General features: G+C 34.6%; 105 protein-coding genes, 1 pseudogene and 2 riboswitches. Of the genes and pseudogenes, 72 read left to right on the top strand and 34 right to left on the bottom strand.

Features of this window, described 5'->3' with window-relative positions; all coding sequences use genetic code 11:
- Nucleotides 1-122: 122 nt before the first annotated feature.
- The 3 genes from gatC to gatB are packed head-to-tail and all read left to right on the top strand — an operon-like array spanning nt 123 to nt 3,324.
- Nucleotides 123-416, top strand: a complete 294-nt coding sequence (gatC, locus tag Q0977_RS08280; protein ID WP_102693857.1) for an Asp-tRNA(Asn)/Glu-tRNA(Gln) amidotransferase subunit GatC — start codon at nt 123-125, stop codon at nt 414-416.
- Between the two features lie 18 nt (nt 417-434).
- Entirely contained in the window at nt 435-1,895 is a 1,461-nt protein-coding gene (gatA, locus tag Q0977_RS08275; protein ID WP_119414400.1) for an Asp-tRNA(Asn)/Glu-tRNA(Gln) amidotransferase subunit GatA, read from the top strand.
- Between the two features lies 1 nt (nt 1,896).
- Entirely contained in the window at nt 1,897-3,324 is a 1,428-nt protein-coding gene (gatB, locus tag Q0977_RS08270; protein WP_119414401.1) for an Asp-tRNA(Asn)/Glu-tRNA(Gln) amidotransferase subunit GatB, read from the top strand.
- Between the two features lie 79 nt (nt 3,325-3,403).
- On the opposite strand, the gene Q0977_RS08265 is transcribed toward gatB, so the two are convergent.
- On the bottom strand, nt 3,404-4,555 hold the full coding sequence (locus Q0977_RS08265; RefSeq protein WP_299512444.1) for an MFS transporter: 1,152 nt from the start codon (nt 4,553-4,555) through the stop codon (nt 3,404-3,406).
- A 142-nt stretch (nt 4,556-4,697) separates the two neighbouring features.
- On the opposite strand from Q0977_RS08265, the gene Q0977_RS08260 reads away from it, so the two are divergent.
- The 6 genes and pseudogenes from Q0977_RS08260 to Q0977_RS08235 form a co-directional block, all read left to right on the top strand.
- Nucleotides 4,698-5,258, top strand: coding sequence for a thioredoxin family protein (locus Q0977_RS08260; protein ID WP_119414403.1), 561 nt, complete (start codon nt 4,698-4,700; stop codon nt 5,256-5,258).
- Nucleotides 5,259-5,504: 246 nt separating this feature from the next.
- Nucleotides 5,505-6,422: a diacylglycerol kinase gene (locus Q0977_RS08255; protein ID WP_119414404.1), complete on the top strand. Its 918-nt coding sequence runs from the start codon at nt 5,505-5,507 to the stop codon at nt 6,420-6,422.
- A 484-nt stretch (nt 6,423-6,906) separates the two neighbouring features.
- Nucleotides 6,907-8,253 carry a cytochrome ubiquinol oxidase subunit I gene (locus tag Q0977_RS08250; protein ID WP_119414405.1) on the top strand — a complete coding sequence of 449 codons (1,347 nt, stop codon included), beginning with the start codon at nt 6,907-6,909 and terminating at the stop codon, nt 8,251-8,253.
- Nucleotides 8,250-9,275, top strand: a complete 1,026-nt coding sequence (locus Q0977_RS08245; protein WP_119414406.1) for a cytochrome d ubiquinol oxidase subunit II — start codon at nt 8,250-8,252, stop codon at nt 9,273-9,275. Before Q0977_RS08250 ends, Q0977_RS08245 begins: the two co-directional genes overlap by 4 nt.
- 285 nt (nt 9,276-9,560) lie before the next feature.
- A complete protein-coding gene (gene rlmD / locus Q0977_RS08240) occupies nt 9,561-10,922 on the top strand; it encodes a 23S rRNA (uracil(1939)-C(5))-methyltransferase RlmD (protein WP_299512432.1) in 1,362 nt (453 codons plus the stop codon).
- Nucleotides 10,923-10,957: 35 nt separating this feature from the next.
- Nucleotides 10,958-11,230, top strand: a pseudogene (locus Q0977_RS08235) (butanediol dehydrogenase); the annotation flags it as partial.
- A 160-nt stretch (nt 11,231-11,390) separates the two neighbouring features.
- Here the strand turns inward: Q0977_RS08235 and Q0977_RS08230 are convergent.
- Complete coding sequence (locus Q0977_RS08230; RefSeq protein ID WP_299512519.1) at nt 11,391-11,633, bottom strand: DUF421 domain-containing protein; 243 nt, start codon at nt 11,631-11,633, stop codon at nt 11,391-11,393.
- A 378-nt stretch (nt 11,634-12,011) separates the two neighbouring features.
- On the opposite strand from Q0977_RS08230, the gene Q0977_RS08225 reads away from it, so the two are divergent.
- A complete protein-coding gene (locus Q0977_RS08225) occupies nt 12,012-12,671 on the top strand; it encodes a 2OG-Fe(II) oxygenase (RefSeq protein ID WP_119414408.1) in 660 nt (219 codons plus the stop codon).
- 284 nt (nt 12,672-12,955) lie between these two features.
- Here Q0977_RS08225 and Q0977_RS08220 read toward each other — a convergent pair whose 3' ends face one another.
- The 3 genes from Q0977_RS08220 to Q0977_RS08210 are packed head-to-tail and all read right to left on the bottom strand — an operon-like array spanning nt 12,956 to nt 16,828.
- Nucleotides 12,956-14,227 carry a Ger(x)C family spore germination protein gene (locus tag Q0977_RS08220; protein WP_299512429.1) on the bottom strand — a complete coding sequence of 424 codons (1,272 nt, stop codon included), beginning with the start codon at nt 14,225-14,227 and terminating at the stop codon, nt 12,956-12,958.
- A complete protein-coding gene (locus Q0977_RS08215) occupies nt 14,220-15,326 on the bottom strand; it encodes an endospore germination permease (protein WP_299512426.1) in 1,107 nt (368 codons plus the stop codon). The genes Q0977_RS08220 and Q0977_RS08215 overlap by 8 nt, the downstream gene beginning before the upstream one ends.
- Entirely contained in the window at nt 15,323-16,828 is a 1,506-nt protein-coding gene (locus Q0977_RS08210; RefSeq protein WP_299512424.1) for a spore germination protein, read from the bottom strand. The genes Q0977_RS08215 and Q0977_RS08210 overlap by 4 nt, the downstream gene beginning before the upstream one ends.
- A gap of 509 nt (nt 16,829-17,337) precedes the next feature.
- On the opposite strand from Q0977_RS08210, the gene Q0977_RS08205 reads away from it, so the two are divergent.
- The gene (locus tag Q0977_RS08205) at nt 17,338-18,759 is read left to right on the top strand and encodes a sodium:alanine symporter family protein (RefSeq protein ID WP_119414414.1); all 1,422 of its coding nucleotides are present in this window, start codon (nt 17,338-17,340) and stop codon (nt 18,757-18,759) included.
- Between the two features lie 95 nt (nt 18,760-18,854).
- Here Q0977_RS08205 and Q0977_RS08200 read toward each other — a convergent pair whose 3' ends face one another.
- Nucleotides 18,855-18,977 (bottom strand): hypothetical protein, encoded by a 123-nt coding sequence (locus Q0977_RS08200; protein ID WP_255416286.1) that lies wholly within the window; start codon nt 18,975-18,977, stop codon nt 18,855-18,857.
- Between the two features lie 177 nt (nt 18,978-19,154).
- On the opposite strand from Q0977_RS08200, the gene Q0977_RS08195 reads away from it, so the two are divergent.
- The 3 genes from Q0977_RS08195 (at nt 19,155) to thpR (ending at nt 21,352) form a co-directional block, all read left to right on the top strand.
- Nucleotides 19,155-19,532 (top strand): SET domain-containing protein, encoded by a 378-nt coding sequence (locus Q0977_RS08195; protein WP_119414417.1) that lies wholly within the window; start codon nt 19,155-19,157, stop codon nt 19,530-19,532.
- Between the two features lie 233 nt (nt 19,533-19,765).
- A complete protein-coding gene (locus tag Q0977_RS08190) occupies nt 19,766-20,653 on the top strand; it encodes a DMT family transporter (RefSeq protein ID WP_119414418.1) in 888 nt (295 codons plus the stop codon).
- A gap of 129 nt (nt 20,654-20,782) precedes the next feature.
- On the top strand, nt 20,783-21,352 hold the full coding sequence (gene thpR / locus Q0977_RS08185) for an RNA 2',3'-cyclic phosphodiesterase (RefSeq protein ID WP_119414419.1): 570 nt from the start codon (nt 20,783-20,785) through the stop codon (nt 21,350-21,352).
- A 438-nt stretch (nt 21,353-21,790) separates the two neighbouring features.
- Here the strand turns inward: thpR and Q0977_RS08180 are convergent, their stop codons facing one another.
- Both Q0977_RS08180 and Q0977_RS08175 read right to left on the bottom strand, forming a co-directional pair.
- Nucleotides 21,791-22,954 (bottom strand): IS256 family transposase, encoded by a 1,164-nt coding sequence (locus tag Q0977_RS08180; protein ID WP_299512418.1) that lies wholly within the window; start codon nt 22,952-22,954, stop codon nt 21,791-21,793.
- Nucleotides 22,955-23,433: 479 nt separating this feature from the next.
- The gene (locus Q0977_RS08175) at nt 23,434-24,324 is read right to left on the bottom strand and encodes a PhzF family phenazine biosynthesis isomerase (RefSeq protein WP_119414420.1); all 891 of its coding nucleotides are present in this window, start codon (nt 24,322-24,324) and stop codon (nt 23,434-23,436) included.
- A 122-nt stretch (nt 24,325-24,446) separates the two neighbouring features.
- On the opposite strand from Q0977_RS08175, the gene Q0977_RS08170 reads away from it, so the two are divergent.
- On the top strand, nt 24,447-24,953 hold the full coding sequence (locus tag Q0977_RS08170; RefSeq protein WP_299512413.1) for a DUF1456 family protein: 507 nt from the start codon (nt 24,447-24,449) through the stop codon (nt 24,951-24,953).
- Nucleotides 24,954-24,987: 34 nt separating this feature from the next.
- Here the strand turns inward: Q0977_RS08170 and Q0977_RS08165 are convergent, their stop codons facing one another.
- From Q0977_RS08165 to dapA, 3 genes are all read right to left on the bottom strand, one after another.
- Nucleotides 24,988-25,776, bottom strand: a complete 789-nt coding sequence (locus tag Q0977_RS08165) for a TatD family hydrolase (RefSeq protein WP_299512410.1) — start codon at nt 25,774-25,776, stop codon at nt 24,988-24,990.
- A gap of 144 nt (nt 25,777-25,920) precedes the next feature.
- The gene (locus Q0977_RS08160; protein ID WP_299512407.1) at nt 25,921-26,499 is read right to left on the bottom strand and encodes a cupin domain-containing protein; all 579 of its coding nucleotides are present in this window, start codon (nt 26,497-26,499) and stop codon (nt 25,921-25,923) included.
- 235 nt (nt 26,500-26,734) lie between these two features.
- Nucleotides 26,735-27,628 (bottom strand): 4-hydroxy-tetrahydrodipicolinate synthase, encoded by an 894-nt coding sequence (dapA, locus tag Q0977_RS08155; protein ID WP_299512404.1) that lies wholly within the window; start codon nt 27,626-27,628, stop codon nt 26,735-26,737.
- A 122-nt stretch (nt 27,629-27,750) separates the two neighbouring features.
- Nucleotides 27,751-27,930, bottom strand: a riboswitch (Lysine riboswitch).
- A gap of 156 nt (nt 27,931-28,086) precedes the next feature.
- Here dapA and Q0977_RS08150 point away from each other — a divergent pair.
- From Q0977_RS08150 to Q0977_RS08135, 4 genes are all read left to right on the top strand, one after another.
- On the top strand, nt 28,087-28,233 hold the full coding sequence (locus Q0977_RS08150) for a hypothetical protein (RefSeq protein WP_158582305.1): 147 nt from the start codon (nt 28,087-28,089) through the stop codon (nt 28,231-28,233).
- A 29-nt stretch (nt 28,234-28,262) separates the two neighbouring features.
- On the top strand, nt 28,263-28,823 hold the full coding sequence (locus Q0977_RS08145) for an NUDIX domain-containing protein (RefSeq protein ID WP_119414425.1): 561 nt from the start codon (nt 28,263-28,265) through the stop codon (nt 28,821-28,823).
- A 302-nt stretch (nt 28,824-29,125) separates the two neighbouring features.
- Nucleotides 29,126-30,463, top strand: coding sequence for a radical SAM/SPASM domain-containing protein (locus tag Q0977_RS08140; RefSeq protein WP_299512402.1), 1,338 nt, complete (start codon nt 29,126-29,128; stop codon nt 30,461-30,463).
- 27 nt (nt 30,464-30,490) lie between these two features.
- On the top strand, nt 30,491-30,625 hold the full coding sequence (locus tag Q0977_RS08135) for a hypothetical protein (RefSeq protein ID WP_255416287.1): 135 nt from the start codon (nt 30,491-30,493) through the stop codon (nt 30,623-30,625).
- 58 nt (nt 30,626-30,683) lie between these two features.
- Here Q0977_RS08135 and Q0977_RS08130 read toward each other — a convergent pair whose 3' ends face one another.
- On the bottom strand, nt 30,684-32,123 hold the full coding sequence (locus tag Q0977_RS08130) for an aminotransferase class I/II-fold pyridoxal phosphate-dependent enzyme (protein ID WP_299512397.1): 1,440 nt from the start codon (nt 32,121-32,123) through the stop codon (nt 30,684-30,686).
- A 184-nt stretch (nt 32,124-32,307) separates the two neighbouring features.
- Between Q0977_RS08130 and Q0977_RS08125 the strand changes: the two genes are divergently transcribed.
- The 7 genes from Q0977_RS08125 to Q0977_RS08095 all read left to right on the top strand — a co-directional run bounded on the left by Q0977_RS08125 (nt 32,308) and on the right by Q0977_RS08095 (nt 40,110).
- Nucleotides 32,308-32,844, top strand: a complete 537-nt coding sequence (locus Q0977_RS08125; protein WP_124217734.1) for an HAD-IIIA family hydrolase — start codon at nt 32,308-32,310, stop codon at nt 32,842-32,844.
- 138 nt (nt 32,845-32,982) lie between these two features.
- Entirely contained in the window at nt 32,983-34,083 is a 1,101-nt protein-coding gene (locus tag Q0977_RS08120) for an NADH-dependent flavin oxidoreductase (RefSeq protein WP_299512388.1), read from the top strand.
- Nucleotides 34,084-34,292: 209 nt separating this feature from the next.
- Nucleotides 34,293-34,448, top strand: coding sequence for a DUF1540 domain-containing protein (locus Q0977_RS08115; RefSeq protein WP_119414429.1), 156 nt, complete (start codon nt 34,293-34,295; stop codon nt 34,446-34,448).
- Between the two features lie 606 nt (nt 34,449-35,054).
- Complete coding sequence (locus tag Q0977_RS08110) at nt 35,055-36,587, top strand: NADH dehydrogenase subunit 5 (protein ID WP_124217736.1); 1,533 nt, start codon at nt 35,055-35,057, stop codon at nt 36,585-36,587.
- Nucleotides 36,584-39,190, top strand: a complete 2,607-nt coding sequence (locus tag Q0977_RS08105) for a DUF2309 domain-containing protein (protein WP_299512383.1) — start codon at nt 36,584-36,586, stop codon at nt 39,188-39,190. The genes Q0977_RS08110 and Q0977_RS08105 overlap by 4 nt, the downstream gene beginning before the upstream one ends.
- Nucleotides 39,191-39,258: 68 nt before the next feature.
- Complete coding sequence (locus tag Q0977_RS08100; RefSeq protein ID WP_119414432.1) at nt 39,259-39,624, top strand: DUF2294 domain-containing protein; 366 nt, start codon at nt 39,259-39,261, stop codon at nt 39,622-39,624.
- 21 nt (nt 39,625-39,645) lie between these two features.
- Nucleotides 39,646-40,110, top strand: coding sequence for a carbonic anhydrase (locus Q0977_RS08095; protein WP_164489566.1), 465 nt, complete (start codon nt 39,646-39,648; stop codon nt 40,108-40,110).
- Between the two features lie 422 nt (nt 40,111-40,532).
- Here the strand turns inward: Q0977_RS08095 and Q0977_RS08090 are convergent, their stop codons facing one another.
- Nucleotides 40,533-41,507: a M23 family metallopeptidase gene (locus tag Q0977_RS08090; RefSeq protein WP_124217756.1), complete on the bottom strand. Its 975-nt coding sequence runs from the start codon at nt 41,505-41,507 to the stop codon at nt 40,533-40,535.
- A gap of 335 nt (nt 41,508-41,842) precedes the next feature.
- Between Q0977_RS08090 and Q0977_RS08085 the strand changes: the two genes are divergently transcribed.
- From Q0977_RS08085 to Q0977_RS08070, 4 genes are all read left to right on the top strand, one after another.
- Nucleotides 41,843-43,738: a PrkA family serine protein kinase gene (locus Q0977_RS08085; RefSeq protein WP_119414502.1), complete on the top strand. Its 1,896-nt coding sequence runs from the start codon at nt 41,843-41,845 to the stop codon at nt 43,736-43,738.
- 189 nt (nt 43,739-43,927) lie between these two features.
- Nucleotides 43,928-45,103: a sporulation protein YhbH gene (yhbH, locus tag Q0977_RS08080; protein WP_119414434.1), complete on the top strand. Its 1,176-nt coding sequence runs from the start codon at nt 43,928-43,930 to the stop codon at nt 45,101-45,103.
- Between the two features lie 109 nt (nt 45,104-45,212).
- Nucleotides 45,213-46,613, top strand: a complete 1,401-nt coding sequence (locus Q0977_RS08075; RefSeq protein ID WP_119414435.1) for a SpoVR family protein — start codon at nt 45,213-45,215, stop codon at nt 46,611-46,613.
- A gap of 424 nt (nt 46,614-47,037) precedes the next feature.
- Nucleotides 47,038-50,025: a S8 family serine peptidase gene (locus Q0977_RS08070; RefSeq protein ID WP_299512512.1), complete on the top strand. Its 2,988-nt coding sequence runs from the start codon at nt 47,038-47,040 to the stop codon at nt 50,023-50,025.
- Nucleotides 50,026-50,155: 130 nt separating this feature from the next.
- On the opposite strand, the gene Q0977_RS08065 is transcribed toward Q0977_RS08070, so the two are convergent.
- Both Q0977_RS08065 and Q0977_RS08060 read right to left on the bottom strand, forming a co-directional pair.
- Nucleotides 50,156-51,829 carry a ribonuclease J gene (locus Q0977_RS08065; protein ID WP_119414437.1) on the bottom strand — a complete coding sequence of 558 codons (1,674 nt, stop codon included), beginning with the start codon at nt 51,827-51,829 and terminating at the stop codon, nt 50,156-50,158.
- A 260-nt stretch (nt 51,830-52,089) separates the two neighbouring features.
- The gene (locus Q0977_RS08060; RefSeq protein ID WP_119414438.1) at nt 52,090-55,545 is read right to left on the bottom strand and encodes a S8 family peptidase; all 3,456 of its coding nucleotides are present in this window, start codon (nt 55,543-55,545) and stop codon (nt 52,090-52,092) included.
- Nucleotides 55,546-55,775: 230 nt separating this feature from the next.
- Here Q0977_RS08060 and Q0977_RS08055 point away from each other — a divergent pair, with 230 nt between their 5' ends.
- Nucleotides 55,776-56,213, top strand: a complete 438-nt coding sequence (locus Q0977_RS08055) for a universal stress protein (protein ID WP_119414439.1) — start codon at nt 55,776-55,778, stop codon at nt 56,211-56,213.
- A gap of 104 nt (nt 56,214-56,317) precedes the next feature.
- On the opposite strand, the gene Q0977_RS08050 is transcribed toward Q0977_RS08055, so the two are convergent.
- From Q0977_RS08050 to Q0977_RS08040, 3 genes are all read right to left on the bottom strand, one after another.
- Nucleotides 56,318-57,064 (bottom strand): amino acid ABC transporter ATP-binding protein, encoded by a 747-nt coding sequence (locus Q0977_RS08050; protein ID WP_299512367.1) that lies wholly within the window; start codon nt 57,062-57,064, stop codon nt 56,318-56,320.
- 15 nt (nt 57,065-57,079) lie between these two features.
- Nucleotides 57,080-57,739 carry an amino acid ABC transporter permease gene (locus Q0977_RS08045; protein ID WP_119414441.1) on the bottom strand — a complete coding sequence of 220 codons (660 nt, stop codon included), beginning with the start codon at nt 57,737-57,739 and terminating at the stop codon, nt 57,080-57,082.
- Between the two features lie 137 nt (nt 57,740-57,876).
- Complete coding sequence (locus Q0977_RS08040; RefSeq protein ID WP_119414442.1) at nt 57,877-58,656, bottom strand: amino acid ABC transporter substrate-binding protein; 780 nt, start codon at nt 58,654-58,656, stop codon at nt 57,877-57,879.
- 377 nt (nt 58,657-59,033) lie between these two features.
- Between Q0977_RS08040 and Q0977_RS08035 the strand changes: the two genes are divergently transcribed.
- Entirely contained in the window at nt 59,034-60,203 is a 1,170-nt protein-coding gene (locus tag Q0977_RS08035; RefSeq protein WP_124217743.1) for a PLP-dependent aminotransferase family protein, read from the top strand.
- Nucleotides 60,204-60,396: 193 nt separating this feature from the next.
- Complete coding sequence (locus Q0977_RS08030; protein WP_119414444.1) at nt 60,397-61,164, top strand: DUF2935 domain-containing protein; 768 nt, start codon at nt 60,397-60,399, stop codon at nt 61,162-61,164.
- A 152-nt stretch (nt 61,165-61,316) separates the two neighbouring features.
- Here the strand turns inward: Q0977_RS08030 and cysK are convergent, their stop codons facing one another.
- Nucleotides 61,317-62,240 carry a cysteine synthase A gene (gene cysK, locus Q0977_RS08025; RefSeq protein ID WP_119414445.1) on the bottom strand — a complete coding sequence of 308 codons (924 nt, stop codon included), beginning with the start codon at nt 62,238-62,240 and terminating at the stop codon, nt 61,317-61,319.
- 291 nt (nt 62,241-62,531) lie between these two features.
- Between cysK and Q0977_RS08020 the strand changes: the two genes are divergently transcribed.
- The 14 genes from Q0977_RS08020 (at nt 62,532) to Q0977_RS07955 (ending at nt 77,201) form a co-directional block, all read left to right on the top strand.
- The gene (locus Q0977_RS08020; RefSeq protein ID WP_299512357.1) at nt 62,532-63,317 is read left to right on the top strand and encodes an ABC transporter ATP-binding protein; all 786 of its coding nucleotides are present in this window, start codon (nt 62,532-62,534) and stop codon (nt 63,315-63,317) included.
- Nucleotides 63,301-64,062 carry an ABC transporter permease gene (locus Q0977_RS08015; RefSeq protein WP_119414447.1) on the top strand — a complete coding sequence of 254 codons (762 nt, stop codon included), beginning with the start codon at nt 63,301-63,303 and terminating at the stop codon, nt 64,060-64,062. Before Q0977_RS08020 ends, Q0977_RS08015 begins: the two co-directional genes overlap by 17 nt.
- Nucleotides 64,063-64,080: 18 nt before the next feature.
- Complete coding sequence (locus Q0977_RS08010; protein ID WP_119414448.1) at nt 64,081-65,088, top strand: ABC transporter substrate-binding protein; 1,008 nt, start codon at nt 64,081-64,083, stop codon at nt 65,086-65,088.
- A gap of 157 nt (nt 65,089-65,245) precedes the next feature.
- Nucleotides 65,246-66,028: an alpha/beta fold hydrolase gene (locus Q0977_RS08005; RefSeq protein ID WP_119414449.1), complete on the top strand. Its 783-nt coding sequence runs from the start codon at nt 65,246-65,248 to the stop codon at nt 66,026-66,028.
- Nucleotides 66,029-66,181: 153 nt separating this feature from the next.
- Nucleotides 66,182-66,370: a hypothetical protein gene (locus Q0977_RS08000; RefSeq protein WP_119414450.1), complete on the top strand. Its 189-nt coding sequence runs from the start codon at nt 66,182-66,184 to the stop codon at nt 66,368-66,370.
- Nucleotides 66,371-66,638: 268 nt separating this feature from the next.
- Nucleotides 66,639-68,384 (top strand): methyl-accepting chemotaxis protein, encoded by a 1,746-nt coding sequence (locus Q0977_RS07995; protein ID WP_119414459.1) that lies wholly within the window; start codon nt 66,639-66,641, stop codon nt 68,382-68,384.
- Nucleotides 68,385-68,731: 347 nt separating this feature from the next.
- Nucleotides 68,732-69,328, top strand: coding sequence for a VanZ family protein (locus tag Q0977_RS07990; protein ID WP_119414503.1), 597 nt, complete (start codon nt 68,732-68,734; stop codon nt 69,326-69,328).
- 48 nt (nt 69,329-69,376) lie between these two features.
- Nucleotides 69,377-69,529, top strand: a complete 153-nt coding sequence (locus Q0977_RS07985; protein WP_119414460.1) for a Fur-regulated basic protein FbpA — start codon at nt 69,377-69,379, stop codon at nt 69,527-69,529.
- A gap of 147 nt (nt 69,530-69,676) precedes the next feature.
- Nucleotides 69,677-71,503, top strand: a complete 1,827-nt coding sequence (gene asnB, locus Q0977_RS07980; protein WP_119414461.1) for an asparagine synthase (glutamine-hydrolyzing) — start codon at nt 69,677-69,679, stop codon at nt 71,501-71,503.
- 33 nt (nt 71,504-71,536) lie between these two features.
- Nucleotides 71,537-72,541 (top strand): C39 family peptidase, encoded by a 1,005-nt coding sequence (locus Q0977_RS07975; RefSeq protein ID WP_299512347.1) that lies wholly within the window; start codon nt 71,537-71,539, stop codon nt 72,539-72,541.
- 93 nt (nt 72,542-72,634) lie between these two features.
- Nucleotides 72,635-73,849, top strand: coding sequence for an ATP-grasp domain-containing protein (locus Q0977_RS07970; RefSeq protein WP_299512344.1), 1,215 nt, complete (start codon nt 72,635-72,637; stop codon nt 73,847-73,849).
- Nucleotides 73,850-73,852: 3 nt separating this feature from the next.
- On the top strand, nt 73,853-74,557 hold the full coding sequence (locus Q0977_RS07965) for an aspartate/glutamate racemase family protein (RefSeq protein ID WP_119414464.1): 705 nt from the start codon (nt 73,853-73,855) through the stop codon (nt 74,555-74,557).
- A gap of 121 nt (nt 74,558-74,678) precedes the next feature.
- Nucleotides 74,679-75,959, top strand: a complete 1,281-nt coding sequence (locus Q0977_RS07960) for a DEAD/DEAH box helicase (RefSeq protein WP_119414465.1) — start codon at nt 74,679-74,681, stop codon at nt 75,957-75,959.
- Between the two features lie 12 nt (nt 75,960-75,971).
- On the top strand, nt 75,972-77,201 hold the full coding sequence (locus Q0977_RS07955; RefSeq protein WP_299512340.1) for an aminopeptidase: 1,230 nt from the start codon (nt 75,972-75,974) through the stop codon (nt 77,199-77,201).
- 282 nt (nt 77,202-77,483) lie between these two features.
- Here the strand turns inward: Q0977_RS07955 and Q0977_RS07950 are convergent, their stop codons facing one another.
- Entirely contained in the window at nt 77,484-77,870 is a 387-nt protein-coding gene (locus Q0977_RS07950; RefSeq protein WP_367269457.1) for a DUF4870 domain-containing protein, read from the bottom strand.
- 146 nt (nt 77,871-78,016) lie between these two features.
- Nucleotides 78,017-78,122: riboswitch (TPP riboswitch) on the top strand.
- A 119-nt stretch (nt 78,123-78,241) separates the two neighbouring features.
- Between Q0977_RS07950 and thiT the strand changes: the two genes are divergently transcribed.
- On the top strand, nt 78,242-78,802 hold the full coding sequence (gene thiT, locus Q0977_RS07945) for an energy-coupled thiamine transporter ThiT (protein ID WP_119414468.1): 561 nt from the start codon (nt 78,242-78,244) through the stop codon (nt 78,800-78,802).
- A gap of 244 nt (nt 78,803-79,046) precedes the next feature.
- Complete coding sequence (gene map, locus Q0977_RS07940; protein ID WP_119414469.1) at nt 79,047-79,799, top strand: type I methionyl aminopeptidase; 753 nt, start codon at nt 79,047-79,049, stop codon at nt 79,797-79,799.
- A 68-nt stretch (nt 79,800-79,867) separates the two neighbouring features.
- Here map and Q0977_RS07935 read toward each other — a convergent pair whose 3' ends face one another.
- Nucleotides 79,868-80,596, bottom strand: a complete 729-nt coding sequence (locus tag Q0977_RS07935; protein ID WP_233548005.1) for a tryptophan-rich sensory protein — start codon at nt 80,594-80,596, stop codon at nt 79,868-79,870.
- A gap of 178 nt (nt 80,597-80,774) precedes the next feature.
- Between Q0977_RS07935 and Q0977_RS07930 the strand changes: the two genes are divergently transcribed.
- Together Q0977_RS07930 and Q0977_RS07925 are read left to right on the top strand one after the other, a co-directional pair.
- Nucleotides 80,775-81,545: a polyphosphate kinase 2 family protein gene (locus Q0977_RS07930; protein ID WP_119414470.1), complete on the top strand. Its 771-nt coding sequence runs from the start codon at nt 80,775-80,777 to the stop codon at nt 81,543-81,545.
- Between the two features lie 215 nt (nt 81,546-81,760).
- Entirely contained in the window at nt 81,761-82,306 is a 546-nt protein-coding gene (locus Q0977_RS07925; protein ID WP_299512334.1) for a GNAT family N-acetyltransferase, read from the top strand.
- 209 nt (nt 82,307-82,515) lie between these two features.
- Here Q0977_RS07925 and Q0977_RS07920 read toward each other — a convergent pair whose 3' ends face one another.
- The 3 genes from Q0977_RS07920 to Q0977_RS07910 all read right to left on the bottom strand — a co-directional run bounded on the left by Q0977_RS07920 (nt 82,516) and on the right by Q0977_RS07910 (nt 84,524).
- Entirely contained in the window at nt 82,516-83,079 is a 564-nt protein-coding gene (locus Q0977_RS07920) for a carbonic anhydrase (protein WP_119414472.1), read from the bottom strand.
- Nucleotides 83,080-83,143: 64 nt separating this feature from the next.
- Nucleotides 83,144-84,142: a rod-share determining protein MreBH gene (gene mreBH, locus Q0977_RS07915; RefSeq protein ID WP_119414473.1), complete on the bottom strand. Its 999-nt coding sequence runs from the start codon at nt 84,140-84,142 to the stop codon at nt 83,144-83,146.
- Between the two features lie 241 nt (nt 84,143-84,383).
- Nucleotides 84,384-84,524, bottom strand: coding sequence for a hypothetical protein (locus tag Q0977_RS07910; RefSeq protein ID WP_164489568.1), 141 nt, complete (start codon nt 84,522-84,524; stop codon nt 84,384-84,386).
- 293 nt (nt 84,525-84,817) lie between these two features.
- Here Q0977_RS07910 and motA point away from each other — a divergent pair, with 293 nt between their 5' ends.
- Nucleotides 84,818-85,621: a flagellar motor stator protein MotA gene (gene motA / locus Q0977_RS07905; protein ID WP_119414474.1), complete on the top strand. Its 804-nt coding sequence runs from the start codon at nt 84,818-84,820 to the stop codon at nt 85,619-85,621.
- The gene (gene motB / locus Q0977_RS07900; RefSeq protein WP_299512324.1) at nt 85,605-86,375 is read left to right on the top strand and encodes a flagellar motor protein MotB; all 771 of its coding nucleotides are present in this window, start codon (nt 85,605-85,607) and stop codon (nt 86,373-86,375) included. Before motA ends, motB begins: the two co-directional genes overlap by 17 nt.
- 78 nt (nt 86,376-86,453) lie before the next feature.
- Here motB and Q0977_RS07895 read toward each other — a convergent pair whose 3' ends face one another.
- Nucleotides 86,454-86,675: a DUF1128 domain-containing protein gene (locus tag Q0977_RS07895; RefSeq protein WP_119414476.1), complete on the bottom strand. Its 222-nt coding sequence runs from the start codon at nt 86,673-86,675 to the stop codon at nt 86,454-86,456.
- A 226-nt stretch (nt 86,676-86,901) separates the two neighbouring features.
- Here Q0977_RS07895 and Q0977_RS07890 point away from each other — a divergent pair, with 226 nt between their 5' ends.
- Both Q0977_RS07890 and Q0977_RS07885 read left to right on the top strand, forming a co-directional pair.
- On the top strand, nt 86,902-87,273 hold the full coding sequence (locus Q0977_RS07890) for a YtxH domain-containing protein (protein WP_299512321.1): 372 nt from the start codon (nt 86,902-86,904) through the stop codon (nt 87,271-87,273).
- A gap of 24 nt (nt 87,274-87,297) precedes the next feature.
- Nucleotides 87,298-88,290: a YihY/virulence factor BrkB family protein gene (locus Q0977_RS07885; protein ID WP_367269456.1), complete on the top strand. Its 993-nt coding sequence runs from the start codon at nt 87,298-87,300 to the stop codon at nt 88,288-88,290.
- Between the two features lie 67 nt (nt 88,291-88,357).
- On the opposite strand, the gene Q0977_RS07880 is transcribed toward Q0977_RS07885, so the two are convergent.
- The 3 genes from Q0977_RS07880 to Q0977_RS07870 all read right to left on the bottom strand — a co-directional run bounded on the left by Q0977_RS07880 (nt 88,358) and on the right by Q0977_RS07870 (nt 92,354).
- A complete protein-coding gene (locus Q0977_RS07880; protein ID WP_119414477.1) occupies nt 88,358-90,259 on the bottom strand; it encodes a heavy metal translocating P-type ATPase in 1,902 nt (633 codons plus the stop codon).
- Between the two features lie 233 nt (nt 90,260-90,492).
- Nucleotides 90,493-92,028: a fumarate hydratase gene (locus tag Q0977_RS07875; RefSeq protein WP_124217750.1), complete on the bottom strand. Its 1,536-nt coding sequence runs from the start codon at nt 92,026-92,028 to the stop codon at nt 90,493-90,495.
- Between the two features lie 137 nt (nt 92,029-92,165).
- Nucleotides 92,166-92,354 carry an SE1561 family protein gene (locus Q0977_RS07870; protein WP_299512309.1) on the bottom strand — a complete coding sequence of 63 codons (189 nt, stop codon included), beginning with the start codon at nt 92,352-92,354 and terminating at the stop codon, nt 92,166-92,168.
- Between the two features lie 608 nt (nt 92,355-92,962).
- Here Q0977_RS07870 and Q0977_RS07865 point away from each other — a divergent pair.
- On the top strand, nt 92,963-94,141 hold the full coding sequence (locus Q0977_RS07865) for an MFS transporter (RefSeq protein ID WP_233548006.1): 1,179 nt from the start codon (nt 92,963-92,965) through the stop codon (nt 94,139-94,141).
- 63 nt (nt 94,142-94,204) lie between these two features.
- Here Q0977_RS07865 and rlmD (Q0977_RS07860) read toward each other — a convergent pair whose 3' ends face one another.
- The 3 genes from rlmD (Q0977_RS07860) to Q0977_RS07850 form a co-directional block, all read right to left on the bottom strand.
- On the bottom strand, nt 94,205-95,578 hold the full coding sequence (rlmD, locus tag Q0977_RS07860; protein WP_299512307.1) for a 23S rRNA (uracil(1939)-C(5))-methyltransferase RlmD: 1,374 nt from the start codon (nt 95,576-95,578) through the stop codon (nt 94,205-94,207).
- Nucleotides 95,579-95,642: 64 nt separating this feature from the next.
- On the bottom strand, nt 95,643-96,452 hold the full coding sequence (locus Q0977_RS07855) for a polysaccharide deacetylase family protein (RefSeq protein WP_299512305.1): 810 nt from the start codon (nt 96,450-96,452) through the stop codon (nt 95,643-95,645).
- Nucleotides 96,453-96,508: 56 nt separating this feature from the next.
- Complete coding sequence (locus tag Q0977_RS07850; RefSeq protein WP_119414481.1) at nt 96,509-97,405, bottom strand: TIGR01777 family oxidoreductase; 897 nt, start codon at nt 97,403-97,405, stop codon at nt 96,509-96,511.
- A gap of 88 nt (nt 97,406-97,493) precedes the next feature.
- Between Q0977_RS07850 and recX the strand changes: the two genes are divergently transcribed.
- From recX to Q0977_RS07835, 3 genes are read left to right on the top strand one after another with little or no spacing between them, the layout of a single operon-like run.
- Nucleotides 97,494-98,312: a recombination regulator RecX gene (gene recX, locus Q0977_RS07845; RefSeq protein ID WP_119414482.1), complete on the top strand. Its 819-nt coding sequence runs from the start codon at nt 97,494-97,496 to the stop codon at nt 98,310-98,312.
- Complete coding sequence (locus Q0977_RS07840) at nt 98,296-98,622, top strand: YfhH family protein (protein ID WP_233548007.1); 327 nt, start codon at nt 98,296-98,298, stop codon at nt 98,620-98,622. Before recX ends, Q0977_RS07840 begins: the two co-directional genes overlap by 17 nt.
- Nucleotides 98,622-98,879, top strand: coding sequence for a YfhJ family protein (locus Q0977_RS07835; RefSeq protein WP_119414483.1), 258 nt, complete (start codon nt 98,622-98,624; stop codon nt 98,877-98,879). The genes Q0977_RS07840 and Q0977_RS07835 overlap by 1 nt, the downstream gene beginning before the upstream one ends.
- A 316-nt stretch (nt 98,880-99,195) precedes the next feature.
- On the opposite strand, the gene Q0977_RS07830 is transcribed toward Q0977_RS07835, so the two are convergent.
- On the bottom strand, nt 99,196-100,170 hold the full coding sequence (locus Q0977_RS07830) for a metal-dependent hydrolase (protein ID WP_119414485.1): 975 nt from the start codon (nt 100,168-100,170) through the stop codon (nt 99,196-99,198).
- Nucleotides 100,171-100,292: 122 nt separating this feature from the next.
- Here Q0977_RS07830 and mutY point away from each other — a divergent pair, with 122 nt between their 5' ends.
- The 9 genes from mutY to nikC all read left to right on the top strand — a co-directional run bounded on the left by mutY (nt 100,293) and on the right by nikC (nt 110,028).
- Nucleotides 100,293-101,357 carry an A/G-specific adenine glycosylase gene (mutY, locus tag Q0977_RS07825; RefSeq protein WP_124217752.1) on the top strand — a complete coding sequence of 355 codons (1,065 nt, stop codon included), beginning with the start codon at nt 100,293-100,295 and terminating at the stop codon, nt 101,355-101,357.
- 61 nt (nt 101,358-101,418) lie between these two features.
- A complete protein-coding gene (locus Q0977_RS07820; RefSeq protein WP_233548008.1) occupies nt 101,419-101,643 on the top strand; it encodes a gamma-type small acid-soluble spore protein in 225 nt (74 codons plus the stop codon).
- A 125-nt stretch (nt 101,644-101,768) separates the two neighbouring features.
- Nucleotides 101,769-102,323, top strand: coding sequence for a DUF402 domain-containing protein (locus Q0977_RS07815; RefSeq protein WP_119414487.1), 555 nt, complete (start codon nt 101,769-101,771; stop codon nt 102,321-102,323).
- A gap of 160 nt (nt 102,324-102,483) precedes the next feature.
- Nucleotides 102,484-104,229, top strand: coding sequence for an ABC transporter ATP-binding protein (locus Q0977_RS07810; RefSeq protein ID WP_119414488.1), 1,746 nt, complete (start codon nt 102,484-102,486; stop codon nt 104,227-104,229).
- 177 nt (nt 104,230-104,406) lie between these two features.
- On the top strand, nt 104,407-105,429 hold the full coding sequence (locus Q0977_RS07805) for an ABC transporter ATP-binding protein (RefSeq protein ID WP_119414489.1): 1,023 nt from the start codon (nt 104,407-104,409) through the stop codon (nt 105,427-105,429).
- Nucleotides 105,401-106,390: an ABC transporter ATP-binding protein gene (locus Q0977_RS07800; RefSeq protein ID WP_119414490.1), complete on the top strand. Its 990-nt coding sequence runs from the start codon at nt 105,401-105,403 to the stop codon at nt 106,388-106,390. Before Q0977_RS07805 ends, Q0977_RS07800 begins: the two co-directional genes overlap by 29 nt.
- A gap of 25 nt (nt 106,391-106,415) precedes the next feature.
- Nucleotides 106,416-108,029, top strand: coding sequence for an ABC transporter substrate-binding protein (locus tag Q0977_RS07795; RefSeq protein WP_299512285.1), 1,614 nt, complete (start codon nt 106,416-106,418; stop codon nt 108,027-108,029).
- A gap of 82 nt (nt 108,030-108,111) precedes the next feature.
- Complete coding sequence (locus tag Q0977_RS07790) at nt 108,112-109,116, top strand: ABC transporter permease (RefSeq protein ID WP_299512282.1); 1,005 nt, start codon at nt 108,112-108,114, stop codon at nt 109,114-109,116.
- A 15-nt stretch (nt 109,117-109,131) separates the two neighbouring features.
- Complete coding sequence (gene nikC, locus Q0977_RS07785) at nt 109,132-110,028, top strand: nickel transporter permease (RefSeq protein WP_119414493.1); 897 nt, start codon at nt 109,132-109,134, stop codon at nt 110,026-110,028.
- Between the two features lie 55 nt (nt 110,029-110,083).
- Here nikC and Q0977_RS07780 read toward each other — a convergent pair whose 3' ends face one another.
- Nucleotides 110,084-111,178, bottom strand: a complete 1,095-nt coding sequence (locus Q0977_RS07780) for an aromatic acid exporter family protein (protein ID WP_119414494.1) — start codon at nt 111,176-111,178, stop codon at nt 110,084-110,086.
- A 156-nt stretch (nt 111,179-111,334) separates the two neighbouring features.
- On the opposite strand from Q0977_RS07780, the gene bcp reads away from it, so the two are divergent.
- The 3 genes from bcp to perR all read left to right on the top strand — a co-directional run bounded on the left by bcp (nt 111,335) and on the right by perR (nt 113,449).
- Entirely contained in the window at nt 111,335-111,808 is a 474-nt protein-coding gene (gene bcp / locus Q0977_RS07775; protein WP_119414495.1) for a thioredoxin-dependent thiol peroxidase, read from the top strand.
- A 3-nt stretch (nt 111,809-111,811) separates the two neighbouring features.
- Nucleotides 111,812-112,756: a D-2-hydroxyacid dehydrogenase gene (locus Q0977_RS07770; RefSeq protein WP_299512506.1), complete on the top strand. Its 945-nt coding sequence runs from the start codon at nt 111,812-111,814 to the stop codon at nt 112,754-112,756.
- Between the two features lie 246 nt (nt 112,757-113,002).
- Nucleotides 113,003-113,449, top strand: a complete 447-nt coding sequence (gene perR / locus Q0977_RS07765) for a peroxide-responsive transcriptional repressor PerR (protein ID WP_199670647.1) — start codon at nt 113,003-113,005, stop codon at nt 113,447-113,449.
- A 120-nt stretch (nt 113,450-113,569) separates the two neighbouring features.
- Here the strand turns inward: perR and Q0977_RS07760 are convergent, their stop codons facing one another.
- On the bottom strand, nt 113,570-113,953 hold the full coding sequence (locus Q0977_RS07760) for a YgzB family protein (protein ID WP_299512268.1): 384 nt from the start codon (nt 113,951-113,953) through the stop codon (nt 113,570-113,572).
- A gap of 132 nt (nt 113,954-114,085) precedes the next feature.
- On the opposite strand from Q0977_RS07760, the gene Q0977_RS07755 reads away from it, so the two are divergent.
- A complete protein-coding gene (locus Q0977_RS07755) occupies nt 114,086-114,961 on the top strand; it encodes a nucleotidyltransferase-like protein (protein ID WP_299512266.1) in 876 nt (291 codons plus the stop codon).
- Nucleotides 114,962-115,343 lie beyond the last annotated feature (382 nt).

The following is a 115,343-nucleotide window of genomic DNA, read 5'->3' as shown; positions in this document are numbered from 1 at the left end:
GTATACCAAACCCTTTGGTTTCAAGTGTTCAAACGCGCTTTAGTTAGTAACAGTATCTTGCGCATTTCTTTAGAACAATGATATTATTATCGGTATGGTTATTGATTTCGGAGGTGTGAAAAATGGCAAAACTTTCAAAAGAAGAAGTTAAGCACGTAGCAAATCTTGCTCGTCTTGCAATTACAGAAGAAGAAGCTGAAAAATTTGCAGCTCAACTAGGTGCAATTACTGACTTCGCTGAACAATTAAACGAACTAGATACAACAAACGTAGAACCTACAACTCACGTATTACCATTAGTAAATGTCTTACGCGAAGATGTAGCAGTTAAAGGTTTAGATCGCGAAGTTATGATGAAAAACGTCAAAGAACAACAAGATGGCTTAGTCAAAGTACCACCAATCATTACAGAATAATAGTAAGGAGGGACAACCATGTCACTATTCAAAAAATCAGCGGCAGAATTACAAGAGCTACTACATAGCAAAGAAATTACAATCGCTGACTTAACTCAAGAAGCTTACAATCGCATTGATGCAGTTGATGACGAAGTAGGTGCATTTTTAGCATTAAACAAAGAAAACGCTTTAGCACAAGCAAAAGAAATGGAAGAAGTACCTTTTGAAAATCGTGGTCCACTTTATGGTTTACCAATTGGGGTCAAAGATAATATCGTAACAGAAGGCTTAGAAACAACATGTGCTTCTAAAATTCTAGAAGGCTTCAATCCAATTTACAATGCAACAGTTGTAGAAAAACTAAAAGAAGCTGGTATGGTTACAATCGGTAAATTGAACATGGATGAATTTGCAATGGGTTCAGCAAATGAAAACTCTGCGATTAAACCTGTTCACAATCCTTGGAACTTTGCCCATGTACCTGGTGGCTCTTCAGGTGGTTCAGCAGCAGCAGTATCAGCAGGAGAAGTACCATTCTCATTAGGTTCAGATACAGGTGGTTCGATCCGTCAACCAGCTGCATATTGCGGCGTAGTTGGGATGAAACCAACATATGGTCGTGTATCTCGTTATGGTTTAGTTGCATTTGCATCATCTCTAGACCAAATTGGACCAATCACTCGTAACGTACGCGATAACGCTTTAATCCTTGAAGCAATTGCAGGCGTTGATGAACACGATTCAACTTCAGCAAACGTAGAAGTACCTCACTATGTAGACCAATTAACTGGCGACATTAAAGGTTTAAAAGTTGCTGTACCAAAAGAATATTTAGCAGAAGGTGTAAATGAAGGCGTTCGTTCTGTAATCCTAGCTTCTATCGAAAAACTAAAAGAACTAGGTGCAACAGTTGATGAAGTATCTCTTCCTCACTCTAAATATGCTCTAGCTGCTTACTATATCTTATCTTCATCTGAAGCATCATCTAACCTATCTCGTTTCGATGGTATCCGTTATGGTTATCGTGCAGAAGCAGCTAACTTAGATGAACTTTATACAAAAACACGTGCGGAAGGTTTTGGCGATGAAGTAAAACGTCGTATCATGCTAGGTACTTATTCATTATCTGCAGGTACTTACGATGCTTACTACAAAAAAGCACAACAAGTTCGTACATTGATCAAACAAGACTTTGATAAAGTCTTTGAAGAATATGATGTCATCGTTGGACCAACAACTCCAACTACTGCATTTAAACTTGGTGAAAACATTGATGATCCGATGACGGTTTATGCAAATGATATCTTAACTGTTCCTATCAACCTTGCTGGTGTTCCGGCTATTTCAATTCCATGTGGTTTTGATAATGGTCTACCAGTTGGTTTACAAATCATTGGTAAATACTTCGAGGAAGGCACAGTATACCGTGTAGCAGATGCATTTGAACGTGCTACAGACTTCCACGAAAAAACACCTCAAACTTGGGAGGTAAAATAATATGAACTACGAAACAGTCATTGGTTTAGAAGTACACGTTGAGTTGAAAACAAAATCTAAAATTTTCTCTCCATCTCCAAACCAATTTGGTTCAGAACCAAATACAAACACTTCTGTTATTGACCTTGGTTACCCTGGGGTTCTTCCTGTAGTAAACAAAGAAGTAGTCAACTATGGTATGCGTGCAGCATTAGCGCTAAATATGCACATCAACCAACATACTAAATTTGACCGTAAAAACTATTTCTATCCTGATAATCCGAAAGCATATCAAATTTCACAATTTGATAAACCAATTGGAGAAAATGGTTGGATTGAAATCGAAGTTAACGGTGAAAAGAAACGTATCGGTATTACTCGTATCCATATGGAAGAAGATGCAGGTAAACTATTCCATGGTAAAAACTCTTCATTAGTCGATTACAACCGTCAAGGTACACCTTTAGTTGAAATCGTATCAGAACCAGATATGCGTACTCCTGAAGAAGCATATGCATACCTTGAAAAACTAAAAGCAATTATTCAATATACAGGCGTTTCAGACGTACGTATGGAAGAAGGATCATTACGTTGTGATGCCAACATTTCTATTCGTCCTTATGGTCAAAAAGAATTTGGTGTTAAAACAGAACTTAAAAACTTAAACTCTTTCAGTTTTGTACGTAAAGGTCTTGAATATGAAGAACAACGTCAAGCAGCTGTATTAAATGCTGGTGGCGAAATTAAACAAGAAACTCGTCGTTTCGATGAAAAAACAGGTAAAACAATCCTAATGCGTGTTAAAGAAGGAACAGATGATTATCGTTACTTCCCAGAACCGGACTTAGTTGATATTGTTATCGATGATGAATGGTTAGAACGCGAAAAAGCGCTTATTCCAGAACTTCCTGATGCTCGTAAAGAACGTTATGTAGCAGAGTTCGGTCTACCAGCTTATGATGCTCATGTATTAACACTTTCAAAAGAAACTGCTGATTTCTTCGAAGCAACTGTAGCAACAGGTGCAGATGCAAAACTATCATCTAACTGGTTAATGGGTGAAGTTTCAGCTTACTTAAATGCTGAACAAAAAGAACTTTCAGAAACAGCACTTACTCCTGAAGGTCTTGGCGGTATGATTAAATTGATCTCTGCTGGCACAATTTCTTCTAAGATTGCGAAAAAAGTATTCAAAGAACTTGTGACAAACGGTGGAGATGCTGAAAAAATCGTTAAAGAAAAAGGTCTTGTTCAAATCTCTGACGAAGGCGCACTTCTTAAAATGGTTACAGAAGTACTTGATAACAACGCTCAATCAATCGAAGACTTCAAAAATGGTAAAGACCGTGCAATTGGCTTCCTAGTTGGTCAAATTATGAAAGCAACTCGTGGACAAGCTAACCCACAAATGGTCAACAAACTTCTTTTAGAAGAAATTCAAAAAAGATAATTTAAAATAACAAAAAAATAGAGCCGACAAATTTTAGAATTTGTTGACTCTATTTTTTTATGTTAATAAGTGTATTTCATTATGATATAGAAGTCTTTTTACTATGTTGGATTAGTAATATGAATCCGAATATTCCAGAGAAAAAGGAAATAGCAGAGATGGTGTAATAGAAAACATGTCCACCAAAAACATTGTAAAGAAATCCTCCAACTGATGAAGAAATAATTCCCGAAATTCCAAAGAACAATAATGCTAAAACAGTTTGTCCGGTTGCTCGCCATTCACGAGGGACAATTTGATACAAATACTGAATTGCAGCTGTGTAATAGATTGGAAATGTCAGCATTTGTAGAGTTTGAATAATTGCTAGCAACACGGGGCTATCAACTAAACCTGATAAGAAAAAGCGAAGTGCATAGCAAAAGATTGCAATTGTGATAATGAGTAATTCTTTTCCTTGACGCAACCATAAATAGCTTAAGGCAAAGACGACAATCTCAGAAGCCGCAGAGATAAAAAATGCAATCCCAACAAGAGAAGTATCGCCACCTAATGCATCAATATGAATTCCTAGAAAAGTATCATTCATACGTGCTGGGATAGAACTAGTAAAAATCAATAGTAAAAACAATATCATTTCTTTATTGGTTAAGAGTTTCTTCAAGCCGTCAATTGTTACTGGAGTTGAGGAGGTTGGGGAATCAGGAAGCTTCCACATGATGATGAAGCAAATGATACCTAAAATCACAAATAGTATTGAAATACTATTCATACCAAACCATTTCATCACATAGCCTACAACTAACGATAAGACTGCATAACCGAGTGCTCCATATGTACGTACAGATCCGTAACTAGTTCCAGCTGCTTCTGTCATTGTATAATTTAAGCTTTCCGTCAACGGATCTAGTGGCATTAAGAAAAAGTAAACGAGCATGGCAATAATAACTAGTCCCCAAAAGCTGCTCATATTGAATAAGATAAAGCCACTTATAGCAGTAGTGAAGATTAAAAAAAGCATAACCTTTCTCAATGTTTTCGTTTTATCACTTATCATTCCCCATAAAGGTTGAGCAATGATTGTAACAAAACCACCTGCACCTATAATAAGCCCCACATCGCTCGTTGACAGACCCTGTCCTTTTAAAAATACAGGTAAAAAGGGAATGAATAGAGCTAATAAGCCAAAAAACAAAAAGTTATGACCCTTTAAAAGAATTTGTACATTCAATGAATTCCATCCTTTCTTTATCCAATGAATAATATTACAGAATTTATGAATAATAGACAAATGAACGAATTTTCTCACTCTAACATTGTTTTTTTGCGAAAAAAATTGGAACCGATTACACTATTAGCAGGAGGGATAGAATATGAAAACAGAACAACAATATTTTAGTGAAGGTATGCCAATTGAAGATTATATGGAACAAATGACAGTACACAAAGATGATTGTTTTAATGTTTATAATAGTTTTGAATTTCCTCAAGATGAAGATTTTATTTCGTTATTAAGTGAAAGAAACCCCCATATTTTAGTTGTTACGGAAGATTGGTGTGGCGATGCGATGATGAATAATGCAATTCTTCGCCGTATTGCAGAAGTAGCGAATATAGATGTCAGAGTAGTATTCCGGGATCAGAATTTAGAACTGATGGATCGGTATTTGACAAATGGCGGTCGCTCAATTCCAATTTATCTGTTTTTAAATGATCAAGAAAAGGTAATTGGTAAATGGGGACCACGTGCACCACAACTTCAAGAATATGTGTTGAAGGAAAAAAGTAAATTGCCAGCACAAGATGATCCAACATTTGCAAAGAAGCAAAAGGACTTATTCTCAAAGATTACAAAGGAAAATGCGACAAATGACCAATTCTGGGGTTGGGTTTATGAAGATATTAGTCGAGCACTCATATTAGCACTTGCGTAATGGAAAGATTTGCAGAACATGTCTATTTCGGTATAAAATATATAAAGGTTCATAAATTGAACGAATTCTTTTAAGTGGCTGCCTCTGTAATAATGAAACGAGACAGCTTGTTTTCTTCTTGTTTTAATTTAGGATGTTAGATAAAAGGAAAGTATCTAATAAAAGCAAAACACTCCGAAACTATTACCTGAGGAATTCGTTATCATATATTAGATATTAGAATAACTAAAGTAGGAAGGTAAAAAAATGAAGCGAGCACGTATCATTTATAACCCTACTTCAGGACGTGAGATTTTTAAAAAGCACTTGCCTGAAGTATTAGCTAAGCTAGAAGTTGCAGGTTACGAAACATCTTGTCATGCGACAACATGTGCGGGAGATGCAACTACTGCTGCCAAAGAAGCAGTTAAAAGAGAATTTGACATTATCATTGCTGTTGGTGGAGACGGTACTTTAAATGAGGTCGTTGCGGGAGTTAGTGAGTTTGAACGTCGACCAAAGATTGGTTTAATTCCTATGGGAACTACAAATGACTTTGCACGTGCAGTGCATATTCCTCGTGATATTGATCGTGCAGTTGATATTATCATTGCTGGAGATAGCATCCCTGTCGACGTTGGTCGAGTAAATGATCGTTATTTTATCAACATTGCAGGTGGAGGAAGAATCACCGAGCTAACATACGAAGTGCCTAGTAAGCTAAAAACAGTTTTAGGCCAGTTAGCGTATTATTTAAAAGGCATTGAAATGTTACCATCTATTAAAGCGACTAAAATGCGTATTGAGTATGATGGAGAAGTCTTTGATGATGAAGCTATGATGTTTCTGATTGCCTTGACGAATTCCGTTGGAGGGTTTGAAAAACTTGCTCCAGATGCAAGTTTAAATGATGGGTTATTCTCCATCTTTATCTTAAAAAAATGCAATATCGCTGATTTTGTAAAAATTGTATCCCTTGCAATTCGAGGCGAGCATATGAAAGATTCCCATTTAATTTATGCTAAAGCTAGTCAGATAAAAGTCACATCAGATGAAAAAGTACAATTGAACTTGGATGGTGAATATGGAGGCAATGTGCCAGCTGAGTTTAAAAACTTAAAACGCCATATTGAGTTGTTTGTGCCAATAAATGATATACGCGAAATTGATCGTATACAAGCTTAAAAGATGAATGATAAAAAGAAAAGGCTAGAAAGTGTTTACGTTAATACTTTCTAGTCTTTTTTTGTGTTTAAATACGATACTTGTGATTGCATTAATTTTTTATGAAGTATTTTTTTATACCATCATAGATGAAATGATTATGTATTTGACAATTATATGCATTATCTATCAAAGCATTGCACATATTACTACTATGTGTAATTTTGCTACGGCATTCTATATAAAAATAAGTAAGAATACTACCACGTTAAGGTTATTTTTGTTTAAACATTTGAAGTGTAATTTAGTCATGGAACAAAAAGGTAGTTTTTTATTTTTTCGAAATAGGAGATGAACTGACTATGTACTATGTGAATTAACAAAGGAGAGAATGGTGTGTATAAAAAGCAAGAAAGAGTGTTGATTTGGACTAGTTTTATAGTTGCAATCATCATGTTGATATCCATTTTAGGAAGAGTTATTGGACATTAAGGAGGTTTGAAAAATGGTTAATGATAATGCGGTATTTTTTAGCCGACTATTAACAGAATTGACGCTAACATTTCATATTATTTACGCAACCATTGGTGTTGGTGTTCCGCTTATGATAATGATTGCTCAATGGATCGGTATAAAAAAGAATGATGAGCATTATATTTTACTCGCTAGACGAATAGCTAGAGGATTTGTAATCACTGTAGCAGTTGGCGTAGTAACTGGTACAGCAATTGGTTTGCAACTTTCCCTTCTATGGCCAAACTTTATGCAGCTTGCGGGTAATGTTATTGCATTGCCACTGTTTATGGAAACATTTGCATTCTTTTTTGAAGCTATCTTTTTAGGGATTTACTTATATACATGGGATCGCTTTGAAAACCAAAAGAAACATTTTTTATTGTTAATCCCTGTTGCGGTCGGTGCTTCCATGTCTGCTGTTTTTATCACAATGGTGAATGCGTTTATGAATGCGCCACGAGGATTTGAAGTAGTTGATGGACAGATCGTCAATATTCAACCGATTGTTGCAATGTTTAACCCAGCAATGCCTACAAAGGTTGGGCATGTTTTATTAACGGCTTATATGACATCGGCATTTGTACTAGCTGCCATTGCTGCTTTTAGAATGTTAAAAGGCTCTAAACATATATATTATAAAAAGTCTTTGTACTTATTTATGAAACTTGGGTTAGTATTTTCAATCGGTACAGCAGTTGTTGGTGATTTTTCTGCAAAGTATTTAGTAGCGTATCAACCAGAGAAATTAGCGGCTGCAGAGTGGCATTTTGAAACGGAAAAGGGCGCATCCCTTTTAGTCTTCGGTATCCGAGATGGTGAAGATGTTAAATATGCGATTCGTATTCCATATGCATTGAGTCTTTTAGCGCATAATAATCCGTTTGCAGAAGTAACTGGATTAAACGAATTCCCTGAGGATGAAACCCCACCACTATATATTCATTTCTTATTTGACTTAATGGTCACAATTGGCTTCTTTATGGTTGGTGTATCGGCTATTTATGTTATTGGAAAGTTGCGAAGATGGCGATTTATACACAGCAAGTGGTTCAGGTGGGTGATTGTTGCTGGTGGGCCATTATCCATGATTGCGATAGAAGCAGGCTGGTGGTTAGCTGAAGTTGGACGTCAGCCATGGATTTTAGTTCGCTATATGAAGGTAGCAGAGGCAGCAACATCAAGTCAGCACGTAGATTTAATGTTACTTCTATTCTGTTTGATTTACTTAATACTAGGAATCGGTAGTGTTGTAGTACTTCGGCGAATGTTCAAAAGAAATCCAATTGAACGAGAAATCGCTGATCGTCATGCTGAAAAGGGTGGTGGTATTTCATGAGTTTAGAAGTGCTAGGCGTTTCTGTATTATGGTTGTTTTTATTTGGCTATTTGATAATTGCTTCCATAGATTTTGGAGCAGGGTTTTTTAACGCATATAGCTTGTTAGTTGGAAAAAAACGTATTTTAACAGTTATTATCCAGCGTTATTTATCACCTGTTTGGGAAATTACTAATGTGTTTTTAGTCTTTTTCTTTGTAGGTATTGTAGGATTCTTCCCGAGAACTGCTTATTTCTATGGTACGACTTTATTGGTTCCAGTCAGTATCGCACTTGGTTTACTTGCGATTCGGGGAAGTTACTATGCATTTGAATCGTATGGATCAAGGGGACATAAAGGATATTCATTTATGTACGGTTTGGCAGGTTTATTAATACCAGCGGCATTGTCCGTTGTATTAGCAATTTCTGAAGGTGGATTTATCACTATTATTGACGATAATCCAGTGCTCGATTATGCTGCATTATTCACTAGTTCTCTTACATGGAGTATCGTTTTGTTAGCGTTGGCAGCAGTTCTTTATATTTCAGCAACGTTTCTTACATGGTATGCAAATAAGGCAGGAGATCGAGAAGCAACCAACTTATTACGAAAGTATGCACTTATTTGGTCAATACCATTAGCCATTTCTGTTATCGGGATTATGGTAGAGCTGCGGAAACATAATGTCATTCATTTCGACAGAATGATTGACTTTTGGTACTTATTTGGAATCTCAGCTGTAATGTTCGTTATTACCATTATTATTCTTTTGATGAGACGTCATTATGGTGTTGCAGTATGGCTGTTAATCGGTCAATTTGCATTTGCATTCTTCGGTTATGGCATTTCACATTATCCATACCTTTTGTATCCGCACCTAACGATTTATGATTCATTTACAAATGAAACGATGGCTATCTCTTTGGTAATTGCATTTGTGTTGGGATTATTATTGTTAATACCATCTCTATATTTAGTATTTAAACTGTTTCTGTTTGATAAAGATTATGTTCGAGGGAAAGAAGACCATCATGCTTAAAGGAGGAAAAGCCAAATGGGAAACTTTATAATTTTCTATGCACCTTTTATCGTTGTTATTGTCGCAATTGTCATTGGCTTTTACGTTGCTTTCAAAGATGGGGCAGTTACTAGGGACGAATAAAGAGAACTTTCACTGAAGGTTAGTTGAACTAATCGTGCTATTACTACTGCTGTAGTGGGAGATAAATCATTTAACCAAAATCCAAGGGCAATTAATGTCTCTTGGATTTTTTCTTTGCGTAGGTCATGATACAATAGAAGGACTGAAACGGAGGATGCACGAATGACAGCACCAGTAAAGAAAAATGATCGATTATCGGTTTATATAGAAGATTTAACACATGACGGCGCGGGTGTCGCAAAAGTAGACGGATATCCGCTCTTTATACAAGGGGGACTTCCTGACGAGCAGGCAGAAGTTCATGTCTTAAAAACATTAAAAAATTATGGTTTCGCCAAAATTGTGAAGATTGAAGTGCCTTCACCTGATCGAGTTGAACCAGAATGCGGTGTCTATGCGCAATGTGGAGGTTGCCAATTACAACACCTTTCATACGAAGGACAATTGAAATGGAAAGAAAAGATGGTCCGTAATGTGATGACGAGAATAGGGAAAATCGATGTACCTGTTCATCCGGTGAAAGGGATGGACAATCCATTGAATTACCGTAACAAAGCTCAAATTCCATTTGGGTCAAATGGAGATGTACCAATTGCAGGATTTTATAAAACAAAATCTCATGCGATTGTTGATACGGATCGTTGCCTGATTCAAACTCCTGAAGCAGATGCTATTTTAGAAGGACTAAAACCACAACTTTGGAAACTTGGTATCAAACCATATAACGAAGAGACAAAACAAGGGATGCTTCGTCATGTAGTTGTTCGTAAGGCATTTGCGACAGATGAAGTGATGGTCGTACTTGTTACGAAAAAGCGTAAATTCCCACAAGCGAATGAAGCGATTGCACTTATACGTAAGCTAGTACCAAATGTTCAATCCATCATGCAAAATATTAACTCAGAAACTACAAACGTTATCTTTGGCAATGAAACCATTAACCTTTGGGGACAAGATACAATTGAAGATCATATCGGCGATGTACGATTTGAAATTTCTGCACGATCATTCTATCAAGTCAATCCTATTCAAACAGAAGTATTGTACAAACAGGCGCTTGATTATGCTCAGTTAACAGGGAAAGAAACGGTTATCGATGCTTATTGTGGGATTGGTACTATCTCATTATTTATGGCGAAAAAAGCAAAATACGTCATGGGTGTAGAAATCGTTCCACAAGCAATTAAAGATGCCAAACGTAATGCCAAACTTAACGGCTTAGACAACACTTACTTTGAGGCAGGTCCAGCAGAAGAAGTGATTCCACGTTGGTATAAAGAAGGTAAAACAGCAGATGTCTTAATGGTAGACCCTCCAAGAAAAGGTTGCGATGAAGCTCTACTAAGTACCATTTTAGAACAACGTCCAAAACGTATTGTATATGTATCATGTAACCCATCCACATTGGCTCGTGATTTACGCATTCTTGAAGATGGCGGTTATAAAACACAGGAAGTACAACCAGTTGATATGTTCCCGCATACTGCGCATTGCGAAGCGGTTGCTTGGTTAGAATTAGTTTAATAAATGAAAAATAGCTGTGTCGAAAATTCAAACTTACTTCATTAGAAGGCGAAACAATCATCGTGTCAGTCTTGGAGAAGGAAGCTTCAATTCAGCCAAACAACATAGTGTTATCAGAACGAAGTGTTAAAGGAATTATTGCATACCGCGATATTTTTCCAGCTGTTATGCACCTGATGACAAAGGGCTACTTCCCAGCCGACAAATTAATCACAAAACGTATCACATTAGACGAGATTGTTACGGAAGGTTTCGAAACATTAGTAAACGATAAAAGCCAAATCAAAATCTTAGTTGCTTCAATATAGATTTACATAAAACGACTTATCTGAAAAAAATGGATTAGTCGTTTTCTAATTGCCTTTCAAATTAATGTTTTATAGGTTGAATGGTTAGGTTATTTTCGTTTTTTAAAGAAACATGTAATTAATTGCTGTATTAACCATGCTTCACTTAAATTAAAACTTCTTAAAGCTTTAAGTAAATGGTTCCTTCTATGATAACTGGAAAGAAAATTGAAGATGTTGTATTTACAATGTTCATATCTTCTCGCGTCACTGAATTTTTTTGTGACTTCTTCAATACGCTTAAAGCCCCACTTCCTTCAATAATTGCAGTTTCTACTTCATTTATATCGAATACATTCTTTTCTCTAAGCATCTGAAGAATATTATCAATAGAAAAACGAATTTTTTTTAGATTTTTATCGATAAATTTTCCATTTTGAATAACAACAGTTGGTTCAAGCGCTAATAATCTACTATTTTACGATTAGATATTTTCCAGTTTGCAACAACCCTTTGAAAAATCCCGATGAAAATTATAGTTATAATAGTAGGCAAATGTTCAATATTAGGGTCAGCGATATCAGCTCCAGTAAAATTGTAATTGAAAATGTAAAACTAAAGAAAAAGAACGAATTCTAATTTAGGGGGAATTCGTTCTTTTTTACTTTTTACGTGTTTATGAGAATAGATGGCCTTTATAAGTTTGAAAGAGACAAAATAAATTTTTTGCTCAGTAAACAATCGAAAGGAAATTGAAGCTTGTTTGTCGAAATAAGTAAATATTTCAACAAAACAGGAGTTGATGAAGACGATGGTTTCTAAAGATACACATTTAAAAGAGTCAACTATTTTTAATCATAATGGAAATAAAATAATAACAGAAGACAGAGAGATTAATATTATTGCAAGATTAGAAGAACCGCTTGTCGTAGTTTTAGGTTCAGTATTAGATGATGAAGAATGCGATGTACTAATTCAGTTGGCAAAAGACAAACTTCAGCGATCTAAAATAGGAGGGAATCGAGAAGTCAGTGATATAAGAACAAGCAGTGGGGCATTTTTAACAGACATCAGCAATGACATTCTTGTAAGGGTAGAAAAAAGGGTATCTGATATTATGGGGATTCCTTCAGAACACGGGGAAGGACTCCATATCCTGAATTATCAACCCGGTCAAGAGTACAAAGAACATTTTGATTATTTTGCTTCTACAAGCAAAGCATCGAGTAACAATCGAATTGCAACACTTGTAATTTATTTAAATGATGTGGAAGAGGGTGGAAACACCTGTTTCCCAAAACTAAACTTTTCTGCTAATCCGCAAAAAGGAATGGCAGTGTACTTTGAATATTTTTATAACGATCCAATGTTAAACGAATTAACGTTGCACGGAGGAGCTCCAGTTGTAAAGGGAGAAAAGTGGATAGCTACACAATGGATGAGAAGACAGAAAATAAACTAACACCAAGAACAAGTATTTAAAAAGCTGTACCGAAAACAATTTTTGATTTTCCGGCACAGCTTTACTTATGTTTTTAACTACATTGCGGCTTTGGAGTTTAATAGTAAAAATGAATTTATTGATTCGAACTATTTCTTTTCCATGGGGGATTGGTATTATTGTGGAAGATTTTATTAATCTTATAAATAGCAAAAGGTATCGCAAAGGATAAAATTGTACAAATAATTGTTGTTATATTAGTCAATCGGTCTATAATAACATTCCACATGTGAATATCCTCTTCCTTAATGTGATTTAATAATATTTCCAGGTTTTTCGATAGTTACTTTTACATCAATTTTGACATTGCTTTTTGAAAAATAATGTTGACCGCTTTCCCAATCATTTTTGATGGATGACCATAAAGAATAATGGTATTTATAAAGATGTGTATTTAGCCCGAGTAAATCTGTTTGCATATTTCCCTGTAAAAGAGAAACCGTATCTGTAGTCATTTCTGTAATCTTTTTTTCTAATTCTGTTTTTAACTTTTTATATTGGTGTTCGTTCATGATATCAAGGGAACCGTATTGCTCTGCGATGCCTGCTTGAACATCAATCTTATTCTTGAATTTTAAATGATTCTTATCATTATTTTTTAGTGAAAGTTTGCTATTTATTTTTAATATTTCAAGCGTTACATCATGATTATTAAATTTAATGTCCAAAGTGCCTGTTTGATCTTTTAAATTGATGAAATTTAATCCCTTCGCATTATCACCTGTTAACATACCTACAATTTTTTTCTTATTTCCGTTGTAGATTGACAGCCCAGAATAATTGATCGTTGAAGTATTTACAATATTTAATATTGGAATTGCGAAACTCTTTTTCGATAGAAGTAAAGATTGTACATCTCCAACTGTGAGTGGTTGTGCAATTTCTAAATTGGACTTATTCTCTAATAGTTTCGAAATATACATACCTGGTATCTTCTCATTTTCAGGGAGAATGTATAGGTAATCCCCAGCATGATCTTTTGTAATGGCAACTTTTACGTTACGTAACATTTCTTTCTCGCGTAAGAAAATATCCATTAAATCTGCAAATACTCCCTTTTCTGATGCAACTGCCTCAGAAAATAGGACAACATTTAGATGTGTCACATTTGTAATTCGGCCTGCTTGTTTAATCATATCTCGATTCATTTCAATAATAGTATTGCCAGTTTGAGTTAAATTCCGAAAGGCCGGCATCGTATTACCTCCACTGTTTTGAGCCTGTCCAAGCCCAGAAGGTACAATTAGTTGCTGTGTTAATTTGAATTTATCATTGTTATTTTGAGTAAAATCTCCATCAACGTTTTGATTTAATATTTCTTCGTCTTGCTGTAATTGCATTTTCCCATTTTCTTGCGGTTGTGGGTGTTCATTAATATTTATCATGCTAGGACTATTAGCAAGATCGACGGCAATCCCGGATACGAATCCTCTTTCTTCTACCTCATTTTTATCCCAGCAAGCAGAAAGAAGTAGCGGACAAAATAATAAAAAAATAATGCTCCTTATTTTAATCATTCATCTTCACACCCTTGATCAGTAACATAAATCCAAGAAGAAAAGTAACAAAAACTAAAAAGCCAATTTCTATATATACCATATAATTTGCAATCTTATTGACTTCGATATAATTTTTCGGCAGCATAGCTAAAAAGAAAATAATTGGAGATAAAATAAAAATAATAGTCTGTTTGTTGGCATTTTTAAAAATCAAATTAAGTAACAATACAGCAATATCAAAGGCCATTAAGCTTGTTGTAAAAACGATAATCGTCCAAATAATAAATAAAATCGAATCGAATCGTTCAATGAAGTTTCCTGGACTTGATACTATTTTTGACAATTCAAATACCGGATAGTAAAGATTATTTGTAGTAGCATTTCCAAAAATACCAATGCACACAATAAAAATAACAATATAGAAGAAAAATGGCCATAAGATCCCTAACACAGTCATCTTAGGTGTATGTTGCGGCTTTTTGACAAGAGAAATGTAAAATAGCACGATACTAAAACCTAAAAAGGCATGTAAACTAGAAGTTGTTCCTTGAACGATTCCTTTTAAATCCGTCTCAAAAATAGGAAGTAAATTTTCAAGTTTCATCGCTCCAAGAGGAAAGAAAATCAGTAATAAGAGCCCACCTATAACAAAGGGAAAAAAAAGAATGTTCAGACGGAAAATAGCTGCGCGCGAACCGCTGGCAGCATAGATAACTACGAGAATAAAGGCTAAACACACTACTTCTAATGGTGTGCGATCAAATAAATATTCATGGGATAATGTTGCAATTTCTCTAATTTGAAAAGACGAAATGGCAATATACTGTATGATAAAAACAATGCTCAACATAGTGGCAACTGGTTTCGAAACTAAATAAGATGCAAAAGAAAGAAATGATTGATTTGGAAAGGAACTTGCGATTTTTGCAAGGAACCATGCTAAAACAATTGCAATAAGGCCACCTAATAAAATAGTAAGCCAGCCATCCGCAGAAACTGTATTTTCAGCAATATGACGTGGTAAAAACAAAATGGTAATACTAGCAATATTTGAGGCTACGGCAAACATAATGTCTTTATCATTGATGAATTCTTTTGGCTCTTTATAAAGTGTCATGATTTACCTTTTCCTCCATTAGTCTTTTGCTTGCTTTTCATAGGTTCTAAAAATGGCTGAGGTTGCCGCTTTGTAAGTGTGGTAATGGGCGCTCGGATGACAACATTTTTTAAATCCCATAAGTGATTTGGAGCAAAAGGTGCTGAATAAGGGATTCCAATGCTTTTTAAATTTGCCAAGTGAATATGAATCATTATAAAGACTAGGATGATTCCATATAATCCAAGTAAAGTAGCAGCAAAAATGGCTCCAAAACGTATTACTCTAAGCCCTATAGAAAGACTGTAATTTGGAAGCGTAAATGCCGAAATTGCCGTAAGGGATATGGCAATGACCATTAAGGGAGTTACAATACCTGCTTGAACAGCAATTTCACCAATAACAATACCACCTACAATCCCAATGGTTTGACCAATTTTTCTAGGTAATCTTGTCCCAGCCTCTTGCAATATTTCGTAAAATAATGCAATTAATAATGCTTCAACTAAAGAAGGGAAAGGAACACCTTCTCTTGAGGCAGCAATGGTAAATAACAACTGCGTCGGTATCAATTCAGGATGATAGGATACGAGTGCTACATAAAGGGCCGGTAAAAAAAGTGTCATATAGAAAGAAACAAATCGCAAAAATCGTAATAATGTACTTATCAGCCATCTTTGGTTGTAATCTTCAATAGTTTTAAGGGAATCTCCAATTGTTATTGGCATAAGAAGAGCGAAGGGGGAACCTTCTACGATAATGCTAACTTTTCCCTTTAATAAATTATAGGCAACTCTGTCAGGCCTTTCTGTATCAAGTATTTGTGGAAATGGCGATAAATTACTGTCCTCAATCCATTGTTCAATAAATCCTGAATCTGGGGCAAAATCAACATTAATTGTTTTTAATCGCTGAACGACTTCATCTACTATTTCTTGTTTAACTTGTCCCTCAATATGACAAATCGCAACCTTTTGATTAGAATGTTTTCCAACTTCCATCATATTAATACGAAGATTTGGGTCTTTGATTTCCCTTCGTAGAAGCGCGAGATTAAATTTTAAATTTTCCACAAAACCGGACCTAGAACCGCGTATAACAGCTTCAGACTGTGGTTCCTCAATGGCACGAAATTCACCACCACTCGTCCCTAACTGAATAGCTAGGTCACAATTATCTAAGAGAACAACTGTATCTCCGCTTAATAAGGTTTTAATCACTTGATCGAGTTTTTGGGATTTTTTTATTTCAGTTAGTGCGATCATTTCTTCGTAAACCGTATTAAACAAATTTCCTTGAATGTCCTTTTTATTCAGCTCAAGAATTCTTAAGATGTTATTATTTACTTGCTCCTCGTTTACAAGTCCTTTCATATAAATCATGGCAAATTTATGTTCAATAATTCCAATGCTACTTTTTCGGATAATTAAGTCAGCTGGGCTTCCAAGGATCTTTTTTATGGTTTGAATATTATCTTCCAAACTTTTTTCAAGATAGCTTTTTTCAAATGAAGAATTGCTCATTTTATAACTCCTGTTCAGATACTGTCCTCATGCTTATGTTTTCTCAATTTCATAACATTAATACACTAATTGGTAAGTAAAAATTAAAAATATTGGTTTTGTACACTGTTGAAAATTACATACTAGGCTTTTCAAAAAGAGGAAGTGTTAACTGTATATTTTTATGGCAATTCTTATTTGAAGAAGATAAATTAGCAACGGTTTCAGTAAAATTAATAAGGAGTATAAATTCTGGACGGGTAACTTTAGATTGATATTCGAACTGATGATACTGATGATAGCTTTATATAATGACTGATAGTTTAGAATATTGACTTTTGAGTAAGTAATATAACAATAATTGAAGTTTAGTTATAATGATATAATTAATAAAGAGTGAAATAAAAAGAAATAACTATTATTTTACTTTATATTTGGTTTGTTATCAGTTTTCAAGATTCATATTTTAAAAGATGTGATTTTAGTCTTAAGGGACTAGAACAAGCTGTAGGAGGAGAAATTATAAAATTATGGATTGGTTCGATAGTGTATTAAATGAAGTAAATACATTTTTATATTCGTATTTATTAATAATATTGTTAATTGGAGCTGGATTGTTTTTTACCTTTAAAACAAAATTTATTCAATTTCGATTGATTCCTGATATGTTTAAACTTCTTACTGAAAAAGCTCCAAAAGACAAATCAGGAAAAAGAGGTATATCTTCTTTCCAAGCTTTTACGGTTTCAGCTGCTTCTCGTATTGGTACTGGGAACATTGCAGGTGTTGCAACAGCAATAGCAATTGGAGGACCAGGTGCTGTATTTTGGATGTGGATTGTTGCACTTATCGGTGGCGCATCTGCACTAGTCGAAAGTACATTGGCACAGGTATACAAAGTTAAAGACCATAGTACAGGAATGTTCCGTGGTGGCCCTGCTTATTATATGGAAAAAGGTTTAAATAAAAGATGGATGGGTGTACTTTTTGCCATTGTTATTACATTAACTTATGGTTTTGTTTTTAACGCTGTACAAGCAAATACGATTACAATTGCTTTTAAAGAAAGTTTTGGTACAAATCGATTACTAGTCGGTATAATATTATCCGTTTTAACAGCAGTTATTGTATTTGGCGGATTGAAACGTATTGTCAGTGTGACTCAAATTATTGTGCCCGTTATGGCGATTGCATATATCGTTATTGCACTTTTAGTTGTATTGATCAATTTTAAAGAACTTCCCAATGTGATTATTCTTATTGTTAAGTCTGCATTTGGATTACAAGAAGCATTCGCGGGAATGTTAGGAGCAGCAATCATGAATGGAGTTAAACGTGGTTTATTCTCCAATGAAGCTGGTATGGGTTCTGCACCGAATGCAGCTGCAACAGCATCAGTTACTCACCCAGTAAAACAAGGTCTGATCCAAACATTAGGAGTGTTTATTGATACTTTATTAGTTTGTACTTCAACTGCAGCGATTGTATTACTTAGTGATGCATATCTACAAACAAATGCAGCTTCGGTAAACTTAACTCAAGCATCGTTAGTTGGAATTCTAGGTGATTGGGCAGGCGTATTCTTAGCAATTGCTATATTTATGTTTGCATTTAGTACGGTAATTGGTAATTACTATTATGGTGAAATAAATATAGGCTTTATCAAGGAATCGAAAACGGCTCTATTGATATTCCGCATTTTGGTGGTAGCCTTTGTAATGTTTGGCTCAGTATCAAAAGTACAAGTTGTATGGGATTTAGCAGATCTATTTATGGCTATTATGGCGCTTATAAACTTGCTTGCTATTTTGTTACTATGGAAAGTGGCAAAACCTGTTATCAACAATTATTTGGCTCAACGTAAACAAGGTAAAGACCCAGTATTTTATAAAAAAGATGTACCGAATATTGGCGATGTCGAATGTTGGGACGATGAAGAAGAAAAACGTTAATATTGAATGAAAAAAACGAATCCCTTTTTGGTGGGATTCGTTTTTTTATTTTAAATTTAAGAAATCAGTAATATTCCAAACTACAAAATCTTGTATCAACACTTTCCACCGTCATTCTCCCAACGATCAATATCCCATCCATAGTCGTCCAATATCTCAGATGTCTCTTCGTTATTAGGATGAGTATCTGGTCTTGCTAGTAAAATAGTCAATGACATTTTATATCATCCTTTTTGAAAATAGATTGTATAACTATTTTATGCAACCTAGATGTTTCTGTTCATAACATGGTTGTTTTTATAACATGTAAAATAATTTTTCAAAATAAAAAGAGCTTAATGGGCAAAATAATGGTACAGTTAAAAGAAAAAATATAAAAGTGAGTAGGTAAAAATATGATCGAGGTAAAAACATCTCCAATAAGTGATGGAGAATTTAATAGAGGCGTCTTTGCTACACGTGATATCAAAAAAGGTGAGATTCTACACGAAGCTCCAGTCATTGCTTATCCAAACGAACAACATCAATATATTGAGCAAACCTTATTAGCAGATTATGCTTTTGAGTATGGAATTGGTCGCTCCGCTATCCTTCTAGGATATGGAATGCTGTTTAACCATTCTTATGAACCAAATGCAACTTATGAGATTAATTTTAGAAATCAAACATTTGATTTCTATGCTCACACAGATATAAAAGCTGGAGAAGAAATTTTTATCAATTATAATGGTGATGTCGATGATAAAGATCCTCTTTGGTTTAATCAAGAATAATGAACGATTTATTTGAAAGCCGTTAGCGCACCTCTATTAGATGACGGTAAATGTCCATAGCATAGGCTAAAAATAAAGCCACGAAAATTTTACTGATTGTAAAATTTCGTGGTTTTCATTTTAGATTTTGTCCAACCTATATAGCTTTCCTGTGCTATGCTAATGGGCAAACACCTATTAAATAAAATCAGAACTGACTTAGTTTAAGTACGATTGTAGAAAGAAGGACTAACATGAAGAAATACATAGGAGAAATACTTTTGCTTTTAACAGCTATTATTTGGGGGAGTGGCTATATTGGTATGAAAGTAGGGTTAGCACATTTAACTGTCTTTCAAATAATGGCCGGTCGTTTTGCCCTTGCAACTATATTTTTAACTATAATTTTCCACAAAAATGTGAAGCTAATTACGAAGCGAGTCTTATGGAAGGGAATCATACTTGGTGTAATTCTATTTTTAGCATTTACTGTGCAAACGATAGGGCTTGACTATACAACGCCATCCAAAAACGCATTTCTAACTGCAGTAAATGTAATGATTGTTCCTTTGATCGCCTTTGTTATATATAAGCGAAAGTTTGATGGCTTTGAAATGTTAGCAGCTTTGTTAGCGATTATAGGAATTGGCTTCCTTTCCCTACAAGGCTCGATGCAGATGAATATAGGAGATTTCCTATCCCTCGCAAGTGCAATAGGATTTGCTTTTGATATTTTTTATACAAATATGTTTGTGAAGACTGAGGATGCCCTTGCATTAACAATTGTTCAACTATTCACCGCAGCGGTATTGAGTATAATTGCTGTCATTGTATTAGGAGAAGTACCAACAACAATTTCATCAGAGGAAGTTTCTGTTATTTTATACTTAGGCATAGTTTGTACTACTATTGCGTACGTATGTCAAAATATCGGCATGCAATATGCGGACCCAACAAAATCAGCTCTTATTTTATCTACGGAAGCACTTTTTGGAACAATTTTCTCAGTGATTATCTTACATGAAATCCTAACAAGCCGAATGATTATCGGTAGCTTCATCATCTTAATAGCAATAATTATTGCCGAAGTAAAGCCAGCATTTAAACACGAAAAGAAATTAGAGAGCAAGGTTCATAATTGATATTGGGGATGAATGGATGCACAAAAGTTTTGTCATTATTTGAATGAAGCCATTTTTACAAGTACATGCTAGTTGATAACAATTACTTTTTAAGTTCTCACACTATATTATAAAAAGAAGCGTGATGAAGTGGAAAATAGTAAACATTATTTTTGGGCGGTTCAATTGCCTGATGATATTAAACAGAGTATTCAAGATAAGCTGCAAAGTCTTAAACAAAATTTCGCCTTTAAAAGGTGGGTACACAAGAGTGATTATCATATTACCCTTGCTTTTCTCGGAGCGATGGACGAGCAAAAGCAACATACTATAATCAATCTAGTAGGTAACTCGATTAAGGAAGAAAAAGCTTTTAATCTTACTATTCAAGGTATTAATATTTTCGGGAATCCAAAATCACCACGGATTTTTTGGGGCGCTGTTCAGCATGAAGATGCATTATTTAAACTTCAATCAATTATCCAGCAATCATGCTGTGATGCAGGATTTATTTTAGATAGTCGACCCTATAACCCTCACATTACTTTGGCAAAAAGATGGGGAGGGGACCAAGAATTTAATTCCGCACTTCTAGAAAAAAATAATCCTTTCCATGATAACTCTTTATCATTTATAGCTGATCGAATTGTTTTATATCAAACAAATTTAGACAAAGAGCCAAAATATGAGCCAGTTAAAACCTTTATGTTAAGAAGCTAATGATTGTCTTGATGGGATGAATCTGAGTTGTGCAAAAGGAAGCCCGAGTTGTGCAAAAGGAAGTCCGAGTTGTGTAAAAGGAAGTCCGAGTTGTGTAAAAGGAAGTCTGAGTTGTGCAAAAGGGACTGAGTTGTGCAAAAGGAAGTCCGAGTTGTGCAAAAGGAAGTTTGAGTTGTGCAAAAGGGAGCCCGAGTTGTGCAAAAGAAACCCTGAGTTGTGCAAAAGGGACTGAGTTGTGCAAAAGGGAGCCTGAGTTGTGCAAAAGGGAGCCCGAGTTGTGCAAAAGGGAGTCAAGTCCGAAGAATTGTGTAAATTAAAATCCAAGGTTACAGTTTCATCGATATCCTAGATTTGTATTTTCGAAGCTTATTTTATTTTTTTCTATGAAGGGGGTACCCCCTTCATAGAAAAAAATTTCGCGCGCTGCGCTGGCATTATTCATTTAATGACAAATTTTTTCTTTGCTTGTTCTTCTGCATAATCCATAAGAATGGCCCCTATTAGCCTAAAAGCAGATTGAGTATTTGGAAAGATACGAATTACTCTTTCTCTACGGCGAATTTCTTGATTCAAACGTTCTAACGAATTCGTACTATGAATAAATGTATGAAATTTAATTGGTTCGTTTAAATATTGGATGGCATCTTCGAAGCCTTCGTCTAATGTTTTCAGAGCTTTATCAAGCTTGGGATTATTTTCATAAAGTTTCATGAATTCATCCTTAAATGATTTAGCGTCCTCAAATTTCACAACGTTAAAAATTCGTTTCAAATCAACAACTACTTGAGGCATCTCTTTTTTGGGGATTTTATCGATAATGTTTCTTTTAAAATGAACAGAGCAACGTTGCCAGGAGGTACCAATAAATTCCCTTTGAATAGCTTTTTTTAATCCTTCATGGGCGTCTGATATAACAAGTTTGGGTGACTGTAATCCACGTGATTTTAAGTCTTGAAAGAAACCTTGCCAAGCCTCAAAACTCTCAATATGATCAATTTTTAATCCAATTACGTCTCTTTGCCCTGTTTCACATAGTCCTGTAGCAATATAAACCGCTTTAGAAACTACCCGGTTATGTTCACGGACTTTAATATACATTGCATCGACAAATATATATGGATAGTATTGAACATTCAGTGGTCTCTTTGCCCATTCATTTACTATTGGTTCAAGTCTTTCTGTAAGAGAAGAGACGAACGACTTAGATACATTTTCTCCACAGAGTTCTTCAACAACCTTTGTGACTTTACGTGTTGATACTCCATTTATGACCATTTCTAGCATAGAGAGCACAAAAGCTTGATCACAACGTGCATACTTTTGGAAAACGGATGTAGAAAATTCTCCTTCACGTGTTCGAGGAACACGTAGTTGTATACGACCGATACTGGTCAATAATTCACGATCGTAATAACCGTTTCGATAATCACGACGATCATCTGAACGTTCATAAGCAGAAGCTTGTAAATATTCATCTCGTTCCATTTCCATATATGCATTTAGTACAAGAACAATAGATGCCTTCATCACTGTATCGATATTAGAATTTATTACAGAATCTTTTAAAAGGTCCACATTTAGGTTAAACTGTAGTTGGGTCATTATTAATTCCTCCTCATTGTTTATCGTCGATGAAAACATTGTAACCAAGAGGGATTAATTTGACTCTTTTTCTTTTTACACAATTATATGGACTTAATCCAAAAGGGAGTCCGAGTTGTGCAAAAGGAAGTTTGAGTTGTGCAAAAGGAAGCCCAAGTTGTGCAAAAGAAACCCTGAGTTGTGCAAAAGGGACTGAGTTGTGCAAAAGGAAGCCCGAGTTGTGCAAAAGAAAGTTTGAGTTGTGCAAAAGGAAGTCCGAGTTGTGCTAAACAAAGCACCAGCTGTTTAAAGTAATTGCATCCGCTTTCCAAAAATCAAAATTGCATACTTTTGAAGTGGCTTACGTAGATTTCCATCTGACATGTAGCATAGAACCTACAATCCAAATAAAGAAAAATGTACACAGCTAAAGTCCAAATTTAGTAGTGTACATTTTTTATATGTGAAACATATATCTGAAGCTTCATAGAATCAATAGCTTATTCAACATCAATCATAAATTTTTTTACAAAAACAGCAGTGCCTGTAATAGCTATTTTTAAATCATCCTGATGTTGAATATGAACAATGACACGGCCATCTTTTTTTAATTCTTGTCCTTGTTCTACTATTAAATCATAATTTTCTTTTCGTGCGGGTTCTACGAATGTGGCATAATATGCACCCATTACCCCAGAGCCAGTACCTGTTACAGGATCTTCAATTGTTCCAGAGAATGGAGATGAAAAGTGTCTTGCATGCATATCGGCATCTGAAGCAAAGGCAGAAAAACTAAAAGGATGAACAGATGCTTTTGGCATTTCTTTTAAAATGTTAGGAAATGCTTCTGTATTGGGTTTCATCTTTTCAAAGGATTTGATATGTGCAATTGGGATGCAAAGTGTCCATTGCCCAGTGTTTCCATAAACAACGGGGTAACGAGCATCTATCTCATTTTCCGTAATATTTAATGCATTTGCCAAATCTTTTTTGGAACCTCTAAATTCAGCGAACTGCGGAGCTATATGTTCCATATATACTTGATAATATGAAGTGTTTTTCGACACATGAATCGATAAAATACCAGCAAGAGTTTCTATCGTATAGGAATCTTTCTTTATAAGTCTCTCCTGTTCCAATAAAGCTACGATACTGGCCATTGTGGCATGTCCACATAAAGGTGTTTCGTGACCAGGTGTAAAATATCGAATCCTAACATCTGCAATATCAGATGATAAGGTAAAGGCACATTCATTAAAACCTATTGATTTTGCAATTGATTGCATTTCTTCTGTTGTTAATGTCTCGGAATTTAATATAATTCCAGCGGGATTTCCTTTACCTGGCTTTGTAGTAAAGGCATCATAATGATAAACTTCTATTTGGGACATTATTTATTCACCATCTTTTGGATTTTATTTCCAACATTTTATTTTATAATACTTGATTATTAGAACAAATACTAGTATGTTCTGCTGAAAAAATGGCGATATGTTTTATAGGAGGTTTTTAAATGGAAAATAACGATATTTTAATTAGACTAAGATATGCCCTTGATATTAAAGATGTAGATATGGTGGAAATTTTTAAACTTGGTGGTGTACAACTTACAAAGGAACAAGTGAAAAAAATTCTTACTAAATTGACAGAAGAGGAAATTGAAGAAACAGAAGATTATCTTAAATGCAATGATCGAATGTTAGAATCATTTTTGAATGGGTTTATCACTTTTAAAAGAGGACCTCAACAATCAAAACCAGGCCAATCAAACAATACAGTTCCTACGAACAATGCGAAAGATCATGTTAATAATATGCTATTAAAGAAACTAAAAGTGGCGTTACAACTAAAGACAGAAGATATGCTAGATATTCTTGATGATGGCGGTATTGCAGTATCAAAAGGTGAATTAGGTGCTATTTTAAGAAAACCTGGACATCGAAATTATAAAGAATGCGGCGATAATTTTGCACGGAAGTTTTTAAAAGGTTTAACTGTAAGATACCGAGATGTAGATTAAGATACAAAAAGCCCCCAAATGGAGGCTTTTTTATTTACAGTTGAAAGAATCGTTTAGTATTTTCAACGGAATGTTTTGCTATATCTTCAGCGGATACACCCATATATTTAGCGATTTCACCAGCAATATAGGGTAAGAAAGCAGGTTCGTTACGTCCGTGTTTTGGCTTTGGACGAAGAGTCCTTGGTGTTAGATAAGGGGCATCCGTTTCGACCATCAAACGATCGAGGGGAATATATTTCACTGCTTCTTGTAAATCTTGTCCACGTCTTTCATCACATATCCAGCCTGTTACTCCAATATGGAATCCCATCGATACATATTTTTTGACTTCAGTTGTATTTCCAGTAAAACAATGGACTACTGCTTTATTGATAAGATCTGAATGGTTTTCCATGATTTCCACGAACCGTTCGTGTGCATCGCGAACGTGTAAAAAAAGTGGCATGTCCAACTCTCTTGCTAATTCTAATTGGGCTTCAAAACATTTCTCTTGGATTTGTTGCGATGAATACATCCGATTAAAATCTAGTCCGCATTCACCGATTGCTACCACTTCAGGATGTTGGGCTAATTGCTTTAAGCTTAGAATCGAATCTTGTGTAAATTCACTAGCTTCATGTGGGTGAATTCCTGCAGTAGAAAAGAGAATGTTGGGATATTGTTTTGCTATTGTAAGACTCTTTTCACTTCCGCTAACGCTTGAACCTGTTAGGATCATCTGTCCAACCCCGCTTTGAATTGCACGGTCTACTACTTCGTTTGAATCCTTTGCGAAACTTTTTTCTGTTAAATTTAAACCAATATCTATTAATGAATGCATTACATATGCCTCCTGCAATCTCTATATGTTCATTGTAGTGAAATACTTTGTGCATGTCACTATTCGTAGGCTGAAGGATAGATTTATCGAAAAATGAATACGACAAAAAACAGTTGGAAGATGTTTAACTCTTCCAACTGCCTTTTAATGCTTCTCTTGAGCTTTCGCAATATCTTTAGTTTGTTGAACTGTGCCATACGGATGTTGAACAGGAGCATAGATTGAATATAGTTTAATAGGTTTGTTGCCTGTGTTAATGAGGTTATGCCATTTTCCTGCAGGTATGATAAAAGCATCATCACCATGAACTTCTCTACGGAAAGTTAGTTGATCTTTACTATCGCCCATTACAATAACACCTTGCCCATCTTCGATTCTTACAAATTGGTCAATATGAGGATGGATTTCCAATCCTATATCATCACCAACCTCAATACTCATAAGTGTTAGTTGTAAATGTTTACCTGTCCAAAGGGCAGTACGATACGTATTGTTTAGTTTAGTAGCGCTTGCTATATTGATAGCGAAAGGATTCTTTCCATAATCTCTCAACAACATTGACTCATTATTATTCATAGGTGTACTTACTAGTTGAGGCGTAGAAGTTTGTGGGTAGGGCATAGCAACAGGTTGATACCCATGAGGTGATGGATACCAATTATAATAACCCTGGGTTTGTGAATAGCAATGTGTACATGGATACCAATTATAGTTATTTTGCATTTTTATCAATCCTTTTCTTAGGCTTCCATCATCAGTATATTCGTCAATTTGAAAAGTGTGACAGATGTCTGAAGGTGGTAAGTGGCAAGCGATAAAAGGAATGTAAATACAAGAGAATAAGTTTCATCGATGCTTTCGAACTTTGAAACTCCAAATAAAAAACTCACGCTTATCTTATTTGATACGCGTGAGCTTTAATGTTGAATATAAATAATAATAGTAAATGAAGATTTACTTATAATGTTATTTCTTCTTTTTCATCCACTACTTTCAATACTTCTTGTAAAGCGCTTGTCTCTTCGTCATTTAAAGGAATAATAGGTAAGCGAACGCCACCAACTGGGACTCCTTTAATATTCAATGCTGCTTTCACCGGTGATGGGTTTGGAGCGGCAAATAATCCTTTGAAAATTGGTAGAAGCTTACGATGATCTTGAGCAGCTTCTGTTGTATTGCCATTTTTGAATTTTGAAATCATTGCTTGCATTTCGTTGCCAATAATGTGTGATGCAACGGAAATGACACCTGTGGCACCAATTGATAGTGCAGGTAATGTTAAACTGTCATCACCAGAATATACTGCAAAATCTTCGGGTGTTCGGCTAATGGTTTCAGCCATTGCATCTAAGTTACCACTAGCATCTTTAATCGCAACGATATTAGGAATTTGAGCTAGGCGTACAGTTGTATCGACTGCCATATTAATCACGCTGCGGCCAGGAATATTATATAAAATGATTGGCAGTGTTGTTTCTTCAGCGATGGCTTTAAAGTGTTGATATAATCCTTCTTGAGAAGGTTTGTTATAGTAAGGAACGACTAGCATAATTGCATCGACACCAGCATTTTCAGCTTGTTTTGTCAATTCAATTGAAGCACTTGTATTATTAGATCCTGTACCCGCTACAACAGGAACTCTTCCGTCCACTATTCTCACAACAAATTTAAATAATTCTACTTTTTCCTCTGTAGATAGTGTAGGAGATTCACCTGTTGTTCCAGCCACTACAATCCCATCTGTGCCATTTGCGATTAAATGATTTATCAAGTTTTCTGCAGCAGGAAAATCGATTTCACCTTTCTGATCAAATGGTGTCACCATAGCCGTTAAAATTTGTCCAAAATTCATACTTCTCCACATCCTTCATTATTTTATATAAATAAACTAGAGGGAGAAGGGCAATTAGTAAGTTAACGCAAAAAAGCAACAACGAGGCTACGTTGTTGCAGTAGAAACAGTTTCATTTCTGTGCGTATGATAGCCCTCCATATAGATAACTACATGACAGTTCTGTATTTATTCAACAACAGAACCAGCTTCGAGAAAAATGAGGTTCTCTCCACTTCGGCAAATCCCCCTTTTCACAATCATCAACGGATCTCATTATCCTCCAATTGTGTACTAATGGTTTTTGCTCCTCTATCCTTACTTCAAAGAAAATATTGAAATAAGTGAATATTTAATTTAATGGAATGATACCACTTTTTTTACAGGATTGCAATGTCATAAATATTAGTTGTGTTATAACAGGTAATTATAAAATATATAAGACCTTACGATATACTTAGCTAGGGAGGGATATGGGGATGAGAAGAATAGTTGATGAATTAGCAACAACTATTTACGAAGTAGGTAAATGTTTGCTAAAAAGTTTTTCATATTTTATGGCAGGATTTATTTTAGTTAGTATCCTAATTTATAGTATTGTTTGGTTAATAAAATTTTTTGCATAAGGAATTTAATTTCTAAAGGAGGATGCACTATGACAAGAGATGAAAATGAAGATGAATTATGGGATGTTTATGATCAAGATCGTAGACTAACCGGAAGATTACATAGAAGAGGGGATCAAATGGATGAAGGAGACTATCATCTGGTAGTCCATGTCTGTATTTTTAATAGCGAAAATCAGTTATTGATTCAGCAAAGACAGCCTTGGAAAAAAGGGTGGCCAAATATGTGGGATTTATCAGCTGCTGGTTCTGCAGTAGCGGGAGATACTAGTCAAAATGCGGCAGAAAGGGAAGTAAAGGAAGAATTAGGACTAGTTATTAACCTATCAAATGAAAGACCACGATTTACGATAAATTTCCCTAATGGATTTGATGATTATTATATGATTACCCAAGATGTAAACATTGAAGAACTACAATTACAGGAAGAAGAAGTACAGGCTGTTAAATGGGTAGAACAGCAGGAACTAATGCAAATGGTTGAAGATGGAGAGATGGTACCTTACTATTTTTTACACCAAATTTTTGAATTAAAAGAGATTTGGGGCAGTCATAAGAGAAAGGACTTTTCAAGGGGAATCATAAAATAAGATTGGCCTTATTAATAATATCTTGCTTCTGAATTTTGCAAAGTTTTAGCTTGAATCGTTTGAATCTTTCTAATAAATGAAGCATTACTAACATTTAAAACAATTTGGAATTGCTGATATCTAGTTTTATGGTAAGATATTATTAACTGCTCCTAATTTTAATGATGAAGTAGTTTTTACATTAACTGTTCATTTTTATACTTCTAATATCTTGCTATTTTTAAAGAAAAAATAATAGTACATCTTGGGAATAGAAGTGTTAGAAAAAGAATAAAAATGATTGAACAAGGGGGTTGTGAATTTTGGAGAATAACAACAGATATGTACCATCAAAGTTTAATGCATTGTCTAAAACAGATGATGGTGGTGTCATTTTATACAATAGCTATACGGGTGCTATTGTTGATTTTACAGATAAAGAAAAAGCAGAGGTTATGGAGTCCTTAAAAAGGTCTGGTACAGATTCTTTAGATAGTGATGTGAAGAATGCTTTATTCGAAAATGGATTTATCGTTCCAGAAAACGTAGATGAAAAAAGAAGAGCTGAATATTTGCACCAATCGATGCACCGTACTGATATGTTGCACCTTATTCTGATGACAACAGAACAATGTAACTTCCGTTGTACGTATTGTTATGAAACATTTGCACGTGGAAAAATGACAGATGAAACGAAAAACGGCGTAAAAGCTCTAGTAAAGGAACGAGCAAATACATTAAATAATTTACATATTAGCTGGTTCGGTGGTGAACCGCTCCTCGAATTAGGGATTATAGAAGAATTATCAAATACGTTCATGGCTGAAGCAAAAGAATATAAAATTGATTATTCGGCTGATATCGTTACAAATGGTTTCTTTTTAACAAAAGACGTGTTTGAAAAGTTACTTTCTTGGGAAGTACGCCAATACATGGTGACAATTGATGGTGTTCAAGCAGTTCATGATCGTCGTCGTCATATGGCTGGCGGTCAAGGTACATTTGAAAGGATTATTGAAAACCTAAAAACAATAAGAGAAGTAGATGGACAATTTGATATGACCATTCGTGTCAACTTCGATGAAGATAATCTACAAGAAACTGGCGATCTCATTCAATTTTTAAAAGAATATTTCGCAGATGATAAACGGTTTGGGCTATTCTTCCGTCCAGTTGGTAGATGGGGAGGGGAACATAATGATGAAATCCCTACATGCACTCATATTACTGCTAATAAGAAAATCTGGGAATTCACTGAAACAGCTATGGGTGAAGGACTTAGCATGAGTAATATGATTACGGGCTCACTTATGCCAACAGCTTCCGTTTGTTATGCAGCGAAGCCGAATGCTATGGTCATTGGTTCAAATGGTCAATTATACAAATGTACTACCGTTTTAGATGAAGAAGTCAACAAAGTTGGGCATCTTCATGCAGATGGTACGATGGATCTTGATTATGATAAGATCGCATCTTGGGTAATGTCTGGAGAAGAAACGGACTCTGTATGTCAATCGTGCTTCTATCGCCCAGCGTGTCAAGGTAATCACTGCCCGTGGTATCGTGTAGTATCTGGCGAAAGACCTTGTCCTTCAGAGAAGAAAAATATTAAAAAGGTATTAAATCTTGTTTGGAAAAATAGTCTACAAACAATTCAATAAGATTTTTAAGAAGTAGATTTTAAATTTATGATTAACCAGAAAAATTGTCCTCTTTATAGAAAGGAGGTGAAGGGGATGCGCGTTCTACGCCCTGCAACTTCTCCAGTAAGTAAAGTGAAATCTGGACGAATTATGAAATCAGTACCTGGTAACTTAAAATAGGTTAGGTCTATGATTAAATGAAAAACTCCTTGCAGTTCAAATGCTGCAAAGGAGTTTTTTAGCTTTCATGATATACAATCAGTTTGCCCTCTTTTAAAAACGTTCCACCATGAAAGTGGCCATGAAGTGCTAATAAATTCATTAAAGAATTTATTTTGTCTTCAGTGATAAGCTCACCAGCCATAATTAGTGGAATACCAGGAGGATAGGGTATGACCATTTCACTTGAAATCTTGCCAATGGCTTCATAAAAGGACACTTGTTTTGTTATAGTCTGCTTCATCTTGGCATATGACATAGATAGTGCTGTAATTTTATTTGAATTTTTATCAATCGGAAATTCTATATTACTTCCAACTTGTCCTTTTACTGCATTTTCGATTAAGTCAACAGTTTGGCGAAAAGGGTAATCTGCGTCTTTTTTTAACAAAGGCAAAACAAATAAGACATTTCGAGCATCTGCTAATTCTGTATAGATTCCTTTTTCTTCAAGTAAGGATTGTAGTTCAAATCCGGAGATGCCTTTTTTTGACTGAATCGTCACTTTCAAAGGATCTGCATTAAATTGTGCTGATGGTGCTAATAGTTCAATTTCCTGAATAGTAGCTAGGCTTTCCTTAAATAAAGCAATCTTTTTCATTAATAATTGTTGATCTATTTTCGTATAGGAAGCTAAATAGGCCCGTGCCAAATCAAGTGATCCCATGATTGGATAAGAGGGGCTACTCGATTGCAACATTTGCAAATAGAATTCAACTTTTTGTACATCTATCAATGAACTATTGGCATGCAAATAAGAACCCATTGTCATGGCAGGTAAAGTTTTATGAGCAGACTGAACAACTAAATCTGCCCCAAAAGTCAGTGCACTATTAGGAAAAGAATCTCCTAGTATGAAATGTGCACCGTGTGCTTCATCAACTAATAAAGGTATATCTCTTTCATGGGCCAATGTGACAATTTCGGATAAATCCCCAGCAAACCCGTAATAATTGGGATAAGTCAAAATTATTGCCTTGGTTTCGGGATACAATGTTAAGGCATCCCTTACTACTTTGGCATCAATTCCACTAGCAATTCCCCATTTTTCCTCATAGCTAGGGGTAATAAAGACAGGTTTCACATTTGCTAGCATAAGTCCATGGAGAATGGACTTATGGCAGTTTCGTTGGACAATAACCGTATCTCCATCAGTGCAAGTTGCTAAAATCATCGCAAGATTTCCAACGGTCGATCCGTTGACGAGAAAGTAACTTTTTTTCGCATGATATAAATCTGCAAGGAGCGCCTCAGCCTCAAATATAGGCCCCTCAGGAGCATGCAAATCGTCTAATCCTGTCAACTCTGTCGCATCTACTGAAAGCACAGAATTATATAATTCGCTTCCTCTTTTTAAAAAGACTTGTCCGTTTTTATGGCCCGGAACATGATAGGAAACTTTAGTAAGCTTATTAAATTTTTCTAAAGCATCAAATAACGGTGTTTGTAATTGATCCATCCATATCTTCCTTCAGAGACTTGATTTAAGTATATTTTAACAAATTCTACTAGTTGAGTGAATACAGCAGAACTTTATATGATTTGGGTCCTAAAAGCATTCCATAACAATAACGACACATATTTATTAAAAACAATATTACTGGTAATACTAAGCTCCAGAGAATATTAAGGGTGTGATGTAGATGAAAAAAGCAGTATTTCTCGATAGAGATGGAGTGATCAATGAAGTTTTAACGAAGAGAGTAAAATTTGTGAATAAACCAAAGGATTTATATTTTCTACCAGGTGTTCCGGAGGCTATAAAAAATTTGAATGGTTATTTTGACTACATATTTGTCGTAACGAACCAAGGTGGAGTAGGATTGGGATTTATGAAAGAAAAGCAACTGATCCAGATTCATGATTATATGATAAAGGAGTTAAAGAAGAAAGGCGCAATCATAGACGAAGTTGTATATTGTCCTCATAAGCCAAAAGAAGGTTGCGCTTGTCGAAAACCAAACAGCAAGCTGATTGAAGATCTTGCTTACAAATATGATGTGGATTTGACCAAATCCTATATGGTCGGTGACACTGATACAGATATAATGGCAGGAAAAAAAGCTGGAACTAAAGGGATATTCCTTGGGGAAAGTGACTCTCTTGCTGATGCCGTATTTCCAGACTTACTTAGTGCAGCTGATTGGATTATAAAAGATACAACCAATCCAATTCTTTGACACATAAAATCTATATGGATACGATATAAGTAAATATTATCCATGTTGAAATTATATAAGTAAACAATTGCCTTTAAGGTGAAAGGATAAAAGGGTTGAAGAATCCCTATAGATATTATATTGAGGAGCTGATAATTGATGAATTTGTTTGAAAACTATACATTTCCAAATGGTATCTCTTTAAGAAATCGTATTGTTATGGCACCAATGACCAATTATTCTAGTAATGCCGATGGTACAGTATCGGATGACGAAGTGGCATACTATGCACGACGTTCGAATGGTGTTGGCATGGTAGTGACTGCTTGTACATATGTTGCAGAAAATGGAAAAGGTTTCCCTGGCCAGTTTGCAGGATATGCTGATCAATTTATACCAAGTTTAAAACGCGTGGCTGATGCTATTCATGAAGGTGGAGCAAAGGCAGTATTACAAATTTATCATGGTGGTAGACGTGCTATTCCAGAAGAAGTACCGAATGGCGAACTTGTAAGTGCGAGTGACGTTGCCTTTCCTGGCAATGTGACACCACGTCCCTTAACAATAGAAGAGATTAAAGAAATTATTAATGCGTATGGAGAAACTACTCGGCGCGCAATTGAAGCTGGGTATGATGGAGTTGAAATTCATGGAGCAAATACGTATTTACTTCAACAATTTTTCTCAGGTTATACCAATCGTCGGACAGATGAATATGGTGGTTCTATCGAAAACCGTATGCGATTCCCATTAGAGATTGTGGATGAAGTAAAACGTGTTGTTGAAAAATACACGACAAAACCGTTTATCGTTGGTTACAGATTCTCACCAGAAGAGGAAGAAGAAACGGGAATCACGATGGACCAAACTGTGAAACTAGTTGATGCATTAGCAGATAAGGGATTAACGTATTTACATGTTTCACAAACAGAATTCTTTACAAAACCTCATCGCTTTAGTGGAGATAAAAATAAATCACGTGTTGAAATTTTGTTGGAAACGATTAATGGACGTACTCCATTTATAGGAGTTGGCTCTATTTATTCGTTGGAAGATGCTGAAAAGGCAAGTGAATCAGGAATCGATTTACTTGCACTTGGGCGAGAACTTTTGATCGAACCAGATTGGGTCAAAAAAGCCGAAGCTGGTGATCACAATATTTCAACTGAAATGGATCAAACAAAACAGAAAGAACTTGTTATACCAGATCCAATGTGGAAAATGTTAAATAGACCTGGTTGGATTCCAGGCATGGGATAATATTTGTTTAAGCTTTTTTCCTTTGAAATATTAAGAGGGTTGCAGTAGTATAACTTGAAATGAAAAAGTATTTAAAGCACAAAAAGACTCAAAAGGTCTTTTTGTGTTTTTTTTATGGAAGGAAAGAAGATTGAGAAATTTCGTCAATTGCATATAGTATCATCATAGTGATTCCTGTCAATACTAGTCTTTGAAGGAGGTGTTGTACGATGGCAAAAGATGTTCTTTGTGAAGTAAGTAACTGTACTTTTTGGCAAAAAGGAAATCAATGCACTGCACATGAAATTTATGTAGTCAGCAATAGAGGGGGACAGGCCTCTACTACTGAGGAGACAGATTGTAAAACATTTAAACCAAGAAAGTAATTTTAGTATATCTTGGGTGTCTAAGTGAAATCCACAGGACAGCCCTACTTTCAAACATTCATAGCAAAGGGCGTGTCTCAAAAGGTTTTTTCAGACATGCCCTTTTGTTATAAATAGTATTGATAATAATTATCATTTTCATACATAAATATAGTGTGGAAATATGAAAAAATGTATGAGCTCATTTCTGTAGTATAACAAAAAGTATTTCATCTAACTGTCTTATACTTTAACTTGACAGAATCTTTCATTAATAGTATCATTTTTTCAAGAAGTCATTTACAAGATGTTTTCTTCAAATATATAGAGCTTTAGCAAAGAGTTATATCTGATATGGCTATTTGAAAAAGTTAATCTATATACTAACAATACGACAATAGATTTTAAAGTTTCCAGAATAATAGGAAGCTTAATAAATATTAGGTAGGCTATTAAAAACCCTTTTGGGCTAGTTAAAAGTAAACCGATAATTTCCAAAATTCAATGGTGTAATCCGTTGAATTTAGAGATTATCGGTTTTTGTTTTATCAAATATTTTATTCTTTAAAAATAGGAATAACTGGCGAATTTTATTTGCCTTTCATCCATTCAAGGGGAGGATGTTGGATGTTGAATTTTTTTGAGATGATTCCATGGATAACAATATTTTTTATATTGTTAGCTGTTTCCGTAGTTAGTGCATTAATCTTGTTAGTACCAAGAATTCCTGTAAGTTATATACGCGTTCATATAGGTATTATTGCATTACCACCAATTATTGCTTTATTGGCATTAGTTTTTAATAATGAGAGCGTGATAATAGGGCCTTGGCATTTTGATTCTTTATCATGGCTATGGTCAACATTTGTTTTAACCATTGGGTTAATCGTTCAACGTTATTCGGTGCATTATTTATTTGGAAATCGGGCTTATCGAAAGTATTTTGCATTATTAACAGTCATGACAATTGCAGATTCTCTCGCATGGTTAAGTGATGATTTGCGATTACTTATGCTTGGATGGGGTGTTACACTTCTTGGATTAGTATTGCTAATCGGCATGAGGAAGGAATGGAAAGTTGCTCGGCATGCTTCTAAGATTTCGAGTAGATATTTTGCCATCAGTTGGTTGATCTTATTAATCGCAATTGTATGGATTGAGCAAGTTACGGGGCATTGGCATTTGTCACAAATACTAAGTCAAGAAAGCCTCGAACAATTCAAAACTTGGGAGAAAACATCGATTAATCTTTTACTGTTGTTATCAATTTTTATTCCTGCAGCACAATGGCCTTTCCAACGGTGGTTGCTAGACTCAGTAGTTGCTCCGACACCTATTTCAGCTGTTATGCATGCAGGTATTGTAAATGCAGGAAGTATCATGCTGACACGTTTTGCACCACTTTTTAATGGTGATTCAGTACAAGTTGTTTTACTTATTCTATCTAGTGTTTCCGTGTTAGTTGGAACAGGGATTATGCTCGTACAAGTTGACTATAAACGCCAACTTGTAGGTTCTACAATAGCACAAATGGGATTCATGTTAATCGAATGTGCTTTAGGAGCATATTTAGCTGCCATTACTCATGCAGTATTACATGGCCTGTTTAAGTCGACGTTATTCTTACAAGCTGGTTCAGCTGCTAAACGAAGAGAACCAATAGTTCATAAACGCCAACTTTCTTCAGTGATCTGGATGATATTCGGTGGGGTATTAGGATTAGGTTTAGGCATTGCATTTTGGCTTACTTCTCCTACTGATGGGTATCAATTCGTAAGTGCAATTATTTTAGGGTGGTCTGTAGCTCTTGCTTGGACACAACTTGTTGCTTTTGGGGCTGGACATATTGGAAGAATCGTAGGAGCGATTTTATTTGTTGGAGCGGCAATTATATTCCAATTAGTGCATACAGGATTCCATAGTTTTTTGTATGGTGTCATCCCGAGCGAAACTACACAATCTATTTTTATGGGGATTTTACTTTTAAGCATTTTAATCGTTGCAAGTGTCATTGGAATATGGTCAATTCGTAAAAATTCCAAGACATCAATTACTATTTATCTTTGGTTAATACGTTTAGGTGAACCGAAAGGTAATTTAGTAGAAAGTCACCCAAAATATCTGACACAATTACTATCTCGAGGAGGTAACGTACATTGAGTACAGCATTAAATTTAAACTTTGAAAAGGAAAATAATTACCTTAGTTTTGATATTAATGATTTAGTGAAAGCCGCTAGTGATACAATCGTACCGTTAGGAAACATCAACCAATTCGCAGCTCGTAGTCCTTGGTCAGAATTAGAACACCAAACCTTTGAACAAGTAGCGCGTCGATTAAAAGATACATGTGATGTAGAGATTTACCCAAATAAAGAAATGCTATTTTCTGCATATGAAAAAGATAAGATTGATCCAAAATATTTAGAAGCAGGAGTGTCAGCTTGGCTTGATCGACAAGGTTTAGAATTACCAAGAAGCGTTGCTGAGCAATACTGCCTTCACGCACTTAAGATTCATCAGCAAAATGATCATTTTTCACAAGATGAATTAAAAAAATTAGCATTAGAACTCAATCATTATAAACCACAAATCCCTCGAAATTATACAGTTCTTACAATTAGTCAACGTATCGAAAAGATGGGGAAAGAAAAAATAGCCGAGGAACTAAATATACACATGATTAAATGGTGTAAATTGTATTTGGATGAATCACAAGCTGTGTGGTCTATGCCTAATCGAGAACAGGGGTTTTATAAAGCTTGGAAGGAAATAGTTCCATATGATCCAGCACTAAATCACCATTTGCGTAAACAATTGAAGCATTTACCTGAAGATGCAGAACACGCTTTAAGGGATATGCTAATTGATTTAAAAGTTCCTGAATCTCAAAGACAAGATTATCTAGAAGCTCATTTACTTGCTTTACCAGGTTGGGCTGGGATGATGCTTTGGCGTTCTCAACAATCTACTCAAGAAGAAAAACTATTATTAGAATATTTAGCAGTTCGAGTATCTATGGAGTATGCAATGGTTCAATCATTTCTCCCACTACAATCTCAAAAAGATGAGGAAGTATCTATTGAGTCATTGCTACTCAATTGGACTAGATGGGGCAATATGCAAATTTCTGATTGGTCAAAATTAACAGCTACAGAAACAAGAGCGCGTTTGTTACTTGCTGACCGTTTTGATGAATTTGTTTGCAGTCGACTTTGGTTAGAGGCGTGGGAGAAAACATATGAAGCTCAAATAAAAGAAATGATCTCATCACAGCAAAGAAAAGTAAAAGTACAAACAGATTCTATTAAGGCACAATTTGCTTTTTGTATTGATGTGCGATCAGAACCTTTCCGTCGACAACTAGAAAAAGTTGGTCCTTTCGAAACATTTGGAACTGCTGGCTTTTTCGGTTTACCGATTGAAACAACAAAACTCGGAAGTAAGCATAGTCATGAATCTTTACCTATTATGTTTAAACCTCAGTATAAAGTAGTTGAAGCAGCATCTGATACCGACTTAAAACAATATAAGGAACGTGAAAATACAGCTAATTCTCTGAACTATACATTCCATATGATGAAACATAACATGTTTACAAACTTATTATTGCCAGAGATTAGTGGCCCTTGGCTAAGCTTACAAACCTTAGCGAGAAGTTTTGTGCCACAGAAAGCTGGCAAAGCAATACGTAAGATGAGAGAAAAATGGTTACACAAGCCAGCTACAAAACTTTCACTTGACCATATGCATACAATTGACGCTGAGTTACCAGTAGGATTTTCTGAAAAAGAGCAACTATTTTATGCACGACAAGCTTTGAAAATGATGGGGCTGACAGATCACTTTGCACCATTAGTTGTTATTTGTGGTCATGCTAGTCATAGTACAAATAATCCGTATTCTTCTTCTCTAGATTGTGGTGCATGTGGGGGAGCTTCTAGTGCATTTAATGCACGTGTATTAGCAACTTTATGTAATCTCCCGAAAGTAAGAGAAATGTTAAAACAAGATCATATAGTTATTCCTCAAGATACTATTTTTGTAGCAGCTGAGCATATCACATCACTCGATGAGCTTCATTTTGTTTATGTTCCAGAACTTACTGAAGAAGCACAAGAATCATTAGAGTATGTACAAACAAAATTGCCAGAAGTTCGAAAAGAAGCTAATGCAGAAAGAATCGTTCAATTACCTACTTTAGAAACAAATTGCAAAAATCCGAGTGAAGAGATTCAACGTTTTGCAGAGGACTGGAGTGAGGTACGCCCGGAATGGGGATTGTCCCGTAATGCAGCATTTATCATTGGGGAACGTAAACTTACTGAAGCATGTGATTTGGAAGGTAGGGCTTTCCTTCATAATTATAATTGGAAGTATGATGAGAATGGTGAAATACTGGCCAAAATTATTGCAGGACCAGCTAAAGTTGCACAATGGATTAACCTGCAATATTTTGCATCTACTGTAGCACCTCATTATTACGGAAGTGGCAACAAGACTACTCAAACTATAACTGCAGGTGCAGGAGTTATGCAGGGGAATGCAAGTGATCTATTATTTGGTCTTCCATGGCAGTCTGTTATGAAATCGGATGATGAGGCCTATCATGAACCTTTGCGCTTATTGGTAGTGATTCAAGCCCCCAAAAAACATATCCAAAGGCTATTAGAAAGTAATCCAGCATTTCTTCAAAAAATACACCATGGTTGGATTCGATTATCATCAATTGATTCTGATGGCACATGGATAAGCTGGTCATAATCATTTACTTTGATGTTATGGTATTATAACTGTTATCACAAAATGATTATTTATAGGGGATAGGAACAATGGATAAAACAAAAGGAACTATGGAATCAGAAATAAGTAAAGCATTAACTCATTGGGAAAAGAGTTATCTAGGACGGGGATCAGTTTCAGTTAAGTCTGATATATTACGCGATATGATTATTGTAGATTTACGTGGGATCCTGACAAAAGCTGAATACTCCGTGTGCAAAAATAAGGAAGGACTACTATCAGTAAAAGAACACCGTAATAGCTTGGTAGAATCAGGTTTGGATGAATTAAAACAAATCATTCTAGATATTACAGGTGAAGAAGTAGTAAGTTTTCACACCGACCTTAGTACTAAAACTGGAGAACGTGTAATGCTGTTTAAACTTTCAGCTGATTTGCAAAGTAAATTATCCTAGACAAAAATTGAGGTGAAGTTAATGTGTAGAAATGGAAAAAAGAAAACTCTATTCATAATAGATGGCGAATACAAATTGGAATTTTTGATGAAACAGGCTAATATTATGGACCCTGAAAATTTAGTAGTAGTAGAAAATAATGGGGCATTAATTTCACAATATTTTGATGAGATAATGAGAGAAATAATTATAGCTGTTTATAAAGAAAATATTGAAGAAATTTTTGTAGTTGCTTCAAAAAAATATGCACGGAATACAAAAGAAGTAGTAAGTAGAATATATGAGAATAAAAAAATGAAAGATAAAATACAAGAGCTAGATTATTTATTTAAAACTTGTAAGCCTGAATTTGCAGGAAATAGTGTTAGCGAATGGCTACAAAACACTAATAATATAGTAGAAACGTTGAAATCTAATGTAAATATGATTAAAACTCACCCTTTACTTCCACCTCATGTGCAAGTGACTGAATTATATATTGATTAATAATAGAAATACGGAGAAGCCAACAAATTTGTTGGCTTCTTTTATTACTATAGAGAGCCTTCCAAATCGTCTAATGTTAATAGTAGTTTATGTAAATCGATAATACAGTCTTCAACATGATAACAACAGTCAAAATGGAGGCTATAAATAATAGATGTTATTTTATTTCTAACGTCTTCATATACAAGGTTATTATTATTTGTAATGTGCTGCTCCAAATGATTCAAACAAAATCATCCTTCCATTATTAGTTTTCTATTAGTATGTCTAAAAAGTTATAGATTTATTCTATTAAATTAAAAATAACAACAGATTTTAATAAATTGTTAAACGTCTGTTTAAAAGGGCTAAATTACATATAATAATCATAAAAAAACAGTTGGAAGAGGTATCATCCTCCAACTGCTTTTTCTTGAATAAGATTAACCATTTTGCTTTTGTTTCGCTTCTTTTGTTTGTCTTTCCCATAGTAAAAGGGATGGGTAAGGATCAAACGCCCATTCAGTACGACCATTAAATTTATAAATGCCGTAATGGAGATGTGGTGGGAATTTACCTGATGTACCTTCTTTTCCATATCCAGAACTACCGACAAATCCGATAACTTTTCCAGGCTCTACAATACCGCCTACTTGAATGTCTTTGCTGTATGAAGATAAATGGGCATAGTAATGATAAGAATTATTTTGATCCCTTATACCAATTCGCCATCCGCCAAACTGATTCCATCCTTTTGTTTCAACTACACCATAGGAAGCAGAGAGTACAGGAGTTCCATACCCAGCAAATACATCTGTTCCTTCGTGAATTCTTCTTCCACCCCATCCTCGGTTGGCTCCCCAAGTTCCTCTATAGCTGTAATCGTAGCCAAGTGTAATCGGAAATGAATGCTTGTCCAAGTTGAGGGTATTAAAATGCTCAAATAATTTTGCATTAGTTAAGATTTGGTTTACTACTTTATCGTCTTTGTAATAATCCCATAATGCTAATTTGAAGTCATTTAGGGTAGGACCAAATTGACTTAGATATGTTGCCATTGTAAACATGACATCTTTATCATCATCAGAGTTTGCAATACCATCCTTATTTCCGTCAAGCCCCATTCCGCCAAAATAATTAATCGTTGCTGGTGAAGTATCTTGAACTAAAGGATTGAATGGACCAGCCCAGAATTCGTCCGAAAATTGAATAGCGATGACGCTATTACGTTTGGGGATATCTTTTCGAACTAATTGTATATTCCGCTCATATTGATCAACGGCAGCCAAAAAATACCAAGGAACAAGTAAACGTTCATATTGTACGTAATGGTTCATCCGCTGCTTCAAAATCTCTTCTCTTGAAGGAGTGGTTTCTTTTGCGTATGCATCCAAAGAGAATAATGTGCTAAAAATCATGATACAAGTTATTACAGAAAGTAAATTCCTGGGCAAATTTATACATCCTCCTTTCCATATCAATTAGAATATCCGAAAATTCATTTTCCATGAGCAAAAATTACATATTGTTTATCAGTTTGTCTATCCTATTGATGTAGGTTCAAGTCTTTTTTGATTAACACATGATGACTCCTTAAATAAAGCAAAACAATTTTCATCACAAAGAAAAAAGATTTTTACCATAAAGAGTAGTTTTTCTCTAAATAAAATTCATCAAAAAAATAGTAATGGTTATCATTAACCCTCCAATTTCATACTATGAAATAAAACAGGCCTGAATGGAGGGAAAAGCTATAGACATCTTAAACAAGTTTAAGAGTTATCGTGAAGAAGAAAACAGGCTTAGATGGGAAGGGACTTTTGCTGAGTATTTAAATATTGTAAAAGAAAGACCTGAAGTAGCTCAAACAGCACATTCGCGCGTGTACAATATGATTAAAAGTTCTGGTTTAGAGGAAAAAGACGGGAAAAAGTTATATCAATTTTTTGGAAAAGAAATTTTTGGCCTTGAATCAGCAATTGAAAGACTGGTTGAGGAATATTTTCATCCAGCAGCTAGAAGATTAGATGTGCGTAAACGGATTTTATTATTAATGGGACCAGTAAGTGGTGGTAAATCGACAATTGTGACATTACTAAAAAGAGGATTGGAGCAATATTCACGAACAGATGAGGGAGCCGTTTATGCCATTAAGGGATGTCCGATGCATGAAGATCCACTGCACCTTATTCCTCATCACCTGCGAGATGATTTCTTTGACGAATTTGGTATTCGTATAGAGGGGAATTTATCTCCATTGAACACAATGCGACTTGAGCAAGAGTATGGGGGACGCATTGAAGATGTGATGGTTGAAAGGATTTTCTTCTCTGAAGACAAACGTGTTGGTATTGGAACATTCACACCATCTGATCCTAAATCGCAAGACATAGCCGACTTAACAGGTAGTATCGATTTTTCTACAATTGCAGAGTTTGGCTCTGAATCAGATCCACGCGCTTACCGTTTCGATGGGGAGTTAAACAAAGCTAACCGAGGTATGATGGAATTCCAAGAAATGCTGAAATTAGACGAAAAATTCTTATGGAACCTTTTATCTCTCACCCAAGAAGGTAACTTTAAAGCAGGAAGATTTGCATTAATTAGTGCAGACGAACTGATTGTTGCTCATACAAACGAAACAGAATATCGCTCGTTTATCTCCAATAAAAAGAACGAAGCACTGCATTCGAGAATTATTGTCATGCCTATACCTTATAACTTAAAAGTCAGTCAAGAAGAAAAAATTTATGAAAAAATGATTAGAGAAAGTGACATGAAGCATATTCATATCGCACCTCATGCGCTAAAAGCTGCAGCAATTTTCTCAGTATTAACTCGACTTGAAATTCCGAAAAAGCAAGGTATCGATTTAGTTAAGAAAATGCGTCTATACGATGGAGAAAGTGTTGAGGGATATAACTCAGTGGATGTGGATGATTTAAAAAAGGAATATCCAAATGAAGGTATGAATGGAATCGATCCACGTTATATTATTAATCGAATTTCTTCTGCAATTATTCGTAAGAAAGTTCCATCTATCAATGCATTAGATGTATTACTGTCACTTAAGGATGGGCTTGACCAACATGCATCTATTAGCCAAGAAGATAAAGAAAAATATATGAATTACATTGCTGTTGCAAGAAGAGAATATGATGAAATTGCGAAAAATGAGGTACAAAAAGCATTTGTTTATTCCTATGAAGAATCTGCAAAAACACTGATGAATAATTATCTTGATAATGTCGAAGCCTTCTGTAACAAAAACAAATTGCGCGATCCTCTTACTGGTGAAGAGATGAATCCTGATGAAAAGTTAATGCGTTCGATAGAAGAGCAAATAGGCATTTCAGAGAACGCGAAAAAAGGATTCCGCGAAGAAATCCTTATACGTATATCCGCTTATGCAAGAAAAGGAAAACGTTTTGAGTATAATTCTCATGAAAGATTAAGAGAAGCTATACAAAAGAAATTGTTTGCCGATTTGAAAGATGTTGTGAAGATTACAACTTCTTCAAAAACACCAGATGAAACACAACTTAAGAAGATCAATGAGGTTGTTGCTACATTAATCGATGAACATGGGTATAACTCAACTTCAGCTAACGAATTGTTACAATATGTAGGTAGCTTATTGAATCGTTAAGCACCGAATAGGAGTGTCCACATAATTTTTAGGACACTCCATTTTTTTATCTTAAAAAGTTAAATAATTATAAAAGTTAGCATAGTATAAGAAAAGGATTTTTTCTACAACTAGGATTAAAATGATAGCTTTCTAGATGATGAATATGTGAGTAAAAAATTTTTTAATAATAGATAGGTGAGGATGAAAATGACTGAAAATTCGAATAAGCAATTTGTCATATCTCAGGAAAATTGGTCTCTTCATCGTAAAGGACACCAAGATCAACAACGTCATATGGAAAAAGTAAAAGAAGCCATTCAAAATAATTTACCTGACATAGTTAGTGAAGAAAACATTATTATGTCAAACGGGCGCGATGTTATCAAAATACCAATTCGTTCCTTAGATGAATATAAAATTCGCTATAACTACGGTAAGTCGAAGCACGTTGGCCAAGGAAAAGGGGATAGCAAGATTGGTGATGTTGTAGCCCGTGATGGCAGCGGAGAGAAACAACAAGGACCAGGAAGAGGAAAAAAAGCAGGCGATGCTGCCGGCGAAGATTATTATGAAGCAGAAGTGAGCATTGAAGAAGTCCAAAATGTGCTATTTAAAGAATTAGAGTTACCGAACTTACAAGAGAAAGAAAAAGCGGATATTACAACTGAAAAAATAGAATTCAATGATATTCGCAAAAAAGGGCTTATGGGAAATATCGATAAAAAGCGAACAATTTTAAACGCCATTAAACGTAATGCGATGAAAGGAAATGCGTCCATTGCTCCTATTCATAATGATGATTTACGTTTCAAAACATGGGATGAGGTAGTAAAGCCTGAATCTAGAGCAGTAGTATTGGCTATGATGGATACAAGTGGATCGATGGGAAGTTTTGAAAAATATTGTGCAAGAAGTTTCTTCTTTTGGATGACAAGATTTTTACGTTCGAAGTATGAAACGGTTGAAATTGAATTTATAGCGCATCATACAATGGCCAAAGTGGTAACGGAAGAAGAGTTTTTTACAAAAGGAGAAAGTGGAGGGACGATTTGTTCATCTGCTTATTCAAAAGCATTGGAATTGATACAGGAAAAATATAATCCAGCAAGATATAATATTTATCCCGTTCATTTTTCAGATGGTGAAAATATGTCAACAGACAATGAGATTTGTGTTCGTTTAGTTCAAGAATTGATGAAGGTTTCAAGTATGTTTGGCTATGGTGAAGTAAACCCACATAATCGTTTTTCAACCCTTATGTATAACTATAAAAAAATTGAAAATAAGAAATTTAGACATTATGTTTTGAAAAGTAAAAGCGACGTGTATGAAGCATTAAAATGCTTTTTCCAAAAAGAACAACCTGAAGCTACTGCAAAATAATCTATCTTCGTTTTTTAACGAAAAGTCTAGGATATTACTAGCCTTTCAAAACTCAACAGTATTGTTCAACGGAGCCTATTTTAAAAAATGGTGCGGAGGGATTCCATAAATGGAAAAGGAACTTCATAAAGCAATAGATGAAATTACAGAAGTTGCGTTGGGGTTTGGATTAGACTTCTACCCAATGCGCTATGAAATATGCCCGGCCGATATTATCTATACATTCGGGGCATATGGTATGCCTACTCGTTTTTCACATTGGAGCTTTGGAAAACAATTTCATAAGATGAAGCTACAATATGATTTAGGTTTAAGCCAAATCTATGAACTTGTTATTAATTCAAACCCGTGTTATGCATTTTTGCTTGATACAAACACACTCACGCAAAATAAGTTAATCATTGCCCACGTTTTAGCACATTGTGACTTTTTCAAAAATAATGTGCGTTTCTCTAATACAAGAAGAGATATGGTTGAAAGTATGACAGCAACTGCAGAGCGAATTGCTCATTATGAAATGCTTTATGGAAAAGACGAAGTAGAGCAATTTTTAGATGCAGTCTTATCTATACAAGAGCATATCGACCCCTCAATTTTACGTCCAAAATTAATGTACAACGAATATGAAGAAGAGGAAGATGATGAACTAACAACTGCAAAGACCCCATATGATGGACTATGGAGTTTAGATCAACCTAAGAAGGAAAGTAAAATCAGATATAAAAAGAAAAAGTTCCCTCCAAAACCAGAAAAGGATTTACTACTTTTTATCGAAATGTACAGCACGGAATTAGAGGATTGGCAGAGAGATATATTAACGATGATGAGAGAAGAGATGCTCTATTTCTGGCCACAATTAGAAACTAAAATCATGAATGAGGGCTGGGCTTCGTACTGGCATCAACGTATTATGAGAGAACTTAATTTAAAAACAGAAGAAACAATAGAATATGCCAAATTAAATGCAGGTGTTGTTCAGCCTTCTAAAACATCTATTAACCCATATTATTTAGGCATCAAAATATTCGAAGATATTGAACAACGATACGACAATCCAACAGAGGAAATGAAAAGAGCAGGTATCAAACCAAACTCAGGTAGAGAAAAAATCTTTGAAGTGCGAGAAGTAGAGTCAGATATGTCATTTATACGAAACTATTTAACAAAGGATTTAGTTAAACAAGAGGATCTCTACTTGTTTAGTAAACAAGGATCAGATTATCGAATTACAACTAAGGACTACGAGGAAATTAGAGATCAATTAGTGTCAATGCGAGTAAATGGTGGTTTTCCATATATCTTTGTCGAAAATGGCGATTATTTACGTAACGGTGAATTATATTTAGTGCATGGATATGAAGGTATGGAACTTGATCCACATTATTTAGATCATGTCTTACCATACATTTATCAATTATGGGGACGTCCTGTTCATATAAGAACAGTTGTAGAGGACAAATTTGTACTCTATTCTTATGATGGAAAAAAGAATACTAAGAAGTATTTATGATGAAAAGCCCATGAATAATTAGCTTCATGGGCTTTAGTGTGCTGTAAAATTAATTTTGCAAAAATTATTTTCATATCAGTTCAGATTTTTATAGATAACGAGCAAAAGTGAAATAAAGAGAAAAATAATGCATAATATCCGACTAGTCAAGCATAAATCTATTAAAGAATCAAATCTATCATAAATGGGAAATTCGTACGTAGTAATATCTCTATTGATAGGGATTTCACTTTATCGTAGGGAGTATGTTATATAAGGAAAAGAACTAATTAGTTAATTTTTAGTAAATTATAATGATATTTTCTGAGAATATAGTACAGATTATTTTATAACTATAATATTACTTTGAAGTATTAGAGAATTCTCGTTATGATAGAGTAGAAAGCAATTTCCTTAAAAAAGAAAAGGAGGTATTTAAGTGAAGATGAAAAATACAAGTAAAATAGCAATTTGGATGCTTATATTTGCATTAGTATTTGGCTTTACATTACCACAAAAATATTATGCAGATACACTTCCAACAACTTCAATTGAAGATGCAACATCCGTAACAGATAGTAACCAGATTGATGGGGTTTTTGAATCACCTGGAATCCATTGGTATAAAATCACACCAACTAAAGAACAAATTTCAAAATATTCACATATAAAATTAACGTTAAATAGCGATCAAGTGATCAATTTATCTGTTTATTCTAGTAAAGAAAAAGCACTAGCAGATGATACATTTGAACAATATACGACCGGAACAATACCTGGAGAAGCTACTACTATTCAGTTTCCATATGCCTGGGATGGTCCCTACTACATAAAAGTAGAATACAACGGTATGGTGGATGATTTGACTGATTACTCAATGCCAGATGTGAGTCTTAATACAGAATCAGTAGAAAACTCAGACTTAGGTTCTGCAAGCTATACTCTTAAGTCAGAATCAGTAAAATTACCGCCAACTACACTAGATGCAACAGGTTCTAATTGTGCAATTGAGGCTAGTGTTGAAGGTAAGAAAAGTGCAAAAGAAATGCTAAAAGATATTCGCCTTTTCCGCGATGGTATACTTTTAAAGACAAAAGAGGGACAAGCATTATCATCTTTATATTACAAAGCAACACCGTTTATCTTAGCAAAAATGGCTTTTAACAAAAACATCAAGCAAGATCTATATGAAAATTTAGTTGTAATACAACCGCTTATAACTGAACTGAACAAAAACGGTGGAAGTAGTTCAAGAGTGATTAGTAAAACAGAAGCAAATGCAATCAACGAACTATTTAATATTGTTAATAATGCAGTACCAACTAAATTACAAACTCAAATGAACACTCTATCGAAGAAAGCAGGAATGTCATCTAATCTTGCTGGTGAACGACTAGTAGATGTTACAAAAAGAGTAGTCAATACACTTCCTAACACAAATAATACTAATAAATATATTCTTAAATTAAAAGACGGCAAATCATTAAAATCAGTACAAGACAAAATTAGTGGTAACAATACATTATCAACATTATCATCTATAGATTCAAACGATGAAATAGTAGATAACATATATGTAGTTAATTTAGATAGTGACAAGAACTCTAGTATGAGTGCTAAAGCTCAAGCTAAAAACCTTAAAGCAACAGTTGAACAAGTTGAAAAACTCCCTGAAGTCGAATATGTTGAACCTGTAAAAACATATCGTGCCTTTTCAAACGATGTTCAAACGTCTTACCAATGGTCATTGAAAAACCTTGGAAAAGATGAAGGTGTAAAAGATGCAGATATTCGTAATGAAAAAATGCAACAATTATTAGGAAAAAGAACTGTAAAAGATACAACAATTGCAGTAGTTGATACAGGTGTCGATAACTCGCTTGCAGATTTGAAACATCATGTTCGTATGGATATCGGGAAAAACTATGTAAGTCAAGATTCACTTCCGTTAGATGATAATGGCCATGGTACACATGTTACTGGTATTATTGCAGCAGAATCTAACAATGGCTATTCGATGGAAGGTATCAATCAACATACTAAAATTATGCCAGTAAAAGTTTTAGATGCTGATGGTTCAGGAGATAGTGAACAAATCGCCAATGGTATTGTATATGCTGCTAACCATGGGGCAAAAGTGATCAACTTAAGTCTTGGTGGAGAATATAGCCGAACAATAGAGTACGCATTAAAATACGCAGCATCTAAAAATGTTGTGATAATTGCTGCAAGTGGAAATGATGGACAATTTGGTTTATCTTATCCTGCAAGTTCTCAATATGTTATTTCAGTAGGAGCTACTAATAACTTTGATATTGTCTCAGATTACTCTAATTATGGAGAAAAACTAGATATAGTTGCACCAGGGACGAATATTCCTAGTCTTGTACCAAATGGAAATGTTACTTATATGAGTGGTACGTCAATGGCAACTCCTCACGTAACAGCTATAGCAGGACTACTATTATCCGGAAATTCAAAATTGAAGGTATCTGAAATCAGAACACTTTTACATCAAAGTGCTGACAATGTTGCATTTAAAGAAAAAGATAATGAAGATGCAAGTGAAAGCCTTATGGATATCATCGGAAGTGCTATGAGTGAGTTTGATGATTTTGATCTACCTGTAGGTAAGGATCTTGTTTCAGGTTACGGTCGTTTAAATGCTTACAATGCATATAGCACAGTTGATTTAAAAGTAAAGATCAATCCGATAATTGAAAAGAAGACAACTCTTTCTGGTTCAGCTGTAAAAGGTGCAAAAGTTGAAGTGAAAAAGGGTAAAAGTGTAATTGGAAAAGCAACGGCTTCTTCTAAAGGAACATTTACTATTAAAATCCCAGCACAGAAAAAAGATCAAAAACTTCAAGTAACGATAAAAGACTCAACAGGTACGATCAAATCAGTACTAAACATTTATGTTGAAAAAGACAAATCTCCAAAAGCACCAAAAGTAAATACAATCAGTAACAAGACAACATATGTAACTGGAACAGCTAAGGCTAAGTTAACAGTAGTGATCAAAAATGCATCCAAAAAAGTAATTGGTCAAGACAAAGTAAATAGCAAGGGCCAATTTAAAATTAAGATTAAAAAACAAAAAGCAGGTGCTAAGCTATATATTACTGCTGTTGATTCTGCAAAACGCTCAAGTAAAATTGTAAAAGTTACTGTAAAAGATAAAATTGCGCCATCTACACCGAAGGTCAATACAGTAACAAGTAAATCAACAACTGTTAAAGGGAAAGCTGAAAAAGGTTCTACAGTAACAGTAAAAGTAAAAAGTAAAACAATCGGAAAAGCAAAAGCCAATAGTAAGGGCAGCTTTTCAGTGAAAATCAAAAAACAAAAAGCAGGTACGGTATTATATGTAACAGCGAAAGATAAAGCTGGTAATACAAGTAAAGCAAAAAAAGTAACTGTGAAGAAATAATTGTAAGTAAGTATTAACTAGTTAACTTCGATTTATTAAGCTCAAGATTCAAAATTAGATTTTGCATAGGAAAAGCAGTCGATAAAAAGCAAAAAATGCTTTTATCGGCTGCTTTTATATTGGCAAAAATTTAAATTTCAATAATAATAGGTAAAATCATTGGTTTTCTTCTTGTTTGTGTAAATAGATATTGTCCAACAGCTTTTTTTACTTTCCTTTTGACAACATTCCACTGTTTTGCTTCTTCCTCTTGAATGTCTTGTACTGTTGCTACAACTAGACGATTTACGTTTCTCAGTAAATTTTCAAAATCCTTGGCATAGACAAATCCACGAGAAATGGTATCAGGTTGAGAAATGATTGTTCCATCTGTTTTACTAATCGTTAGAACAATGACAAGCATACCATCTTCTGAGAGTTGCTTTCTGTCACGTAACACAATCTCTCCAACTTCTCCGATATCTACACTATCCACATATGTGTCTCCAGCAGGGATTTTACGAGTTTGCCTAGCTTCACCGTTTTCAATATCAACTACATCGCCATTTTTGATAATGAATGTATGATCCCTTTCTACACCTACAGATTCAGCTAATTCACGATGCAGGTATAGCATTCTAAATTCGCCATGAATGGGGATAAAGTATTTTGGTTTCATCAACGTAATCATCAATTTTAAATCTTCTTGGTATCCATGACCAGAAACATGCATACCGGTCACACTCGACGAGCCATAGATAACTTTAGCTCCGAGTTGGAATAAGTTGTCCACAACGCGAGATACATCATTTTCATTTCCAGGAATAGGGGAAGCAGATAGAATAACAGTATCATCAGGCAGAATTTGAACATCTCGATTATCAGAATTGGACATGCGGGAAAGTGCTGCAAGAGGTTCACCTTGGCTACCTGTACAAAGAACAACCACTTCCTCTGGAGGGAGTTGCATGACTTTACGTGCATCAATTAGCATATCAGGAGGAATGTTCAAATACCCTCTTTCGATTGCGACAGAAACAACATTCACCATACTTCTTCCAAGTAGCGCAAGCTTACGATTAGTTACTTTTGTTGCTTCAACAATTTGTTGAATACGATTTACATTAGAAGCAAAAGTAGAAATGATGATTTTTCGATGAGCACTTAAAAAGGCATCTTCTATATGTTTTTTAACTTCTTTTTCCGATGGTGTTGAGCCCGGTCGTTCTGCGTTTGTACTTTCAGATATTAGTGCTAACACACCATCTGACCCGATTTTAGCCATTTTATGAATATCAGAAACCTGATCATTAACAGGCGTTAGGTCAAATTTGAAATCGCCTGTATGTACAACGACTCCTTCTGGCGTATGAAAAACAATACCAAGACAATCAGGAATACTATGACTTGTTCTAAAAAATGTGATTGAAATTGGGCCAAAATGTAATTTAGATTCAGCATGGATTTTTATAAGGTTCGTCTCTCTTAGAATTTTATGCTCTTTTAATTTTATTTCAATCAACCCTAATGTGAAACGAGTCGCATAAATAGGGATATTTAATTTTTTTAGAAAATAAGGAATACCTCCAATATGGTCTTCATGTCCATGAGTAACAATTAGTGCACGAACTTTTTCTTTGTTTTCGAGCAAGTAAGTGATATCAGGTATGATTAGATCAATCCCTAATAGACTCTCATCCGGAAATTTCCCACCACAGTCAACAAGTAAAATATCATCAGCATATTGAATTGCGTACATATTTTTACCAATTTCGTTGATACCGCCTAAGGCATAAATAGATAATAAATCTTTTGTCTTATCCAATAGTAATTCCTCCTACCAATCCGATTGTATTTTCAGCAGTAATTCCATGTGAAAATCAGTAAAGTTTTGTCGTATAGTCTGTCATTTTTAGTATAGCTAGCTATTCTTTTTCCTATACGAAAACTACATTGTAATTCGATTGTCTAAATCACTAAGAAGTAAGATCGATTTAGAAGGGGGATTAAAATTGAAGCAATTTCAAATAGGAGAACAAAAAAAGCCCCAAAAGCGTATAGAGCTTTTGGGGCTTCTCTAAATGATTATTTAAGTTTTAAAGATAATTTGTAAGAATCAATAGAAGCTCTTCCTTTTGAGTCTCGAACTTTCACATAGTAAGTTCCTTTTTTCATCTTTAAGTTAAGGATTTCTTTATCTCCTTGTTCGTAGATATCAGATTTTGCCACTCTTTTACCATTACGATAAACTTCAATGACACCATCTATTTCTTTTCCTGCATCAAGCGAAAGTGTTACTTGATTAGTTTTTGTAGATTTATAAACGTACCAGTCTGAATCACCATTTTCATAACCTGCATTGAAATAACCAGTAGCTGAGTAAGACTTACTACTATTTTTCTTTAGTTTTAATGGCTTAGATGGTTTGTTTTTAGTGATTTTAGATTTAGCGTCTTCATCTACTTTGTTGACTGCATTGATTTTTAATTGATATGGCCATAGTGTTAATCCTGCCATTGAATCAATAGAAGCATAAGTCGTAACGAAATATGATTTTCCTTTTTTAGCTTCAAAGGAACCTGTAGTTGTACCATCTTCTGTCATATTCAAAATGTACGAAGTACGATCCATATCTTGTTCATCTAGTTTACGGTTATTGTTAACATCCTCTGAAATTTCAATATATCCATAGAATGGAGCTAAAAGTTCTTTTGGATACTTCGCTTTTAGTGCTGAAGTTAATGTAGTTCTAGAGAATTTTACTCCGTATACAGCGCTTTGCGGTGCAGTGAAATAATAGCTGTCTACATCATTTGTTGTTCCAAAGTTTGCTGTTACACCATTTTTCGGGAAGTCTTTCGCGTTTTCTGGACCATTATTATTTTCATATTTATCTCCAGGATTTTCAGCTAAAAGTTTTGACGTAATTTGATAGCCATCGTATGGGATTTGCCCTGTTTCTGGGTTAGGGCTAATGGACATGTAATAAGTTTTATCTTTTTCTAGGCTAGCCATAAAATTGTTTGTAATCCACTCATCCCATGAATACCAATCCTCATTAGTTGCTACTGTTGAAAGAAATTGATATTCTTTACCATTTTCGTCTTTATCCTTGACTACTTCAAATAATGTAACATATGGAATGTTACTAGTAGGCGTTGGTATATTAAACTTGTAGACACCATTTGTAGTTAGATTTACTTTGAACCAGTCTTGGTCCTCTGTATTTTGTAGATATCCTTGTGCTGAACCACCCAATTGATACGGTAATGCAACTGTTTCTAATTGGCTAATTAGATCAGAATCATCCAAACTTTCTAAAGCTGAAATTATTGATATCTTTGAACCTGTATTCGTATTGATAACGGATACTAAATCATCATCTGATGATTCGTAACCACTAAAATTATCTTCATCTTCTGGAATTGTTTTGCCAACTAAGTTTACGCCATATGGTAGTGCTGATTGTCTTGGTTCACTTCCATAAAATCCGCTGAATAATTGGAAAATATCCATATCTGCGAAAGAAGATTTGCTAGTAACTTTTAAATAATATTCTTTGTTAGGCTCTGTTTGGAATGTTACCGTCTCGCTTGCCCCATATCCACCTGTATTGCTTGAACTTAGTGGTGACACATCTTCTGGATTTACTTCTTCAGTTTCGCCAGAAGGGAGCGGATTCCCGTTATCATCAGTAACTGGAGGGAATAATTGTTCTTTTTCATAAACAGCTAGTCCAATATCAACTCCTGGGATGCCTGTTGTGCTAAACTTCATAAATTGTGCATCTTTTGATGTAAAGTGGAAGTAATCTTCATCACCTTTTTCATCAGTCAAATAGAGACCATCTTTACTAAAAGGTAAACTTTCGATAGCGATAGGTTCGCTAATTGTCGATTCATCATCAGGTAATTGATCGAGCTTTTGAACTTTTAGCGTAGCATGGGACTGTTTTGCACTTGAATCATCATAGCTACCATTGACATCTTTTATGCCAATTGCAACGGTTCCACTAAATGGAGCTTGAATTAGTTTTCCTTCCGTTTTTCCTTCAGTAACATCATTGACATCTGTTTTTTGTTGTTGACTGTCACCAAAGAACTGAATGCTCATTTTGTAGTCATATTTTGAAGACCCAGATAAAGAAGCTTGAATATATTGGCCTTTTTCAACAGGAAGTTTCACCCATTTTTGCTCCGATGGTTTAGTGAAGTTATGTGTGACTTCTGCAGGGGATCCAACTGTTTCTGCATTATTTAATATTTCTTTTTCACCCCAAGTTGAAGTTACTAAAGAAGGAATCTTTTTGACATCAAATTTTAGTGCGGCAACAGGATTTACTAAACCATTACCATACTTATTATCAAAACCCTTTTCACCTAAATCAGTTGCCGTCTTTTCAAGAATATATTCGACCTCTGCAGGTTTTAAATTTGGATGCTTTGATAATAGTAAAGCGACAGTACCAGCCACAACAGGAGATGCCATAGATGTTCCACTTAACTTTGTAAAAGTAGATCCTTTTTTCGTATCGTAATAAGAAGAATATACATCTTCACCAGGTGCAACTACATCGGTTGCAGGACCATAATTTGAATAATAACTTAGTTTTTTATCCTTATTAATAGAACCTACACTTATTACTCCCTCATATTTAGCTGGGTAGAAATCCATATCAGATGCGTCATTACCAGCTGCTGCCACGATAATAACACCTTTGCTAATAGCTTTATCGACAGCTTCTTTTAAAACCTCTGAAGGGAATGATCCACCTAAGCTCATGTTAATGACATCCGCACCTTGATTGACCGCTTCTAAGATAGCATTCGCAATTGTATAATCAAAAGTCCAAGCATCACCGCCAAATACGTCTAATGAAAGAATTTTCGCTGCCGGATCTACTCCGTAACCACCAATGCCGTTATCTTTTTTACCTGCAATAATGCCAGCAACATGAGTTCCATGAGTATCTGGGGTAGTAGGATTCATCGGATCGATAATATTTGTACTTTTAATAATAGAACTTTTAATCTCAGGATGTTTTTTATCAAGTCCAGTATCAATTACAGCTACTTTTACTTGATGTTTACCAGCAAGTTTTTGAGCATTTGAAGTTTTTAGTATGCTATGCATATATTGCTCACTTACTTTTGGATCTACTGTACCGGTTAGTTTGTATTTTGGACTTAGACCAACAGAAACAACTTTCTTATTCTTTTGATAGTTTTGGATAGTTTTTTGAAGTTTTTTCTTGTTTTTAACCTTAATAGCTACATATTTTAAACCGGAAATTTGTTTTAAAACAGTACCTCCAGCTTTTTGGTGTTCTGTTTGAGTCAAGGGGCTTGAATATTTGATAATAAGAGTGTCTTCACTATAATTGGCTGTTCTTTTGTTTGAACTTTGATCTTGCTCTCCAAGCTTTTGAAGTATTGTTGAAGCAGAACCTGTTTTAGCGGAAGCTGATATACTACTGATCGGTGTAATGGCTAGTGCACAGGTCAAACTAGCAGCTACGAATTTTTTTGATATCGATTTCACAAAATTCCTCCTATTAGAAACTACTATATTATTAGAGTTTCTTTATGTTAATAAATACCATTATAGTTTATTTCTGATTCAAAAGATAGATATAAATTGAAATATTCTTAACATTATTGAAAAAATATATTTAAATTGTAATAATTGTAAACCTAATGTTCACAAATTAGGACCAACTTCTGTAAATGTTGGAATGATATAATTTACTTATTAAAGGGAGGTATAAAGTTATGACATTAAATTATAAAAATATTATTGTTGGTATTGATGGTTCTAAAGAAGCTGAAGCAGCTTTCAAAAGAGGGGTTGAAATTGCAAAGCGAAACAATGCAACACTACATTTAGTAAATGTCATTGATTCCCGTGTATATTCAGCGCTTGAAGCATATAATTTTACAGAAGAAAAGAAACGTGCCGAAGAATTTGCTACAAACTTATTAGAAAGTTATAAGAATGCGAAAGCTGAAGGTTTAGAAAATATCAATATTGTCGTAGAATATGGTTCTCCAAAATCAGCAATAACAAAAGATATTGCGAAACAAGTAGAAGCTGATTTAATAATTTGTGGTGCTACTGGTCTTAATGCAGTGGAAAGATTTTTAATCGGTAGTGTTACTACAGGGATTGTTCGTTCAGCAAAATGTGATGTTCTAGTAGTAAGACCATAGAAATAAGATTTTTTCTTCAATTCTTTTGATAAATAGGAAAAGGGATAGCCGCATAAGTCGAAAACTTATGGGCTATCCCTTTTTGACATGTCCTTGAAAATAGATTATTTCAAGCTACGATTTAAGAAAGCTTTTGTACGTTCAAATTTAGGGTTGTCGAACAATTCTTGAGGCGTTCCAGATTCAAGAATTTCACCATTGTCCATAAATAGAACACGGTTGGCAACCTCTCTAGCAAATCCCATTTCATGTGTGACAACAATCATTGTCATATGTTCTTCTGCTAAATCCTTCATAACTTGTAGTACTTCTCCTGTTAACTCAGGGTCAAGTGCCGAAGTTGGTTCATCGAATAACATAATTTCAGGATCCATCATAAGTGCTCGTGCTATCGCAACACGTTGTTTTTGACCACCTGAAAGATTAGCAGGGTATGCTGAAGCTTTGTTAGCAAGTCCAACTTTTTCTAATAGTTCCATACTACGATTACTAATTGCTTTGGACGATTCCTTTTTTAAAAGACGAGGAGCCATTTCGAGATTATCTTTGACAGTGAGATGGGGGAATAGATTAAAATGTTGAAAAACCATTCCCATTTTAGATGTCACTTGTTTAATCTCTTGTGGTTTCCCATAAATACCGTCCTTCACAAGATAGTCGCCCGCAACCGCAATACTTCCGCCATTAATATCTTCAAGATGAACAAGACTTCTAAGCATCGTACTTTTACCAGATCCAGAGGGACCGATAACTGCTACAACATCATTTTTGTTTACATCAAAAGTAATTTGTTTTAATACATCTAGTTTACCAAATGATTTTTTTAGTTTGGATACTTCAATAATAGCCAAATCGATCACTCCTCTCTATTCAAATGTAAAACGACGTTCAATCCATTTAAAGATTAGTGTAAGAACAAGTGTCATGATTAAATAGATAGCACCTGCAACAAAGAATGGGAAAATCGTGAAGTCGCGGTTTACTGCAGTTTCTGCATAGTGTAGTAGTTCAGGAACAGCCACGGCATATAATAATGCTGTATCTTTTACTAATGTTACTGATTCGTTTGCCAAAGATGGAATAGCGATTCGGAACATTTGTGGAAGAATAACACGAGTAGTTGTTTGGAATTTGTTTAGTCCAAGCACTTGTGCTGCTTCATATTGTCCTTTATCAATCGCTAGTAGACCACCACGGAAAATTTCCGCAAAGTAAGCAGCATAGTTAAGGATGAATCCAATGCATGCTGCAGTAAAACGATCTAATACTAGATACTGACCAATTCCAGGAATCATAGGTAGTCCAAAACAGATGATCAATAATTGTAGTAAAAGTGGTGTCCCACGCATTACATAAATATAGGCTTGTGCTAACCAGGACAGTGGTTTAAAACTACTCTTTACTGCCAATGTCAATAAAAAACCAAAAGGTATAGACAATACAATGGCAATTATAAATAATAGTATAGTCATTTGAGATCCTTGGAGCATCGGCTTAAGAATCGAAATGAAATAGTCAAAGCTCATACAAGCGTTCCTCCTAATGAAATTCACCATTTACTTATCAATCACGATAATTTAAAAGAAAATGGAATTTCAATCCTACATATTAAAAACAAAACAGGTTTCCAAAAAAGGAAACCCGATTTTGTCTGTTACTTATTTTACTTTAATACTTTATTTTCGCCAAACCATTTTTTAGAAATTTCAGCTGCTTTGCCGTCTTCATTCATCTTATCAAGTGCTTTTTGCAATTTGTTTAGTAATTCTTCATTACCTTTTTTAACACCAACGCCATATTCTTCAGGTGCTAAAGATTCATCAAGAATTTTGAAAGTGCCTTTTTCTTTTGACATGTAATAATCAATGACAACTTCATCAATTACTACAGCATCTGTACGTCCATTTTTTAAATCATTTAGTGCCATAACATTATCAGAATACTCACTGATATTCTTTAATTTAGATTTAATAGCATTTGCGTTTAGTGCATCAGCTGCTGAAGATTGAGCTTGTAAACCAACTACTTTACCATTTAAATCATTTAACTTTGAAAGTTTTGAATCTGCAAGTGTTACAACTACTTGAGCATTTTTTAAGTAAGGTTTAGTAAAGTTAACTTTTTTCTTACGGTCATCTGTTATAGTATATCCGTTCCAAATTAAATCAATTCGACCACTACTTAATTCGGATTCTTTTGTTTTCCATTCAATAGGTTGAATCTTTACTTTGTAACCCATTTCTTTAGCTGCTGCTTTTGCATAGTCAATGTCAAAGCCAACGATATTATTATCCTTATCGCGGAATCCCATTGGAGCAAAAGAATCATCAACACCAATAACTAAAGTTTTGTCGTCTTTTGATGCAGAGTTGTTAGAGGAGCATCCAGCTAAAATGCCTAATATAGACACTACGAACATAGTTATGATCGCAAAACGTTTCATATATAAAACCACCTTATATTATTGTAAATTTTTTGCTTTAGTTCACTAGTGTGTTAGCAAACTACTAGGTTAATAAAACTATAACATCATTTGATAGTAAAATACAATAGCTTTTTTGATATATTGATCTTGTTAAATAATGTGAAAATGAGGCGAAAGATATTCGAATAAACCAAAATAGCAATTCTATCTATAATATAGTAGAAACTTATAAGAAATGATTTTAAATAGAGAGATCTATGCTAATTCTCAGCGTTTTCATTTACGTATAAGATTTTAATTTACCTAAATTTTCTTAATAATATTGACAATTCGTAATAATTTGTGATTTGATATAATATAAAATATATGAATGTAGCAAAGAAGGAGAATGGATTATGGTACAAATTTTTTCTGATAGAATGTTAAAAACAGATAGCTCATTTATTGCAGAAGTTATGAGATTAACAGAAGCAAAGGATATTATTTCTTTCGCAGGAGGTTTACCTAATCCTATTTCTTTTCCAATAGCAGAATTTCAGGATTCTATGAATCGCGTACTGCAAACATCTGGTGAAAAGGTATTCCAATACTCTGGTACTCAAGGGTATTTGCCTTTACGTCAATGGATTGCTAACCGTTATAAAAAACGATTCGATATGGATGTAACGGCTGATGATATTTTAATTACAACAGGTTCACAACAAGGGTTAGACTTAATGGGGAAAGTATTGATCAACCAAGGTGATAAAGTGGCTGTAGAAAGTCCATGTTATCTTGCTGCTATTCAAACATTCTCACTTTTTGAACCGAAATTCTTGCCAATTAGTCTTGAAGATGATGGCTTAAATTTAGAAGAATTAGAGGAAACGTTAAAAAATGATGATGTAAAATTATTATATATGGTTCCTAATTTTCAAAATCCGACAGGCTTAACCTATTCAAAAGAGAAACGAGAAGCAATCTATGAAATCATCAAAAAAACAAATACAATTTTAATCGAAGATGATCCATACGGTGAACTCCGTTTTGAAGGCGAATCTTTACCGTATATTGCTGGTGGTAAATCTGATAATAGTGTATTATTTGGTTCTTTCTCTAAAACATTATCGCCAGGTATGCGAGTAGGGTATCTATGTACAACCAATAAAGAACTAATGGGCCACTTAATCGCAGCAAAACAAGCATCCGATTTGCATACAAATGTCATTTCACAATATGCGATTTATGATTATTTAGCAAATAATGATTATGAAAAACATATTAGCCAAATAACTGAGCTTTATAAAAAGCAATGTAACGCAATGATCTCAGCTATGGAAAAATATCTACCTGCTCATGTTACGTTTACAAAGCCAGAAGGCGGTATGTTCCTTTGGGTAGATCTTGGAGAAGGTGTTTCATCCGTAGAAGTCTTTAATCGTGCTGTTAAAAATAAAGTTGCGTTTGTACCAGGGGATCCATTCTATACGAATGTGAAAGGTGCAAGTACACTACGACTTAATTATACAAACTCAGAGCCAGAAACAATTGAAGAGGGTATCAGAAGATTGGCTGAAGTTCTATAGTGACATTTTTATAACAAAGAGATCCAACGAAACTCATTTTTCGTTGGATTTTTTTTGATCTTAAATAATATACAGACTTGTACGCGATTTTTGTACATTGTCCTGCACATTTTTATTTTTTAAAAGTTTCTAATAGGACAATCCATAGTTGAATACATTTTAGTGATGACTCGAAAAAGGAGATGTAAGCTGTTTGCAAGAAGATTACTTAAAAAGTGCAAAATTTGAACATCTTTTTTGGCTTGAAATCTTGATGAATCATGGCCAATTTATTCGAGATTCATTGTACCCAATTTCAGAAAAGGAGGATATTGAAAAGGCGCAGTCGTTTGCAGATAGTTTTAACAAACTTCATAAAGAAGTAAGTTTATTGGACGAAACGAACGCTATATCCTTTGCTGAAAAAGTTACTGAAACGGTAGAAGAACTTAAGCAATTTAAATTATCCATTATTAGAAGGCAACTTGTAGGAAAAATAGGTATTCATCTACCTCCTACATTTATCAATCACATGGTAAATGAATTGGAAGAGTATCAGAATGTATTAAATTATTTAAGAAAAGGCGAAGTACCACCAATTTTTCATGAATTGCATCACCATTTATTGTGGTTGAATGATGCCTCAGGTCATGCGGGTACAATTAATGATAATTTGGATGGGGTGGAAAAAAGGCTAAAAGAAAAGAGTCATACGTTTACACAACATTTTGATCAATTTTACCTTAAAGCATTAGAACTTACTGGTTACTTGCGTACGAATCTTCAAACATTTCCTGCATTAAACAGATTTAATGATGATGTCGATGTAGAGATGAAGTTGTTTAAGAGTTTCTTGCTCGAATTAGAAGAATTGGAGTTAAGTGCTGAAGTGTTAGGGACGTTCACTGCGTCGATGGCAGATCATATGGCAAGGGAGGAACAATATTACTTAACCAAATTGGTAGAGTCAAGAAGTGTATAACTCTAAAAGGAGGGAAGTTTTGAGCCTCTGAAAGGCTAAATGATTGTAAAAAGAAAGGGGGAACTCTATCTCCATCAGATGTTTTATATAGCTAAATAATATTAAAAAGCCTAGTCTATGTTGGACTAGGCTTTTTAGTGTAAGTTTTGTTGTTATTCTGCAAATAAATCAGATGAAAGGTAACGCTCACCTGTATCTGGAGCTAAACATAAAACATTTGCAGTTGAAGGAAGGTTCTTTGCTACTTGGATTGCCATATGTGCAGAAGCAGCACCAGATGCTCCGACAAAGATCCCTTCCTCAGCAGCAAGTCGACGTGCCATTACTTGTGCATCATCATCTTCAATATGAAGAATCTCATCATAAATATTTCTATTTAAGATTGAAGGGATAAATCCAGGACCTGTACCTGGAATTTTATGTGGTCCTGGTTCACCGCCAGATAGTACAGGAGATCCTGCTGGCTCAACTACATAGATTTTTAAATTTGGGATATGTTTTTTTAACTCTTCACCAGTACCTGTTACAGTACCGCCAGTACCGGCAGTTAATACGAATGCATCTAATTGCCCATCAAAAGTGTCTAAAATTTCTACCGCTGTTGTTCCGCGGTGAGCATCAGCATTAGCAGGGTTTTCAAATTGCATCGGGATAAAATGGTTTGGTATATCTTTTGCAATTCGTTTTGCTTCATCGATTGAACCTTGCATACGTAATGCAGATGGTGTTAGATGAACTTCAGCTCCATATGCTTTCATAATTTTGATACGTTCTTTAGTAGCATTATCTGGCATTGTAATAATGCAACGATATCCTCTAGTTGCGCATACCATAGCTAGGCCAATCCCTGTATTTCCAGACGTTGGCTCGATAATCGTACTTTTACCTGGAATTAGTTTTCCCTCTTTTTCAGCTTGTTCAATCATGTTCAAAGCTGCACGGTCTTTTACACTTCCTCCAGGGTTAAAAGATTCTAATTTTATAAAGACATTCGCACCGTTTGAATCTGGTATTTTGTTTAATTTTACAATCGGTGTTTTACCGATTAGATCAATGATTGAATTGTAGTATTTCATTATTGTCACCTTCCATTTTTTAAATCCATTTCAATAGGTAATTATTTTTCAAAGATATATTCCTGCCTACGAGCATTATTCATATATAATCTATGATTTATATAAGAATAGTTGGTTTGTAATGATTTTATTATAGCTGACCCTAAGAATAAATCAAACAGGAAAAATTTTATAATAAAATAATTCTGAAAAATTGATTGACATTTTAAAAGCTGAATATATAATTAAATTTATAATTCCTATTATATAACTATGAATTATAAGGATGATGAGGAGAAGGTGTAGATACTCATGTTTCTTAATATACAAGATGTTCAAAAGAGCTTTGAAAACCGTGGAAACAAGGAACAAGTATTACAAGATATTAACTTGAAAGTTGAGGAAGGGGAGTTTATCTCACTTTTAGGCCCTTCTGGATGTGGAAAATCTACTTTGCTTAATATTGTTGCAGGATTACTTTCCCCAAGCTCAGGAGATGTCTTCCTAGATAGCAAAAGAATAACGAAGCCTGGGAAGGATCGCGGTATGGTGTTTCAGCAAGCAGCATTGTTTCCGTGGTTGTCAGTCGAAGAGAATGTTATGTTTCCTCTTCGCAAGGAAATGAGCAAAAAAGAAGCAAAGGTAGTTGCACAAAAGTATTTAAAGCTCGTTCAGTTAAGTCCATATGCAAAACATTCTCCACATGAACTCTCTGGTGGTATGCAGCAAAGGGTTTCTATTGCAAGGGCACTTGCTATGAACCCCAGAGTATTACTGATGGATGAACCATTTGGGGCACTTGATGAACAAACTAGAACTCGATTACATGATGTGTTAGAAAATATTTGGTTAGAAACGAAAAAAACAGTCTTATTTGTGACACATAGCATTCAAGAGGCTGTAAAGTTGTCTGATCGAATTATTGTAATGGGGACACATCCTGGAACTATTTTAAAAGATATTCATGTTGATATTGAAAGACCACGAGATAGGCATCTGGAAGAGATGGTTCAATATGAACAAATGATTATGGAATTATTGAAAGCTGAGATTGATAAAGTCGTAGAAGAGGAATTACAATATGAAGCTAGCCATTAAAAGAATTATTTTTTATCTATTGATTTTCGTAATTTGGGAATTGGCGATTAAATTATTTGAGATTCCTGCAGTTATTTTACCTTCGCCAATGGATGTATTATCGAGTTTAAAAGAAAGTATTAATGATGGATCTCTTTTAAAAGATTTAGGTGCAAGTTTTACTAGACTAGTAATTGGCCTTATTGTTGCTCTACTTATAGGCGTTTTACTAGGGATATTTCTTGCAAAAGTCAAAACAGCTGACGAAACTTTAGGATCATTAATCATTGCTTTACAAAGTATTCCGAGTATTGTGTGGCTTCCTTTAGCAATCATGTGGTTTGGATTAAATGAAAAATCAGTTATTTTCATTATTGTACTTGGAGCAGCCATTGTGATGACAGTGAATATGAGAACAGGTATTAAAAATGTCACACCGCTCTATATAAAAGCTGCTCAGACTATGGGAGTAGGAGGGGTGAGCTTATTTATTAGAGTAATTTTACCCGCATCTATTCCTTATGCTGTAACTGGCGCTCGACTTGCTTGGGCTTTTGCATGGCGAGCATTGATGGCAGGTGAATTGTTAAGTGCCGGTCCCGGACTTGGTTACACATTAAAATACGCTTCTGATTTTGGAAGAATGGATATGGTTATAGCAATTATGGTTGTCATTGGTGTGATTGGTGTAATTGTAGATGTATTGATATTCCAAAAAATAGAGCAACGGGTCATGGATAAATGGGGACTCGAGCAACAAGCATAAAAGAAAGGAATGAAAGAAATGAAAAAATGGATATTGTCTCTAACTTTACTATTGGTGATTGGAGTTCTTGCTGCTTGTGGAAGTAATTCTGATGAAAAGGCAAGTAATGATGGGAAAAGTACAAAAGAAAAAGTTGTTATCGGCTATTTTCCAAATATCGATCATGCACCAGCCATGGTAGCGCGTGAAAAAGGTTTTTACGAAAAAGCACTTGGAGATAAAGTGGATGTTGAATATCGTACATTCCCTGATGGCGGTACTTTTATGACTGCTTTAAAATCTGGAGATATTGACGCGGGTCTGGTTGGACCTGGTCCTGTTATTAATAATTATTTCAGCGGAGCTGACGTAAAAATTATCGGGGGTGCATCTGTAGGGGGAACGGTTGTTGTAGCAAGTAAGAAAAGCGGCATAGATAATTTATCAGATGTAGCTGGTAAAACATTTATCACACCAGGAATTGGTTGTACGCATGATGTACAATTCGAAACATCTTTAGAAGATCAAGCTATTAAAAAGTTAACTTCATCTCGTATCGGTGGAACATTAAAACATGTCACAGGAAATCCTGCAAATTATCAAGGAATGTTTGAAACAGGCAAAGTAGACTTAGCTGCGGTTCCAGAACCATGGGCCTCAATTCTTGTTAAAAACGGGGCAAAAGTTATTATTAGTACAGATAAAATTGCTTATGGTAAAACACTACCTAATACAGTATTAGTAACAAGTGATAAATTGATCAAAGATAATAAAGAAATTGCTCAAGGAATTGCTAAAGCTGAAAAAGAAGCAGTAGATTTTATCAACAATAATCCAGATGAAGCACAAAAAATAGCCATTAAGTCAATCAAGGATCTTACAAAACAAGATATGGATCAAGAGATTGTTAAAAAGGCTATGAGTAATATTACTTTTACTTCTGATGTTGATGAAGATGTAATTCAAAAATTTGGTCAATCTTCTTATGACTTAAAATTCCTAAAGGAAAAACCAGATTTCACAGGTTTAGTTGAAACTAATTTATAAATTTTATAAAGAGTAACCAATTAACTATAAAAAAGTTATCCAGAAACGTCTGGATAGCTTTTTTTATTGAAAAGATTGAAGCGTTAAATGCTTATTCACCATGTTCATCATTTATGAATAAAGTATGGAAGAAACAAAAGAAGGACGGTGGAATAGGTTGGGGTATTTTGTAACTGTTGAAACGGATATCAAACTATATATAGAAGATATTAATCCAACAGGTGATAAGACAATTGTATTTTTGCATGGATGGCCGTTAAATTATAAACAATTCGAGTATCAATTTAATGTTCTTCCTTCAATGGGATTTCGTTGTATAGGAATCGATTGGAGAGGTTTTGGTCAATCGGATAAGCCGTTGGAAGGATATGATTTTAATAGATTAGCAGATGATATTGCTATGGTTATATCTACACTTCAGCTAGATCATATTATTTTAGTGGGGCATTCTACTGGTGGAGCAATAGCTCTTCGTTACATGACAAGATATAAGGAATATGGAGTGTCAAAACTTGTTCTTATAGATGCGGCTGCTCCAACTGGTTTTACATCAGAAACAGCTAGAAAGTTTCTAACGGAAACTTATAATGATCGACCAAATATGATGAGAGAGATCACAGACACATTCTTCTTCCAATATATCACGAAGCCTTTTTCGGATTGGTTTTTCCAAATGGGTCTAGATGCGGCGAGTTGGTCTACAGCTGCAATTATTAAAACGTTAAGAGATGAGAAATTTGATACCGAACTCTCTATGATAACAGTTCCTACATTAATCGTTCATGGAGTCCATGATAAAGTAATTCCCTTTTCACAAGCGGAAATTTTAAATGACAAGATTAAGGGTTCAAAGCTTATCCCATTTGAGTATAGTGGTCATGGACTCTTTTGGGAGGAACGTAAGAAATTCAATAAGGAATTGATTGATTTTACATCTTAGCTATAAATAATGGCTTAACCTTTACACTATTGGGAATGATTTGAACAAATTTGTCCAAAATGTGAATAAAATGTTGACATTTTGTGTCCAAGTGCTGTATGATAATGACATAAAATTGTCACATTTAAAAGCAGATGTAAAGGGGGATGCCAAATGAATTATACTGATATACTTTTAGTAGCCATTGCATGTATGAGCATTCCAATGGTATGCGCTATTTTCTTTGATGCCTTTTATGCTGAGAAAAAAAGACGCTCCTTCTCATTAAAAAGAGTTTCATGCTGGTATGCATTATTCTTCGCTTTATCTTTTGTTCCTACAGTAATTTTTATAGTGAAATAATAATTATATATTTTAAGATGAAAAAGGGCTTCTTAATGAAGCTCTTTTTTATTTTTAAGTCAAAAACATTTATTATTTAAATGATTTTTTTGGTAATAATATGAATAAAGTACTATATACATAGTTAAAATGAATTAAATTAAAAGGTGCATAAAAGTGTTTTTGTGTGTATTATAATAAATAAATCGTATTGAATTTTACAATTGTTGGATAATATATATAGTCGGATATGTGTGAACTATAGAGAAGGTTATAGGAGGAAGTAGAGATGTTTACAAAGGCAAAAAAACACTATCAATATTATTCAGAGAAGTTAGAATCGGATATTGACGCAAATGAACGTTTTCAACTGAAATTAGACTTTCTTGGGTTATCTTCTATTAGAAGAGCAGCTGTGCAGAATTTAAAAAAATTATATGAAACACACAATAAAGAAATATTAGATACCTTCTACAATCGTTTGATGGCATTTACTAAATTTAGTAGCGTGATCAATCAATATTCTAATGTAGACCGATTGAAGATAACCTTTGATCAACATTTAAAGAGCTTATTTGATAGTAAATTAGATTTACAGTATATATTTGATCGGCGGAAAATTGCTTATACACATGCAAAGATCGGAGTATTGCCAGACTGGATGATTTCAGCCTATACAATTATAAATCAGGTGTTTATACCGTTAATCGCAGAAAAGTATAAACATGATCGTTCGAAAATGTTGGATGTCCTTCTCGCTTATGAAACTCTTGTAAGTATCGATCAACAAATTATTGTAGAAACGTATATTGAAATCCAAGCAGGTTCAATTATAAACGGACTGGGAGAAATTATTGCCTATAACACACAACTAGATCAGATAAAAAATTTAATACAGTTTGAAGAGCAGCAAAAGCTTGATGTTATATCGGCTGGTGTTTCAATGGAACAGCTTGAAACAAGTATTGAAGAGGTTTCAGCTTCAATAATAGATTTATCAAAGAATACTCAAAATTCATTGGAGGAATTAAGCGATGGAACATTATCCCTTCAAGCGATCAATGATATCTTAAAAGAAACAAATCAAGGCCACGAAAATGTAAAGTTAAATGTTAATGAATTAGTAAATAGAGTAAACAACGTTGAACAATTAGTCGAATTTATCAAAGAAATAGCAGAACAAACCAACTTATTAGCATTAAATGCTTCAATTGAAGCTGCTCGTGCTGGAGAAGCAGGAAAAGGTTTTGCTGTTGTAGCAGAGGAAGTAAGAAAATTAGCTGATAATGCAAAATCATCTGCACAATCCATTCACGAAGATATTCAACGTCTTCTGGTCATTACAAAAAATATTAGTTCGCTTACAAATGAAACTTCAGAAGACTTACATAAAAGTGTTAAGAAAACAGCGGAAGTAACGACTACCTTATCGTTAGTAAATGAGACTTTACAGCATCAAGGAGAAAGTATTGAACAAATTGCAGCCGCATCACAGCAACAGGCTGCTGCTGCAAATGATATCACGACAAGGAACCAAAATATTGCCGAAAATGCAAAAAGAAGTAGAAAAATTTCAAATGATACAGGTGAAGCAATATACACTCTAAGTAAAATGATTAATAATTACCGTATTAACACTATTTCAAAGAACTTTATTATAAGTCAGGAAGATATCGTATCTTTGACTATTACAGATCATCTTTTATGGAGATGGCGTATTTATAATCTTTTACTAGGTTTTGAAAAGATGACAGTTGCTGATATTACATCCTATAGAGATTCTCATCTTGGAAAATGGTATTATACCCAAGGAAAAAAGTTATATGGTGATGAACCTGTTTTTAAAGAAATCGAGGAACCCCATCAACTTGTTCATGAAGTAGCAAGACAAGCGGTACAAGCATATAACGACGGAAATATAGAATTAGCTGAAAAGTATTTAGTTGAAGTAGAAATGTATTCTAAAATTGTCATTGAAAAGTTAACAAGATTAAAAGAAATCATTATTTCGTCTAAAGAGCCTTATCTACAGTAGAACTTTAAAGTGAATTTATAAGACCCTTACATGTGAGTATTCGCTAACGTGTAATGGTTCTTTTTATATAGAAGATATTCAACATGATTCTGACCTATTTGAATACTGTGTAGGTATCCCGATAAAAATTATAGGAAAAGGGAAAATAGTCTTTGTACGAAGCTACAAATAATGTGGTATCGTAGAAAATAAATAGGACAGTATATTAAGTTAAACTTTACTTAATAGAAGCTTTTATATGTTTATAGAGGATAAAATGAAGTTGTAAAAGAAATTTAATGTTTTTTTGCAACTTATTGTTATATAATTTGTCCTGTTATTATAGAAAGAAGAAATGAGTGACGAAGTTGTCTTATATACTTCAATATACACTTGATATGATGATTGTCATGATTATTGCAATTCCATTTGTTGTGTATATACGCTTTAAATCAAGAGAAAAAAAGAGCAAAGTCCTAATCAATCGATGGCATGAATTTGGAATAATGACTTTATGGGTGTACTTAATCGGTTTATTTTATGAAACGATTGTTCCGAAAAATGGCGTTAGTTTTCAATATGCAGAAATGAGACTTCAAAATCTAGATTCACTAGGAATAAACTTTCATTTGTTTCGTGTTTTTACGGATGTGTACAATGCCATTCATTATTTAGACTTATGGCAACCGTTTTTCATTAACTTTCTTGGTAACATAGCAATTTTTATGCCAATTGGTTTTTTACTTCCTTTACTTTGGCGTAAAATGGAGAGATTCTTCATTGTATTAGTTACTGGACTAGGATTGTCATTGTTTATAGAAATAATGCAACTACCTCAGTATAGAAGTACAGACGTGGATGATTTATGGTTGAACACATTAGGCGCCATAATCGGTTTTGCCATCTATAAGTACTTAGTAAAACAAATACCTAATTTAAGAAATAGATTTAAAGTATTTGTTTAGAGGAGTATCAGAAAATAGTCACTAACGGTAAGGCAAGAAGGGGATTTTTTGAACAACAAGAAAATAACAGCTGAAGAGCGAAAAAAAAATCATATCATCGATCATCTAATGAATCTTGGTGTATTTAAAGTAAATGATAAGCAATTATATCAAGTATCTTTGGAAGAATTGATGAAAGAATACAAAAAGCATATAAATTAACAGATTGCTACATTGTGGCAATCTTTTTCGGTATATGTCAAGTGAAAAAAAGAGTATAATGAAATGATGTCGAATCAAGGAAAAATACAGTAAAATGTATATTATGTATCAATTAAATAGATGAAAATAAGATAGGAGATAAAAAATATGTGTGGATTTACAGGATTTGTTGGTGAGGTTTCAAACTCTGACGTAGTGTTAGAGAATATGATGAACCAAATCATTCACCGTGGACCAGACTCAGCAGGGAAATTTACAGATGGTCAAGCAGCACTTGGTTTCCGTCGTTTAAGTATTATTGACTTAGCAAATGGGAGTCAACCACTCTATAACGAAGATCAATCATTAGTATTAATCTTCAATGGTGAAATTTATAATTTCAAGGAAATTAGAAAAGATCTACTTGCAGCAGGTCATATTTTTAAAACAGATACAGACAGTGAAGTTTTACTTCATGGATATGAAGAATATGGCACTAAATTAGTACAAAAATTGCGTGGTATGTTCGCATTCGTTATTTGGGATCGTAATAAAAAACGTTTATTTGCAGCTCGTGATATGTTCGGTATTAAACCATTCTATTATGCTAAAATGAACGGAACATTACTATTTGGTTCAGAAATTAAAAGTTTCTTACCACACCCACATTTTGAAAAAGTTTTAAATGAAAAAGCATTAAAACCTTATTTAACATTCCAATTCCCAGTTTTAAAAGAAACATTCTTTAAAGGTGTATTTAAATTACCAGCAGCTCATTACTTAACATATGAAGATGGTAAATTGGAAATCACTCGATATTGGGAACCTAAATTCAACCCAGAAGAACGTCCTCTTGATGAAATCGTAGAAGAAATTGACTCAACAGTTCGTGAATCTATTAAAGCTCATGAGTTCTCAGATCCTGACGTTCTTGTAGGTTCATTCTTATCATCTGGTGTTGACTCAAGTTATGTAGCTTCAGTATTAAAACCAGACAAAACATTCTCTGTTGGTTTCGCAGCAGAAAAATTCTCAGAAATTGATAATGCAAAAGAATTATCAAAAGAATTAGGTATTGAAAATGTAAATGAAGTACTAGACCCAGAGGTATGCTTCAACAAATTAGATGAGATTCAATATATGATGGATGAACCACACTCAAATCCATCTATTGTTCCTTTATATTTCTTAGCAGAACTTGCTCGCAAACATGTTAAAGTTGTACTTTCAGGTGAAGGTGCGGATGAATTATTTGGAGGTTACGCAGAATACGATGAACTTCCTACAATGCGTAAATACAAAAAAATCCCACAATTTATCCGTCGTCCAATCGCAGAAGTAGCTAAAGCTCTTCCAGAAATGCGCGGAAAACACTTCCTAATGCGCGGTGGTCTTCCTGTAGAACAAACATTTATTGGACAAGCTCATATTTTCGAAGAACATGAAGCGACTGACATTTTAACAGATAAGTACAATCATGCGCCATCTGTTGCAGATATTGTAATGCCAATTTACAAAAAGGCAGCTGGTGAAGATGACTTAACTAAAAAACAAATTCTAGATTTAAATCTTTGGTTAGTAGATGACATTCTATTAAAAGCAGATAAAATGAGTATGGCTCATTCAATTGAGTTACGTGTTCCATTCCTTGACCGCGAAATTATGAAAGTAGCTTCTAAAGTTCCATCACATTATCGAGTGAACGAAAAAGATACAAAATATGCATTCCGTCAAGCGTCACAAAGAGCGCTACCAGATGAATGGGCACATCGTAAAAAAATTGGTTTCCCTGTACCTATCAGACTTTGGTTAAAAGAAGATAAATACTTTAACCAAATTAAAGCTACATTTGAATCACCTGAAGCTGCTCAATTCTTCGATCAACGAGCAATTGTTAAATTATTAACAGATCACTACGAAGGTAAAGCGAAAAACCAACGTAAAGTGTGGACAATTTACATGTTCTTAGTATGGTATAAAAAATACTTCGGCTAATAATTCCTTTAGCTTAAAAGGAGATTGTCGACCATGGTGAAGAGAAGTATAATGCCTCGGCATTTGCTCCTCTTTTGCTTTATAATGCTTTTTGCAATTATGACAAGTGGATGTTCAAGTATTTTACCAGCAAAAGAAGAGAAAATAGATGAAGGCATTAAAGTACTAATTGTCGCATTTGGAAGCAGAGAACCTATTCCTAATATGAAAGTTAGCGTAAGAGATATAGAGACAGATGAATTAGTTACTACTGCTACTAGTGATTCTGAGGGGCAAGTGAAACTCCCTCATTTAAAAGCCGGTAGACGTTATTTATTTGTACCATCTTTTAATGATGACTTAGGGCTTGTAAAAAAAACTAATAGTGTAGCAAAGATAGTAAAAGTAAAAAAAGATACTTCCTATGTCGTTCTTGAAACCTACTATCAAAAGGAAAATCAGCGTATTGAAGTTCCTGTTGTACTGCAAAATCCCCAACTTCCACACGGTTGTGAAATAACAGCAATGACAGCTGCATTTAACTATTACGGTTTAAATCTTTCTAAGATGAAGATGGCTAAGAAATATTTGCCGACAGAAGAGATTGTTGATAAAAATGGAAAACGAATAGGTCCAGATCCAAACAAAGCATACGCAGGAAATCCTGCAGACAAGTTAACAGGTACATATATTTTTGCTCCAGCGATCACAAAAACTGCAAAAAAAGTAGCAAGAGATTATAAATCAAATCTTCAAGTGACGAATCTTACTGGTGCTAGCAAAAAGAAAATAATAGAAACTGTTCAACAAGGTATACCGGTGATGATGTGGGTAACATTGGATTTATCAAAGCCAAAGAAAAAAGAAGGCTGGTATATTAAAGGGACCGACCGTAAACCTAAAATGTATAGAAATTTACATGTAGTAGTGCTAACTGGGTATGAGGATGATAAAGTTATCGTTATGGATCCACTTCATGGCTACGTTTCTCATGATACGACAAAATTTTTCAAAAGCTACAAAGAAATGGGTTCACAAGCAATTTCGATAGAAAAATAAACTATAACAATTTAAGACATTGTTCGTTTATAAACGCAAAATATGATAAACTAATGGCATTAAAATAAGTACAAATAAGTGAGATGATCAGAAATGGCAGAACAACCATTTTTACCAATATTAATCGGATCAGATATGAATGCATATGGTATGGCACGAGCTTTTTATGAAGCTTATGGCATTAAAGCAATCGTAGTTGGACGAGCACATTTAACAGCAACACAAAATAGTCGTATTCTACACTTCAAACAAGTTCCAAACTTAAAAGAAAACTTTGTAGAAGAAATGAAAAAATTAGCAAAAGAATACGAAAATAAAGATTTACTATTAATGGGATGTGGCGATGACTATGTCAAACTCATTATTAAAAACAAACCAACTTTAGAACAATATTTTACAGTTCCATACATTGATGAATCTTTGATGGATCGCATTTTACTTAAAGAAAACTTCTATAAAATGTGTGAAAAATATAACTTCAGTTATCCTAAAACAGATACTTGTACGTATGAGACATATGAAAACTTCCAAGTGAAATTTGACTATCCAATCATTATTAAAGCATCTAACTCAGTTGCATATTGGGCATGTAAATTCCCTGGTAAGAAGAAAGTATTCGTTGCACATGACGAAGCTGAAAAAGATGCTATTTTAAAAGCAATCTATAGTTCTTCTTATAAAGATCACTTAATCATTCAAGAGTTTATCCCTGGGGATGACTCATATATGCGCGTATTGAATGCATATGTTGCAACAGATGGTAAAGTGAAGCTAATGTGCCTAGGTAACCCAATTCTTGAAGAACACTCTCCAGAAGGTATAGGTAGTTACGCTGCAATCATTACTACTTATGATAAAGACTTGATGGATCAAGTTCGTTTCTTCCTAGAGGACATTGGTTTTACAGGTATTGCAAACTTTGATATGAAATATGATTACCGTGACGGTAAGTATAAATTATTTGAGATCAATCTACGTAATGGACGTAGTAGTTATTATGTAACAGCTGCAGGCTATAACTTAATGCAATATGTTGCAGATGACCGCATGTTGCATATTCAACAAGAATGTACCTATGCAAATAACGAACATTTGTGGAGTATCATTCCAAATGGCGTGTTATTTAAATATGCACAAAATAAAGAGTTAAAAGCAAAAGCTCGTAAACTTATTAAAGAAGGAAAAGCAACAAACTCATTATTCTATAAAGAAGATATGAATTTCAAACGTTGGTACAAGCTAACATTAAATAGCTTAAATTATTACCGTAAATACAAAAAATATTTTAACAATAAAGGTCTGTCTTAAGTTATGAAAAAGAAAGTACTTGGCATTATTGGCGGAGTTGGACCTTTAGCAACAATGCTCCTAGGCGAAACAATTGTCCGAAGAACTTTTGCGTTTAGAGATCAAGAACATATGCACTTTATCATTGATAATGATACACGTATTCCTGATAGAACAGATTACATCTTAGATCACTCTAAACCAAATCCACTACCAGTGATGGTAGAAGATGCTCATAAGCTTGCAAACGCAGGAGCAGATATGATATGTATTCCTTGTAATACAGCGCATAGATTTTATGAAGGTTTACAAGAAGGTTCACCTGTTCCCGTTCTGCATATGATTCGAGAAACTGCAAAGAAAGCACACCTATTGAATGCAAAACGTGTGGGGATTCTTGCAACAATCGGTACTTTGACTTCTAACTTATATCAAGAGGCTTTACTCGATGAAGGAATAGAACCAATTGTACCAGACAAAGAAATGCAAAAAGACCTTATGTCAGTGATCTATGACTATGTAAAAGCAGGAAAGAAAATCTCAAAAGAACAATGGCAACCCATTGAGACGGCTATGATAAAAGCAGGTTGTGACTATATTATATTAGGATGCACAGAACTATCTGTTGTGAATCGTGATTTATCTCTAGATAGTAATTTATATATCGATGCACTAATTGTATTAGCAGACACTGCAATTACTAGTTGTGGATATGAACTATTAGACTAAATTGAAACACCTGTCCTTTTCGGAGGGCAGGTTTTTACTTAAATACTTTTTAAATAAATCAATTTCATTATATATGAAACAAATCATCATAAAATTACACTGAGAGAAGGTGTGGGAAACAATGACATTCCTAAATTTATTAAATGAAGACTTACAAAAAAAGTGGAGCTTCCCATCCACTATGCCAATACAAGATCAAATGATTCCAGCACTTATAGAAGGTAAGGATGTTGTAGCTGAATCTCCAACAGGTACAGGTAAAACATTAGCTTACTTATTACCGTTACTTCAAAAAGTAGATGGAACAAAAAAAGCAACTCAAGCTTTAATCATAGCGCCATCTCAAGAATTATGTATGCAAATTGTAGAGGTTATTCGTGAATGGATTGCTGGCACACCTATTACTGTTGTCCCTTTAATTGGTGGAGCAAATCCACAAAGACAAATTGAAAAGTTAAAAAAGAAACCAACAATTGCAGTTGGTACACCAGGAAGATTAAATGAGCTTGTTAATGAAAGAAAGTTGAAACTGCATGAACTGACTACAATCATTTTAGATGAAGGTGATCAGTTACTAAGTAGGGACTATCGAGTAATTGTAAAATCTTTTATCGATGGTGCTGATCATAATCGCCAAGTAGCGGTTGTATCAGCTACAATAACAGATGAAATTGAGTTAGTTGCAAAACGTATGCTTCATGATCCAATCAGACTTCAAGTAGAGGTTGAAAAAGACTTACTAGGTGATAGCAAGGTAGTACATTCTTTTGTAAAGCTTGAACAACGAGATAAAACAGAGTTTCTTCGTAAAATTTCACATATATCAGGCGTGAGAGCCCTTGCTTTTATAAATAATTTAGATCAACTACTAATGAAAAAATCTAAACTGGATTTCCGTAATGCACCAATCGTTGCACTACATTCTGAGATGAAGAAGGAAGAAAGAAAAACCTCATTAGATAGTTTCCGTAAAGGAGAAGCACGAGTCCTAATTGCAACAGATATTGCGGCACGTGGTTTAGATATTAAAGGGTTAACACATGTTATCCATGTGGATGTTCCATATACAAAAGAACAATATGTGCATCGTTCAGGACGTACTGGTCGTGCTGGAGCTGACGGTGAGGTTATTACATTATTAGCTTATCATGAAGAACAAGCCTATCATAAACGTATGCGAGAATTATCTATTAAACCAGTTGAAAAAATTTGGTCTAATGGTCAATTAATCGAAGGACATGCGGAAGTAAAACCTCCTAAACAAAAGAGAGGGAATAATAAATCTTCAGGCTCATATTCTAAAAAGAAAAGTGAAAGTAGCTCATTTGGAAATTCTTTTAAAAAACAGGAAAACAAAAAGTTTTTTAGCAAAAAGAACCGTCTAAACAATAAAAAAAAGTGAGGTAACTGATTAATGACATTTGAAGAGAAGTTAGAGCAATTTGCTGAGTTAACTGTTAAAGTGGGTGCCAATGTTCAAAAAGGTCAAACACTCCTTATTAATACAACTACAGATACTGTCGAATTTACAAGGTTAGTTGTTAAAAAAGCTTACGAAGTAGGAGCAGCTCGTGTAACTGTTAATTTTTCTGATGATGTGATAAATCGTGAATTTTTCGATAATGCACCGGATGCTGAGTTTGCAAAATTCCCTCGTTGGATTAGTGAACAACGTGATGAACTAATTGAACGAAAAGGGGCATTACTTTGGATTGACGCAGCAGATCCAGATAATTTAACAGGTGTTCCAGTTGAAAAATTATCTGCGCATCAAAAAGCATCCGGCAAAGCTTTAGAAAACTATCGTGATGCTGTTATGAATGATAAAATTGCTTGGTCAATTATTGCTGTACCTTCTAAAAAATGGGCTGCAAAGGTATTCCCAAATTTAAAAGAAGAAGAACAAGTACCAGCACTATGGGAAGCTATTTTTAAAACAGTACATATCGGTAAAGGAAATGTAATCGATAATTGGGAACAACATTTGAAAAACTTAGATCAACGAGCAGCTATTTTAAATAAAAAACGATATGCAAAATTACATTACACTGCACCAGGAACAGATTTAACAATCGAATTACCTGATAAGCATATTTGGTGCACAGGAGCAAGTTACACACCAGAAGGTACATCATTTGTCGCTAATATGCCAACTGAAGAAGTATATACAATGCCATCGAAATACGGCGTCAATGGCTATGTGTCAAATACAAAACCACTTGCATTCCAAGGGAATATTATCGATCAGTTTAAAATTACCTTTGAAAACGGCAAGATTGTAAAAACTGAAGCAAAAGTTGGTGCTGAACTTCTTCAAGAACTAACAAAAGCTGATGAAGGATCACAATATCTTGGTGAAGTAGCACTTGTACCACATGAATCACCAATTTCAGCATCGAACATTCTATATTACAATACATTATTTGATGAAAACGCATCAAACCACTTAGCGATAGGTGAAGCTTATCCAACATGTTATGAGGGTGGAAGTGCACTTTCAAAAGAACAACTTGAAGAAAAAGGTATCAATACTTCTATTACGCATGAGGACTTCATGGTAGGTAGTGGAGAGATGGATATTGATGGTGTTCTACCTGATGGAACTGTAGAGCCTATCTTTAGAAAAGGAAGTTGGGCATTCTAAACTGCATTGCTGAACAAGATAAAAACCCTTCAACGAAAGCCTATAAGTACGTATGGCTTATTTATTGAAGGGTTTTTTATCTCTAGTAATACATTGTGGAATGATCATTATTTTTTAAAAGGGTTTTTCTTCTTTCTAGCGTCAATGGCTTTTATGATGATTGGATAAACGATTGGTGCGATTTTTATAGCAGCTTTTACAACTTTTCTTACTTGCATAATAAGCACTCCATTCTTTGGATCTTCTGTATTTCGACATGATAAATCCTCATATAGATAATATCTAAGCTTTAAGAACTTTTATACCTTGAACAATATTCCATATAAACACTGCAAGGGATAAAATGACTTCAAAGACAATAAATATTAGCCATGCAATCATGATAAATGTATCACCACTTGATGAGTATGACAAACCATTTGAATTTAAACCAATTGACTCATAACTAGTCGATTCAAAACCAAAGTTTATGATAACAGCTATGAAGATAATAACGCCGATAATAGTAGGTATGATTAACAATAGGTGAGAGAAGAAAGCACGTTTTGCATGTCTTTTAACTTCAGGTTCAGTTGCTACAAAGAACACGATTAATGGTAAAATAAATCCTGCAAAAAAGACACTAAAATAACAAAGCGATGATAATACACGATTATTATTCACATTCATCACCTCCATTCAAACATTCATATATATCCTACGTATAAAAGCGGATAAAAGATTCATATGTTTTACAATAGACAAAGAATTATTCTCTATTGAATTTCCAACTTAAGTTAAGTACAATAAATATGTTCAAAAAAATTTAATGATGTATCGACCACAAGGGGAGCCGTAAAGGACGGCTGAGAGTGAACCCGAAGTTCTAACCCTTTGAACCTGTAAGTTAATGCTTGCGTAGGAATGTGGATAGAAAACCGACTTATTCGATGTCAGGACTATCCTGACGTCGTTTTTTTTATGGTGAATATCTAATTCTGGCAATACCAGAATAAGCTTTAGACTTATGTGATCTGCATCTGAACTAAGGAGGATGAAAATTGAACAATAAGAAATTATTAATGATGATTGAAATTGCGATTTTTGCAGCAATTGGTTTAGTTTTAGATCAGCTTTCATTTAGATTGTGGGCTCAGGGAGGCTCTATTAGTCTTGTGATGGTACCAATTGTGTTGATGGCTTTTCGTTGGGGAACAGTACCAGGGCTTGTAACGGGTTTCCTAATAGGAACATTACAAGTAATAATGGGAGGTTATATTTTAACCCCATTACAAGGCTTTATCGATTATTTCTTTGCGTTTACAGTTGTAGGTTTAGCCGGAATCGTCCGACGTCAATTACTTAAGGCTAGTAAGGAAGGAAAGAAAAAGCAAGTGGTGGCGTATATTACACTTGGCACTTTTATAGGTGGGTTATTACGCTATATTGCACACACGGTGGCAGGAATTGTATTCTTTGCTGAATATGCAGGAAAACAAAACGTGTATTTATACTCAATTATTTATAATGGGTCGTATATGATACCTGCCATTATATTAACAATCATTGTAGCATCTCTTCTCTTTACTACAGCACCAAAATTATTAGAGCATAAGAGATAAAAAGAATAGACGCTTAATAAAAAGCAATTGGCCTAGTTTTCTATATTAATAGGAACTAGGTTATTTTATTTGATAAATTTTTTTCATTTTTATGATGTTAAGGAGATTTGTATGTATAAGTAAACTTTTACTGTATCTATAATATGATAGCTATAAGTTTAGAACGTCAGGGTGTTTTCTAAAACCGCATTTCTTAAATTGTGGTATAGTTAAATGTAGATAAAATGAGAAGGGATCGTTACAAATGATTGCAAAAACGAAAGAAGAAATAGATGCTTTGATGAAAGCAGGCCGTGCGATGGCTGAAATTCGTGAAGCGATGAAAGCTGCAACAAAACCAGGTGTTACAACAAAAGAATTAGACGATTTAGCTGGTAAATTATTCGAAGAAAAAGGTGCTGTTTCAGGACCAAAAGCAGAATATGATTTCCCAGGTTACACTTGTATTAGTGTTAACGAACAAGTAGCACATGGTATTCCAAACCATCATAAACTTAAAGCCGGTGACTTGATTAATATTGATGTGTCAGGCCATGTTAACGGTTATTATGCAGATACAGGTATTTCATTTATCGTTGGAGATGTTGAAAAACCAGAAGTTCAAAAAATTTGTGATGTAGCACAAAGTGCATTTGATCGTGCTATGAAAAAGGTTAAAGCTGGTTCTCGTTTAAGCCAAATTGGTAAAGCAGTAGAACGAGAAGCTCATGATAATGGGTTATCAGTTATTATGAATTTAACTGGACATGGTGTTGGACACTCTCTACATGAAGAACCACAATATGTGTTAAATTACTTTGATGCTTGGGATCGTACAATTCTTAAAGAAGGAATGGTATTAGCAGTAGAACCATTTATCTCACAAAAAGCTGAGCATATTGTAGAAGCTGGTGATGGCTGGACTTTTATTACACCAGATAAATCTTTAGTCGCTCAACTTGAACATACAATCATTGTTACAAAAGGCGAACCAATTATTACAACAAAAATTGACTAGAAAAAGTTAAAATAAAAAGCAGCTTAAAAGTTTGAAACCATTAAGCCACTTATTCAAGCTCTCTGAATTTATTCAGAGGGCTTTTGTTTTTTGATAAAAATAATTCCTACAACAAGTACACCACTCAAGAAAAGAGCAGCAGTTGTAACAAGTAATTCTTCAAAACCATTCTTAAATGCAATTCCAATAAAAGTCCAAATATAAATAATAGGGAAAAGGATATCTTCATAATGAAATCTGACATGTAATGCAATTGCTGCTCCAAATGTAAGCATAATTACTGCCCATAAAGGTTCGCTTAAATCTAAGAAGCTCCAATGATTATGGGTAAACAGGAAAGCGATGTTCATAAAAGTGACAATACTTTCCCATGCAAGGTATATAGAAATGGGTAAGCGTCCTACCCATGACCGATTCCAAACGGGATAGGTAAAATACAAACCTATCAAGGATAATAACATTAAAATAATAATGATAACTGACCAGGTAAAATATTCATAATGCCATAAGTAAATCCATAAAATATTAAGTACCGAACTCGTGACAAAATAAACAGTTTGCATAAATGTTATATGGTATTCGGTACGACGATTTTTCCACAAAAGATAAATCCAATAGGTCAAAATAATATAGATAAATACCCGAATAATATTAACGTACCCTGCAGGACTAAATAGGACAGTATAGCTATTGGAGATCTCACTTGTTGTATGGCCATTAAGTGGAATAATGTTAGCAGCTATGCTAAATGTAACCATGGCCAAATATATAATGGTTACGATCAATAGTCTGCCCAATACAATCTCTCCTTTCTGATTAGATTAGTGAAACAATCTAATAATTGATATGATGTACATCAAATTCCATAAATAATTAGTCACTCTATAGTATACAATCGTTTTAGTGTAACAACAAATACCATTTTAGTGAACATTGCGGTAAAATATTATAAAGATATAAAAAGGAGTGGATAAAGTGACTACACATATTGAAAAGCTGGATTTAAATAAAAAGCTAGACGATAAAATCTCCTATAAGAAAGAACTAAAAAAGCTCCAATTTGAAATGCTGAACATTCAACAATTCCTATTTAAGCATAATATTGGATTGATAATAGGTTTTGAAGGGATGGATGCAGCAGGGAAGGGCGGCGCTATTAAGAGATTAACACAGCGCTTAGATCCAAGGGGATATATAGTACATCCTATAGCTGCTCCTACTCAAGAAGAGTTAAAGTATAATCATCTTCATCGATTTTGGAAACGACTTCCTGCAAGAGGACAGATAGGTATTTTCGATCGTACGTGGTATGGACGAGTACTTGTTGAAAGAATTGAAGGATTTGCTTCAAAAGACGAATGGGGACGTGCTTATGAAGAAATCAATCAATTCGAAAAATTGTTAACAGATGATCATTACATTGTATTGAAATTCTGGATACAAGTATCAAATGAAGAACAGTTAAATAGATTTAAAGAGCGTCAAGAAGATCCTTATAAAAAGTGGAAGCTTACGGATGAAGATTGGCGTAATCGAGATAAATGGCCTTTATATATTGAGGCTGCTAATGATATGTTCGATAAAACAGATCAAAAGAATGCACCTTGGATTTTAATCGAGGGCAATGATAAAAAATACGCACGTATACAAGTTCTTAAAGAGACGATAAAACATGTAAAAAAAGAATGCGAACGTCAGGGCTTGCAAGTTACAGATCCTACAGAATCTTTAACTAAAGAAGTATAATATTTAAGTTTACATAGTTTTATCATAGATAAACAAAATAGTAAAAGAAAAATTTATTTTGGTTCTAGTTGAAAGAGACTTTGTCACTTAATTTTATGCATGAATTTTATATTTACTTCAGTGTTTAAGTATGGAATTCTGAATCTCTTGTTAAACGACCTTTTACAATATTCAAATGATATCTTCAATATATCGAAAAGGATGGATAATACTGTATGGTATTTTTAGAGGGACAACGTTGTTATTTGCGTACTTTAGAGTTAGCGGATGTAACACCATATACTCAAATGGTTGCACGTAATATGCATTACTGGTCAATCCATGAGCCATTACATCCACCTGAATACTACACTGAAAAAGTCCAAATAAAGAAAATTCAAGAGTCTATAAGGCAAATGCGCGCGAATCGGGAATATAGTTTTGGTATTTTCGCTTCTGAGAGTACGGAGATAATAGGGCATATTTCTATATATTCGATTAGACGTCTCCCTTTCTCCAGTGCTTTTGTAGGCTATTCAATGGATGAGGCACATACGGGAAAAGGGATTGTATCCGAAGCACTTTCACTTGTTTCAAAATTTGCATTTGAAGATCTTTGTATTCATCGATTGGAGGCATATGTTTCTCCCAAAAATGTAGCATCTGTCCGCGTATTAGAAAAAGCAGGTTATTTAAGGGAAGGGTTATTGCGTAAACTACTTTATATTAATGGGAAATGGCAAGACCATTATTTATATGCACTAATGGAAGAGGACTATTGAAAGGGTAAGGCCGCTTGGCGGAGATGGAGGACCAAATTCCATAGATTATTCAATGGAATGTAATATAAATGATATTGAAGATTTCCCGGGAAATCTGTCGAATTATTAAAAACTTGTGCTTTTACTGTATGATGTATTTCTTAAATAATATTTATAGTGATGAGATAAATACAAAAACAGCGATTTCCTCATAAGGAAACCGCTGTTTTTTATATCTTTGAGCCGTCTACAATTATATCTAATTTACCCGTCTTAGGATCAATGACTAAACCGTGAACGGGGATTGAGTCCAATACTAATGGATGGTTTTTTATCATTTCAACGCTATGTTGAACATTTTCTTGTACATCCTCAAACCCATGTAACCATTGTTTTAAATCGACACCTGAATAAGTAAGCAAATCGAGTGTATCTTGTGTAATTCCACGATCTATCATCTTTTGAAGCATTTTATCTGGGTTTACTGCACTCATACCACAGTCATAATGCCCGATTACAAAAACTTCATCTGCTTGAAGTTCATATATTGCAACAAGCAAGCTTCGCATAATACCGCCAAACGGATGATTGAGTGTTGCACCAGCACTTTTAATTATCTTAACATCACCATTGCGAAGATTCATCGCTTTTGGCAATAATTCGACAAGCCGTGTATCCATACAAGTTAGAATAACAAAATGTTTATCAGGATATTTACTAGTAATATAAGGTTCATATCGTTTTTCTTCTACGAACGATTTATTGAATGTAATGACTTCGTTTAAAATAGACATAACTGTATCTCCTCCTCTTTCTAATTGTAAAATAACTACTTAGAAAAAGGAAATACTGAAAATTTTATTTTTTTAATAAATGAATCGTATCTAATGCTTTTCCTGTTCCTATTACAACGGATTCTAATGGTTCAGGAGCTAAATGAACGGGAACATCTAATTTTTTAGAAAGCCATTCAGCCATTCCTTTTAATAGAGAACCTCCGCCAGTTAGAACAATACCGCGATCTACGATATCACCAGATAATTCTGGGGGACAACTTTCTAAAGATCTACTGATTAACTCTAAAATAGATAATAGATTTTCTTTTAAACAATTTTGAATTTGCAATGATGATACTGCAATAGTTTTTGGAAGACCTGTTACGATATCGCGACCACATACTTCAATTATTTCAGAAGGGTGTTCTATTAATGCATACCCAATTTCTTGTTTGATTTTTTCTGCTGTTGGTTCTCCTATTAAAACATTAAACTCTTTGCGGGCGAATTGAATAATCTCTTCATTCATATGGTCGCCACCAAGTTTCATGGTATTAGATGTAACAATCCCACCAAATGAAATAATACCAACTTCTGTTGTACCCCCACCAATATCAACAATCACACTTGCAATTGGATCACTAACTGGTAATTCTGCACCAATTGCTGCAGCAACGGGTTCCTCTATTAGGTGAACTTCTTTGGCTCCACATTGTTTCACGACGTCTTGAATTGCTAGTCGTTCAACAGAAGTAGCGCCAGATGGTGTACAAACGACAACATTTGGTTTACGTAAGGAAGATCCCATTTTCTTTGCCACTTTTTCCATCATAGATTTAATCATGGCAGCGGTCATATCAAAATCTGCAATTACGCCATCTTTAAGAGGACGGATTGCTCGAATACTTTGGGGTGTTTTCCCTACCATTTCTTTTGCTTCTTTACCGGTTGCAACAATTTCATTTGTATTAATATTATAAGCTACAACGGATGGTTCATTTAAAATAATACCTTTATTTTTTGTATATACTAACGTATTGGCTGTGCCTAAATCGATTCCAACTGCTGTTGTCGAAAACATACGTAAAATTCCTCCTCAAAATACCTTAGGTTACATTAGTATAAAATATATTTCTTTTAAATAGCATGTTATTTTATGGTATATAACAATCATTTCATAGGAGTGTAAATAGAAAGGTGACATTAATATACGGATTTTAGAAATTATATAGTGCGATAAACCTTAAATGTTATAAATTCGTCAATAAATTGTTAGAAAAATGTAAAAAAGCTACTTGCGACTAGCAAGTAGCTTTTTTATACTAAAATTTAGTTTTTGGTTTTGGATCTACGATATTAGCAGATGAAGAATCTAGGCCTTCTCTTAAATAGTGGACAAACATCGCACCTGATACCAAAAGTATACCAAAGAATCCAACAACTGTAGCGATAAATGAAGCCATTATCGATAACCCTCCCTATATATGGAATTATTCATTAATAATAATTATACATGATTCGAAGATAAAGAGAAATTAAAAATTCTATAAAACTCTTTTAGAATTATAGAACATTATTATTATAACACGTATTTAAATAAACTGGATAAAATAGATTGTATTGCTTCTAGTCGATAACTATTACATATCACTATTATGTTTTCATCAAATATCTTATGTTGTTCGATATTGAATTATTAACATTGCAGAAAAATAACCGAAATAATAACAAGAATGACACTATGGAGGGTACTAAAATGGATTTATCATCGATTGTTGGTCTAATACTGGGGTTAATCGCAGTATTCGTTGGGATGACCTTAAAAGGTGTAACCCCTGATAATTTGCTTAACCCAGCGGCTATTTTAATCATTATTTTAGGAACAATCGCAGCTGTAACTATTGCATTTCCTAAAAGTGAATTGAAGAAAGTTCCAAAATTATTCAAGATTTTATTTACAGAGCAAAAGCTAGTAAGTGATGTTGAAATTATTAAATTATTTTCTAGCTGGGCGGATTTAGCACGTCGTGAAGGGCTATTAGCATTAGAGGGGAAAGTTTCTGAAATTGATGATCCCTTCTTAAAGAATGGTCTAACTTTAGCGATAGATGGACAAAATGCAGATTATATTCGCGATGTATTGACTGAAGAAGTAGAAGCAATGGAAGAACGCCATACAGCAGGAGCGCAAATTTTCACGCAAGCAGGTACATATGCCCCTACGTTAGGGGTACTAGGTGCGGTAGTTGGTTTAATCGCAGCTTTAAAAAATATGAATGATATCGATGCATTAGGACATGCCATTTCAGCAGCCTTTATCGCAACACTATTAGGGATTTTCACTGGGTATGTATTATGGCATCCATTTGCAAATAAACTTAGACGTAAATCAAGTATAGAAGCACGTCAAAAGATGATGATGATTGAAGGAATTCTTTCAGTTTTAGAAGGGGAGGCTCCTCGCGTAATCGAACAAAAGCTTGCTTCGTACTTAACAAAAGAAGAACGCAAACAAATTATGGGTGAAAGCGGGGCGAGCGGCCTTGGCAAGGAAATCTAAGAAGCGTAAAAAAGAACCAGGTGAAATCCCAGAGTCATGGTTGCTACCATATTCCGATTTACTAACATTATTATTAGCATTGTTTATCGTACTATTTGCATCAAGTACAGTAGATGCTCATAAATTAGCTCAGCTATCTTCTGTGTTTAATGCAGTGTTCGATGGAGGAAGTGGCGTAATGGAAAATCCATCTCCAGTAGAACCAACCGATCCTAAAAGTGACTCACTAAACAAAAATACGGCTTACTTAGAAGATCAAAAGTCCCTTTCAAAAATTAAGGGTAAAGTTGATGACTTTATTGCCGTGAATGAATTAGAAAAGCAATTCGAAACAAAGATGACCGATGAAGGTCTTTTAATTACGATTCGAGATAGTGTGCTATTTGATCCTGGTAAAGCAGATGTAAAAGAAGAATATAAAGAAACTGCAAAGGAATTATCAAAAATTCTAGTTTTTAAACCAAAAAGAAGTGTAACAATTACTGGATATACTGATAATATTCCGATGAATAATGGGGAATTTTCATCTAACTGGGAACTAAGTGTTATGCGAGCGGTTAATTTCTTAACATTGATCGTTAATAATAATCCGAAAGTAGATTCCTCGTACTTTAGCGCGAAGGGATACGGAGAAAATAACCCAATAGCATCAAACAAAACAGAAAAGGGCCGTGCAAAGAACCGTCGAGTTGAAGTACTTATTCAACCATTAGTGAAAAAAGATGGCACATCAACAAATAATTCAAATGAATAAATACAAAAAAGGTATGTCTCCGGATAGAGGCATACCTTTTTGACTTAGAGAAAGCAAATAAAGCAATTGTTTTAATATTTATTTACGTAAGGATCCAAGCTCTGCTACAATAGCTTGCATTTCACTTGGGCTAAATGCATTACGTTTCATGACCATTTCGTATAAAAAAACTAAGTCCTCATAGTTATCAGTATCAAAATGTTCAGGTTTCATCGCATCTGCATTGACCATACGAAGTTTATCTTTTATACCTTCAATCATAAAAGTTACATTCTCTGTAGATGGTTGAGTTAAATTCAAAGGGATTCCTCCTACTTTTTATTACATTCATATACTACAGTATCATTTCACGATGAATTCTTAAAGTCAATTTAAGTTATATAAGAAATATTCCTTTGCTCCTCCTTTTATTGAGGATTTTAAGTAATTAGTGCATGTGAAATAGAATGTATATAATATTGAAACTGTTTTACATATAAAGTAGTGGGGTATAATAATATATATAGATGTTTGGAGGAGGATTAATATGTCTAACAAATTAGTTACAGGTATCGCATTAGGAGCTGTTACAGGAGCAGCATTAAGTATGTTGGATCGACACACTCGCGAAACTACAGTTAGAAAGGTAAAACATTTTATGATTGATGTGCAATATTATGCATCTAATCGTCAAGAAATAGTTGATAAACTTCAATCTACAGCTAGCTCAGTTCAGTCTATGTATAGTACTTTTATGAAAGACAAGGATTTCTATCTTGAAAAAATAAATGAAATTCAAGAGTTAACTCCTCAAGTAAAGGACATTGTTTTGGAAACAAAAGAAGTCTTAACAGCAGGAATTGAAAAAGCAAAAGAAAAAGAAAAAGAAGTTCCAACAGAATCTGTTATTCACTTATAAGTTCCCGATAAAGGGGGAGCAAGTATGAAAAAGCGTAGAAAAGTGAAAAAATATAAGCTTTTAACAAGCTCCAAAAAAGAAAAAAATACTACAAGCGGTAAGTCTTCCGAAATGTTCAATAAGATGAAGTTAATGCAAATAGAGAAGAAGGATACATTGGATGACCATTATGATGTCACTAAACTAAAAGGATTTATATTAGCATTTCTAAAACGTTTGAAGGATGCTGATATTACAGGGTTTGGTGCACAATTAGCGTATTTCTTTTTACTAGCATTATTTCCATTGCTGATTTTCTTATTGACTTTGTTACCTTATTTGAATTTTCCACCAGCTCTTGTATATATAGTTTTAGAAGATTTAATGCCAGAACAAGTATATACAATGATTGAGGGAACGATTGTAGAAGTTCTTGAAAAACGTAACAGTGGATTATTATCTATTGGGATCATCGGTACAATTTGGTCAGCTTCAAATGGTGTCAATGCCTTGATAAAATCGTTAAATCGTTCATACAATAAAGAAGAAACAAGGCCATTTTTAGTTGCTAGATTTGTATCTGTAGTTTTTACTTTATTGTTAATATTTTTAATCGTTGTCGCTTTAGTTTTACCTGTGTTTGGTAAACAAATTGGACTTTTTCTATTTTCAACATTTGGTTTAGAGGCTGATTTTCTAGTTGTTTGGAACAAATTTCGAACACTATTACCTCCAATATTGATTTTTTCTGTTTTGACTTTAATGTATTGGATTTTGCCAAATATTAAATTATATCTAAAGAGTGTATTAATTGGAGCACTCTTTGCTACAATTTCATGGTTATTAGTGTCATATGCCTTTTCTTACTATATTGATAATTTTGTAAATTACTCAGCTACATACGGGAGTATCGGGGGTATTATCATATTAATGTTGTGGCTGTATTTGACAGGCATTCTCCTAATAGTAGGAGGGCAACTTAATGCTATTATGCAGCAAAGAAGGGAAAAGCTAGACAGAAAGAATAGAGCAAAATAAAGGGGACTAACCCATAAGTTAAAACTTACGGGTTAGCCCCTTTTTCTAGTAACAAGGAAGATGATTATTAATGGTTTTTCAACATTCTTAAACCGTTTAAAATAACTAAAATTGTACTTCCTTCGTGTCCAACTACTCCAAGTGGTAAGTCGACTGCTTGCAGAAAGTTAGAGATGATCAACAATACGATCACGGAGATGGAGAAGGTAATGTTTTGTTTGACAATCTTTTGCATCTTACGTGATAGATTAACTGCGTAAGAAATTTTAGAAAGGTCATTTTTCATTAATACTACATCAGCCGTTTCAAGAGCAACGTCAGTTCCTTCACCCATTGCAATTCCGGTTGTTGCAGTAGCAAGTGCAGGTGCATCGTTAATACCGTCACCTACCATACCAACATGACTGTATGTTTTCATCAACTCTTTAATGTGATTTACTTTTGTTTCAGGTAAGCATTCTGCAATATAAGCATCTACACCGGCTTCTTTAGCGATTACTTTAGCAGTTTTTTCATTGTCACCAGTTAACATGATGGTGTGAATACCTAAGTTTTTCAATAAAGCAATCGCTTTTTTAGCTTCTTCACGAACTGTATCTTTCATCGCAGCAAGAGCAACAATTCCTTCTTCATCAGCTAAGAAGATAACAGTTTTACCTTGTTCTGCAAGTTTAGGAGCAATGCCTTCAGCAAATTTGTAGGCAGCATCCCGACCTACGAAATCCATTTTTCCAACTTTGTAAGATTGATTATCAACCATTGCTTTTAGGCCCCAACCAGGCACATCTTCTATTTGAGCTTGAGAGAAAGTCTTAAGTCCACGATTAGTAGCATAAGCGATAATTGCTTGTGCAAGTGGGTGATTTGACTTTGCTTCAATACCGGCAATTATTGATAACATTTGTAATTCGTCCACATCATTACGCACAACAAAATCTGTTACAACAGGTTTTCCTTGAGTAAGCGTACCTGTTTTATCAAAGGCAATTGCTCTTAACACGCTTAAGTGTTCAATATGTAATCCACCTTTGAACAAAACACCATTACGCGCACCGTTTGAAATAGCAGATAATGTTGCAGGCATAATAGAAGCAACAAGTGCACAAGGAGAAGCAACTACTAATAATACCATTGCTCGATAAAATGTTGTATTCCAACTCCAATCAAGTAAGAAATGTGGGACAAACATCATAAGGCCAACTGCAATAAGTACAAATTTTACATAGGCTCCTTCAAAACGTTCTATAAATTGTTGTGAAGGTGATTTTTCACTTTGTGCAGATTGTACAAGGTTAATAATCTTTTGAAATAATGACTCAGAACTTGGTTTAGTCATTTCCATTGTTACAGCACCAGTCATATTGACCGTTCCTGCAAATACATCTGCACCGACTAATTTTGTTACCGGAATAGATTCACCAGTTATTGCAGCTTCATCAATTGAGGTAGAGCCTTCCACAATAACTCCATCAGCTGGAATTAGTTCACCTGGTTTAATAAGTAAATGGTCACCTAAGTTCAAAGAAGAAACAGCAACGCGTTCTATTTCACCATTTTGTTTTATTAGCCATGCTTCTTCAGGTTGTAAATTCATCAGAGCTGAAATTTCTTTATGACTTTTCTTCATTGCATAAGTTTCAAGTGCACCACTGACAGCGAAGATGAAGATTAGAATAGCTCCCTCCGTCCAATATCCAATGATTGCTGAACCGATAGCAGCTATGATCATTAAAAACTCAACATTTAGCTCTTTATTTGCAATTGTTTCTTCAACGCCTTCTTTTGCTTTCGCAAAACCACCAATTAAAAAAGCTAATATATAGAAAACTATTGAAATAGTAGTTTCGCCGTCTTTCCCTAACAACCAAGCAGTTAATATCAAAATGCCTGATAGAAGTGCAGCAATAAGTTCAATATGTTCTCTTATTTTCTCAATTAGATGATAATTATTCTCTTTTACGATTTCCATTCACATGACCTCCTGATAATAATAATCAATATCAAAACGTTTATATAACAATAAATATGGGTGTCTAATGGCCTTTTTGTATTATCTTTATAGTTATTTTTAATTTAGAATTATTATAACATAGAGGATAGGGGGATGGAAGTGTAATAATAAATTATTGGTGAAATAAATAGAATAATTTAGTAAAAAGAAAAACCTTTCCAAACTTTGGAGAGGTTTTTCTTTTACTTATTTTAAAATACTCTTTCTGCATGCATAGCTAATTTTTCTAAAGAAGATTTTTGAACATCTGCGTGTAAAGAGTTTCCATGAGAATCCATTGTAACAACAGCAGTGAAGTCTTGGACACTAAGATGCCACATTGCCTCTGGTATACCAAACTCTATTAAATCTACTCCATCAACTGATTTAATACAATCGGCATAGTATTGCGCAGCTCCACCTATTGCATTTAAGTAAACCCCACCATGTTCTTCTAATGCTTTTAGCGTTTTAGGTCCCATACCGCCTTTACCCATTACAGCTCGAATACCGAATTTCTTCATAATATCACCTTGATATGGTTCTTCACGAATGGAAGTAGTAGGACCAGCTGCTTTAACTGTCCAATTGCCATCTTCGTCTTTTGCCATTACGGGTCCGCAGTGATAAATAATTTGGCCATTTAGATCGACTGGGGCATCATGGCTTATTAAGTGATGATGAATTGCATCACGGCCAGTATACATACGACCTGAAATTTTGACGACATCACCGACATGCAGTGCACGTATTTGTTCTTCAGAAATAGGTGCATGAAGTTCAATAATTTCTTTTTTTGGTTCTTCTTGCGTTGCTGCAACGGCATCATCGAAGGCTATTTTTTCTCCTTCTTGGTAATGCCATTTTCTAATTTCTCCTGTTTCTGCATCAATATCAATAGCCATTCGTCGGTATGCCCAACAGTTATAAGCTACTGATACAAAGAAAGAAGCTGGAATGCGGTTCATAACACCGATTTTACAGCCTAGTAATGTTGCTTCACCACCAAAGCCCATTGTTCCAATACCTAACGTATTTGCTTTCTCTAATATGTAGGCTTCTAATTTTGCAAGGTCTGGATTTGGGTTAGTATCTTCCACGTGGCGGAATAATTGTTCTTTTGCTAAATCATATCCAGAAGAACGATCTCCTCCGATTCCAACACCGATGAACCCAGCAGAACATCCTTGGCCTTGTGCTTGATAAACAGAGTGAAGTATACATTTTCGGATACCATCCAAATCACGACCTGCACGTCCAAGTCCTTCAAGTTCACATGGTAAACTGTATTGAATATTCTTGTTTTCACAGCCACCACCTTTAAGGATTAGTTTTACTTCTATATATTCTTTTTCCCATTGTTCAAATTTTATAACAGGTACACCTGCACCTAAATTGTCGCCACTGTTTTTACCCGTTAAAGAATCTACCGAGTTAGGACGAAGTTTTGCATCCTTTGTAGCTTGAACGATAGCTTTTTTTATTACTTCTTTGATTTCAAGTTGGTTTACACCAACAGGAGTTTTAATCTTGAAAGTAGGAAGACCAGTATCTTGGCAAATAGGTGAAACTTGATCATCTGCCATGAAGATATTATTTGCGATTGTATCTAAGCTCATCGCTGCACGAGTCCCAGCATTTTCTGCATCCTTCGCTTTTTTTATAGCACGACGAACGTCTTTTGGTAAGTTAGTAGAAGTTTCGCTTACCAAATCGTAAATACTTTGTTCTAGTGTTTCTAGATTCATGGAAATAGCCCCCTCAAAAAGGTTATTTTTAAATTACACCTTATTATAACCTGTCCAAAGTATGAAAAAAAGAGCACAAAATTGTGCTCTTGTAGAAATTATATGAATAAATAAGAAGATTGTTAAAAATTTATTAATTACATTTCAGGGCGGTTTTTAAATTGTTCCATTTTATCTTCTAAATCGTCTATCATGGCAATAAGGCGATCGATATCTTGTAAATCTGCAGTTTCTGGGTCAATAGCATCTAATACTTCAACAAAAATTTGTAGACGTTCTTTTAAATAATTGACTTGTTGTTCTTTATCCGTAATTGATTTGCTCATCGTAACACCTCATTTCATCATCATCATCGTATACGATTTAATCAAATTTTTCAATTGGAAATTCGAAAAAATAGGCCAAAATGGGTATTTTATATTTCTGTAAGTTTAGAAAATTTACAAAATTAATGTAATATGTTAACATGATTTTAACCTAGAAGGAAGGAGGAGAAGTGAGTAATCACTTGAATGTCGGTTCTTTCGTAGGAAAATCCTCTTCCTTTTTAAGATGCCCATCAATGCAGCAACTCATGTAAAAAAAGTTGGCAATTTACATGAAGGGCGAAAAGAAAGTCTTCACTTCATAATAATAAGGAAGGAGTATAAAAGGTTTTCACTGTAAATGGGAACGGAATAGGAGCCTATAGAATAAGTAGTTTAAAGGAGGGAGTTAAACAGGTTCTCGGTCAAGGTTAGGCCGATAATGGGTTTAATGTAACAACATATGATAATAACAGATCGTTAAAAGACTCAGTGCACTTTGAATTTTTGTGGCTGAGTCTTTTTTTGTGCTTTTCGGTAATTCACAGGTGGAATTAGATTATGATAAGATGTTACAAGTATTAAAATACATAATGAAAAAAGTAATTTTTACTAAAATGGAGGCAGATGTGGAATTTAAGATTAGTTTTGAGCAAAAAAGGTTTTGGATTTTAGTTATGATTGTATCTATTTCGGGATTTTCACAAGGTATGTTGATGCCTTTAATTTCGGTTATCTTCGAAAAAGATGGTGTTTCATCATCCCTTAATGGATTAAACGCAACAGCACTTTATATTGGAACGCTACTAATATCACCGTTTATTGAACAACCATTAAGAAAATTTGGGTATAAACCTATCATTTTAACAGGAGGAGCTGTTGTATTTTTTGCTTTAATGTTATTTCCATTATGGAAGCATGTGTTGTTTTGGTTTATTCTTCGCTTACTAATTGGGATAGGTGACCATTCACTTCACTATTCAACTCAAACGTGGATTACGAGTTCATCACCAGAGAATCGTCTAGGTAAAAATATTGCAATTTATGGATTGTCATTTGGAATAGGATTTGCTGTGGGCCCATTATTTGTTCCATTAACAGAAATCTCTGAAGCATTTCCATTTATCATTTCCTCAATGCTTTGTCTAGCAGCATGGTCACTTGTTTTCTTCCTAAAAAATGAAAGACCAGAACCAATACAAACTAAAAGTGTTGTGGATAATATCTTTAAACGATATGTTGTCACTTTAAAATTCGCTTGGGTAGCATGTTTGCCTTCTCTTTGTTATGGCTTTTTAGAGTCAACATTAAATTCATTGTTTCCTGTTTATGCATTACGAAATCATTTTGAAGTTTCAATGGTTTCCTTTATCCTAGCGGCATTTTCAATCGGTGGAATCCTAACACAAATTCCACTTGGCATATTAGGAGATAAGATTGGACGAAGGAAAATTGTGTTAACTTCGTTGCTAGGTGGGGGAATAATTTTTGGATTAGGCAGCATTGTGGAATCATACCAATGGATGGTTGCAATTTGCTTTGGGCTTGCAGGAATGTTCTGTGGATCATTGTTTTCATTGGGTATTTCCTATATGAGTGATATGACGCCAAGAGAGTTGCTACCAACAGGAAATTTAATGTGTAGTATTTTCTTTAGTGTAGGGAGTTTAACAGGACCGCTTTTGGGAGGCCTATATTTGCAATATGTCCATCATTTTAGTTTCTTATTACTCGTATCAATTGGATTACTAATTGTATTTTTAATCAGTTGGTATTTTGGAAAGAGACCTACAAGTCAATTAGTATAAAAAGAGTCCTAGCTGTTTTATGATAGCTAGGACCCTTTGTTTTTTATAAGGTAACCATTATTCTTATTTTAAAGTTAATAATGATACTGATTCAACGTGTGCTGTTTGGGGGAACATATCCATCGGTTGAATATATTCTACATGGTAAATCTTAGTTAGTTCTTGCAAATCTTTTGCTAATGTAGATGGGTTACAAGAAGTGTATACAACTCTTTTAGGTTTTACAGTTAAAATTGTTTTAATAAGACTAGCAGCCAAGCCTGTACGAGGTGGGTCAACTGTTAATACATCTGGTACAAAGCCTTCATTTTGCCAAGTGTCTAACCATTTTTCTGCAGTACCAGTTACATACTTGGTATGTGTAAATCCATGCTTTTTAGCATTTTCTTTTGCATCATGAATACTTTCAGGAATGATATCCATACCACGAACTTCTTTGGCGTCATTTGCAAGCCATAATCCAATTGTTCCAACACCACAATATGCATCTACGACAGTTTCTTTTCCTGTTAGAGCAGCAGCTTTTTTGATTTGATTGTAAAGGTGTACAGTCTGCTGTGGATTTAACTGGAAGAATGCACGCGCTGATAGATCAAACGCTAATTCTCCAAGTTCCTCATGAATTGTTTCCTTACCATTAAGAACAATAGATTGATCTCCAAAAATTAAAGAAGTCTTATCTTGATTAATATTTTGTACGATAGAGACAATGGCAGGGTCAATTTTTTTCAACTTTTCTACGAGTAGTTCTTTTTTGGGAAAGCTTTTACGTGTTGTAATAATGACAAGTTGAATTTCTCCAGTTTGTATACCAACACGTACAACAATTGTTCGAATGATTCCTTTCAAAGAATGACCATCGTAAACAGGAATGTTCAAGTCATCGATTACTTTTTTTGCTGCATTTGTTATTTTTGTCGTCATAGGATGTTGGACAAGACATTCTTCAATATTCAATAGTTTATGGCTATTTTCAGAATAGAGACCAGCAAGTATTTGTTTGCCAGGTTTTCGAACTTGAAATTGACTCTTATTTCGATATTGCCATGGATTTTCCATACCAATTGTTTGGCGAATTTGAATGTTTTTCGCTGCTGATTTTACATATTTATGGAGGGCTTGTACAATTACATCTCGTTTAGCAGCAAGTTGATATGGATATTTCATATGTTGTAACTGACAGCCCCCACATTTTTCGTAAATTCGGCATGGTGGAATTTGACGAGCCTTCGCTTTTTTATGGATCTTTATAATTTTTGCTTCTGCGAAATTACGATTAATCTTTGTTAGCTCAGCATAAATGTCTTCTCCTGGAAGTGCTCCTTTTACGAATACGACATTTCGTTTATAGTAGCCTATTCCTTCGCCGTTAATGCCAAGCTTTTTTATAGTAAGGGGGATTTTTTGCCCCAATGTCATTGTAGGTTGTTGTTGCAAAACTTACACGTCCTTTTTCACTTCATCTTATCATTATAGCGAACGGTTCCGTGTAAGGAAAGAATCAGCCAATCTTTTTGTTATCAACGAAGAAAGGTACTTCGTTGATAAGGTTGTTAATGGAGTCAAAGCGATAGCCTTTTTTCTCAGCATCTTTGATAAACTTTGGCAGTGCTTCAGCATTATCAGGAGAAACTGTGTGCATTAGAATAATAGCTCCAGGATGCATTTGGGACATTAAATTATTATAAGCATATTCCCAACCTTGTGGTTTGTCTTTTAGCCAATCTTTAAATGCAACAGACCAGAAAATATGGCGATAGCCTGCTTCTTGACCAACTCTTAATAAATCTTCGCTAAATACACCTTCTGGAGGTCTAGCATAAACTGTTCTTTCTACATCTGTAATTTCAGCCAACTTTTTGTCGAATCTTTGCCATTCATCAATCATTTGTTGTTCTGTTAGTCTAGCCATATTCGGGTGCTTATCTGAATGGTTTCCAATTTCATGACCTTCATTTACCATACGTTTTACTAAAGGAGTTGCACTAGTTAAATAGTGACCAGTTAAGAAAAACGTTGCTTGGATATTCTCCTTTTTCAATGTATTTAAAATGGATTCGGTATAGCCATTTTCGTAACCACAGTCGAATGTCAGATACATAACTTTATCATCGTTTTTACCTTTATAAACTGCTCCGTATTTTTCTAGCATTTTGTCAAAAGTTGCGCCGGCCTCTGGAGGCACTTCATTTTGAGCCTTTTTAAATCCCCAACTAAATTGTTGAGCGGAAGCAGTGAATGGGTTTGCAATAATACCAGTGATGATAATTGACATTGCGATTATAATACCTGTAGCATGTTGTTTTATCATTTTAAACCCAACCTTTCTTTTTTTGATAGGTTGCGTTGTTTTTATGGATTTATGCGTTATAACAAATTTTCTAACGCGTATTTAAGAGTAGGGTATTTAAATTGATAGTTAGCCTTTAGCAAAGAGCTTGGATGTACATTCTGACCTTCTAGTACTAGTTGACTCTTTTCTCCTAGAGCTAATTTCATCAAAATAGAAGGAACAGGAAACCAATGTGGCCTATGTAATACCTCTCCTATGGTTTTGCCGAATTCCTTCATAGTTACTGGATTTGGAGATGTGAAGTTTACAATCCCGTTAATATTCTCTTGATTGATGGAAAAAATGATTGCTTCAACAACATCCTCCAAGTGAATCCAGGACACCCATTGAGTCCCTGTCCCTACTGTCCCTCCAATGTAAAGCTTATAAGGCATGACCATCATTGGAAGTGCCCCTCCATTTTTTCCTAAGATTACACCAAAACGAGTTAAGACGACACGAACACCCAAATCTTCAGCCCTTTTTGCTGTATCTTCCCAATCTCGAACTGTATTTGCAAGAAAATCATGCGCTGTTTCTGTTGAAGTTTCTGTATATTTCGATTTGTTAGAAGAAGGGTAAATACCGATAGCGCTTGCATTTATTAAAACTTCTGGAGGAGTTTTGAGAGCTTTTATAATTCTTAGAACTTCCTTTGTCGCTGTTATACGACTTGAATAGATCTCCTCTTTAAGTGTTTTTGACCATCTTCCATTATTCAATGATGTACCAGCCAAGTTGATGATTGCGTTAATTCCTTCCAAATGCTTTTCTGGGAACGATTTGTCGGATAGCCATTGAATATAGTGAACCCCATTGGAAAAGTGACTTTGATTTCGAGTCAAAACAAAGATCTCAGCCCCGGCTAATTGTAATTGTTGGACTAACTGTTTTCCTACTAGTCCTGTACCACCTGTTATAGCTATTTTCATAACAACACCTCTTTATATACTATTGGAGTACTTTACATGATGTTATAATCGAAAAGTTGTATACTAAGCTTATCAAAGGAGGAATTAGATGTCTCGAGTAATTACCAAAATTAGCCGTCAAAAACGTAATCAGGAACGATATAATATATATCTAAATGAAGAATATGCTTTTAGTGTAGATGAGGCTATTTTAATACAATTTAGTCTTACAAAAGGTAAAGTTTTAGACGATTTAACGGTAGATGAAATTGCCTTTGATGATGAAATTCAAAGAGCATTCAATCGAGCGCTATCCTATTTGAGTTATCAAATGCGTAGTGAACATGAGGTACATGAAAAGTTAAAGGGTTTAGAATTCGGCGAAGCGGTGATTCAAGAAGCGCTTCAAAAGTTAAAAAAGCTTGGATTTCTAAATGATGAAAGTTATTCAAAAGCTTTGTTAGAAACGAAAAAGAAAACAGCGAAAAAAGGTCCTAGAGCTATACAGAAGGATTTAGAGAAAAAGGGTATCGATAAAAACCTCCAACAAAAAGTGTTACATTCGTTTTCAGAAGAGGAACAACTAGAATTAGCTATTCAGTTAGCTGAAAAAGCTGTCCGTAATGAGCGACGAAAAACGCCTAGTCAGATGAAACAAAAGGTTCAAGAAATTTTGACGCGAAAGGGCTATACTTTTTCAATTGTTGAACAAGTTCTAGACAAAATAGAATTATCAAAGAATGATGATGAATGGACTGAAATGATTCAACAACAAGGAGATAAAGTTTGGCGTAAGTATGCGCATAAATACGTTGATTATGAATTGAAGATGCGTGTTAAACAAGCCCTTTATCAAAAGGGATTTCCAATCGAGAAAATTGAAATTTATATAGAACAAAAGGAGCAAGAAAATGGACAAGAAATTTAGCGAAATGACACCAACTGAACTACGAGAAACAATCGCAACATTAAAAGAAAAAGCACGTAAAGCTGAACAACTCGGTGTTTTAAACGAATTTGCAGTTTATGAACGAAAAGCAATATTGGCGCAAGCGTTCTTATTAAATCCAGATGATTTCAAACCGGGTGAAATATACAGAATCGAAAGTGATCCAGGAATGTTCTTCCAAGTAGATTACTTAAAAGGTGTATATGCTTGGGGTTATCGTTTAGGCGGGGATCATTATGAAGAGGCTTTACCAATTTCAATGTTAACTCCGATCAAGGAGGCATTTTAGTGGAACAAAAGATTAACGAATTAGTTTCTAAATTATGTGCTAAAAATCCAGCAGTTTCTGAAGAAAAAGCACGAGTTTGGATAGAACTTCTTTGGTCAGATTTTGAATCTACTTATGCTAAAGCTGGGTATCAATATCGGGGTGCTGAAATGACCGAGAAAATTATTTTACAATGGATTGAAAGTTACGGCGAACAGTTGCATGAATTTGCAGGTCGTAATCCCAAATATGCACATTTGTTAGATGAAGTAGATTAAAAAATGACCGTTCCAGATTTGGAGCGGTCATTGTATTTGTTGAACGAGCGCATTCAGCATTTAAAAATATCCAGCATCATGCGCAAGCCCCTCGAGATGTTTCAGTCCTTTGGTCGAAAGTGGGAAAGATACTTTCGAGTCAGGCCTTCCAACGCTATTCGGGGCTGAACGAGCGCATTCAGCATTTAAAGATATCCAGCATCATGCGCAAGCCCCTCGAGACGTTTCAGTCCCTTTGTCGAAAGCTGAAGAGATGCTTTCGAGCCGGGCCTTCCAACGCTTTTCGGGGCTAAACAAGCGCATTCAGCATTTAGGTTTATACAACTAATTTTTTTTGTAGTTTGTCTTCGCTGAAAATCCAGCCGGTAAAGGATTTCATGATTTCATAATCTTGTGTAAGGTGAGCGATAGCCACAAATGGGTATCGATTATTACTACGATATCTCAAATCAATAAGTCTTACCTCGATTAAATCATCCTCAATTTCTGAGATTTCCCATCTATATAACGGTGAAAAGGAGACAAACGTTTTAAAATTTGGATCTTCCATAACTGCTTTAATTTCTGGAGAATCTGGCAAAGGTTCGATTAAAAACTTATCATAAATGGTAATGGAACGTCCGTATGCCCGACCAACATAATGATGTGTAGAAGAGTTTGCGGCCACTCGATATTGGAAAAAATGAGATGTTGGCGACAAAATAATGAGTTCTGCGTCAGGTATTGTATTACGAACTGCATGCTTCACAGATTTTTGAAGAAAATACCGAACAATATAATAGACAACTATGATTCCGTACAATGTAAACATTGTCGGAACAGGGTTTGCACCAAATGCCCAAAACATTAAAGCAATAACATGCAATGAAAAAATAATCGGATCAAATGTATTAATCCATCCCAGCGCTACCCATTGGTTTGAAAATGGTCTTAATGCTTGCGTCCCATAGGCATTGAAAATATCTACAAAAACATGTAAAAAGACAGCAAAAAAAGTCCATAACCAAAGATGTAAAAGATTCGCCCCAGGGAATATAATAGAAAGAACTAATGTTATCAATATAGGCCATAAAATGACGGCTGGTATTGAATGGGTAATACCTCTATGGTGACGAATATAGATAGCATTGCTACGTAATTTTAAAATTGTATCAACATCGGGAGCTTGTGAGCCAACAATCATGCCAGTAATGACGGCCGTAGTTGTTGATGAATGGTTAGCAACTACTGGGTCAACCAATGCCAGTCCGCCTAAAGCAATTCCCATAACTAGATGTGTACCTGAATCCAAGATGATCAACTCCTTCTATTGTGGGAGAGAGGTAAAAGTGAGAATTAGTATCGTTGTAAATAGTTTACACTATAATACCCATTATTTATGTGAAATAAAAACGAAATTACTAGGAGAATAACGTGTATTATCAATATAAAAAACAATTTCAACAAGCATTAGTCGAGTGGTTTGAACAAGAAAAAAGAGATTTACCATGGAGAAAAACAAAAGATCCTTATAAAATTTGGGTTTCAGAAGTAATGCTTCAACAAACAAGAGTTGACACTGTAATCCCATACTATAACCGTTTTATGCAGGAGTTTCCTACACCTGAAGCACTAGCAAAAGCCCCAGAGGAAAAGCTGTTAAAACAATGGGAAGGTTTAGGATATTATTCTAGGGCACGTAATTTACAGGACGGAGTCCGTGAAGTTGTAGAAACTTATGGAGGAAAAGTTCCTGATAATCGCCCCGAAATTTCAAAACTTAAAGGAGTCGGTCCTTATACTGCTGGTGCAGTATTAAGTATTGCCTATAATAAAGCTGAACATGCAGTCGATGGAAATGTTATGAGAGTATTAAGTCGAGTTCTTTTAATAGATGAAGATATTGCAATACCAAAAACAAAAAAGACTTTTGAACAAGCAGTTATGGAGTTAATCGATACCGAACATCCATCACAATTTAATCAAGGTTTAATGGAATTAGGTGCTCTAGTTTGTACGCCAACATCACCAAAATGTTTACTTTGCCCTGTAAGAGAATACTGTACTGCATTTAATGAAGGAAATCCTGAGGAACTCCCTGTTAAAACTAAAAAAGTAAAAACAAAAAATCTCCATTATGATGTATTTGTAGTCCAAAATGAAAAAGATCAATTTTTATTAGAAAAGAGACCTGAAAAAGGATTACTAGCGAATATGTGGCAATTTCCTATGCTCGAACAAACAGACATAGAGGAACATACAAATGAAGCAAAACTAGCAGATATTTATAAACTAGAACTGATCAATCGCGATCAATTAATGTCTTTCAAACATGTTTTCTCCCATCTTGTGTGGCATATGGATAGTTATGTTATTAGTGCACAACAAATTGGTGATGCTCCTGACAATAGCAATTGGTTTTCAATAGAAGAGATGAAGGAATTACCGATGCCAGTTCCAATGCAAAAGATTTGGCAAAAATTTAACCTAAACCTATGAACATGATATAAGTATAAAAAACGCCTCTATGCACAAGTTATAATGCATGGAGGTGATTAAGATGCAAAAGAAATTTTCTGGCAAAACAGATGTGCAAAAAGTAAAACAATTAAACCAACAAGCCGAGTCTAACAAGCAACAAGCTTCTGGTCGTTTTGGTCAACAAAACACAGAGGAGTTTGGTGCTGAAACTGACGTGCAAGCAGTTAAAAAGGCAAATCAACAAGCCGAGGCTAAAAAACAACAAGCTTCTGGTAATACCTTTGGTTCAAGCCAGCAATCATAATTTCAGAAAATTGGTGAAGGAATTATACCTTCACCAATTTTTTGCTACAAGTTTTCCGCTAGGATTGTTATAATGTTACAAAAGAGCGCTCATAAGGGAGTGTTTGTTAAAAAGGTGGGCTTATAATGGCAATACCGTCAGAGGGAGAAATCATACAAATACATAGCTATAAGCACAATGGTAATATCCACCGAGTTTGGCAAGAAACAATGGTATTAAAAGCTACAAAGAATATCATCATCGGTGCGAACGAACGGACATTAGTTATTGAATCAGATGGACGTACCTGGATTACGAGAGAACCTTCTATTTGTTATTTCCATGCAGAACATTGGTTTAATATCATTTGTATGTTAAGAGAAGATGGAGTATATTACTACTGTAATATGAGTTCGCCTTTTGTATTCGATCATAATGCAGTGAAATATATTGACTATGATTTAGATGTTAAAGTTTTTCCGGATATGTCTTACACGCTACTTGACGAAGATGAATATGAGCAACATAAAAAAGCAATGGGCTATCCACCAGTTATTGACCATATTTTAAAATCCAATGTTGATAAACTAATAAGTTGGATTCAACAAAGAAGAGGACCTTTTGCCCCTGATTTTATAGAAGCATGGACAAGCCGTTATGAATTCCAACGACAATTACATGAAAATAGCGAAGAATTGTAAGAAATAAAATATTTGACAAGAATGTAATCCTTTATAAATCAAAGATTGTAGTGGAGTTGCCCAGTCGAATTATAGGGCAACTTTTTTATTTGTATTATAATTATTTTTGAAATTGAATCCATCCTAATATAGAACTCCATTTGAAAGGACAGTGACAAAAATGGGGAGTATGAAACGGTATCTGCGCTTTGTTAGACCTTATCGATTTCAAATTTTCATAACCTTTATAATAGGTGTTATTAAATTTGCGATTCCTCTCTTCACACCTGTATTGATTAAGATTGTAATCGATGACATTATAGGTGCAAAAGATTTAAGTAACGATGAAAAAACAAAAGAATTACTACTATGGCTCGGTGGCACAGCAATTCTTTTCTTTGTTATTAGACCACCAGTTGAATATTACCGCCAATATATAGCCCAAAAAGTAAGTAATACAATCCTATTTGATATTCGCCAGAAGTTATACGCACATATACAAAAACTAGGGTTGAAATACTATTCAAACAATCGTGTAGGAGATATTATTTCTCGTACGATTAATGATGTAGAACAAACTAAAGAGTTTGTCATGACGGGACTCATGAATGTTTGGATTGACTTGTGTACTATATTAATAGCTATTGGAATTATGCTAAAGCTTGATGTGAAGCTAACACTCGTTTCACTGATTGCATTTCCGTTTTATGCAATCAGCGTACGTTATTTCTTTAGACGATTAAGAATGTTAACGAGAGAACGTTCCAAAGCTTTAGCCGGAGTTCAAAGTTATTTACATGAACGTGTACAAGGTATGAGTATTATCAAAAGTTTTACACTTGAAAAACACGAACAAAAAATATTTGGTGAAACCAATGGTGAATTTTTGGATAAAGCAATAAACCAAACACGTTGGAATGCCAAAACTTTTGCGGTTGTCAATACAATTACAGGTATTGCACCACTTATTGTAGTAGGATATGCAGGGTATCAAGTTATACATGGTCATCTATCCGTCGGAACAATGGCAGCATTTGTTGCTTATATTGATAGTTTATATAATCCACTTCGACGACTTGTAAACTCATCCACTACTTTAACGCAATCCGTAGCTTCAATGGATCGCATGTTTGAATTATTTGATGAAAAATACGATATTGAAGATGCAAAAGATGCAAAACCATTACAACATGTGAAGGGGAAAATAGATTTTGAAAATGTAACGTTCAACTATGGAGAAAATGGAAGAGATGTATTGAAGAATATTAATCTTCATGTCTCTCCTGGTCAAACAGTTGCACTCGTTGGAATGAGCGGCGGGGGAAAATCTACAATTATTAGTTTAATACCTCGATTTTATGATGTTATTAAAGGAGCCGTAAAAATTGATGATGTAGATGTACGTCATTCAACAGTGGAATCTATACGCTCGCAAGTTGGAATTGTCTTACAAGATAATATTTTATTTAGTGATTCGGTCAAATCTAATATATTAATGGGAAACCCAAATGCAACAGATGAAGAAATTATAGAGGCTGCAAAAGCTGCAAATGCACATGACTTCATCATGTCATTACCAGAAGGATATGATACAAAAGTTGGGGAACGTGGTGTGAAACTTTCTGGAGGACAAAAACAACGTGTTGCCATTGCACGAGTATTTCTTAAGAATCCGCCAATCCTTATTTTAGATGAAGCAACATCAGCACTCGATTTAGAAAGCGAGGCTTTGATCCAAGAATCATTAGATCATCTGGCACATAATCGTACAACTATAATTGTCGCTCATCGCCTTTCAACGATTACACATGCAGATCAAATCTTCGTCATTGACCATGGTGAACTGAAAGAGCAAGGTACCCATGATTCGTTGATGAGTCAAAACGGTATTTATCATAACTTATTTCAAGTGCAAAAGTTAGATTAAATTAAATATCATATATTACAACATTCAAAAGGCTTCTCTTTTAGAGAAGCCTTTAATTTTACGATTAATACATACAATTTATTACATTGTAGAAAAATGTTGCAATATATAGTTGAATAATAATAGAATGATAAAAAGTGATTTTAATAGAATATTTGCCTTTGAAGGAGGGAAAACGTGAATTCTCGAAAAGAACTTTTGCAAGTTAGGGAACTTGAAACAACGTTTTTTACAGATGATGGAGCCATACCAGCTGTTGATCATATTAGCTTTTCCCTTAAAGAAGGAGAGATTCTAGGTATTGTAGGCGAGTCTGGATGTGGGAAAAGTGTAACATCTCTATCTATTATGGGGCTTGTCCCATCGCCTCCAGGAAAAATTACAAGCGGGGAGATTCTACTAGATGGTAAAGACCTAACAAAGTTATCACAAAAAGAGATGCGCAAAATTAGAGGACAAGAAATCGCCATGATTTTTCAAGAGCCTATGACATCATTGAATCCTCTATTTACCATTGGTAATCAGTTAACAGAGGCGATATTAATTCATCATAAAAGTTGGTCAAAGAAAAAAGCTTCTGCACGTGCAGTTGAAATGATGAAATTAGTCGGTCTTCCAAGAGCTGAGGAATTATTAAAAGAATATCCTCACCAATTGTCGGGAGGTATGCGTCAACGAGTCATGATTGCAATGGCGCTCGTATGCGATCCGAAAATTTTAATCGCAGATGAGCCAACGACTGCACTAGATGTAACGATTCAAGCGCAAATTTTGCAACTGATGAAGGATTTAAATGTGAGACTAAATACAGCTGTCATGCTTATCACTCATGATTTGGGCGTAGTTGCGGAGACATGTGAACGAGTGATTGTTATGTACAATGGACAAATTGTAGAAGAGGGACCTGTTGAACTTATTTTCAAAAATCCTGAACATCCATATACAAAAGGACTTATCCACTCTGTCCCGGATATGCGATTTAAAAAACAACGTCTCTTTTCAATTTCGGGAAATGTACCGAAGCCTGGAACTGTTAAACAGGGATGCCGTTTTGCTGCACGCTGTGAATATGCATTTGATCGTTGCCAACAAGAAAATCCTAATTTATACCAAACAGCCGAACAACATAAAACAAGATGCTTCTTGAAGGAAGGAAAGGAGGCGTCTTTGGATGACAGAACCGCTATTGAAAGTAAATAATTTAAAAAAATATTTTCCTATCCGAAAAGGAATCCTTGGAAGAGAACAAGGAAGTATTAAAGCAGTAGACGATGTTTCCTTCTATGTGAACGAGGGAGAAACGTTAGGAATAGTAGGAGAGTCAGGTTGTGGGAAATCAACTACTGGCAGAATGATTATGAGATTACTAGATCCAACAGAAGGATCGATTGAATTTGAAGGTAAGGATTTAGCCAAATTATCAAATGCAGAAATGCGTAAGGCTAGACGAGAAATTCAAATGGTCTTTCAAGATCCTTATGCTTCTTTAAACCCCCGACATTCTATTGGAAAAATTTTAGAGGAGCCTTTGATTGTTCATGGGCTGGGGGATTCAAAAGAAAGAAAAAGACGAGTAAATGAGTTATTAGAAATAGTAGGCCTATCTAGTTATCATGCAAAACGTTATCCTCATCAATTTAGTGGAGGACAAAGACAACGTGTTGGAATAGCTCGTGCCCTTATGACGAATCCAAAACTGATTATTGCCGATGAGCCCGTATCAGCTTTAGATGTATCTATTCAAGCGCAAGTTCTAAATTTAATGCAAGATTTACAGCAAGATTTAAAGCTTACGTATATCTTTATCGCACATGATTTAGGAGTGGTGCGACATATTAGTGATCGCGTAGGAGTAATGTATCTAGGGAAGATGGTAGAACTAGCAGAAAGTGAACAACTATATAATCAGCCGTTACATCCTTATTCGAAAGGGTTACTTTCTGCAGTGCCTGTACCAGATCCGGATTTTAAAAGAGAACAAATTTTACTAACTGGGGATATTCCTAGCCCCTCTAACCCACCAAGGGGTTGTACTTTCCATACGCGTTGTCCATTCAAAATGGATGCCTGTACATCCGAAGTGCCGGGGTTAGTGGAAGTGGAGAAAGGTCATTCTGTTGCCTGTCATCTTTACGATGAACGGTTCAACAATGATATATAAATTATTCAAACATGGGGGTTATTGAATGAAGAAAAAGAGGTTATTGTCTTTAGGTTTGCTATTAGTTTTAGTACTATCCACTATTCTAGCTGCTTGTTCATCTGATAAAAAAGATGATGAAGCAAGCAACACAAATTCTGGAGGTAGCAAAAAAGAAAAAATTCTCGTGTTCGGTCGTGGGTCAGACTCTGTATCACTGGATCCAAGTGCCGTGACAGATGGTGAATCATTTAAAGTAACGCAAAATGTGTTTGAAACATTGATTAACTTTGGTGAACAGGATACAAAATTACAACCAAGTCTTGCGACAAAATGGGAATCCTCTGAAGATGGTTTAACTTATACGTTTGAACTTCAAGAAGGGGTAAAATTCCATGATGGCACTGACTTCAATGCAGAAGCTGTTGTGAAAAATTTTGAACGCTGGATGAGTGGAGATGCCGATAAATTCCCTTATTTTGCATCTATGTTCGGTGGTTTCAAAGGTGACAAAGAAGCGGTGATTAAAGAGGTAAAAGCAGATGGAGATTATAAAGTAGTAATCACTTTAAATCGTGCCCAAGCACCATTCTTGAAAAACTTAGCTATGAGCCCGTTTGGTATTGCGAGTCCAACTGCATTTGAAAAAGAAGGGGATAAATTTGGGGATAATCCAGTGGGTACAGGACCATTCAAATTCGTATCCTGGAAACGTAATGACTCTGTAACAATTGAGAAAAACAAGGATTATTGGAAAGAAGGACTTCCAAAACTAGATAAAGTCATTTTCCGTTCAATTCCAGATAACTCAGCGCGATTAAATGAGTTAAATTCTGGCGGAATTGACCTAGCTGATGGCATCAATCCATCAGATGCAGCTTCAATTCAAAGCAATTCACAATTACAAATTTTTGAGCGCCCATCTATGAATGTTGGCTACCTAGGTTTAACTGTTACTCGTCCGCCATTTGATAATGTAAAGGTTCGACAAGCAGTAAATTATGCTATCGATAAACAAGCAATTATCGATGCATTCTTCGAAGGAAAAGCGGAAATTGCGAAAAACCCAATGCCTCCAGTTATTGAAGGATATAACGATGATGTAAAGGGCTACGATTATAATCCTGAAAAAGCGAAAGCTCTATTAAAAGAAGCAGGCTATGACGGTAAACAAATCGAACTTTGGGCAATGCCGGTACCACGTCCGTATATGCCAGATGGACAAAAAGTGGCAGAAGCAATTCAAAAGAACTTAGAAGATGTAGGGATAAAATCGAAAATTGTTTCTTATGAATGGGCAACTTATCTTGATAAAGCAGCTAAAGGGGAAGCAGATGCATTCTTACTTGGCTGGACAGGTGATAACGGGGATGCTGATAACTTCTTATACACTTTACTAGATGAAAGTAATATCGGAAGTAATAATTATACGTTCTTCAAAAACAAAGAAACTCATAAATTACTATTAGAAGCACAAACAGAAACAGATGAAGCAAAACGTAACGAATTATACAAAAAAGCACAAGTTATTTTGGCAGAAGAGGCACCATGGGTCCCACTTGCTCACTCTACACCATTGTTAGCAGGTAAAGCAGATATCGTAGACTTCAAACCGCATCCAACTGGTTCTGATATCTTGTCAAAAATAGATTTTAAATAATTTAAAATAAATGGAATGAAATCGCCTTTTACTTTTTTGGTAGAAGGCGAGTTTTTTAAGTGAAAGGAGGAGGAGTGAAAGTATGCTTCACTATATCGGTAGAAGGCTTTTACAGCTGATTCCAGTTTTGCTCGGAATGACATTTATCGTATTTTTGATAATTCGTGCGATTCCGGGAGATCCAGCGCAAGTTATATTAGGACAACAGGCAACGAAAGAAGCTGTCGCAGCATTACGAGCAAGTTTGGGATTAGATAATCCTTGGTATATTCAGTATTTTCACTATTTAGGTGATTTATTAACAGGTGATTTAGGGGACTCCATGCGTACAAAAGTGCCGGTAGCAAGTGAGCTTTGGCCATATTTAGGAGCAACATTGGAGTTATCGCTATGTGCCATCATTTTAGCAGTTATTATTGGTGTCAACGCAGGAATCATTTCTGCTTGGTTTCAAAATTCGTGGTTTGACTATGCTGCAATGATCATCGCTTTAATAGGTGTATCGATGCCAATTTTCTGGTTAGGTTTAATGGAACAATGGATATTCGGTATTCAATTGGACATGCTGCCGACATCCGGTCGTGACGATGCACGAAATCCAGTCAATCCAATCACTTATTTATATATTATTGACACCATTATCCAAGGACGCTTTGATCAATTGGTTGTCGTTATACAACATTTAATATTGCCAGCGATTGCTTTAGCAACGATACCGATGGCTATTATCGCTCGTATGACTCGTTCGAGTATGCTTGAAGTAATGCGTTCTGATTATGTACGTACAGCACGTGCAAAAGGTCAAAAAATGTTTTGGGTTGTGTACAAGCATGCTTTAAAAAATGCAATCATTCCAGTATTAACAGTAATCGGTCTACAAATGGGTATGTTACTTGGGGGAGCTATTTTGACAGAAACTATTTTTAGTTGGCCAGGTATTGGACGATATATCTATGATGCAATTGGTTTCCGTGACTATCCAGTTATACAGTCTGGTATATTAGTGGTTGCTTTTATGTTCATCATGATTAATTTATTAGTAGATATTTTGTACAGTATTATTGATCCAAGGATTAAGTATAACTAAAAGGAGGAGTCCAATATGTCTCAAATGGCGCCAAACTTACCCTCAAATGTCGAAGCACAGCAAGAAAAATCATCTGGTCCATGGAAAGAAGCATGGCGTAGTTTTAAGAAAAATAAAATTGCGCTAGTTGGTGCAATTATTGTGGCCTTCTTCATTATTTTAGCTTTATTTGGTCCACTAATCGCACCTCAAGGTATTAATGAGCAACAGTTAAGTGAACGATTGAAAGCACCATCCACAGATCATTGGTTTGGGACAGATGACTTTGGACGAGATATCTTTTCACGAATTGTTCATGGAGCAAGGCTTTCTTTAATGGTTGGTTTTCTTTCGGTAATTGGCTCAGTTGTAATTGGGAGTGCTTTAGGAATTATTGCAGGTTATTATGGGCGTTTTATCGATGCGATTATTTCACGTATATTTGATATTTTACTAGCGTTTCCTAGTATTTTACTAGCGATTGCGATTGTTTCAGTTTTAGGTCCTTCACTAACGAATGCCCTTATAGCTATTGCAATTATTAACATTCCAAACTTTGGTCGGCTTATCAGGTCAAAAGTATTAAGTATTAAACAAGAAGAATATATTATAGCCGCAAAGGCAATAGGAATGAGTGATTTTCGATTATTATTTGCTCATATTTTGCCGAATTCAATGACCCCAGTAATTGTACAAGGGACACTGGCGATTGCTACAGCCATTATTGAGGCCGCAGCACTTGGCTTTTTAGGTTTAGGCGCACAAGCACCACAACCAGAATGGGGAAAAATGTTATCTGATGCAAGAGTATACTTAGTCAATGCACCTTGGACGATGATCTTCCCAGGTTTAGCGATTATGCTAACTGTACTAGGTTTTAACCTTATGGGAGATGGGTTACGTGATGCACTTGATCCAAAGATGAAGAACTAATAAAAACTGCAATTATCTTTTAAACTAAAGATAATTGCAGTTTTTTTATATGATCTTATAAAACTCGATCTTCTATATCTACTTTAAGTATTTCATGAGAATGATGGTTTTGGTAGCACATAATAAGAGTATCTAAATGTTCAAGGTTTTCTTCATAATCTAAAATACGAGAAAGAATATGCAGCAGATGATAGCTTGAAAATTCCTCTTCCTTTTCATCTTCATGGGCTAATACAATATGCTTTGCGAAGATGTCCATAACCTCATTACGTTGTAGATACTCTTCCTTTCCTACCCAAGTTGTATGTTCGTGTTTCAGTTTGCCGGTATATTTTAAAAATAATTGTTCATGATATGTTAATAGATAATCTAAACGTTCTTGTATCATTATTCGGAAACGTTCTGGCAAATTGGCCATTTCATTTTCATGTAAATGTAGACGATTTAGAACCTCTATGCTTTTCTTCGTTGTTAAAATCATTTGTCGATAGATGACTAACTTACGTGCTTTGATATATTTCTTTTTTCCAAAGTATACACGTTCTTCTTTATATAACTTATTTAATGTTTTGATACGTTCATAGCGCGCTTTCAAAGATCGCAATGACTGTTTTGTAGAAGTATGCTCGGAAGCTTGGCGTACAGCTAGACGAATCCAACGAATGATATCATCTTGTAGTATATTGATGGAAGCAAATAATCTCGTTTCATATTTTGGTGGTAAGAATAAGAGGTTGACAACAAAAGCTGCTAACACTCCAATCATTACTGTAGCAAAACGAATAAGACCAAATATCATGAATTGTTCGCCTTGAACTTCCATAATAACAATCATAGTAACAAGAGCTAGAGAAATACTATCTTCCAGTTTGAATTTGATCATAATAGCGAGTGTTACAATAGCAGCTAATCCAACAGCTACAAATTCATGACCAAATATGGAGCCGAATGCAACAGCTACAATGGCACCGATAATATTCCCTTGTATTTGTTCAATAATTGTTCTGTAAGAGCGATAAAGAGAAGGCTGCATTGCGAAAATAGCAGCGATTCCTGCAAATATGGGAGATGGACAATGTAAGGCTTTTGCTACAAACAAAGCTAATACAATGGCAACTCCTGTTTTTAATATTCGGGCACCTAATTTCATATGGGAAATGAGTAACCTCACTTTCTTAATTTTTATGTAAAACAAATGTGAGAATGTGTTTCATCGGATTGTATTACTTAATTGTAGTCAAATATTCTACAAAGTGCCAAAGAAATTGTTACAATATTAGAAAGTATATGAAGTGGAGGAGATAACATGTCAATGTTGGAAGGATTACAAGCACCTATGTTTTCGTTACAAAATGAAAAAGGAGAGGTGGTATCTTTATCTGATTATAAAGGGGAGAAATCTGTAGTACTCTACTTTTATCCGAAAGATATGACGCCTGGTTGTACGACGGAAGCATGTGATTTTCGTGATGCTCATAATGATTTTTCAAATTTAGATGCAGTAATTTTAGGGGTAAGCCCGGATGATGAAAGTAAGCATGTAAAATTTATCGAAAAACACGGGTTACCATTTTCTTTACTTGTAGACACAGATCATAAAGTGGCTGAAGCATATGGTGTGTGGAAATTAAAAAAAATGTATGGTCGCGAATATATGGGGATTGAACGCTCAACATTTTTGATCAACAAAGATGGCATTGTGGAAAAAGAATGGCGTAAAGTACGTGTTAAAAATCATATTGAAGAAGTATTAAATTATCTTCGTAACAAAGGGGAATAGAAGCTGATGATATACTTTACTTTTGATCCACGACCAGATTTAAAAGATGATTTGTTACGAGATTTTCCGGACCAGGAGTTTATATTCGAAAATAAGGTAGAAGAAAAGTATTTAAAAATTGCTGATATTCTTGTGACTTACGGTGAAGACTTAACAGAAGAACATATTGAAATTGCTGATAATTTACAATGGATTATGGTAGTTTCAGCAGGCCTTGAAAAAATGCCTTTACAAAAAATAGCAGAGCGAAATATTACTGTTTCAAATGTGCGAGGAATTCATAAAGTACCTATGGCGGAATCTGTGATGGCACATTTACTTGCGAACAAAAGGTCTTTACCATGGATTTACGAAAAAGAAAGAAAAGCTGAATGGAATCGTAAGTCTAAATCGAAAGAATTGCGAGATTCTACGGCTCTAATCTTAGGGCCTGGAGCTATTGGGGGAGAAATTGGGCGATTATTACAATGTTTTGGTGTGAAAACAATCGGCTGCAATCGCTCAGGTAAAAAAGCTGACTACATGGATAAGATGACAACATTTGACGACTTGCTCAAGGTGTTACCAACCGTAGATATTATAATCTCAATATTACCTAGCACTCAAGAAACACATCATTTGTTAAAAGCTGAACACTTTAAAGCGATGAAAGATAGTGCTATCTTCATGAATTTCGGACGCGGTGATTTAGTCGAGACGAATATTTTAAAAGAGGCGCTATTACAGAAAGAGATTGCTTTTGCTATATGTGATGTATTTGAAGAAGAGCCATTGCCTCAAAATCATCCGTTTTGGAACATGGATAATATTACGGTATCGCCACATGTTTCGAGTCATTCTTCCCGTTACCTTGAACGCAGTTTCGAAATCTTTAAACCTAATCTAAGGAAATGGCTAAATGGAGATAAACAATTAGAAAATATAATTGACCCTTATAAAGGTTATTAAAAAAGAAATATAATAATTGAATAACTATCATTTCCAACTCACTAATTGAGAATTTTGTTGAGAAAACGGATGCTTTTACATAGTGGATTTCGTCTGCTCTTTTTTTGCAAATTTAAATTATATATGCCTATAAACAAACAAAATACGGTAGCAATAGGTAGAAATGTTGACATTTACACCACTTATTAAGTAAACTAATTATAACGATTACAAATAAATAATACTTATGAAGTGAGGTGCATGGCGATGTCTGAAATGCAATTGAAAAACGCTCTCGACACGCTAAAGACAACTGGCGTAAGGATCACTCCGCAACGTCATGCGATTCTTGAGTACTTAATCGAATCAATGTCACATCCGACTGCTGATGATATATATAAAGCATTAGAACATAGATTTCCTAATATGAGTGTTGCTACTGTATATAACAATTTACGTGTTTTCCGAGAATCAGGTCTTGTACGCGAATTGACGTATGGTGATAATGCTAGTCGTTTCGATTTCGTTACAAGCAAACATTATCATATAATTTGTGAGTCCTGTGGGAAAATTGTAGACTTTCATTATCCTGGTCTTGATGAGGTTGAACATCTTGCGGCTCATGTGACTGGTTTTAAGGTCAATTCTCACCGTTTGGAAGTATATGGTACATGTCCAGAGTGCGCTGAGAAAGAAGCTAAAACAGAAGAATGATAATTAGCATTTAGTAAGCTATACGCAGTGGTTAGCTGTTGTATAGCTTTTTTTCTGTGTGAAGTGTTGAACAATTTTGGTATTGAAAAACCTCGTCTCAAGTAGAAACGAGGTTCTTCGCTATTCTTTACTATCTTTTTTATGTTGTTTTGTTTTATTGTTATAATCTTGGTTGAATTCTTTTCCTTCTAAAGACTTGTCCAGTGTTAAAGGCTCGTTACAAAACATACACATATCTACACGGCCTAGCATCTTAGTATGTTTATGACAATTTGGACATTCAACCATAATAGCTTGTGTTGATAATAATCCAATCCAAGCGTAAACTACTGTACTAGCAATAATACAAAGCATGCCTATAGCTATGAAAATCATCGCCACCCATTTATGGTCTCTAAATATAATAGCGCCATACATGACGATAAAGCCGATAAAGATTAATGATAAAGCAAATGTACGAATTTTATTGATTTTACTTTTATAAGGTTTCTTATTAGATTTCATTTGTAAGCCTCCCAACCTAAAGCATACTAAAAACGGTAAAGTAAGGCAATATGAATTAAAACTTCTAAGAGGAATCTAAAATCCACTGTCGAAAGGTTATTTATAGAAAGATTTTATTCTAGGAGGATTATTATGGAACAACTACTTCGTCCAATATATCAAGAGCGTGCAAGTCAACCTAACACATTAGGAATTATTATAGTAGAGAAAAGAGAAGACGTTAGTCCGATTACTGATACATTCGATACCGTTCTTTTAATTGTTACAAAAGAAAATAAAGTACCGGTATATACAAAACATTATACGTACGAAAATAAAAAAGCAGCGATGCACATTATTACAGAAAAACAATTACATAAGTGGCTATTAGTTGGAACTAATAAAAAACTAATCGATTGGATTTTATTTGGTAAAATCGTATTTGATAGAAATGAATATATTAGTGACTTGAAACAAAACTTGAAGGACTTTCCTTTCTATGGAAGAAACATAAAGATGGGTATTGAATTTGCAAAACTGATTCGTCATTATTTAGAAGGAAAAGTTTGTTTTGAAGAGACTAATTTCTTAGATGCATACAATCATGTGGTTGAATCTTTGCATCATTTGGCACGATTAGCGATTTTAGATAAAGGGTTATATCCTGAAGTAACAGTATGGTCACAAGTAAAACAGATTGATCCGGAAATTTATAAATTATATGAAGAACTAATCACAAGTGAAGAATCTATTGAAAAGAGATTAGAGCTTTTGTTCCTGGCTAGTGAATTCTTAATCCATTCCCGCACTGCTGATGGGGCTCGACATATCATCAGTGTAATGTCTAAAAAGGAATACTGGACAATTCAAGAATTACATGAACAAGAGGAACTAAAGAATTACTCTGTTGATTTAGAAGTGTTTGTAGAATTTTTAATTAGTAAAGGGTATATCTTTGTAGAAAAAGTTGAAACGAAAGGTAACCGAATTTTCCACAGATATTATAAGATTGAACAAACAACTATTTAGATGTATAGTAAATACAATATTTTTATATGAAATAAAAAAGTTTTAAAAAAGTGTTGACATTACCGAAGTAATTATTGTATTATATTAAATGTCGTTAAGACATGCTAATTAAATCACAACTTAGTCATTAAAAAACTTTTTTAAAAAAGTTATTGACAATGAATAAGTTAGATGATAAGATATAAAAGTCGTTAAGATAACGACAAGATATGAACCTTGAAAACTGAACAAGCAAGATGTTAATCAATAAACTTTGTTTTTTTAACAAAAACAAAATAGATATCATCATATGATGATACGCTAGCGAAGCTAATGAGCTTTCAAACTTTACTTTTATGGAGAGTTTGATCCTGGCTCAGGACGAACGCTGGCGGCGTGCCTA

Source organism: uncultured Rummeliibacillus sp. (genome assembly GCF_934216135.1).
Classification (GTDB): domain Bacteria; phylum Bacillota; class Bacilli; order Bacillales_A; family Planococcaceae; genus Rummeliibacillus.
Note: the sequence above shows the minus strand (reverse complement) of the source record. Positions and strands in the feature narration are given on the sequence as shown.

Coding starts and splice junctions, on each gene's coding strand:
- gatC (WP_102693857.1), top strand. CDS start 123: ATGGCAAAACTTTCAAAAGAAGAAGTTAAGCACGTAGCAAATCTTGCT.
- gatA (WP_119414400.1), top strand. CDS start 435: ATGTCACTATTCAAAAAATCAGCGGCAGAATTACAAGAGCTACTACAT.
- gatB (WP_119414401.1), top strand. CDS start 1,897: ATGAACTACGAAACAGTCATTGGTTTAGAAGTACACGTTGAGTTGAAA.
- Q0977_RS08260 (WP_119414403.1), top strand. CDS start 4,698: ATGAAAACAGAACAACAATATTTTAGTGAAGGTATGCCAATTGAAGAT.
- Q0977_RS08255 (WP_119414404.1), top strand. CDS start 5,505: ATGAAGCGAGCACGTATCATTTATAACCCTACTTCAGGACGTGAGATT.
- Q0977_RS08250 (WP_119414405.1), top strand. CDS start 6,907: ATGGTTAATGATAATGCGGTATTTTTTAGCCGACTATTAACAGAATTG.
- Q0977_RS08245 (WP_119414406.1), top strand. CDS start 8,250: ATGAGTTTAGAAGTGCTAGGCGTTTCTGTATTATGGTTGTTTTTATTT.
- rlmD (WP_299512432.1), top strand. CDS start 9,561: ATGACAGCACCAGTAAAGAAAAATGATCGATTATCGGTTTATATAGAA.
- Q0977_RS08225 (WP_119414408.1), top strand. CDS start 12,012: ATGAAGACGATGGTTTCTAAAGATACACATTTAAAAGAGTCAACTATT.
- Q0977_RS08220 (WP_299512429.1), bottom strand. CDS start 14,227: ATGATTAAAATAAGGAGCATTATTTTTTTATTATTTTGTCCGCTACTT.
- Q0977_RS08215 (WP_299512426.1), bottom strand. CDS start 15,326: ATGACACTTTATAAAGAGCCAAAAGAATTCATCAATGATAAAGACATT.
- Q0977_RS08210 (WP_299512424.1), bottom strand. CDS start 16,828: ATGAGCAATTCTTCATTTGAAAAAAGCTATCTTGAAAAAAGTTTGGAA.
- Q0977_RS08205 (WP_119414414.1), top strand. CDS start 17,338: ATGGATTGGTTCGATAGTGTATTAAATGAAGTAAATACATTTTTATAT.
- Q0977_RS08200 (WP_255416286.1), bottom strand. CDS start 18,977: ATGTCATTGACTATTTTACTAGCAAGACCAGATACTCATCCTAATAAC.
- Q0977_RS08195 (WP_119414417.1), top strand. CDS start 19,155: ATGATCGAGGTAAAAACATCTCCAATAAGTGATGGAGAATTTAATAGA.
- Q0977_RS08190 (WP_119414418.1), top strand. CDS start 19,766: ATGAAGAAATACATAGGAGAAATACTTTTGCTTTTAACAGCTATTATT.
- Q0977_RS08180 (WP_299512418.1), bottom strand. CDS start 22,954: ATGACCCAACTACAGTTTAACCTAAATGTGGACCTTTTAAAAGATTCT.
- Q0977_RS08175 (WP_119414420.1), bottom strand. CDS start 24,324: ATGTCCCAAATAGAAGTTTATCATTATGATGCCTTTACTACAAAGCCA.
- Q0977_RS08170 (WP_299512413.1), top strand. CDS start 24,447: ATGGAAAATAACGATATTTTAATTAGACTAAGATATGCCCTTGATATT.
- Q0977_RS08165 (WP_299512410.1), bottom strand. CDS start 25,776: ATGCATTCATTAATAGATATTGGTTTAAATTTAACAGAAAAAAGTTTC.
- Q0977_RS08160 (WP_299512407.1), bottom strand. CDS start 26,499: ATGCAAAATAACTATAATTGGTATCCATGTACACATTGCTATTCACAA.
- dapA (WP_299512404.1), bottom strand. CDS start 27,628: ATGAATTTTGGACAAATTTTAACGGCTATGGTGACACCATTTGATCAG.
- Q0977_RS08150 (WP_158582305.1), top strand. CDS start 28,087: ATGAGAAGAATAGTTGATGAATTAGCAACAACTATTTACGAAGTAGGT.
- Q0977_RS08145 (WP_119414425.1), top strand. CDS start 28,263: ATGACAAGAGATGAAAATGAAGATGAATTATGGGATGTTTATGATCAA.
- Q0977_RS08135 (WP_255416287.1), top strand. CDS start 30,491: ATGATTAACCAGAAAAATTGTCCTCTTTATAGAAAGGAGGTGAAGGGG.
- Q0977_RS08130 (WP_299512397.1), bottom strand. CDS start 32,123: ATGGATCAATTACAAACACCGTTATTTGATGCTTTAGAAAAATTTAAT.
- Q0977_RS08125 (WP_124217734.1), top strand. CDS start 32,308: ATGAAAAAAGCAGTATTTCTCGATAGAGATGGAGTGATCAATGAAGTT.
- Q0977_RS08120 (WP_299512388.1), top strand. CDS start 32,983: ATGAATTTGTTTGAAAACTATACATTTCCAAATGGTATCTCTTTAAGA.
- Q0977_RS08115 (WP_119414429.1), top strand. CDS start 34,293: ATGGCAAAAGATGTTCTTTGTGAAGTAAGTAACTGTACTTTTTGGCAA.
- Q0977_RS08110 (WP_124217736.1), top strand. CDS start 35,055: ATGTTGAATTTTTTTGAGATGATTCCATGGATAACAATATTTTTTATA.
- Q0977_RS08100 (WP_119414432.1), top strand. CDS start 39,259: ATGGATAAAACAAAAGGAACTATGGAATCAGAAATAAGTAAAGCATTA.
- Q0977_RS08095 (WP_164489566.1), top strand. CDS start 39,646: ATGTGTAGAAATGGAAAAAAGAAAACTCTATTCATAATAGATGGCGAA.
- Q0977_RS08090 (WP_124217756.1), bottom strand. CDS start 41,507: ATGATTTTTAGCACATTATTCTCTTTGGATGCATACGCAAAAGAAACC.
- yhbH (WP_119414434.1), top strand. CDS start 43,928: ATGACTGAAAATTCGAATAAGCAATTTGTCATATCTCAGGAAAATTGG.
- Q0977_RS08075 (WP_119414435.1), top strand. CDS start 45,213: ATGGAAAAGGAACTTCATAAAGCAATAGATGAAATTACAGAAGTTGCG.
- Q0977_RS08070 (WP_299512512.1), top strand. CDS start 47,038: ATGAAAAATACAAGTAAAATAGCAATTTGGATGCTTATATTTGCATTA.
- Q0977_RS08055 (WP_119414439.1), top strand. CDS start 55,776: ATGACATTAAATTATAAAAATATTATTGTTGGTATTGATGGTTCTAAA.
- Q0977_RS08045 (WP_119414441.1), bottom strand. CDS start 57,739: ATGAGCTTTGACTATTTCATTTCGATTCTTAAGCCGATGCTCCAAGGA.
- Q0977_RS08040 (WP_119414442.1), bottom strand. CDS start 58,656: ATGAAACGTTTTGCGATCATAACTATGTTCGTAGTGTCTATATTAGGC.
- Q0977_RS08035 (WP_124217743.1), top strand. CDS start 59,034: ATGGTACAAATTTTTTCTGATAGAATGTTAAAAACAGATAGCTCATTT.
- cysK (WP_119414445.1), bottom strand. CDS start 62,240: ATGAAATACTACAATTCAATCATTGATCTAATCGGTAAAACACCGATT.
- Q0977_RS08020 (WP_299512357.1), top strand. CDS start 62,532: ATGTTTCTTAATATACAAGATGTTCAAAAGAGCTTTGAAAACCGTGGA.
- Q0977_RS08015 (WP_119414447.1), top strand. CDS start 63,301: ATGAAGCTAGCCATTAAAAGAATTATTTTTTATCTATTGATTTTCGTA.
- Q0977_RS08010 (WP_119414448.1), top strand. CDS start 64,081: ATGAAAAAATGGATATTGTCTCTAACTTTACTATTGGTGATTGGAGTT.
- Q0977_RS08000 (WP_119414450.1), top strand. CDS start 66,182: ATGAATTATACTGATATACTTTTAGTAGCCATTGCATGTATGAGCATT.
- Q0977_RS07995 (WP_119414459.1), top strand. CDS start 66,639: ATGTTTACAAAGGCAAAAAAACACTATCAATATTATTCAGAGAAGTTA.
- asnB (WP_119414461.1), top strand. CDS start 69,677: ATGTGTGGATTTACAGGATTTGTTGGTGAGGTTTCAAACTCTGACGTA.
- Q0977_RS07975 (WP_299512347.1), top strand. CDS start 71,537: ATGGTGAAGAGAAGTATAATGCCTCGGCATTTGCTCCTCTTTTGCTTT.
- Q0977_RS07970 (WP_299512344.1), top strand. CDS start 72,635: ATGGCAGAACAACCATTTTTACCAATATTAATCGGATCAGATATGAAT.
- Q0977_RS07965 (WP_119414464.1), top strand. CDS start 73,853: ATGAAAAAGAAAGTACTTGGCATTATTGGCGGAGTTGGACCTTTAGCA.
- Q0977_RS07960 (WP_119414465.1), top strand. CDS start 74,679: ATGACATTCCTAAATTTATTAAATGAAGACTTACAAAAAAAGTGGAGC.
- Q0977_RS07955 (WP_299512340.1), top strand. CDS start 75,972: ATGACATTTGAAGAGAAGTTAGAGCAATTTGCTGAGTTAACTGTTAAA.
- Q0977_RS07950 (WP_367269457.1), bottom strand. CDS start 77,870: ATGAATGTGAATAATAATCGTGTATTATCATCGCTTTGTTATTTTAGT.
- map (WP_119414469.1), top strand. CDS start 79,047: ATGATTGCAAAAACGAAAGAAGAAATAGATGCTTTGATGAAAGCAGGC.
- Q0977_RS07925 (WP_299512334.1), top strand. CDS start 81,761: ATGGTATTTTTAGAGGGACAACGTTGTTATTTGCGTACTTTAGAGTTA.
- Q0977_RS07920 (WP_119414472.1), bottom strand. CDS start 83,079: ATGTCTATTTTAAACGAAGTCATTACATTCAATAAATCGTTCGTAGAA.
- mreBH (WP_119414473.1), bottom strand. CDS start 84,142: ATGTTTTCGACAACAGCAGTTGGAATCGATTTAGGCACAGCCAATACG.
- Q0977_RS07910 (WP_164489568.1), bottom strand. CDS start 84,524: ATGGCTTCATTTATCGCTACAGTTGTTGGATTCTTTGGTATACTTTTG.
- motA (WP_119414474.1), top strand. CDS start 84,818: ATGGATTTATCATCGATTGTTGGTCTAATACTGGGGTTAATCGCAGTA.
- Q0977_RS07890 (WP_299512321.1), top strand. CDS start 86,902: ATGTCTAACAAATTAGTTACAGGTATCGCATTAGGAGCTGTTACAGGA.
- Q0977_RS07885 (WP_367269456.1), top strand. CDS start 87,298: ATGAAAAAGCGTAGAAAAGTGAAAAAATATAAGCTTTTAACAAGCTCC.
- Q0977_RS07880 (WP_119414477.1), bottom strand. CDS start 90,259: ATGGAAATCGTAAAAGAGAATAATTATCATCTAATTGAGAAAATAAGA.
- Q0977_RS07875 (WP_124217750.1), bottom strand. CDS start 92,028: ATGAATCTAGAAACACTAGAACAAAGTATTTACGATTTGGTAAGCGAA.
- Q0977_RS07870 (WP_299512309.1), bottom strand. CDS start 92,354: ATGAGCAAATCAATTACGGATAAAGAACAACAAGTCAATTATTTAAAA.
- Q0977_RS07855 (WP_299512305.1), bottom strand. CDS start 96,452: ATGATAAAACAACATGCTACAGGTATTATAATCGCAATGTCAATTATC.
- Q0977_RS07850 (WP_119414481.1), bottom strand. CDS start 97,405: ATGAAAATAGCTATAACAGGTGGTACAGGACTAGTAGGAAAACAGTTA.
- recX (WP_119414482.1), top strand. CDS start 97,494: ATGTCTCGAGTAATTACCAAAATTAGCCGTCAAAAACGTAATCAGGAA.
- Q0977_RS07840 (WP_233548007.1), top strand. CDS start 98,296: ATGGACAAGAAATTTAGCGAAATGACACCAACTGAACTACGAGAAACA.
- Q0977_RS07820 (WP_233548008.1), top strand. CDS start 101,419: ATGCAAAAGAAATTTTCTGGCAAAACAGATGTGCAAAAAGTAAAACAA.
- Q0977_RS07815 (WP_119414487.1), top strand. CDS start 101,769: ATGGCAATACCGTCAGAGGGAGAAATCATACAAATACATAGCTATAAG.
- Q0977_RS07810 (WP_119414488.1), top strand. CDS start 102,484: ATGGGGAGTATGAAACGGTATCTGCGCTTTGTTAGACCTTATCGATTT.
- Q0977_RS07800 (WP_119414490.1), top strand. CDS start 105,401: ATGACAGAACCGCTATTGAAAGTAAATAATTTAAAAAAATATTTTCCT.
- Q0977_RS07795 (WP_299512285.1), top strand. CDS start 106,416: ATGAAGAAAAAGAGGTTATTGTCTTTAGGTTTGCTATTAGTTTTAGTA.
- Q0977_RS07790 (WP_299512282.1), top strand. CDS start 108,112: ATGCTTCACTATATCGGTAGAAGGCTTTTACAGCTGATTCCAGTTTTG.
- nikC (WP_119414493.1), top strand. CDS start 109,132: ATGTCTCAAATGGCGCCAAACTTACCCTCAAATGTCGAAGCACAGCAA.
- Q0977_RS07780 (WP_119414494.1), bottom strand. CDS start 111,178: ATGAAATTAGGTGCCCGAATATTAAAAACAGGAGTTGCCATTGTATTA.
- bcp (WP_119414495.1), top strand. CDS start 111,335: ATGTCAATGTTGGAAGGATTACAAGCACCTATGTTTTCGTTACAAAAT.
- perR (WP_199670647.1), top strand. CDS start 113,003: ATGTCTGAAATGCAATTGAAAAACGCTCTCGACACGCTAAAGACAACT.
- Q0977_RS07760 (WP_299512268.1), bottom strand. CDS start 113,953: ATGAAATCTAATAAGAAACCTTATAAAAGTAAAATCAATAAAATTCGT.
- Q0977_RS07755 (WP_299512266.1), top strand. CDS start 114,086: ATGGAACAACTACTTCGTCCAATATATCAAGAGCGTGCAAGTCAACCT.